80 protein-coding genes and 1 tRNA gene are annotated in these 99,039 nt (G+C 66.5%); 37 read left to right on the forward strand and 44 right to left on the reverse strand.

Translation table 11 applies throughout. The features are described 5' to 3' along the window. Window positions 1-104: 104 nt before the first annotated feature. Entirely contained in the window at window positions 105-449 is a 345-nt protein-coding gene (locus tag J3U95_RS22960) for a PEP-CTERM sorting domain-containing protein (RefSeq protein WP_208280958.1), read from the forward strand. Between the two features lie 126 nt (window positions 450-575). Here J3U95_RS22960 and J3U95_RS22965 read toward each other — a convergent pair whose 3' ends face one another. Continuing rightward, window positions 576-1,475, reverse strand: a complete 900-nt coding sequence (locus tag J3U95_RS22965) for a c-type cytochrome (protein WP_208280959.1) — start codon at window positions 1,473-1,475, stop codon at window positions 576-578. Window positions 1,476-1,650: 175 nt separating this feature from the next. On the opposite strand from J3U95_RS22965, the gene J3U95_RS22970 reads away from it, so the two are divergent. The 6 genes from J3U95_RS22970 to J3U95_RS22995 all read left to right on the forward strand — a co-directional run bounded on the left by J3U95_RS22970 (window position 1,651) and on the right by J3U95_RS22995 (window position 10,169). Further along, window positions 1,651-1,726: transfer RNA gene (locus tag J3U95_RS22970), tRNA-Arg, on the forward strand. A gap of 270 nt (window positions 1,727-1,996) precedes the next feature. Continuing rightward, the gene (locus J3U95_RS22975) at window positions 1,997-3,079 is read left to right on the forward strand and encodes an acyltransferase family protein (RefSeq protein ID WP_208280960.1); all 1,083 of its coding nucleotides are present in this window, start codon (window positions 1,997-1,999) and stop codon (window positions 3,077-3,079) included. Between the two features lie 666 nt (window positions 3,080-3,745). Further along, the gene (locus J3U95_RS22980) at window positions 3,746-5,149 is read left to right on the forward strand and encodes a TIGR03013 family XrtA/PEP-CTERM system glycosyltransferase (RefSeq protein ID WP_208280961.1); all 1,404 of its coding nucleotides are present in this window, start codon (window positions 3,746-3,748) and stop codon (window positions 5,147-5,149) included. A 90-nt stretch (window positions 5,150-5,239) separates the two neighbouring features. Beyond that, the gene (prsK, locus tag J3U95_RS22985; RefSeq protein ID WP_208280962.1) at window positions 5,240-7,348 is read left to right on the forward strand and encodes an XrtA/PEP-CTERM system histidine kinase PrsK; all 2,109 of its coding nucleotides are present in this window, start codon (window positions 5,240-5,242) and stop codon (window positions 7,346-7,348) included. Window positions 7,349-7,362: 14 nt separating this feature from the next. Next, the gene (gene prsR, locus J3U95_RS22990; protein WP_208280963.1) at window positions 7,363-8,727 is read left to right on the forward strand and encodes a PEP-CTERM-box response regulator transcription factor; all 1,365 of its coding nucleotides are present in this window, start codon (window positions 7,363-7,365) and stop codon (window positions 8,725-8,727) included. Continuing rightward, window positions 8,724-10,169 carry a right-handed parallel beta-helix repeat-containing protein gene (locus J3U95_RS22995; RefSeq protein ID WP_208280964.1) on the forward strand — a complete coding sequence of 482 codons (1,446 nt, stop codon included), beginning with the start codon at window positions 8,724-8,726 and terminating at the stop codon, window positions 10,167-10,169. The genes prsR and J3U95_RS22995 overlap by 4 nt, the downstream gene beginning before the upstream one ends. Before the next feature lie 4 nt (window positions 10,170-10,173). Here the strand turns inward: J3U95_RS22995 and J3U95_RS23000 are convergent, their stop codons facing one another. The 9 genes from J3U95_RS23000 to J3U95_RS23040 form a co-directional block, all read right to left on the reverse strand. Next, window positions 10,174-11,082: a hydrolase 1, exosortase A system-associated gene (locus J3U95_RS23000; protein ID WP_208280965.1), complete on the reverse strand. Its 909-nt coding sequence runs from the start codon at window positions 11,080-11,082 to the stop codon at window positions 10,174-10,176. After that, complete coding sequence (locus J3U95_RS23005) at window positions 11,072-11,923, reverse strand: hydrolase 2, exosortase A system-associated (RefSeq protein ID WP_208280966.1); 852 nt, start codon at window positions 11,921-11,923, stop codon at window positions 11,072-11,074. Before J3U95_RS23005 ends, J3U95_RS23000 begins: the two co-directional genes overlap by 11 nt. Then, the gene (locus J3U95_RS23010) at window positions 11,920-12,168 is read right to left on the reverse strand and encodes an acyl carrier protein (protein WP_184238549.1); all 249 of its coding nucleotides are present in this window, start codon (window positions 12,166-12,168) and stop codon (window positions 11,920-11,922) included. Before J3U95_RS23010 ends, J3U95_RS23005 begins: the two co-directional genes overlap by 4 nt. 40 nt (window positions 12,169-12,208) lie before the next feature. Continuing rightward, complete coding sequence (locus tag J3U95_RS23015) at window positions 12,209-13,669, reverse strand: oligosaccharide flippase family protein (RefSeq protein WP_208280967.1); 1,461 nt, start codon at window positions 13,667-13,669, stop codon at window positions 12,209-12,211. A 72-nt stretch (window positions 13,670-13,741) separates the two neighbouring features. Then, window positions 13,742-14,902: a glycosyltransferase family 4 protein gene (locus J3U95_RS23020; protein WP_208280968.1), complete on the reverse strand. Its 1,161-nt coding sequence runs from the start codon at window positions 14,900-14,902 to the stop codon at window positions 13,742-13,744. Between the two features lie 18 nt (window positions 14,903-14,920). Further along, window positions 14,921-17,110, reverse strand: a complete 2,190-nt coding sequence (locus tag J3U95_RS23025) for an RIFT barrel domain-containing protein (RefSeq protein WP_208280969.1) — start codon at window positions 17,108-17,110, stop codon at window positions 14,921-14,923. Between the two features lie 59 nt (window positions 17,111-17,169). Next, window positions 17,170-18,129, reverse strand: a complete 960-nt coding sequence (locus J3U95_RS23030; RefSeq protein WP_208280970.1) for a glycosyltransferase family protein — start codon at window positions 18,127-18,129, stop codon at window positions 17,170-17,172. A 2-nt stretch (window positions 18,130-18,131) separates the two neighbouring features. Continuing rightward, on the reverse strand, window positions 18,132-18,368 hold the full coding sequence (locus J3U95_RS23035; protein ID WP_208280971.1) for a hypothetical protein: 237 nt from the start codon (window positions 18,366-18,368) through the stop codon (window positions 18,132-18,134). 40 nt (window positions 18,369-18,408) lie between these two features. Then, window positions 18,409-20,739 (reverse strand): hypothetical protein, encoded by a 2,331-nt coding sequence (locus J3U95_RS23040; protein ID WP_208280972.1) that lies wholly within the window; start codon window positions 20,737-20,739, stop codon window positions 18,409-18,411. Window positions 20,740-21,284: 545 nt separating this feature from the next. Between J3U95_RS23040 and J3U95_RS23045 the strand changes: the two genes are divergently transcribed. Then, window positions 21,285-22,328, forward strand: coding sequence for a polysaccharide deacetylase family protein (locus J3U95_RS23045; protein WP_208280973.1), 1,044 nt, complete (start codon window positions 21,285-21,287; stop codon window positions 22,326-22,328). A gap of 23 nt (window positions 22,329-22,351) precedes the next feature. On the opposite strand, the gene J3U95_RS23050 is transcribed toward J3U95_RS23045, so the two are convergent. Beyond that, window positions 22,352-23,377: a GNAT family N-acetyltransferase gene (locus J3U95_RS23050; RefSeq protein WP_208280974.1), complete on the reverse strand. Its 1,026-nt coding sequence runs from the start codon at window positions 23,375-23,377 to the stop codon at window positions 22,352-22,354. After that, window positions 23,374-24,570, reverse strand: coding sequence for an aminotransferase class I/II-fold pyridoxal phosphate-dependent enzyme (locus J3U95_RS23055; RefSeq protein WP_208280975.1), 1,197 nt, complete (start codon window positions 24,568-24,570; stop codon window positions 23,374-23,376). The genes J3U95_RS23050 and J3U95_RS23055 overlap by 4 nt, the downstream gene beginning before the upstream one ends. A 214-nt stretch (window positions 24,571-24,784) precedes the next feature. On the opposite strand from J3U95_RS23055, the gene J3U95_RS23060 reads away from it, so the two are divergent. Continuing rightward, complete coding sequence (locus J3U95_RS23060) at window positions 24,785-26,368, forward strand: acyl-CoA ligase (AMP-forming), exosortase A system-associated (RefSeq protein WP_208280976.1); 1,584 nt, start codon at window positions 24,785-24,787, stop codon at window positions 26,366-26,368. Window positions 26,369-26,402: 34 nt separating this feature from the next. Then, window positions 26,403-27,650 (forward strand): pyridoxal-dependent decarboxylase, exosortase A system-associated, encoded by a 1,248-nt coding sequence (locus J3U95_RS23065; RefSeq protein ID WP_208280977.1) that lies wholly within the window; start codon window positions 26,403-26,405, stop codon window positions 27,648-27,650. 3 nt (window positions 27,651-27,653) lie between these two features. Here the strand turns inward: J3U95_RS23065 and J3U95_RS23070 are convergent, their stop codons facing one another. After that, complete coding sequence (locus J3U95_RS23070) at window positions 27,654-29,003, reverse strand: putative O-glycosylation ligase, exosortase A system-associated (protein WP_208280978.1); 1,350 nt, start codon at window positions 29,001-29,003, stop codon at window positions 27,654-27,656. A 374-nt stretch (window positions 29,004-29,377) separates the two neighbouring features. On the opposite strand from J3U95_RS23070, the gene J3U95_RS23075 reads away from it, so the two are divergent. From J3U95_RS23075 to J3U95_RS23090, 4 genes are all read left to right on the forward strand, one after another. Beyond that, on the forward strand, window positions 29,378-30,742 hold the full coding sequence (locus J3U95_RS23075; protein ID WP_208280979.1) for a UDP-glucose dehydrogenase family protein: 1,365 nt from the start codon (window positions 29,378-29,380) through the stop codon (window positions 30,740-30,742). Next, window positions 30,742-31,740, forward strand: a complete 999-nt coding sequence (locus J3U95_RS23080) for an NAD-dependent epimerase/dehydratase family protein (protein WP_208280980.1) — start codon at window positions 30,742-30,744, stop codon at window positions 31,738-31,740. The genes J3U95_RS23075 and J3U95_RS23080 overlap by 1 nt, the downstream gene beginning before the upstream one ends. 9 nt (window positions 31,741-31,749) lie before the next feature. Further along, a complete protein-coding gene (locus J3U95_RS23085) occupies window positions 31,750-32,643 on the forward strand; it encodes a hypothetical protein (RefSeq protein ID WP_208280981.1) in 894 nt (297 codons plus the stop codon). Window positions 32,644-32,810: 167 nt separating this feature from the next. Continuing rightward, complete coding sequence (locus J3U95_RS23090; protein WP_208280982.1) at window positions 32,811-33,914, forward strand: acyltransferase family protein; 1,104 nt, start codon at window positions 32,811-32,813, stop codon at window positions 33,912-33,914. On the opposite strand, the gene J3U95_RS23095 is transcribed toward J3U95_RS23090, so the two are convergent. From J3U95_RS23095 to J3U95_RS23145, 11 genes are all read right to left on the reverse strand, one after another. After that, entirely contained in the window at window positions 33,898-35,793 is a 1,896-nt protein-coding gene (locus tag J3U95_RS23095) for an XrtA/PEP-CTERM system amidotransferase (RefSeq protein WP_208280983.1), read from the reverse strand. The genes J3U95_RS23090 and J3U95_RS23095 overlap by 17 nt on opposite strands. 21 nt (window positions 35,794-35,814) lie before the next feature. Then, the gene (locus J3U95_RS23100; protein WP_208280984.1) at window positions 35,815-36,999 is read right to left on the reverse strand and encodes a TIGR03088 family PEP-CTERM/XrtA system glycosyltransferase; all 1,185 of its coding nucleotides are present in this window, start codon (window positions 36,997-36,999) and stop codon (window positions 35,815-35,817) included. An 11-nt stretch (window positions 37,000-37,010) separates the two neighbouring features. After that, window positions 37,011-38,588 carry an exosortase A gene (xrtA, locus tag J3U95_RS23105; protein WP_208280985.1) on the reverse strand — a complete coding sequence of 526 codons (1,578 nt, stop codon included), beginning with the start codon at window positions 38,586-38,588 and terminating at the stop codon, window positions 37,011-37,013. Beyond that, window positions 38,579-39,772, reverse strand: a complete 1,194-nt coding sequence (locus J3U95_RS23110; protein ID WP_208280986.1) for a TIGR03087 family PEP-CTERM/XrtA system glycosyltransferase — start codon at window positions 39,770-39,772, stop codon at window positions 38,579-38,581. Before J3U95_RS23110 ends, xrtA begins: the two co-directional genes overlap by 10 nt. 4 nt (window positions 39,773-39,776) lie before the next feature. Then, a complete protein-coding gene (locus J3U95_RS23115; protein ID WP_208280987.1) occupies window positions 39,777-40,874 on the reverse strand; it encodes a FemAB family XrtA/PEP-CTERM system-associated protein in 1,098 nt (365 codons plus the stop codon). Then, the gene (locus J3U95_RS23120; RefSeq protein WP_208280988.1) at window positions 40,871-41,755 is read right to left on the reverse strand and encodes an XrtA system polysaccharide deacetylase; all 885 of its coding nucleotides are present in this window, start codon (window positions 41,753-41,755) and stop codon (window positions 40,871-40,873) included. Before J3U95_RS23120 ends, J3U95_RS23115 begins: the two co-directional genes overlap by 4 nt. Window positions 41,756-41,791: 36 nt before the next feature. Then, the gene (locus J3U95_RS23125) at window positions 41,792-42,817 is read right to left on the reverse strand and encodes an XrtA/PEP-CTERM system-associated ATPase (RefSeq protein ID WP_208280989.1); all 1,026 of its coding nucleotides are present in this window, start codon (window positions 42,815-42,817) and stop codon (window positions 41,792-41,794) included. Between the two features lie 15 nt (window positions 42,818-42,832). Next, the gene (locus J3U95_RS23130) at window positions 42,833-44,434 is read right to left on the reverse strand and encodes a TIGR03016 family PEP-CTERM system-associated outer membrane protein (protein ID WP_229520047.1); all 1,602 of its coding nucleotides are present in this window, start codon (window positions 44,432-44,434) and stop codon (window positions 42,833-42,835) included. After that, window positions 44,427-45,365, reverse strand: coding sequence for an XrtA-associated tyrosine autokinase (locus tag J3U95_RS23135; RefSeq protein ID WP_208280990.1), 939 nt, complete (start codon window positions 45,363-45,365; stop codon window positions 44,427-44,429). The genes J3U95_RS23130 and J3U95_RS23135 overlap by 8 nt, the downstream gene beginning before the upstream one ends. 26 nt (window positions 45,366-45,391) lie before the next feature. Further along, window positions 45,392-46,921: an XrtA system polysaccharide chain length determinant gene (locus tag J3U95_RS23140; RefSeq protein ID WP_208280991.1), complete on the reverse strand. Its 1,530-nt coding sequence runs from the start codon at window positions 46,919-46,921 to the stop codon at window positions 45,392-45,394. Between the two features lie 72 nt (window positions 46,922-46,993). Then, on the reverse strand, window positions 46,994-47,164 hold the full coding sequence (locus J3U95_RS23145; protein ID WP_208280992.1) for a hypothetical protein: 171 nt from the start codon (window positions 47,162-47,164) through the stop codon (window positions 46,994-46,996). Window positions 47,165-47,330: 166 nt separating this feature from the next. Here J3U95_RS23145 and J3U95_RS23150 point away from each other — a divergent pair, with 166 nt between their 5' ends. From J3U95_RS23150 to pepA, 5 genes are all read left to right on the forward strand, one after another. Then, window positions 47,331-48,101, forward strand: a complete 771-nt coding sequence (locus J3U95_RS23150; RefSeq protein ID WP_208280993.1) for a S1 family peptidase — start codon at window positions 47,331-47,333, stop codon at window positions 48,099-48,101. 198 nt (window positions 48,102-48,299) lie between these two features. Further along, window positions 48,300-48,905: an XrtA/PEP-CTERM system exopolysaccharide export protein gene (locus tag J3U95_RS23155; RefSeq protein ID WP_229520048.1), complete on the forward strand. Its 606-nt coding sequence runs from the start codon at window positions 48,300-48,302 to the stop codon at window positions 48,903-48,905. Between the two features lie 316 nt (window positions 48,906-49,221). Then, window positions 49,222-49,950, forward strand: a complete 729-nt coding sequence (locus J3U95_RS23160) for a GNAT family N-acetyltransferase (protein WP_208280995.1) — start codon at window positions 49,222-49,224, stop codon at window positions 49,948-49,950. Between the two features lie 78 nt (window positions 49,951-50,028). Continuing rightward, window positions 50,029-50,694 (forward strand): class I SAM-dependent methyltransferase, encoded by a 666-nt coding sequence (locus J3U95_RS23165; RefSeq protein WP_208280996.1) that lies wholly within the window; start codon window positions 50,029-50,031, stop codon window positions 50,692-50,694. Window positions 50,695-50,874: 180 nt separating this feature from the next. Then, the gene (pepA, locus tag J3U95_RS23170; RefSeq protein ID WP_208280997.1) at window positions 50,875-51,642 is read left to right on the forward strand and encodes a flocculation-associated PEP-CTERM protein PepA; all 768 of its coding nucleotides are present in this window, start codon (window positions 50,875-50,877) and stop codon (window positions 51,640-51,642) included. Between the two features lie 86 nt (window positions 51,643-51,728). Here the strand turns inward: pepA and J3U95_RS23175 are convergent, their stop codons facing one another. The 5 genes from J3U95_RS23175 to icmF all read right to left on the reverse strand — a co-directional run bounded on the left by J3U95_RS23175 (window position 51,729) and on the right by icmF (window position 60,078). Next, on the reverse strand, window positions 51,729-52,604 hold the full coding sequence (locus tag J3U95_RS23175; protein WP_208280998.1) for a ThiF family adenylyltransferase: 876 nt from the start codon (window positions 52,602-52,604) through the stop codon (window positions 51,729-51,731). 38 nt (window positions 52,605-52,642) lie between these two features. After that, window positions 52,643-53,314, reverse strand: coding sequence for a GNAT family N-acetyltransferase (locus J3U95_RS23180; RefSeq protein WP_229520053.1), 672 nt, complete (start codon window positions 53,312-53,314; stop codon window positions 52,643-52,645). A gap of 155 nt (window positions 53,315-53,469) precedes the next feature. Then, a complete protein-coding gene (gene prsT / locus J3U95_RS23185; protein WP_208281000.1) occupies window positions 53,470-56,247 on the reverse strand; it encodes an XrtA/PEP-CTERM system TPR-repeat protein PrsT in 2,778 nt (925 codons plus the stop codon). A 169-nt stretch (window positions 56,248-56,416) separates the two neighbouring features. After that, window positions 56,417-56,746: a hypothetical protein gene (locus J3U95_RS23190; protein ID WP_208281001.1), complete on the reverse strand. Its 330-nt coding sequence runs from the start codon at window positions 56,744-56,746 to the stop codon at window positions 56,417-56,419. Between the two features lie 44 nt (window positions 56,747-56,790). Continuing rightward, entirely contained in the window at window positions 56,791-60,078 is a 3,288-nt protein-coding gene (icmF, locus tag J3U95_RS23195) for a fused isobutyryl-CoA mutase/GTPase IcmF (protein ID WP_208281002.1), read from the reverse strand. A 220-nt stretch (window positions 60,079-60,298) separates the two neighbouring features. Between icmF and J3U95_RS23200 the strand changes: the two genes are divergently transcribed. Continuing rightward, complete coding sequence (locus J3U95_RS23200) at window positions 60,299-61,528, forward strand: cyclic di-GMP phosphodiesterase (RefSeq protein ID WP_208281003.1); 1,230 nt, start codon at window positions 60,299-60,301, stop codon at window positions 61,526-61,528. Here J3U95_RS23200 and J3U95_RS23205 read toward each other — a convergent pair whose 3' ends face one another. Next, complete coding sequence (locus tag J3U95_RS23205) at window positions 61,529-62,269, reverse strand: SDR family NAD(P)-dependent oxidoreductase (RefSeq protein WP_208281004.1); 741 nt, start codon at window positions 62,267-62,269, stop codon at window positions 61,529-61,531. Between the two features lie 163 nt (window positions 62,270-62,432). On the opposite strand from J3U95_RS23205, the gene J3U95_RS23210 reads away from it, so the two are divergent. Then, window positions 62,433-63,026 carry a 2-hydroxychromene-2-carboxylate isomerase gene (locus tag J3U95_RS23210; RefSeq protein ID WP_208281005.1) on the forward strand — a complete coding sequence of 198 codons (594 nt, stop codon included), beginning with the start codon at window positions 62,433-62,435 and terminating at the stop codon, window positions 63,024-63,026. Then, the gene (locus J3U95_RS23215) at window positions 63,017-63,943 is read left to right on the forward strand and encodes a LysR substrate-binding domain-containing protein (RefSeq protein WP_208281006.1); all 927 of its coding nucleotides are present in this window, start codon (window positions 63,017-63,019) and stop codon (window positions 63,941-63,943) included. The genes J3U95_RS23210 and J3U95_RS23215 overlap by 10 nt, the downstream gene beginning before the upstream one ends. Before the next feature lie 223 nt (window positions 63,944-64,166). Here J3U95_RS23215 and J3U95_RS23220 read toward each other — a convergent pair whose 3' ends face one another. Further along, the gene (locus J3U95_RS23220) at window positions 64,167-65,201 is read right to left on the reverse strand and encodes a GGDEF domain-containing protein (protein WP_208281007.1); all 1,035 of its coding nucleotides are present in this window, start codon (window positions 65,199-65,201) and stop codon (window positions 64,167-64,169) included. A gap of 389 nt (window positions 65,202-65,590) precedes the next feature. Between J3U95_RS23220 and J3U95_RS23225 the strand changes: the two genes are divergently transcribed. From J3U95_RS23225 to J3U95_RS23275, 11 genes are all read left to right on the forward strand, one after another. Then, window positions 65,591-65,779, forward strand: a complete 189-nt coding sequence (locus tag J3U95_RS23225) for a Flp family type IVb pilin (protein WP_123068779.1) — start codon at window positions 65,591-65,593, stop codon at window positions 65,777-65,779. A gap of 115 nt (window positions 65,780-65,894) precedes the next feature. Then, a complete protein-coding gene (locus tag J3U95_RS23230; RefSeq protein ID WP_208281008.1) occupies window positions 65,895-66,443 on the forward strand; it encodes an A24 family peptidase in 549 nt (182 codons plus the stop codon). A 122-nt stretch (window positions 66,444-66,565) separates the two neighbouring features. Continuing rightward, window positions 66,566-68,005, forward strand: coding sequence for a DUF8689 domain-containing protein (locus tag J3U95_RS23235; protein ID WP_208281009.1), 1,440 nt, complete (start codon window positions 66,566-66,568; stop codon window positions 68,003-68,005). Further along, complete coding sequence (cpaB, locus tag J3U95_RS23240) at window positions 68,002-68,847, forward strand: Flp pilus assembly protein CpaB (RefSeq protein ID WP_208281010.1); 846 nt, start codon at window positions 68,002-68,004, stop codon at window positions 68,845-68,847. The genes J3U95_RS23235 and cpaB overlap by 4 nt, the downstream gene beginning before the upstream one ends. 18 nt (window positions 68,848-68,865) lie before the next feature. Then, the gene (locus tag J3U95_RS23245) at window positions 68,866-70,509 is read left to right on the forward strand and encodes a type II and III secretion system protein family protein (RefSeq protein WP_208281011.1); all 1,644 of its coding nucleotides are present in this window, start codon (window positions 68,866-68,868) and stop codon (window positions 70,507-70,509) included. A gap of 14 nt (window positions 70,510-70,523) precedes the next feature. Then, the gene (locus J3U95_RS23250) at window positions 70,524-70,793 is read left to right on the forward strand and encodes a hypothetical protein (RefSeq protein ID WP_208281012.1); all 270 of its coding nucleotides are present in this window, start codon (window positions 70,524-70,526) and stop codon (window positions 70,791-70,793) included. 40 nt (window positions 70,794-70,833) lie between these two features. Further along, a complete protein-coding gene (locus J3U95_RS23255) occupies window positions 70,834-72,009 on the forward strand; it encodes a CpaE/TadZ family protein (RefSeq protein ID WP_208281013.1) in 1,176 nt (391 codons plus the stop codon). Between the two features lie 42 nt (window positions 72,010-72,051). Then, window positions 72,052-73,404 carry a TadA family conjugal transfer-associated ATPase gene (locus J3U95_RS23260; protein ID WP_208281014.1) on the forward strand — a complete coding sequence of 451 codons (1,353 nt, stop codon included), beginning with the start codon at window positions 72,052-72,054 and terminating at the stop codon, window positions 73,402-73,404. Window positions 73,405-73,428: 24 nt separating this feature from the next. Further along, window positions 73,429-74,421: a type II secretion system F family protein gene (locus J3U95_RS23265; RefSeq protein WP_208281015.1), complete on the forward strand. Its 993-nt coding sequence runs from the start codon at window positions 73,429-73,431 to the stop codon at window positions 74,419-74,421. A gap of 7 nt (window positions 74,422-74,428) precedes the next feature. Beyond that, window positions 74,429-75,364 carry a type II secretion system F family protein gene (locus tag J3U95_RS23270; RefSeq protein WP_208281016.1) on the forward strand — a complete coding sequence of 312 codons (936 nt, stop codon included), beginning with the start codon at window positions 74,429-74,431 and terminating at the stop codon, window positions 75,362-75,364. 13 nt (window positions 75,365-75,377) lie between these two features. Further along, window positions 75,378-76,439, forward strand: coding sequence for a LytR C-terminal domain-containing protein (locus tag J3U95_RS23275; protein ID WP_208281017.1), 1,062 nt, complete (start codon window positions 75,378-75,380; stop codon window positions 76,437-76,439). On the opposite strand, the gene J3U95_RS23280 is transcribed toward J3U95_RS23275, so the two are convergent. The 3 genes from J3U95_RS23280 to J3U95_RS23290 form a co-directional block, all read right to left on the reverse strand. Continuing rightward, the gene (locus J3U95_RS23280) at window positions 76,430-77,521 is read right to left on the reverse strand and encodes an NADH:flavin oxidoreductase/NADH oxidase (protein WP_208281018.1); all 1,092 of its coding nucleotides are present in this window, start codon (window positions 77,519-77,521) and stop codon (window positions 76,430-76,432) included. The two genes, J3U95_RS23275 and J3U95_RS23280, sit on opposite strands and share 10 nt — an antisense overlap. A gap of 210 nt (window positions 77,522-77,731) precedes the next feature. Next, entirely contained in the window at window positions 77,732-78,562 is an 831-nt protein-coding gene (locus J3U95_RS23285; protein ID WP_208281019.1) for a glycoside hydrolase family 16 protein, read from the reverse strand. A gap of 20 nt (window positions 78,563-78,582) precedes the next feature. Beyond that, complete coding sequence (locus J3U95_RS23290) at window positions 78,583-79,440, reverse strand: polysaccharide deacetylase family protein (protein WP_208281020.1); 858 nt, start codon at window positions 79,438-79,440, stop codon at window positions 78,583-78,585. Window positions 79,441-79,944: 504 nt separating this feature from the next. Between J3U95_RS23290 and J3U95_RS23295 the strand changes: the two genes are divergently transcribed. The 3 genes from J3U95_RS23295 (at window position 79,945) to J3U95_RS23305 (ending at window position 84,823) form a co-directional block, all read left to right on the forward strand. Continuing rightward, on the forward strand, window positions 79,945-82,980 hold the full coding sequence (locus tag J3U95_RS23295) for a TonB-dependent receptor (RefSeq protein WP_208281021.1): 3,036 nt from the start codon (window positions 79,945-79,947) through the stop codon (window positions 82,978-82,980). Between the two features lie 126 nt (window positions 82,981-83,106). Next, window positions 83,107-83,826 (forward strand): SapC family protein, encoded by a 720-nt coding sequence (locus tag J3U95_RS23300; protein WP_208281022.1) that lies wholly within the window; start codon window positions 83,107-83,109, stop codon window positions 83,824-83,826. After that, the gene (locus J3U95_RS23305; protein WP_208281023.1) at window positions 83,810-84,823 is read left to right on the forward strand and encodes a cupin-like domain-containing protein; all 1,014 of its coding nucleotides are present in this window, start codon (window positions 83,810-83,812) and stop codon (window positions 84,821-84,823) included. Before J3U95_RS23300 ends, J3U95_RS23305 begins: the two co-directional genes overlap by 17 nt. 50 nt (window positions 84,824-84,873) lie before the next feature. On the opposite strand, the gene J3U95_RS23310 is transcribed toward J3U95_RS23305, so the two are convergent. The 9 genes from J3U95_RS23310 to J3U95_RS23350 all read right to left on the reverse strand — a co-directional run bounded on the left by J3U95_RS23310 (window position 84,874) and on the right by J3U95_RS23350 (window position 96,451). Beyond that, the gene (locus J3U95_RS23310) at window positions 84,874-86,178 is read right to left on the reverse strand and encodes a sugar MFS transporter (protein WP_208281024.1); all 1,305 of its coding nucleotides are present in this window, start codon (window positions 86,176-86,178) and stop codon (window positions 84,874-84,876) included. A gap of 13 nt (window positions 86,179-86,191) precedes the next feature. Beyond that, window positions 86,192-87,160: a glucokinase gene (locus J3U95_RS23315; protein WP_208281025.1), complete on the reverse strand. Its 969-nt coding sequence runs from the start codon at window positions 87,158-87,160 to the stop codon at window positions 86,192-86,194. Beyond that, the gene (locus J3U95_RS23320) at window positions 87,157-89,679 is read right to left on the reverse strand and encodes a glycoside hydrolase family 3 protein (protein ID WP_208281026.1); all 2,523 of its coding nucleotides are present in this window, start codon (window positions 89,677-89,679) and stop codon (window positions 87,157-87,159) included. The genes J3U95_RS23315 and J3U95_RS23320 overlap by 4 nt, the downstream gene beginning before the upstream one ends. A 50-nt stretch (window positions 89,680-89,729) precedes the next feature. Continuing rightward, window positions 89,730-91,094 (reverse strand): GH1 family beta-glucosidase, encoded by a 1,365-nt coding sequence (locus tag J3U95_RS23325; RefSeq protein WP_208281027.1) that lies wholly within the window; start codon window positions 91,092-91,094, stop codon window positions 89,730-89,732. 130 nt (window positions 91,095-91,224) lie between these two features. Continuing rightward, on the reverse strand, window positions 91,225-92,277 hold the full coding sequence (locus J3U95_RS23330; protein ID WP_208281028.1) for a LacI family DNA-binding transcriptional regulator: 1,053 nt from the start codon (window positions 92,275-92,277) through the stop codon (window positions 91,225-91,227). Window positions 92,278-92,357: 80 nt separating this feature from the next. Next, window positions 92,358-93,404, reverse strand: coding sequence for an ABC transporter ATP-binding protein (locus J3U95_RS23335; protein WP_208281029.1), 1,047 nt, complete (start codon window positions 93,402-93,404; stop codon window positions 92,358-92,360). A 5-nt stretch (window positions 93,405-93,409) separates the two neighbouring features. After that, on the reverse strand, window positions 93,410-94,270 hold the full coding sequence (locus J3U95_RS23340; RefSeq protein ID WP_208281035.1) for a carbohydrate ABC transporter permease: 861 nt from the start codon (window positions 94,268-94,270) through the stop codon (window positions 93,410-93,412). 32 nt (window positions 94,271-94,302) lie between these two features. Continuing rightward, window positions 94,303-95,196, reverse strand: coding sequence for a carbohydrate ABC transporter permease (locus J3U95_RS23345; protein ID WP_208281030.1), 894 nt, complete (start codon window positions 95,194-95,196; stop codon window positions 94,303-94,305). Window positions 95,197-95,200: 4 nt separating this feature from the next. Beyond that, window positions 95,201-96,451: an ABC transporter substrate-binding protein gene (locus J3U95_RS23350; protein ID WP_208281031.1), complete on the reverse strand. Its 1,251-nt coding sequence runs from the start codon at window positions 96,449-96,451 to the stop codon at window positions 95,201-95,203. A gap of 264 nt (window positions 96,452-96,715) precedes the next feature. Between J3U95_RS23350 and J3U95_RS23355 the strand changes: the two genes are divergently transcribed. Beyond that, window positions 96,716-97,915 (forward strand): cation:proton antiporter, encoded by a 1,200-nt coding sequence (locus tag J3U95_RS23355; protein ID WP_370662106.1) that lies wholly within the window; start codon window positions 96,716-96,718, stop codon window positions 97,913-97,915. 331 nt (window positions 97,916-98,246) lie between these two features. Here J3U95_RS23355 and J3U95_RS23360 read toward each other — a convergent pair. Beyond that, window positions 98,247-99,039: hypothetical protein (locus tag J3U95_RS23360; protein ID WP_208281033.1), on the reverse strand; the 793-nt coding region annotated here is incomplete at its 5' end.

Here is a 99,039-nt window from a genome sequence, read left to right on the forward strand (position 1 = left end):
GCCGCGTTGTAGTCTTTCCAGTTGGTCGTTCGGTACTTCAGCTTTACGGGAGCAATCATGCCGTCAGTTTACCCGTGCTGCGCCTCGGCCGCTGATGGGCCGATTTGTGCAACAAAGCCATCGGCCTGTTCGATATCCCACTCGAATTGATGAGTGTGGTTAACCTGTACGATGCCCGTGTTTCTTTCCTCGATTCAAATAATAAACTGCTGATCGAATCCGATAATCTCGCCGGCGATGTATATCAGAATAATCCCTGGGATGGTTTCTTCCCGGCCACGGATGACGCTTTCGGCACCGAGGGAGTCGGCGGACTTGGCGTGCAGGGCATTAACTTCGATTTCTACGTGAGCGAACAGGTCAATGCCGTTCCTGAGCCAGCCGGCATTCTGCTGAGCGGCTTGGGCTTGATGGCAATGTTGACCACGCGCCGACGCCGTCAACGTTGATCGCGACTACCTTATTGTTGAGTTGCGCTACGACAACGTTCAAGATGTTTTAAATAACGTTCGAAATGCTGTAAGCAAAAAAGCACCCGATGGGTGCTTTTTTGTTTGGTCCACAACGCGCGCTGATTATTTAACCGAAGCCACCATGTAATCGACGGCGGCCTTGACCTCGGCATCGGGAAGGGTAGAGCCGCCTTTGGGCGGCATGAAGCCGGTCTTGCCCTGGAAACCCTTGATCGCGTGCTCGTACATGACATTGGCGCCCTGGCCGAGACGTGCGGTCCAGGCCGCCTTGTCACCGAACTTCGGCGCACCGGCGATGCCGGCGCCATGGCAGGCGATGCAGGCCGAATCGTAGGCTTTCTTGCCGGCGTCGGCGCTGGCAATGGCTGGCGCGGCTGCCGGGGCAGCGGCGGTAGCAGCGGCCGGAGCGGGAGTAGCGGCCGGGGTTGGCGCGGCCGGTGCGGCGGCGGTCGCGGTGGCGTCGGCCGGCGCCTCGGCGGCAGCCGGGGCCGGCGCGGGTTCGGCCGGTTCCTTGAAGCTGGCGCCGCTCTTGTTGGTCATGAAGACGACGGCGCGCTCCACTTCCAGGTTGTCGAGGTCCGGATTGCCGCCCTTGGCCGGCATCGCGCGGATGCCTTCGATAGCGTGTTTCAGCAGGGTGTCATAGCCTTGCGCCAGGCGCGCGCCCCAGGCGCCGTTGTCGCCGGTCTTCGGCGCGCCGGCCATTCCGCTGTCGTGGCAGGCCGCGCAGGTGGCGGCATAGACGGCGCCCCCGGCCTGCAGCACGCGCGGCGCGTTGGCGTCGACCAGGGTGAATCCTTCTTCGGAAACAGGGCGGATGCGGTTGGAGATGGCTTCGGCGCTCTGGCTGTCGGTGCCGGCGCCGGTGGTGGCAGTACTGGTCACGAAGGTGACCAGCAAAATGATACCTAGAACAATTACCAGGAAAAATCCCGTGACGGCGACGACGAGCTGTTTTGGCGTGCGGATGAGGGATTGGTGTTCGTTGTGTGCGTCGCTCATGATTTCCTTAATTCAATTAAAAAAACCAGCCACTTGGGCACTGCGATCTAGTGGCTTTTTGCAAATGCCGTCAAGCATCTTATTATAGTGTAATCCTGCTTTGGTGTAGGGGTTTTTCCGCCTCTCCCCATGGACGTACTTGCGGAAAGACTGTATCCTTCGTCACGCCTCCAGCGCGGCTGTAGCTCAGTGGATAGAGTATTGGCCTCCGAAGCCAAGGGTCGCTGGTTCGATCCCAGCCAGCCGCGCCATTCCGGCATCATTGCCGCCGTTTTCCTTCCCCCTCTCCGACGATTCCACATGCACCCGCATGCTGGCTGCTTGCGTCCATCCCTTCCGTCCTCGTCGTGCACAATTCTGTGTAATGACGCAAGCGCACAATTGACATTGCTCAGTGTTGACTTTAAGGTAAGTAGGAGTTGGCAGGCCCTTCATTGCCGGCAGGCCCGATCCGGCACTACCGCGTGCCATGCGCGACGACCTCTGCACGCATGCGCCGCACTCTTGAAAGAGGACCTTCCATGACACTCGACCGTGGCCTTCGCGACCGTATCGCCCTTCTGCGCTTCGTCATGATCTTCGGCGTCATCATGCTGCATACGCCGCAGTACGTGCCGATGGCCGAGATCGGCGATGGCTGGTTCGATGCCACCAAGGCCTTTTTCCAGCTCGCCGTGTTCCGCGCCACCGTTCCGGTGCTGACTGTCATTTCCGGCTTCCTGCTGTTCGGCGCCGCCCTCGACCGTGCGCCGGCCCGCCTGTTCAGCAAGAAGGCGCGCACGATCCTGTTGCCATTCCTGTGCTTTAACCTGCCGCTGGTGCCGTTGGCACTGGGGGCGCAACTGTTTGCCGGTATCGAGATGTCCGCGCAACTGTGGCCCTTTGAACCGATGGCCTGGCTCAATGCGGCTTTCGGCCTGACTGCTTCGCCTATTAATTACCCATTGAATTTCTTGCGCGACCTGCTGGTGCTGATCGTGCTGGCGCCCGCGTTCGGCTGGCTGCTGCGCAATTACGCCTGGCCGGGCCTGGTCCTGGTGTCGGTGGTGTTCTTCAATAACTATGAGGGCGCGCTGGTGCTGCGCGACCTGATGGCGGTGCTGTTCTACGTCGGCGGCATGGCTGCCGTGCGCGGCTGGAACCTGCGCCTGCTCGACCGTCATGCGCTGCTGTGCTTCCTGTTGTTCCTGCTCGCCTGCGCCGCCATCGTGCATTTCCGTGTCGCGAACACGACGTATCTGCGCCTGGTTGCCCCCTTCCTGATCTGGCCCGCTACCGCCTGGCTGGCGTCGACCCGTCTCGGACCGTGGCTGGCCGGCATGAGCAAGTACAGCTTCTTCATGTTCCTGGCCCATGCACCGGTGCTGCTGGCGACCTGGCTCCTGTACAGTCGTTACGGCAGTGCCTTGCCTTACCCCCTGTACTGGGTGATGGCGCCGGTGCTGGTCACGGCCGTGCTGGTCGCCATCTACCGTATCGCCGAGACCATGATGCCGCGGCTTTTCCCCCTGCTCATCGGCGCAGGAGGCCGCCCACGCCAGGCGCCGGCCACCGACGCCATGCCAATGGTCGATGCACCTCAGGCCGCCACAGCCAAAGTCTAAGCCGCACACTTGCTCCATATCAACGTTGGCTTTAAAACAATAGCGCACGATATCCTTCGTTGCGCTGCATAATGTTGAGTCAATGCTAAAATTTCTCTCCCTTATTGCAGGACGGCACGGGAGCTGGCTGTCATATTCGTGTTGCATCGACCTGACGCGACGGTAAACCATCGTTGAGTCCGTATGTGTTTCCATGCTATATTTACTGTTAAAAATATAGCAAAAAACTGTCATTTTGATGATGCATAAATTGCATGTCACAACTGCAGTTCTTCGATTTTCTTGCAAATATAGCAAGTCATCGAGACTACACAGCGTTCGCTTACCATGGTGACGGCCTGGCTCGCAGGAGAGCAATGGAGGAGACGTGCCGCCAGGCCGGAGCAGCCTTTGAAGAAAGCAGTTCCACCCGCGCACGCTAGATCTAGCAATAAAGAAACAAATCTCAATCTTTGCTATATTGATAATGTTGCGTACAGAAATTTGTTAGCCAGGATGCCGTCGATCGCGGCGTTTGTCGTCAATACAACAGGGATCCTGGCGAGCGCGACACGTTGTAGCTATTGTATGAGACCATGCGCGCGCTGCTGTCGATGCAGCTCTTGCCTAGCGGTCGTTTTGCCAACTCAGCAAGCAGTGAAGCAATAATAAATTCTGGGGAATAACATGTTTCGGATCTCTAATCACTATGTGTCGAAGATCGTATTCGTCCTGCTGTTCGTAGAGATATTGATCCTGCTTGGCGCCGCCTACGCCGGTGCAGCCATGCGTTTTCTGGACGTTGGTGCGCCGGCGACGGCCCTGCAGCTCGATCACTTCCTGGCCTCGGCGATCGCCTTCGCGGTGGCGGTGAGCTTCAGCATGAGCGCCATGGGCATGTACCAGCTCGATTTCGACGAAGGCCTGCGTCATCCCTTCCTGATGAAGCTGATGCCCGCCTTCCTGATGGGCTTCCTGATCCTGACCCTGGTGTTCTATGTCGCCCCGGACCTGTATTTCGGCCGCGGCATCCTGCTGCTGGTGTTCGGCCTGGCGGCGGTCGGTATCTTCACGGCGCGGATCATTTTCTTCAAGACGTCCGAAATGCGCCTGATGCAGTCGCGCATCATGTTCCTCGGCAGCGGTCCGCTGGCCAAGGAGTGCAGCGAGCTGGCGCAGAAAAAGACCAGCTACCACCGCTACAATATCGCCGGCTTCATCCCGGTCGCCAGCGAAGAGGTCTGCGTGCCCACCGGCGACCTGCTCAAGGTGCGCGACGGCGATTCGCTGGTCAAGGTCGCCAAGCAATACGGCGTGCAGGAAATCGTGGTCTCGGTGCAGAACCGGCGCGGCAGCTTCCCCATCAAGGAATTGCTCGACTGCAAACTGCAAGGCCTCAAGGTCACCGACGCCGCCACCTTCTTCGAGCGTGAAACCTGCCAGATCCGGGTCGATTCCCTGCAGCCGAGCTGGCTGGTCTTCGGCGGCGGCTTCGACCAAAGCTATATCCGCACCTTCATGAAGCGCGGCTTCGACCTGGTGTGCAGCACCCTGATCATGGTCATGACCCTGCCGATCATGCTGGCCGCCGCGATCGCCGTGTGGCTGGAAGACCGCGGCCCCGTGTTCTATTCGCAGGAACGGGTCGGCAAGGACGGCAAGATCTTCCGCGTGCACAAGTTCCGCAGCATGCGCACCGATGCCGAAAAAGGCGGCAAGCCACAGTGGGCGGCCCAGAACGATCCGCGCGTCACCCGCGTCGGCAATTTCATGCGCAAGACCCGCATCGACGAACTGCCCCAGGTGTTCAATGTGCTCAAGGGCGAGATGTCCTTCGTCGGCCCGCGTCCCGAGCGTGCTTATTTCGTGGAGCAACTGATCGAGGTGGTGCCGTATTACAATGTGCGCCATAGCATCAAGCCAGGCATCACCGGCTGGGCGCAAGTGCGTTACGGCTATGGTTCCTCGGCCGAGGATGCGCTGCAAAAGCTGCAGTACGACCTGTACTACGTCAAGAACAACAGCCTGTTCCTCGACGTGCTGGTCCTGATCAATACCCTCAAGGTCGTGCTGTTCCGCAGCGGGCGCTGATGACCACGCCCCGGGTAGCGCCGGGGCCAGGCATCGGTGTGGCCTCCTTACCCGGATTTTTTCAATGCACGTTCTCATGGATGGCGCACGTTGACCAGCATTGCCGTCTATAGCTATAGCGTCGCCGCCGTCGGTTTCCTCCTGCTGATCGGTCTCCTGCTGACGATCTGGCGCGGCCGCAGCCACGTCGCGCCGGTCGCGATCGCCTGCGCACTCACCGCGCTCTGGTCCGGCGCCCTGGCGCTGGAAGCCGCGTCCGGTCTCGGGCTGTGGTCGGTCTGGACCGACAAGCTCGAGATCCTGCGCAGCGGCGCCTGGTGCGTCGTGCTCCTCCTTTTGCTGGGCAACTACCGCGAGCCAGGCAGTCGCTGGCCGTTCGGCCTGCGCACCTCGGTGTTCGCGGGCGGCATGGTCTACCTGGGCCTGCTGCTGGCGACGGCGCTGCTGCGCACCGACCTGATGCTCAATATCGACGGCCTGCTGCCGAACGTGACGCTGCGCGTATGCCAGGCGGTGCTGGGCATGCTGCTGGTCGAGCAGGTGTACCGCAACAAGACGGTGCAGGAGCGCTGGGCCATCAAGTTCGCCTGCCTCGGCATCGGCGCCATGTTCGCCTACGACTTCTATATGTACAGCCAGGCGATGCTGTTCCATGAGATGCACCAGGATACCTGGGCCGCGCGCGGCATCGTCAATGCGCTGGCCATGCCGCTGATCGGCACCGCGATCAAGCGCGGCACCTCGCGCGCCAATGCGCTGGCGCTGTCGCGGCGCGTGATGTTCCATTCGACCGCGCTGTTCGGCTCCGCGCTGTACCTGATGGCGATGGGCTTCGCCGGCTATTACCTGCGCTACTTCGGCGGCAGCTGGGGCGGCGTGATGCAGGTCGTGTTCCTGTGCGGCGCGCTGCTGGTGCTGGCCGGGACCCTGTTCTCGGGCACCTTCCGCGCCTGGCTCAAGGTCTTCATCAGCAAGCATTTCTACAGCTACGGCTACGACTACCGCGAGGAATGGATGCGCTTCACGCGCACCTTGTCCGAGCACAGCGCCAATATCGGCGAGCGCGCGATCGAGGCGGTCGGCGCCCTGGTCGAAAGCCCGGGCGGGGTGCTGTGGCAGCGCCGCGACGGGACCCCGGACAGCGGCGCCGCCGGCGCCTATCGCCCGGTGGCCGGCTGGCAGGCCGCCAGCAGCGCCGTCGAGCCGGCCGATTCGAAGTTCTGCCGCTTCCTGGAAACCACCCAGTGGGTGATCGACCTGCGCGAATACAAGGCCTTGCCCGAGAAGTACGGCGACCTCGAACTGCCGGCCTGGCTGAAGGAATTCCCGCGCGGGTGGCTGGTGGTGCCCCTGATCATGCACTCGAAACTATTCGGCTTCGTGGTGCTGCAGGACGCGCGCAGCACGGTGGCCCTGAATTGGGAAGTGTTCGACCTGCTCGAGATCGCGGGCAGCCAGGCCGCCAGCTACCTGGCGCAGCAGGACGCCGCCAACGAATTGATGGTGGCGCGCCAGTTCGACTCGTTCAACCGCATGTCGACCTTCGTGGTGCACGACCTCAAGAACCTGGTGTCCCAGCTGTCCCTGATGAACGCCAACGCCGAAAAGCACCGCGACAATCCGGAGTTCCAGCGCGACATGCTCGAGACGGTCGACCATTCGATCCAGAAGATGACGTCGATGCTGCAGAAGCTGAGCCGCAACGATGCCCCGGCGCGGCCGCGCGCCCTGTCGGTCGAGGCCGTGGTGCGCCAGGCGATCGCGCTCAAGAGCGCCCTCGAGCCGCATCCGGCGCTGCAGGTCGAGCAGCAGGGCCTGATGGTGCTGGCCGACCGCGAGCGGCTCGAGCGCGTGCTGGGCCACCTGATCCAGAACGCGATCGAGGCCACGCCCAAGAGCGGCCGCGTGAACGTCACCGTGCGTCGCCGGGGCGACCGGGTGGCGATCACGGTGGCCGATACCGGCGCCGGCATGACCGAGCAATTCATTCGCGAGCGCCTGTTCAAGCCGTTCGAATCGACCAAGCCGGCCGGCATGGGCATCGGCGTGTTCGAGAGCCGCGAATACATCACTGAGCTGGGCGGCGCGCTGGACTTGACCAGCACGCCCTCGGTCGGAACCACTTTTACCGTCACCCTGCCGTTGTACCATGAGGCCGGGGCCGGCATCGCCGCCGGCGCCATCGATCGCGCAGCGTGAACTGAGGAATAGCCGTGACCCAAAACAAACCGAAACTGTTGATCATCGAAGACGACCCTGGCCTGCAGAAGCAGCTGCGCTGGAGCTTCGATGCCTATGACGTGGTCGTCGCCGGCGACCGCGAAAGCGCGCTGGCGCAGATCCGCCGCCACGAGCCGGCGGTGGTCACCATGGACCTCGGGCTGCCGCCCGATCCGGACGGCTCGACCGAGGGCCTGGCCACGCTCGAGCAGATCCTGGCGCTGGCGCCGGACACCCGCGTGATCGTCCTGACCGGCAACCAGGAGCGCGCCAACGCGGTCAAGGCGATCGCCATGGGCGCCTACGATTTCCACCAGAAGCCGTGCGAGCCCGAGGTGCTGAACCTGGTGATCCAGCGCGCTTTCTTCCTGCACAACCTGCAGATGGAAAACCGCCGCATGCAGTCGAACCAGGCCGGCTCGCCGATGGCGGGCGTGATCAGCCGCGACGCCGGCATGCTCAAGGTGTGCCGCAATATCGAGAAGGTGGCCCCGACCTCGGCCTCGGTGATGATCCTGGGCGAATCGGGCACCGGCAAGGAAGTGCTGGCGCGCGCGCTGCATGCGCTGTCGCCGCGCGCCAAGGAACGCTTCGTGGCGATCAACTGCGCCGCGATTCCCGAGAACCTGCTCGAGAGCGAATTGTTCGGCTACGAGAAGGGCGCCTTTACCGGCGCCGCCAAGCAGACCAAGGGCAAGGTCGAACTGGCCAACGGCGGCACCTTCTTCCTCGATGAAGTTGGCGACCTGCCGATGGCGCTGCAGGCCAAGCTGCTGCGCTTTTTGCAGGAGCGCGTGATCGAGCGCATCGGGGGCCACGAGGAAATCCCGGTCGACGTGCGCATCGTGTGCGCGACTCACCAGAAACTCAAGGAATTGTGCAGCACCGGACGCTTCCGCGAAGACCTGTACTACCGCCTGTCGGAGATCGTGGTCACGATCCCGCCGCTGCGCGCGCGCCAGGGCGATGCGGCACTGCTGGCCCACCATTTCAAGAACAAGTTCTGCGCCCAGGAATCGCGCCCGACCCTGCATTTCGCGCCCGACGCGATCGCCGCCATCGAAGCCTACGAGTGGCCGGGCAATGTGCGCGAGATGGAAAACTGCGTCAAGCGCGCCGTCATCATGGCCGACGGCCCGACCATCGTGGCCGACGACCTGGGCCTGCCCGACAACGGCACGCAGGTCGAGGAACCGCTGAACCTGCGCCAGGTGCGCGACGAGGCCGAGCACGCGGCCATCGTGCGCGCGCTGGCGCGGGTGGACGGCAATATCGTCAAGGCGTCCGAGGTACTGGGCGTGAGCCGCCCGACCCTGTATGACCTGATGAGCCGGCACGGCATCAAGAGCAGCGCATGAGGCGTGGCGCGCGCCTGGCGCTGGCGGCAGCCATACTCGCTGGCTGCGGCGTGGCGGCGGGACTGTTCGCGGCCGAGCGCGCCGGCGTGATGCCGCGCACCCTGGCGCCCTACATCGAAAAGCGCAGCAGCGGCCACAATGCCGTCATCGTCGGCGCCGGCCAGTTCGCCAGCCGCAGCCTGCTGGCGCTGGACCGCGGCGCGCCGGGCGGGGTTACGCCCGACCTTGCGCCCGAGCTGGCGGCCCTGACGCTGGGCGCCCAGCCGGGGGCCGCCGGCACGCCGGGGCTTGACGCGGGCCTGGTGCGCGACGTCGCGGGCCTGCGCGCCGCCATGGCCGCGGCCACGCCGGGAACGACGATCACGCTGGCGCCGGGCAGCTACCGCATCGAACATCGCGCGCTGGAGGCCAGCCGGCCCGGCGGCGCGCAGGCGCCGATCGTGGTGCGTGCCGCCCGGCCGGGCACGGTGACCCTGAGTGCGACCGTGCCGGTCGCGATCCGCGTCAATGCCCCGCACTGGCGCTTCGAGAATCTCACCGTCGACGGCGCCTGCGCCGCCCACGACGATTGCGAGCACGCCTTCCAGGTGACCGGCGCGGCCAGCCATTTCGCGGCCGTCAACAACACCCTGCAGGGCTTCAACGCCCACTTCAAGATCAACGGCGCCGGCGGACGCTTTCCCGACCATGGCCTGATCGAGGCGAACACCCTGTCCAATCCGGCGCCGCGCGCCACGCGTAAGCCGGTGACCCCGATCGACCTGGTCGCGGCCAGCGACTGGACGGTGCGCGGCAACATCATTCGCGACTTCCTCAAGGCCGGTGGCGATCGGATCAGCTACGGCGCCTTCGCCAAGGGCGGCGGCAGCGGCAATCTGTTCGAGCGCAACCTGGTGTGGTGCGAGCAGGCGCTGGCCGGCCAGCCGGGCCAGCGCGTCGGCCTGTCGCTGGGCGGCGGCGGCACCGGCAAGCCGTATTGCCGCGACGGCCGCTGCATCACGGAACAGGAGCGTGGTGTCTTGCGCGCCAACCTGGTGGTCGGCTGTTCCGACGTCGGCATCTATCTCAACAGCGCGGCCGATACCCGGATCGAGGACAACACCCTGGTCGACACCGCCGGCATCGACGTGCGCTTCGCCACCAGCAGCGCACTGATCGACGGCAACCTGGTCGACGGTCCGATCCGCAGCCGCGACGGCGGCCTGCTGCACCTGGGGGACAACCGCGATGCGGCCTTGTGGCGTTCGTATGCGGGATTGCACCCGGTGCGTTCCCTGTTCGCGGCGCCGGCTAGCGCCGACTTCCGCTGGAAGGACTCGGCGCCGGCGCGCGCCGAGCGCGCCAAGCCACGCCAGGATGGCGTCGACTTGTGCGGCGCCCCGCGCAGCCAGGCGAAGGCCTACGGCGCCTTCGAGGATTTCGGCGCCTGCCTGCGCCGCTGAGGATTTACCAGGAGCGCAACCACTCCGCGGTCCAGCGCGCGACCTGGTCGCGCCAGGCGCGGCGCGAGAAGGTATGGTCGGCGTCGTCGATCTGGCGCCGCGTCACGCGCGGCGGGGCCAGCACGCCTTTCCAGGCGCGGTCGGCGTCGGCCAGGTCGCAGAATTCGCGCGCGGTCAGGTCGGCGCCGGAGATCACCAGCAGCACCTGCCCGCGAAAATCCTGCAGGCCGGCGCGCATCCGTTCCGGTAGCGAGGCCGTGGTGGCGGCTGCACCGGCGGGAGAGGGCGTGCCCCTGGCCTTGCGCAGCAGCGCCAGCAGCGAAGCCAGCGAGCGCCGCCAGTCGAGGCCACCGCGCAGCAGCTGTTTCCAGAAAACCGGATCGCGCAGGCGCGCCCGGTAGTAGTGGCGCAGGGTGGCGCGCGCCAGGCCGTCCTCGGTGCGCACCCAGGGATTGAGCAGCACCAGGCCGGCCACGCGCGGGTCGCGCGCCGCATACATGCCGATCGCCGAGGCGGCGTCGCACAAGCCCCACAACACCACTTCGCGCAAGTCCGGCACTGCCGCCATGAAGGCGTCGAGCGCGGCGCGCAGGTCGTCCTCGACCTCGTCGAAGGGGCGGATGGCGCCTTCGCTGTCGCCCATGCCGCGGTAGTCGAAGCGCAGCACCGGCACGTCGTCTTGCGCCAGGTCGCGCGCCAGCAGGGTGAACTGGCGGTGGCTGCCGGCCCGGTATTGCGGGCCGCCCACGACCACCAGCACGCCGCGGGTCGCGGGTGCTTTGCCGGCGGGCAGGCTCAGGATGCCGTACAGCCGCGCTCCGCCGCAGTCGAAGACGAGCGCGCGTTCTTCCAGTTGCGGGGCCGGCCCGCCAGCGGCTTCCATGTGCACCGTCTCCACGTCTTCAATGACCATGCAGTCGCGCCTCCAGGGCGGCCGTGCCGGCGTCGAGCCAGGCCGCGTTCTCGGTGATCTCGGTGGTGGTCCAGAACGGCGCGCCGTGGACCGGGTGCAGGCGCAGGTCGATCCCGGCCGCCTGCCAGGCGGCGGCGGCGCGCGCGGCGCCGGGCGCCGGGCCCGCGCCCGGCTGCGCCACCGCTTCGATCCAGTCGACCGGGCAGGCCGGCCGGAACGCATCCAGCGGATCGAGCGCGTCGAGCGCGGCCGCCAGGCGTGGATCGAGGTCGTAGCCCGCGATCTCGAGCGTTTCGCCGTTCTGCAGCGCCGTGCGCAGCGCCGAGGTATTGATGCCGGGGCCGGCGTCGCCGTCGGCCAGCAGTGCGCCGGCCAGGCGCAGGCGCAGGAATTGCGTCAGGTAGGTGGAACCCTTGAGCACCGGCTGCCACAGCAGCATGCCGGCCACCGGGTGCGCGGCCGTGCGCGCATGGTCCAGCGCCAGCAGGGCGCCCAGGCGCAGGCCCCACAGCCGCAGCGGCGCGTCGGTTTTCTCGCGGAGCCAGGCCGCGGCCAGCGCCAGGTCGGCTTGCCATACATCCCAGCGCGCGTCGCCGAAGTCGCCGCTGCTGTCGCCGCAGCCGGCCAGGTCGATCTGCAGCACGGCGTGGCCGGCCGCGGCGAAGGCGCGCGCCTGCAGCGCCGCCATGCGGCGCGCGCGGTTCAGCTCTTCGGCGAAGGGATGCACGTACAGCAGCGCCCCGCGCGCCGGGCCGGCCGGCGGGTGGTAGAGGCAGAAGCGCTGGCCGCCGTCCGCCTTCAGGAAGAAGGGTTCGGCCGGCGCGCCGGCGGCGGCCTTCATGCGCCGCGCTTGTCGTCCACGAAAGCGGCCAGGCTGCCCAGGGTGGAGAAGGTGCTGGCGCTGATGTCGTCGTCGTCGATCGCGATGTCGAAGTGTTCTTCCAGCGCGGCGATCAGGCTGATCACCGCCATCGAGTCGAGTTCCGGCAGCGCGCCCAGCAGGGGCGAGTCGGCGTTCAGCTGGCGGCCGGCGTCGCCCAGGCTGAGCACGTCGGTGAGGATGGTCTTGATGTCGTCGATGGTCATCGGATGTCCGTTCAGGTCTGCGCGGCGGGCCGGCGCATGGTTAAGAGTTGGGGCGCAGCAGCGCCAGCCGGTTCTTGAGCGGGCCCGCCAGGCGGCCCACCTCGCCCACCAGTTCGTGGCGCGTCAGGCGCAGCAGCAGGTACCAGACCGCGGCCAGCGGCAGCGCCATGATCAGGAGGCGCAGCAGCGGCGCCAGGGTCGCCGGCAGCAGCGCGGCCAGCGCCATGGCGGCGGCGCCGCTGCCCAGCGCCACCACGGCGCTCGGCAGCAGCGCGCGCAGCAGGTGCCCCATGCCCAGGCCGAAGCAGCGGCTCTGCTGGATCGCCACCAGCGGCGTGCTGGCGAAGGTCGCCGCGCACAAGGCCCAGGCGAATCCCACCAGCGAGCCATCGTACAGCATCACGGCGAAGCCGACACGCGCCAGCAGGGTGGCCAGGATCGGGATCGCGCTCAGGTAGGGGCGGCCGATCGCGGTCACCGCCATCGGGATGTAGTGGAAGGCCATCATCGCCGCCGCCGCCAGGGTCAGCGGCAGGATGGCCGGCACCGCCTCGAGCCAGGTCGGGCCGTACAGGGCCAGCACGATGTCGTGGCCGAGCACCGCGGTCAGGGCCAGCGCGGCCCAGCCGACGCCGGTCAGCAGCACCGTGGCGCGGGTCAGCACCGGCGCCAGCGATTCGCCGCGGTGGAAGGTCTGGGCCAGGTAGGAGATCGCGCCATAGCTGACGGTCGACCCGGCCACGTGGATGAAGATCTGGACCGTCGAATTGGCGCGGCTGAGCAGGCCCACCTGGGCCGCCGAACCGAGCTTGCCGAGCAGGACGTCGGGAATCGCGTTATTGATCGCGGTGGCGCTGTTCGACAGCAGCGAGCCGAGGCCGAAGCGGGCCACGCTGCGCCAGTGCTTGAACGACGGCAGCCAGGGCAGGTCGCGCGGACGCACCATGGCGAAGGCCAGCACGCAGGCCAGGATGTTGATCAGGTTGGCCCAGGCCAGGCTCAGGGCGCCGAAGCCCATCTTGGCCAGCACCAGGCAGGCGACGCAGAAGCTGATGGTGCCGGCGGCGTTCACCCAGGCCTGCTTCTCGGCCTGGAATTCGCGCGTCAGCAGGGCGTTGGTGACGGCGCCGAAGGGAATGAAGGCGAAGCCCAGCGCCAGCACCTGCATCACCGGCACGATCTCGGGTTCGTCGAACCAGGCCCCGAGGGCGCCGCTGGACAGGTAGAGGCCGAGCGCGATCAGCCACGAGGTGGTGAATACCATGCCGGTGGCCGAGCGAATCTTGTCCGGGGTGAGGTCGTCCTCGCGCTGCAGGTACTGGGTGACGCCGAAGTCGCGGAACACGCTGGCGAAGTTCACGAACACCAGCGTCATCGAATAGATGCCGATCTCGGTCGGGCTCAGGATGCGCGCCAGCAGGACGCTGACGATGAACTTCAGGACCGTCGACCCGGAATTCGAAAAGAAGGTGATGATCAGGGAGCGGCGCAGGTTCGCCATAGGGCAGCGGCAGTCGAGATAGGGGTCGGGACAGGAATCGGGATCAACACGGCGATCCGGGCGCCGGCCCGGTCAAAGGAATCGCATGATGTGCTGCGCGAAAGCTTTGCTGTAATGCACAACATTATATTCCCTCCCGACATGCGCACGCGCGTTCGCGCCGTGATTTTTTGTCAGTTCCGCATCGTCGACATAGCGCAGCACGGCGTCGCCGAAGGCGTCGAAATCGTGCAGCGGGATGACGGCGCCGGTCTTGCCGTCGAGGATGGTTTCGCTCGGTCCCATGGCGGCGCTGGCGACCACCGGCACCCCGCAGGACATCGCCTCGACCACCGCCAGGCCGAAGCTTTCGCGCTCGGCGCCGTGCACCATCAGGTCGACCGAGCGGTACCAGGGCAGCGTATCGTCCTGGCGCCCGGCGAACACGCACACGTCCGAAAGGCCGAGTTCCTCGACCAGCGCCTTCCAGCCGGCCACCAGCGGGCCGTCGCCGACGTAGACGAAACCGATGCGGCGTTCGGGCCGCTCCCGCACCACCCGGTGGATGACGCGGATCAGCTCCTCGACCCGCTTCTCGGGCCGGGCCTGGGACACGGCCAGGATCCAGAAGCGGTCCGGATCGAGGCCGGTGCGCATGCGCGCGGCGGCGCGGTCGCCGGGGCTGAAACGGCTGGTGTCGATGCAGTTGGTCATCAGGACCACGCGCTCGGGCGGCAGCATCGCATACTGCAGCAGAAACTGGCGCTGGCCCTTCGAGTTGGCCAGGTGCAGGTCGTGCACCTGGCGCCGCAGCAGGCGCCGCAGGATGAACTTCATGGCGCGCTTGGGCAGGCCGTCGCGCCGGCTCAGGTCGAAACTGTCGTTCTCGGTATTCAGGGTACGCACGCCCAGCTCGCGCAGCAGGTCGAGGCAGACGGTGGACGGCATGGCGCTCATGAACACCATCACCTTCACATTGTGGCGCTTGACGTAGTCGGCGATGGCGGCGCGCGCTTGCGGCGAATTGTCGTAGCAGTCGAGCTGCACCGCCGGCATGTGGCGCAGCCGGTAGCTCGGCTTGCCGCTCAGGCGGGGAAAGGCCATGACGGCCCGGGCCCGGCCGGCCAGGTGGGCGCTCACTTCGTCGCGCAGGTAGGCGATGTGGTTCCACACGTAGCCGGTGTCGTCCGGATAGCGCATGGTGAAGACGACCCCGGGCAGGGAGGCGTCGGCTGGCGGTGACTGCTCGAGCATCGTAAACTTAAAAAAATATTAACGCGGAATGATAGCCCATTGGGGCGCCTTGCCGTAGTCCGGCTTGACGGCGCGGCCTTCGAAGCGTTCCCAGGCCTCGGCGGCCTGCGGCACGTTCCAGTCCGGGGTCGCCGCGACCGCCAGCGCCGGCTGCATATTGGCCGGGTAGCCCAGCGGCGACTCGGCATAGCCGGTCATGCCGCCGCGCTTCCAGCCGCGCTTCGCGGCGGCGCCGATCCAGTCGGCCTGGGCCTGGCTGGCGCAGGGCTGGTCGATGTAGCGGCTGCCATTCGGGTTTGCCAGCGGCTTGCCGTCGTTGATGCGGATCGCCTCGCCGCCGAAGTTGGCCTGGTACAGCTCGGCGAAGCTGGAGAACACCGGCGCTTTTTCTTCGGGGCGGGTCTTGAGCGTGTAGGCGGCGGCGTCGGTCCAGCAATAGCCGGGCGCCGTCATCCGGCCCACCGGATAGGTCGCCTTCCAGCGCAGGATCGGCAGCGCCTTCGTGAAACCGAGTTCGGTCAGGTAGCCGAAGCTCCAGGTCAGGAAGTCGTCCTGCCACGGCGCCGAACCCTTGACCTGGAAGGTGTTCTGTCCCGAGCCGTCATAGACGCCCAGCCGGTTCGGTTTCCCGGCCACGTAGGTGGCGTGGTAGAAGGCCAGGTTGTTGTCGAGCTGCTTGCCGAAATAGGCCTTGAGCGGATGCGCGTCCGGGGTGATGTAGGCGGCATGGCCGAGGGTGCGCAGCGACCAGGCCTGGGCCCGCAGCTGCTGCCAGCGCACCAGGCCCTGGCCCAGTCCGGAATTTTCCGGCGCCGTCTCGAGCGGATTGGTGGCGGCCCAGAACTGCAGCTCTTCCAGGTAATAATAGTCGCCCGTCAGCAGGTAGGGCAGGTAGGCCAGCGACGGCTGGTGCGAGGTGTCGTGGGCGTAGGGCGTCTTGCACAGGCTGTTGTCGTTGCCGGCGCAGCGCGGCACCGGCAAGGGGCCGCGATTGGCCATGTTCATGTGGGTCGACAGGCGGCGGTTGGCGTCGTTGTCGGTGCGCACCGGATAGCCGGTCTTCTCGTCGCGCAGGTGGATCGACCAGGCGCCCGAGCCTTCGGCAGCCGCCAGCATGGCATCGCGGGCGCGCAGGTCTCCCGACAGCAGGTACATCACCGACCAGCCGGGCAGCGGGCCGATGTCGTCGCGTCCGCCCGAGGTCGGCATATAGGGGTTGACCGGGCCGATCGTCATCGGGCCGGTCTTTTCGCGGCCGTTCTTCGCCGGCTCGAGCTGTTTGGCCAGGGCCGCCAGCGCGCTCTCTTGCGGCACCACGCGCTGGTCGTAGTTCGGCACCGCCTTCGAGGCGATCAGGTAGGCGGCGTCCGGCCGCAGGTGGACCCGTGGCGCGCGTTCGGCGTCCCACCAGTCCACGTGGCGCCAGCGGGCATGGCGATAGTGCACGAGCGCCTGTTTACGCAGTACTTCGCGCCCGCCGACCTGGATCGCGACGTCGTATTCCAGGTTGCGCATGCCGGGCTTGAAGGTGCTGGTGTTCTCGAGCACCACCTCGACCCGCGCCTGCTTTTCCAGCTCGGGATACCAGCGCACGCCGAAGCGGGCGCTGAGCAGCGGGTGAACGGCGCCGGCCTTGTTCCTTAGCGGGGCCGCGGCCTGCCACTCGCTGGCGATGGGACCTGCCAGCCAGCTTGCTGCGCGGCCGCCGGCCAGCGCTTCCTTGAGCGAGGCGCGGTAGTCGACGCCGTCGATGGTCACGGTCACGCCGGCGTCCAGGCCACGCTCGAGCAGGCGCTGCGGCGTCGGCTTGGCTGCACCGGCGCCGGAGTCGGCCTTGACCAGTTGCAGCGCCGCCTCCTGGCGCGCCGCCAGCCGCGGCAGCACGCCGGACACGATCATGTGGCGCACCGAGCCGTCCGGATGGGTGGCCTTGACGTCGGCCTGCAGCGTCACGGTCTTGCCGTCGGCCAGGCGTCCGGCCACGCCGTCCCTGGCCTTGAGCTGGCCGGGGGCCACGACCTGGCCGAAGGTGAAGGGAATGTCGGCCTGGTCCTGGCCCAGGTTGCGCAGGCGCACCTCGGGCAGCGCGCCGTCCGCCGCCAGCGCCACGCGCAGCGGCAGCGCCGCCATGCCCAGCAGGGCCAGCGCGGCCAGCAGGCGCCGGGCGGATGAAAGAGAGGGGACGGAGGATGGGTGGTGTGGTCGCATGGTGGCTGGGGACGGGGGGCCGGCCCTGCGCGGCCGGCCGCAGGTTGGCCGGTCGCGCTTCAGCCGGCCGAGCTCGGCGCGCGCAGGTCGGCGGCGGGGGCCGGGGCGGCATCGATCATGCGGATCGCCTGGAGCGAGGACTTTTCATACTGGCTGTTGATGAAGCGTACCGGGCCGATGAAATGGAAGAACGCCGTCTCCGCCGTGGCGCAATCGGGCGTGCCGTATTTCGGGAACGGCAGCGAACGCGTGCCATGCGCATTGGCGACCAGGAAGTTCGAGGTCACCTGTTCGGTGCCCCAGCGCTTCCAGTCGTCGCCCAGCTTGGCGGTCATGCGGCGCGAGAAGTCGAGCATGCTGTCGCGCATGGTAGCCGAGCGCGGGAAGCCCGTGAAGCCGGAGCAGCCGCGCACGTAGCGCGCATCCGCCGCCAGGCCGACATTGACCATTTCGGATTCGGTGATGGTCTGGATGTGGGCGCCGGGCTTGAGGAAGGCAAGCGCATGCTCGCGCACCGCCGGCAGCAGGCGGATCGGGGTGTCGGGCATTTCGCCGAGCACGAAGCCGGTGCCGTTGCGGACGCCTTCCAGCACTTCGGGAATCGGCTGCAGGGTCAGGGTGTCGGCGTCGAGCTGGACCACGTAATGGTCGCGCACGAAGCCCGAGATCGCGTACAGCCGCTCCCAGGTGCCGCCGCGCGGGATGTCGGGGTGGACGAATTCGTCGGCCGGCCGCAGTTCGATGTGTGGCACGTGGCGGCGCAGCAGGGCCTGGTCGGCCTCGGTGATCGACGGGTCGCAGACCACCACGATGCGTTCCGGGTTGAGGAAATGGACGAAGGACTTGAGCGCCACCAGATAGGACATCACGTCGCGCGTGTGCACCTGCGACAGCAGCAGGAATGGCAGGCCGCCGCGTTCGACCGGGCTGGTCGCCAGGATTTTCTGGATCGCGCGCTTGTGCTGCCCGCGGAAATAATCCCGCCTGAGGCGCTGGATTACCCTGTGAATTAAAGACATCCCTACTGGCTCCTGTATCGGTCGGCGGCGGGGCGCTGGTGCTGGCCCGGGCCGGACAAATCGGCGAAGCGGGCCTTCATTCGCCCGTCCTCCTTGCTGTGATGCACAACATTATATGCTGCAACATCCGGCGCACGCGCACGGGACAGTGTATTTTTGTCATCGGGCATCACCGCGAGCTGGAATATCGATTGCCCAAAAGAAAAAAGGGCTTCCTGCCGAAGCAGGAAGCCCTCCATATTTGCCCTCGACCGGCCGGGGCCGGCGAGGATCAGCCGATCAGCGTGGAATGATGTTCCACTGCGGACCCTTGCTGTAGTCCGGCTTGTTGCCGCGGCTGTTGAACAGGGTCCAGGCCTGGGCGCCGTTGGCGACGTTCGAGGTGGCGGACACCGCCAGCGCCGGTTGCAGGTTGGCCGGGTAGCCCATCGGCGAATCGGCGTAGCCGCTCATGCGGTTGACCGTCCACTTGCTGCCGCTGGCGCTGGTGATCCAGTCGGCCTGGGCCTGGCTGTTGCACTGCATGTCCATGAAGTTCACGCCCTTCGGATGGGTGATCACCTTGGCGTCGTTCGGGATGGTCGCGCCGGTGAAGTTGGCTGCATACAGTTCCGAGAAGTTGCCATACACCTGCTTGCCGCTCTTGAAGAAGCCCGACAGGTGGTAGGCCGAAGCGTGGATCCAGCAGTAGCCGGGGGCGGTCATGCGGCCGACCGGATACTTCGCCTTCCATTCCAGGATCGGCTGGGCCTTGGCGAAGCCGAGTTCGGCCAGGTAGCCGAAGCTCCAGGTCAGGAAGTCGTCCTGCCACGGCGCCGAGGCGGTGATCTGGAAGGTGCCCTTGCCCGAACCGTCGTAGGCGCCCAGCTGGTTCGGATTACCCACCACGTAGGTCGTGTGGTAGAAGTCCAGGTTGTTCTCCACCTGCTGGTTGAAGTAGCCCTTCAGCGGGTGCGCGTCCGGCGTGATGTAGGCGACGTGGCCCAGGGTACGCAGCGACCATGCCTGGCCGCGCACCTGCTGCCAGCGGATCAGGCCCAGGCCCTGGCCCGAGTTGCCCGGATCGGTACCCAGCGGGTTGGCGGCGGCCCAGAACTGCAGCTCTTCCAGGTAATAATAGTCGCCGGTCAGCAGGTAGGGCAGGTAGACCATCGACGGCTGGTGGGCGGTGTCTTCCTGGTACGGGGTCGAGCACAGCTTGTTGTTGTTGTCGGCGCAGCGCGGCACCGGCAGCGGACCCTTGTTCGCCAGGTTCATGTGGGTCGAGATGTTCTTGTTGGTCGCATTGTCGACGCGCACCGGATAGCCGGTGTTCTCGTCGCGCATGTGGATCGACCAGCTGGCGGCGCCGTCGGCGGCAGCCATCATCGAGTTCAGGGCGCGCTGGTCCTTCGACAGCAGGTAGGCGACCGACCATGCCGGCAGCGGGCCGATGTCGGCGCGGCCACCGGTGGTGCCCATGGCGGCCATCACGGGACCGATCTTCATCGGGCCGGTATTGGCGGCGCTCACGCCCTTGCCGAGTTCGGCCAGCAGGCTTTCCGCCAGCACCACGCTCTGGTCGTAGTTCGAGACGGCCTTCGAGGCGATCAGGTAGGCGGTGTTGTGGCGCACGTGGGCCTGCGGGGCGCGCGCGGCGTCCCACCAGGCGCTCTGGTGCCAGCGCGAGTGGTGGTAGTGGGTCAGCGCGGCCTGGCTGTAGATGGTGCGGCCGGCCACGTTGACGTTGACGTCATAGCTCAGGTTGCGCGCGCCGGCCTTGAAGGTCTTGGTGTTCTCGACGATCACGTCGACGCGGGCCTGCTTTTCCAGGCCTGGATACCAGCGCACCGCGAAGCTGGCGGTCAGCAGCGGATGCACGGCGCCGGCGCCGTTCTTCAGCGGGACGCTCACGATCCATTCGTTGGCGACGGCGCCCGACAGCCAGTTGACCGGGTTCGGGGCCGACAGCGCGTCGGCCAGGGTGGCGTTGTACTGCACGCCGTCGGCGGTGATCACGACGTTCGCGTTCAGGCCGCTGGCGGCCAGGCCTTGCAGGGTGACGGTGCTCTGCTCGGACGCGGTCGACTTGACCAGCTGGATCTTCTCGATCTGGCCGACGGCCAGGGTTGGCAGGACGCCGGACACGATCACGTGGCGCACCGAACCGTCGGCGTGGGTGGCCTTGACGTCGGCCTGCAGGCGGATCAGGGTGCCGTTCGACAGGCGCGCGGCCAGGCCGTCGGTCTTCGCCATCTGGCCGGCGGAGACCACCTGGCCGAAGGTGAACGGCACATTGGTCTGGGCCAGGCCGGTGTTCTGGATCTCGACGTCGGTCACGGTCGGGCCGGCGACGATATTGTTCGGCGAGTTGGTCACCGGGGTCAGCACGGTGGGGGCGGTCGGCTTCGGCGTGAAACCGGTGGTGGTCTTGGCCAGCGAGGTGTTCGAATCCGTGAATGCCACCGTATCGGCCGGGCTGTCGGCGCCACCGCCGCCGCAGGCGCTCAGCAGGGCGGCGCTCAGTACGGGGGCGATCATGGACGCGACGCGGGTTGGACGCTGGCTTGCCTGGAAGTTGCTCTGGCTGCCACGTACCGCGCGGCTCGGGGTCATCTGATCGGAAGTCATGGAAGTAGGATAGTAGGTCGACAAGAAAATATTCTGTGTGGAAATCAATTTCTGTGTGGAACTGAACTTTACCCTGACCAACTTTTTCCGTGGTTCAATTTCTCGTGTTTTTGCTGATTTTCTGCGCAAAAACAACGGAAATGACGGACTTGAAACTATTCGCGGCAACAAAGTCAAGTATGTTTTGATACGAAGACGTAGAGAAACCACAAGTTTGTTGGTATCTTTGTATGTGTTTTAATAAAAATACCGGGTCAAACCCATGAAAAACGGGTGGTAAGAGGCTGGATTATCGAATTTACCGATTTCGAGGGAGTGAATTACTGGATTGAGTTCTGTATCAAGAGGTGTGTTTCCACGTGCACACGCTTGGAAGAGTTGTCATCCGATAATTGTTTAATATGCTAGGATGACAACACCGATGGACCAGGAACATCGCCGCCCTGCGCTGCGGCGTTGCCGTCCACCGACTCTTTACCAAGGACACAGTGCCGGCCGTTGTGCCGCGCCGCGTTGGCGCGCTCGGGCTTCCCGGAAATGATGCAATGCTAAGCACAACCAACCACGTAGCGGCCCGCCTGGCGGCCGGGAGGCCGCCGGTTCTGATCGTGATCGTCGATACCGAGGAAGAATTCGCCTGGGACCGGCCGTTCGACCGCGCCAACGTCGGCACCACCTCGGTCGCGGCCCAGCCGCTGATGCACGAGCGGGTGTTCGATCGCTTCGGCATCGTGCCGGCCTATATGGTGGACTGGCCGGTGGCCACCGCGCCGCAGGCCGCGGCCACCCTGCGCAGCCTGCTGCAGGAAGGGCGCTGCGAGATCGGCACCCAGCTCCATCCCTGGGTCTCGCCGCCCTACGAGGAACAGGTCACGCGTTTCAATTCGTATGCCGGCAACCTGCCGCGCGAGCTGGAGCTGGCCAAGCTGCGCATGCTCACCAATGCCATCGGCGAGGCCTTCGGGCACGCCCCGACCGCCTTCAAGTCCGGGCGCTACGGCCTGGGGCCGCACAGCGCCGAGGCGGTGGCCGCGCTGGGCTACGAGATCGACGCCAGCGTGGTGCCGTACACCCGTTTCGACGACGATGGCGCGCCCGACTTCCGCGCCTTCGACGAACATCCCTACTGGTTCGAGGCCGGCGGCCGGCGCCTGCTCGAGCTGCCGGTGACAACCGGCTATGCCGGCTGGCTGCGCACCATCGGTCCGCGCCTGTTCGACCTGGCCGAGCAGCCGCTGGCGCGCGCGCTGCGCGCGAAAGGCATGCTGGCGCGCACCCGCGCCCTGGAACGCATCCGCCTCAGTCCCGAGGTGGCCAGCGGGGCCGAGATGCGGCGCCTGACGCGCGCCCTGCGCGCCAACGGCTGCGAGGTGTTCTCGCTGACCTATCACAGCCCCTCGCTGGTGCCGGGCCACACGCCCTATGTGCGCGACGCGGCCGGGCGCGAGCGCCTGGTGTCCACCATCCACGATTACTGCGCCTGGTTCCGCGACGAGATCGGCGGCCAGTTCCTGGCCATGTCGGCGCTGCCGGCGGCGCTGGCGCCGGCCGCCGTGCCGGCGCCGCGGGCGCTCGAGCGCGCCAGCTGACGATCGGCCGCCGTCTGGCGGCTTCAGGCCGCGCGGCCGGCGGCGCGCGCGTGCAGCCGGCCCAGCCAGGGCCAGCGATAGGCGTTCAGGTGGTACATGGTGCGCACCTCGCCGGTCCAGCGCAGATGCCACTCCATCACCCGTCCATAGAATTCGATGCGCTCGAAGCGCCGTGACTCAATGATGTCGCGCGTGGCTTCCTCGCGCATCAGGAGCGCCGGCGACAGGCCGTTGCCGATGCCTTCGTCATAGGCCGTCTTGAGCACGACGATGCAGCCGCCGCCCTCGACGCACAAGTCCATCGCCGCCAGCCGCTCGCCGATGAAGTAGCGGTAGACGCAGGCCGCGCCAATTGCGGCGAAGGCTTCCAGCATGGCGCGGTAGAAGCGGCCCTGCTCGTTGCCGGCGCTGACGGCGGTGCCGTCCTTCGCCTTCCAGCCCGCGCTTTCCAGGCGGCCGTAGTCCTCGACCGCGGCCGCCATCTCGTGCACCGCGCGGCTGGCCTGGAGCCGGGTCGGCACGCCGTCGTCCTGCAGGCGCTTGCGCTGCTTGCGCAGATTGCCGCGCAGGTTCTTGCCGCGCGTGTTCCAGTACTCGTCGAAGCTGGCCGGCAGGGTGACGCGGGCAGTCTCGATGTAGTCCATGGTGCGCAGGCCGGCGCCGGCGGCGGGGCGCTCCATCAGCATCGGGTCGCACTGGGTCAGGCCCAGCATCAGGGCCGGCCCGGGAAGAGCCCGCAGCAGCCCGGGCAACAGGTCCGGGCGCGGGCGCGCATCGCGCTGCAGCCACAGGCCGACCGGGGCCTGGGCCGGCTGGAAGGTGTCCCAGGCGCCGGGGCGCGACGGCGCCAGGAGCGCCATGATGTCGGTTTCTCCATCCCGTTCGTGCCAGGCCAGCACTTCCCGTCCCGTGCCGAACACGGCCAGCAAGGGGAGCACGAATTCCGGCGCCAGCAGCGGCGAGCCGGCGCTTTGCCCGTGCAGGCGACGCCAGCGTTCCAGGTGTTCGGGAAGGGCCGCCTCGGCGGCCGGGACCACGCGCCAGCTCATGGCGCCTCCCCGGTGGTTTCTTCCAGCGCGCGGCGCACGGTGGCGGCCAGCCAGGCGCGTTCGGGCGCGCGCAATTCCTGGTGCACGGGCAGGCCGAACAGGCGCCGGCCGAGCGCCACGCTGTTGGCGCATACGCTGGCGTCCACGCCGGGCCACAGGCTGGCGCCGAAGCGCACCATCGGCACGCCGGCGGCGCGCAGGCGTTCGAACAGCGCGTCCGGATGGTCGGCCAGCAGCGGGAACACCCAGGGGCAGGCGCCGTCGGGCAGCGCTGCGAACAGCGGTTGCCAGCCGGGCGCGCCTGCCAGCGCGCGCTCGAGCTCCAGGTAGTGGCGGCGTCTTGCGTCGACCAGGCGCGCGCGGCCGGCACGCCGCAGGACGGCGCGCGAGAACCATGACGAGCGCCGGTCGACCCAATGCGGATCGAAGGCGAAGCTGCTGTCCGACGAGGACGGGGCCAGCGCCGGGGCCGTGCTTGCGTCCGGGCCGGCGCCCCGCGCCTTGACGCGGTTCCACAGCGCGGTCTTCAGCCGCAGCGGCAGCGCCATGGCGGCGCGCAGCGCGGGCAGGCGGCCGTGGCCGAAGCTGTTCTCGAGCGCGGCCAGCGCCGCCTTGGCCTCGAAGCCGGCGCCGGCGCCGGCCAGGGCATCCGGCAGCGGATGGCGGTGCGAGACCAGGCAGCCGCCCTCGAAGATGGGGAAGAATTTCATGCTGCTGCCGATCGCATAGTCGCCGCTGGCGCCGACCGCGATGCCGTCCCGCTCGCCGAAGTAGCAGTGGGCGCAATCCTCGACCAGGCCGGCGCCGCGGGCGTCGCACAGCGCGCGCAGGGCGCGCAAGTCTTGCGGGAAGCCGAAGAAATGGGTGGCCATGACGGCCTTCACGCCGGGACCCATCTTGCTCGCCACGTCCTCCAGGTCGACCGTGGTGTCCGGATGGACCCGGTAGAACACGACCTCGGCCCCGCACCAGTGCACCGGCGGGATCATCGAGGGGCTGTGGTAGGCAGGGACCAGCACCCGGTCGCCGGGCTTGATGCCGAGGGCGCGCAGCGCCATGCCGATCGCGATCCGGCCGCTCGTGACGGCCTGCACCGCGGGCGCGTCGTCCAGCGCCGGCAGGGTGGCGCCGCGGCCGGCAAAGGTGCCGAGCGAGAGGACGGGAACGGAGGGAATGCTGCGGGTGTCGGTCATGCTGGCGCTGCTGGTGTGTTTATTCTCGGCATGATTTAAATATAACATGCGGCCTCGCCGTTTCCGCGCACCGGCGGCGCTGCGCGCGCGCGTGGAGCGATGTCGAAAAAGCATGCAATCCCCTTGTTGCGCGGCCCGAACTGGTAAGATTGCAGATGTGTGAAGGACGCGCCGCGCCACGTCGCGCCAATGCAGCCACCAGACCCACTATGCGATGAACCACCTGATCCACGACAGCATCTTCGACAGCGCGGCGCGCACCCCCGACGCCGAGGCCCTGGCCTATGGCGCGGCGCGCTGCACCTACCGCGAACTGGCCGACCAGGTAAGAGCGGCGGCGGCCCTGTTCCTGGCCCAGGGACTGCAGCCGGGCGAGCGGGTCGCCGTGTACATGGAAAAGCGCATCGAGAACGTGGTGGCCATGTTCGGCGCGGCCGCCGCCGGCTGCGTGTTCGTGCCGGTCAATCCGCTGTTGAAACCCGAGCAGGTGGCCTACATCCTGGCCGACTGCAATGTGCGCCTGCTGGTGACGACGCCCGAACGCCAGGCCCAGCTGGCCGCCAGCCTGGCCGGCTGCCCCGACCTGCGCGCACTGCTGCTGACCGACGGCGCCCAGCCGGCGCCGTCCCCTTCGGGCCTGGCGCTGCTGCGCTGGTCGCAGCTCGAGACTGCGGCATCGTCCGCCCCGCATCGCCGCATCGACACCGATATGGCGGCCATCCTGTACACCTCGGGCAGCACCGGCGCCCCCAAGGGCGTGGTGCTGTCGCACCGGAATATGGTGGCCGGCGCCGCCAGCGTGGCCGGCTACCTGGGCCTGCGGGCCGACGACCGCCTGCTGGCGGTGCTGCCGCTGAGCTTCGACTATGGCCTGAGCCAGCTGACCACCGCCTTCCTGCGCGGGGCCTGCGTGGTGCTCATGAATTACCTGTTCCCGAAGGACATCGTGGCCGCCGTGCGCGCCGAGCGCATCACCGGCCTGGCCGCGGTGCCGCCGCTGTGGATCGCCCTGTCGCGCCTGGAGTGGCCGGCCGATTGCACGCTGCGCTTCATCACCAATTCCGGCGGCGCCATGCCGGTGGTGACGGTCGAGGCGCTGCGGGCGGCGCTGCCGCGCGCCGAGATCTTCCTGATGTACGGCCTCACCGAAGCCTTCCGCTCGACGTATCTGCCGCCGGCCGAACTGGCGCGCCGCCCCGATTCGATCGGGCGCGCGATCCCGAACGCCGAGGTGCTGGTGGTGCGCCCCGACGGCAGCCTGTGCGAGGCCGACGAGCCGGGCGAGCTGGTGCACCGCGGCGCCCTGGTGGCGCTGGGCTACTGGAACGACGCGGCGCGCACCGCCCAGCGCTTCCGCCGGGCGCCCGGCCAGGATCCGGCCCTGCCGCTGCCCGAGCTGGCCGTATGGTCGGGCGACACCGTGCGGCGCGACGCCGACGGCTACCTGTACTTCATCGGCCGCAGCGACGAGATGATCAAGGTGTCCGGCTACCGCATCAGCCCGACCGAGGTCGAGAGCGTGCTGCATGCCAGCGGCCTGGTGAGCGAAGTGGCGGTGTTCGGCATCGCGGACGAGACGCTGGGCCAGGCGATCGTGGCGGTGGCGGTGGCACTCCCCGACAACTGCGTCGATGCGGTCGACCGCGCCGCCCTGCTGGCCGAGTGCCGGCGCCGGCTGCCGGCCTACATGATCCCGGCCCACATCGTCGTGCGCGACGAGGCGCTGCCGCGCAACCCGAACGGCAAGATCGACCGTAACCTGCTGCGCACGACCTTCCAGCCCGGCCAGGGTCAGTGACCGGCCGGACTTCATCGCTTCCCAGGCATATTCCATGACCGGCACCAAGCCCCAGCACGCCCCCCAGATTCATTTCCCCGTGGTCGACGACGTCCTGCACGTCGGCGGCATCCCGCTCACCCGGCTGGCCGAGCGCGTCGGCCGCACGCCGTTCTTCGCCGTCGACCGCGCCGTCTGCAGCGCGAAGGTAGCGGGCCTGCGCGCGATCCTGCCGCCGCAGGTGGCGCTGCATTATTCGATCAAGGCCAATCCGATGCCGGCCCTGGTGCAGCACATGGCGGGCCTGGTCGACGGCCTCGACGTCGCCTCCAGCGGCGAACTCAAGACCGCGCTCGATACCGGCAAGGACCCGGCCCACATCAGCTTCGCCGGCCCGGCGAAGACGGATGCGGAACTGCGCCAGGCGATCGCCGCCGGGGTGTGCCTGAACGTCGAGTCCGAGCACGAACTGGCGCGCGCCGCGCGCATCGGCGAGGCGCTCGGCATCACGCCGCGCGTGGCGCTGCGCATCAACCCGGCCTTCGAGCTGAAATCGTCGGGCATGAAGATGGGCGGCGGCGCCAAGCCCTTCGGCATCGACGAGGAACAGGCCCCTGCCGTGCTGCGGCAGGTGGCGGCCCTGGGCCTGGATTTCGTGGGCTTCCACATCTTCAGCGGCTCGCAGAGCCTGCGCCTGGACGCCATCGTCGAGGCCCAGTCGCGCAGCATCGAGCTGGCCATGCGGCTGGCCGAAGGCAGCCCGCTGGCGCTGCGCCAGCTGAACATCGGCGGCGGCCTCGGTATCCCGTATTTTCCGGGCGAGGCGCGCATCGATCCGGCGCCGATGGGCGAGCACCTGGCCGCCTGGCTGCCGCGCCTGGCCGCGGCGCTGCCGCAGGCGCGGCTGGCGCTGGAACTGGGACGCTATCTGGTGGGAGAAGCCGGCGTGTACGTGGCGCGCGTGATCGACCGCAAGGTCTCGCGCGGCGAGGTATTCCTGGTGCTGGACGGCGGCATGCACCACCACCTGGCCGCCTCGGGCAACCTGGGCCAGGTGATCCGCAAGAATTATCCGGTGGCGGTCGGCAACCGCATGAACGCCGCGGGCGACGCGCCGGACAGCGGCCCGGCCTCGGCCACCGGTCCGCTGTGCACCCCGCTCGACATCCTGGCCGACCGCATGCCGCTGGCCCACGCACAAGTCGGCGACCTGGTGGTGGTGTTCCAGTCCGGCGCCTACGGCGCCAGCGCCAGCCCGGCGCAGTTCCTGGGCCATCCGCCGGCGCTCGAAGTGCTGGTGTAAGGCCTAGCGGGTCCGCTTCAGGCCGCCGACCGCACTCCCTGGCTGCATGGCCGCGGGCGGGGAGGCCGGCCGCGTGAAGCGGTCCAGGAAGGGCAGCCGCATCGGCACGATGTCGTCCTTCTGCGGCGCGCGGATCAGGACCTTGTCGAGCGTGACCAGGATCGCGATCACGTAATAGATCAGGTCATAGTAGGCGAGCGTGAGGAAGGCGCCGGCGGTCAGGTAGCCGATCATGCTGACGTGGCACATCCGCGCCAGCATCAGCGCCCAGCCCAGGTCTTCCTTGTCGCGGCAGAAGCGGATCACGCGCGCGCCGCCGCGCCAGGCCACCACGAACATGGTCAGGAAGATCGCCAGGCCGATATAACCCTGTTCGCCCAGGATCTGGAAATAGATGCTGTGGGCGTCGTAGTAGCGGTCCGGTTCCGGCGCGTACAGCATGAACATCTGCGGCGAGAACACGTTCGGCCCGCCGCCCAGCAGGAATTCGTCGGCCACGTTGATGGCGAACATCCAGGAATTGATGCGGCCCATCGCCGAGGCGTCCTCGTGGTAGGTCTGGATCGTGTGCATCCGTCCGGTCCATTCGGGCGGCATCGCCAGCAGCACGATCGGGATCGCCAGCACGAAGACCAGCCCGGTCTTGAGCTTGTGGGTCGACTTGAGCCACAAGAAGAAACCCATCGCGAAGCAGCCGAGCAGGGCGCCGCGCGAGTACGAGCCGATCGCCCCCAGCGCGGTCAGGGCCGCCATCGCCAGCACCGCGCGCTTGAGCCATTTGGTGTGCACCTGGGTCACCAGGTAGACCAGCAGCGGCGTGATCGTCACCAGCGCCAGGGCCAGCGTGTTGTTGTCGCTGATGAAACTCGCCTTCGGCCCCAGCATGCCTTCGCCGCCGCCGGTCGCGATAACGAACAGGCCGCTCTTGACGCCCCAGAAGCCGATCGAGATGGCGACCACGAAGGCCAGCGCCTGCACGTCCTTGCGGGTGCGCACCGTCATGATGGTGACCAGCACCATCAGCATGATCTTGCTGAAGCGGTCCCAGTCCTCCCAGGCGGCGGAGGGCATCTGGGCGAAGATGGTCGCGGTCGTGGTCCACAGGAAGAACACCAGCAGCATGCCGACCGTCGGCGACATCGGCACTTTCTTCTGTTCGCGCGAAAACACGAGGGCGGCCAGGGTGATCACGCACAGGTACATGGCGAACGGGAAGTTCGCCGCGAATCCGTATGCCAGACGGTGCGGGTTCATCAGGCTCACCAGCGCATAGGCCAGGGCGCCGACGACGGGACGCTTGAAGATGAAGGGAATGATCGCGACGAAGGCGAGCAGCAGGATCAGGTCACGCACGTGTCGGCAGCCTTTCGGACGGGCCGGACGCGCCGGGCAGGGAGGGCAGGAGAGTCAAGATGGCTCGCTTCATGGTGGGGACGCTCTCCCGATGTTACGCCAGCGGAACGTCGGGTAAACATTTGTTAAAAATCAATGTCGTGATTATGCGAAAAATTTTTCCAGAGGGCAGCACGATTGACGCAAAACGGATAGATTTTTGACAACCATGATACTATCATTTCAGTTCCAATAAGCATTGTTCAGCACCGTTACCCGTGGCATTTGTCCCTCAGGGTAACGCTTTTTAAGTGGAAAAATAGCCAGGTTCACCGCGCTGTTCTGCCCGGTCCTTTCGGTTCTTTTCGTTCAGTCACTCCTTCTCCAAGATAACTATGAAGATCACTATCATTGGCACCGGTTATGTCGGTCTGGTTTCGGGCGCATGTTTCGCGGACGTCGGCAACACGGTGCTGTGCCTCGACGTCAACGACGAAAAAATTGCCAAGCTCAAGAACGGCATCATCCCGATCCACGAGCCCGGCCTGGACACCATGGTCGAGCGCAATGCCGCCGCCGGCCGCCTGCTGTTCTCGACCAGCTACGACGAAGCCATGGCCCACGCCGAATGCGTGTTCCTGGCGGTCGGCACCCCGCCCGACGAAGACGGCAGCGCCGACCTGACCCACATCCTGGCCGCCGCCCGCTCGATCGGCCAGCGCATCGAGACCCCGGTGGTGGTGGTCGACAAGTCGACCGTCCCGGTCGGCACCGCCGACAAGGTGCGCGCCGCGATCCAGGGCGAACTCGACAAGCGCGGCAGCAAGGTCGCGTTCTCGGTGGTCAGCAATCCCGAATTCCTCAAGGAAGGCGCGGCGATCGAGGACTTCATGCGTCCCGACCGCATCGTGGTTGGCAGCGACGACGCCAACGCCACGCGCCTGATGCGCCAGCTGTACGCGCCATTCAGCCGCAACCATGAAAAACTGGTCGAGATGGACGTGCGCAGCGCCGAGCTGACCAAGTACGCCGCCAACGCCATGCTGGCCACCCGCATCAGCTTCATGAACGAGCTGGCCAACCTGGCCGAGGTGCTCGGCGCCGACATCGAGTCGGTGCGCCACGGCATGGGCCTGGATCCGCGCATCGGCTCGCAATTCCTGTACGCCGGCATGGGCTACGGCGGCTCCTGCTTCCCGAAAGACGTGAAAGCCCTGGTCAAGACCGGCGCCGACCACGAGCAGACCCTGCACATCCTGGAAGCGACCGAGCGCGTCAACGACAACCAGAAGAACGTGCTGTTCAAGAAGCTGTCGCGCTTCTACGGCGGCGCGGAAAACCTGAACGGCAAGACGATCGCCCTGTGGGGGCTGTCGTTCAAGCCGAACACCGACGATATGCGCGAGGCGCCGAGCCTGATCCTGCTGAAGGAATTGTTCGCCGCCGGCTGCCGCGTGCGCGCCTACGATCCGGTGGCCAGCACCGAAGCCGTGCGCGTGCTGGAGCGCGACCATGGCGCCGCGCGCGTGGCCGAGATGCTGACCATCACCAGCTCGGCCACCGCCGCCGTCGACGATGCCGACGTGCTGGTGCTGGTGACCGAATGGAAGGAATTCCGCGCCCCGGACTTCCGCCACCTGGCCCAGACCCTGCGCGGCAAGGCCATCTTCGACGGCCGCAACATCTACGATCCGGCCGAAGTGGCCGAAGCGGGCCTGGCCTACGAAGGCATCGGACGCGTCAGCCGGAAGGCGGCCTGATGGGCGGCGACGCCAAGCGGATCCTGGTCACGGGCGCGGCCGGCTTCGTCGGCAGCTTCGTGGCCGCGCGGCTGGCGGCCATGGGCCACCAGGTGGTCGGCTGCGACAACTTCAACGACTACTACGATCCGCGCCTGAAGCACGACCGCGTGGCGGCGCTGCTGGCGCCGGCCGGCGTCGCCTGCCACACGGTGGAACTCGCCGACCCGGCCCAGGTGAACGCGCTGTTCGCGCGCGAGCGCCCGCAGCTGGTGGTGCACCTGGCGGCCCAGGCCGGGGTGCGCTATTCGCTCGAGAATCCGGCCGCCTACGTGCAGTCGAACCTGGTCGGTTTCGGCAACATCCTCGAAGCCTGCCGCCACGGCAAGGTCGAGCACCTGCTGTACGCCAGCAGCAGCAGCGTATACGGCGCCAACGCCAAGGTCCCGTTCAGCGAGGATGACCAGGTCGACGCCCCGGTGTCGCTGTACGCCGCCACCAAGAAGTCCAACGAGCTGATGGCGCACTCGTACAGCCACCTGTTCGGGCTGCCGGCGACCGGCCTGCGCTTCTTCACGGTGTACGGCCCTTGGGGCCGGCCCGACATGGCGTATTTCAGCTTCGCCGAGAAGATGGCGCGCGGCGCCACCATTCCCGTGTTCGCCGAAGGCCTGCTCACGCGCGACTTCACCTATGTCGACGACATCGTCGAAGGCGTGGTGCGGCTGCTGTTCAAGCCGACCCCGGGAACCGCTACCCCCACCGGCGCGCCGCACACGGTGTTCAATATCGGTAACCACAACCCGGTGCGGGTGCTGGACTTCATCGCGACCCTGGAAAACGTGATGGGCGTCGAGGCGAGGAAGGAATTCCTGCCGATGCAGCCGGGCGACGTGCCGGCCACCCATGCCTCGATCGACAAGCTGCGCGACTGGGTCGGCTTCGCGCCGACCACGCCGCTGGCGACCGGCCTGGCCCATTTCTGGGCCTGGTACCGCGACTGGGCCGGCCGCCCCTAGCACGCCGCCATGGACGGGACCGCACAGATCCTGCTGTTCCTGACCACCGATCCGGTCGGCGCCCGCAAGCGCCTGCTGCGCTTTCGCGCCGCCTTCCTGGCCCAGGGGCCGCACTGCCGCTTCGCCGCGGTCTCGTTCATGCCCGCCGCCGCCTCCAGCGTGCGGCGCCTGGTGCTGGACGGGATCGAGGTCGAGCACCACATCTATGGCCCGGACGCGATCGACACCCTGGACTATCCGGTCAAGGGCGCGGCGCGGCCGTTCCGCCTCATCCCCGGCAACTGCGACCTGGTGCCGCTGCTGTTCCGGCGCCGCCAGCCGCAGTACGGGCAGTACTGGGTGGTCGAGGACGACGTCGAGTATTCGGGCGAGCTGCGCACCCTGTTCGCGGGCCTGGCCGACCGCCCGGGCGACCTGCTGGCGGCGCACCTGGCGCGCGGCTACGCCGGCTGGACCTATTCATCGATGCTGCGGGCGCCGGGCACCGACATTCCGCCGGAGCGCAGCTGGCTGGTCTTCCTCACCTTCTTCCGCGTCGGCGCCCAGGCGCTCGACCTGATCGACCGTTATTACCGCGCCGGCTGGAACGGGCATAGCGAGAATGCCTGGGCCACCATCCTCAAGCACGGCGGCATGACGGTGGTCGATATCGGCGGCAACGGCGAATTCGTGGCCGAGGAAGACCGCGGCCGCCGCTACCATGGCCTGGCCAACGACGGCTTCGACAAGCGCGGCAGCTTCGGCACGACCACCATCCGGCTGCGCGCGGGGCGCCAGAAGGACATGCTGTGGCACCCGATCAAGCCGCCGCGGGCCTGGCTGCGCCAGACCCGCAAGCGCTGGTTCTCGATCGCGAAATGGCATCTGGAAAAGGCGGCGCGGGTGGTGCGGCGCAATCCCTGAAAGCAGGGTGCAATCAGAACCATTCATTATTTTCAAGAAAATAGAATTAATAAACCAATATCAGGGCTTGCGAGAATAAATATTTCTCCAAAGTATTAAATCAGGCGAACGCGACCATTTAACAATCCTTGTTATATTTACGCCTTGCTCGGAAAGTGAGGCCATGAATGAAACTCCAGGAGAATGTCGCGCGCCGTATTTCCATGCTGCGTTTCATCTTGATCGGGATGGTCGTTTTCCTGCACATCTCCGATCCGCCATCGGTCGCCACCCTCGATTTCTCGAATGGCTTCGACGTGCTGCGCGTCTTTACCCAGGACCAGCTGGGCCGCATCTGCGTGCCGGCGCTGACCTTGATCTCCGGTTATCTGCTATTCCATATGAATCTCGACCTGGCGCCTTTCAAGCTGTATCTGAAAAAAGCCAGGACGCTATTGATTCCCTTCTTCGTCTTTAATATCTGCTATTTCCTCGTGGTCGCCGGGGTGGAATACGGCACCGGTTATGTGCCGTTCCAGCCGATCGGCAGCCTGAGCGATATGCAGATCATGAATATGCTGTTTGCATATAATGCGGCGCCCATGAATAATCCGCTGCATTTCCTGCGCGAGCTGTTCGTGCTGGTATTGCTGTCGCCGATTTTCGGATTGTTCCTGCGCCGCGCGCCGCAGGCCGGCTTGCTGCTGGTGGCCGCGCTATTCCTGTTCAACCTGGACCGCGACCTGGTCATGCGCGGCACCATGGCCGTGATGTTCTATATCGGCGGGATGGCCGCGATCTGCCGCTGGGACGTCTTGCGTTACGACCGCTACGCGCCGGCGTGCGCGCTGGCGCTGGCTGCCGTGTGCGTCCTGCTGATCGCTTTCCGGGTCGAGGACCGCACCTTCATCTACCTGAGCGCGCCGCTGCTGGTATGGCCGATGGCGTCGCTGCTGCAGGACACCCGCTTCGGCAACTGGGCCGAAGAGCACAGCCAGTACAGCTTCTTCATCTTCCTCAGCCATATGCCGCTGATCGAGATCCTGCGCCGGGTCTATGTCCACGTCGATGGATGGGTGCCCAAGGCGGTCTTTGTGTACGGTGTGCCGGTGCTGTTGATCGGCTTCCTGGTCCAGCTGTACAAGGTGCTCGATCGCCTGATGCCCGGGACATTCTCGATGATCATCGGCGGCCGCGCCGGCCGGCGCGCGAGCAATGCATCGGCCGACGCGTGCGCGGCGGGCGCCGTGGCGCCCCTACCCGGACCCGTCCTGTTCAGGCGTCGGCGCTGACCCGCAGGAAGGTCTCGAACATCAGCACCGACCACAGCGGGGTGCTGTAGTCCTTGCTGCCGGCGATGTGCTGTTCGACCATCTCGCGCAGGAAGCGCTCGTTGAACATGCCGGTGTCGAGCAGCAGCGGCGACAGCGCCGCCGCGCGCAGCTTCTCGCGCAGCGGGCCGCGCAGCCAGGCCGCCAGCGGAATCGAGAAACCCTTCTTGGCGCGGTACAGCACGTCGTGCGAGAGGAAGGGCTCGAGCGACTTCTTGAAGATGTACTTGCCTTCGCCGCCGCCCAGCTTGATGTCGGGCGGCAGGGTCGAGGCCCATTCGACGAAGGTATGGTCCAGGAGCGGCACCCGCACCTCGAGCGAGTGCGCCATGCTGGCGCGGTCGACCTTGGTCAGGATGTCGCCCGGCAGCCAGGTCTTGAAATCGAGGTACTGGATCAGCGACAGCGGATCGTCGGTCGGCGAATTGGCCGCGTGCTCGTGGAACACCTGGATCGCCTCGTAGCCCTGCAGCTCGCGCTTGAAGCCGTCCGAGAACAACTGGGCGCGGATCCGGTCGGGCATGCGCGACACGCCGTGGAAGTAGCCCTCGACCGTGTCGCGCGCCAGCGCCTCGAAGGTGGTCTTGGCGCGGAACATGCGCGGCGCCCAGTCGGCCTTCGGATACAGCCGGCCCAGCGTGCCGAACACGGGTTTACGCAGGCCGGCGGGCACCTTGTCGCGCACGCGCTGCTCGGCCATCGCGAAGCGGTAGCGGCGGTAGCCGGCGAAGCTCTCGTCGCCGCCGTCGCCCGACAGCGATACCGTGACGTGCTTGCGCGCCAGCTGGCACACGCGGTAGGTCGGGATCGCCGAGCTGTCGGCGAACGGTTCGTCGTACAGCCGTCCCAGGGTGTCGATCAGGCCGTAGTCGTCCTTGTCCACGACCTGGGCGTGGTGAGTGGTGCGGTAGCGCGCGGCGACTTCATTGGCGTATTTCGATTCGTCGTATTCGGGGTCGTCGAAACCGATCGAGCAGGTGACCACCGAATCCGGGTTCTGCTGCGCCATCATCGCCACCACCGCGCTCGAGTCGACGCCGCCCGACAGGAAGGCGCCCAGCGGCACGTCGGCCACCATCTGGCTCTGCACGCATTCCTGCAGGCGCGCCGTCAGTTCCTGCTCGATTTCCTGCATCGGACGCTGCGGGGCGCGCTGGAACGGAATGTCCCAGTACTGTTCCGGCTTGACCGCCGTGTCGCCTACGCGCAGGGTGATGCGGTGGCCGGGCGCCAGCTTGAAGGCGCCGTGGAAGATGGTGTGCGGTTCCGGCACGTAGCCGAAGGCGAAGTAATCCTCGACCGCGCGCGGGTTCAGTTTGCGCGACAGCTCGGGGTGGGTCATGATCGATTTCAGCTCGGAGCCGAACACGAACAGGCCGTTCGGCAGCAGCGCATAGAACATCGGCTTGACGCCCAGGTGGTCGCGCGCCAGGAACAGCGTCTGTTTCTTCCGGTCCCAGATGGCGAAGGCGAACATGCCGCGCAGGCGCTGCAGGCAGTCCTGGCCCCACGCCTGGTAGGCGTGCAGCAGCACCTCGGTATCCGACTTCGTGCGGAAGGCGAAGCCGAGCGCGACCAGCTCGTCGCGCAGTTCGCGGTAGTTGTAGATCTCGCCGTTGAACACCATTACCACGTCGCCCGCGGCGTTGCGGATCGGCTGCTGGCCGCTGGCCAGGTCGATCACCGACAGCCGGCGGTGGCCCATGCCGAGCGCCGTTTCCAGATACAGCTCGCCTTCGTCCGGGCCGCGGTGGTGCTGGCTCTCGTTCATGCGGCCCAGCGCCGCGCGGTCGATCTCGCGAGTTCCCTGGGTATCAAAAATGCCGACGATTCCGCACATGCTCGTTCACTTCCTGCGTTGTTAGGTATTCAAGGGTTGATGCAGCCGGGCCGGCGCCTTGCGCGCGAGCAGGCCGTCGTACAGCGCCATATAGGCGCGCAGCATGGCGTCCATGCTGTATTTTTCTTCGATGCGCGCGCGCGCGGCGGCGCCATGGCGTGCCATCAGTGCCCGGTCCTGCACGTAGCGCGCCAGCGCCTCGGCCAACGCATCCACGTCGACCGGCACCAGGAGGCCATGCACGCCATCGGCGACCACTTCCGGGATGCCGCCCACGTTCGAGCACACCGACGGCAGGCCGCAGGCCATCGCCTCCAGCAGCGACACCGGCGTGCCCTCGGCCAGCGAGGGCAGGGCGAACACGTCGAAGCCGTGCAGCAGCTCGGCCACGTCGGCGCGCGCGCCGGGCAGCCAGACGGCATCCTGCAGGCCGGCCTGGGCGACCTGTTCGCGGATCGCGCCCAGCAGCGGGCCGTCGCCGACGATGGAGAGGCGCAGGCGCGCACGCAGGGCGGGCAGGCGTTCTCGCAGCAGGGCGAAGGCGGCCACCAGGCTGCGGTGGTTCTTGACGTCCTGCACCCGCGCCACGGCGCCGATCACGATGTCGTCCGGCCCCCAGGGCGCGGCGGTGGTCGCGTCCAGGAGCGGCGCGAAGCGCTCGGTGTCGACCCCGTTCTTGATCGGGTGGTTCTTCGCGGCCGGAATGCGGACCACGTCGGCCAGCCAGCGCTGTAAATCATCGGACACCGGGATATAGCGGTCGATGAAGGGCGCCAGGCGGCGGCGCAGGAAGTTGTGCTTCTTGTTCAGGCCCTGCGGGTCGGATGCGTCGCGGCCATGCTCGGCATGGATCCGCACCGGCACCCCGGCCAGGGCCGCGGTGAAGCAGAACTCCATCGCCGCCAGGTTATAGGTGTGCAGGATGGCCGGACGCAGGCGCCGCATCAGCTTCCAGAAGTCGACGTGCACCTGCGCGCCGTTCCCGGGCGGTTTGTTCAGGGCGAACAGCTCGACGCCGGGCTGGGTAATGCGCTGGGCGAAATCCGAATAACGCGTCAGGCACACCACCGCATGCCGGTATTTTTCCGGCGGCAGGCGGTTGATGCAGTCGACCAGCAGCGTCTCCAGCCCGCCCACGTCGAGCGAGTAGACCAGGTGCACGACCAGGGGCCGCTGGGCGTTCAGGACCGACAGCTCGCTATGCATGGTCGTGACCGTCAATGGGTGCGCGCATGGTCCAGCGCGCGTTCGACGGCCTGGCCCTGGCCCGCCAGGAAGGCGCGCAGGGCGGCGCGCGCGGCTTCCGGATTGTCGCGCACCGGCGCCGACAGCAGCACCACGGCGCCGTCGTCGCCGCGGAAGCGCAGCTTGGCCTGGGCCTGCAGCAGCTTGCCGACATAGTTGTTGGCCGTCAGGTGGCCGTCGATCGACATCCACTGCCACACCAGGATCTGGCCGGTCGGGCCGTTCAGGCGCGTCTCGCGCAGGGTCAGCGGCTGGCCGTCCAGGGTTTCGCTGCGCAGCGCGCCGCCGACGGCATGCCAGGCGTCGTCCGAGGTGGCCAGGGTGTTGACGGAGCTGATCAGGGCCTTGCCGTTGCGCTGGTTGCGGTAATACATGATGTCGAGCGCGACCGGCGGCATGCTTTCGCTGTTGCGGAAGGTGGCGCGGTAAGTCGCGTCCGGATTGACCCAGCGCGGCGTCCAGTCGGAGAACGGCGCCACCTGCGGCCAGCCCACCGCCACCGTCGACAGCTGGACCGGTTGCGGATTGAGGTTGGCGGCGTCGTTGTAGCGCGCGAAGCCAGGCCACAGCGCGGTGAGCGCCACCACGGCGGCGCACATGGCCGCCATGCGGCCGACCGAGGCCGGCGCCGGGTTGCCCGGCACGGCGACTGCGGCCGGTGCGGATGCATTGGCGACCGCAGGCTCATCGTCATCGCGCCAGAAGCTGCCGACCCAGAACATCAGCAGCATCACCAGGCCGAAGAACACCCAGCCATAGATCAGGTGGTCGACGCCGGTGGCCAGTTCCATCCCCGACAGGTGGCCGATCATCACGATCATGTAGGCGCGCAAGCCGTTGGCGACGATCGGCACCACGATCGACACCGCCACGAACAGCAGGCGCTTGGACAGCGAGCGGTAGGTCAGGTAGGCGTACAGGCAGCCCAGGGTGAACGAGGAAATCAGGTAGCGCACGCCGCTGCACGCTTCGACCACCGACCAGGAACCGGTCGGCAGCTCGAAGCGGGTGCCGTTGCGCAGCACCGGGATGCCAGTGGCCTGCACCGCCCACACCGTGAAATCGGCGGTGAGGTTGATCAGGGGGCCGACGAAGACTTCGCCGAATGGCACGGCCAACAGCAGGAACAGAAGGGGAAAGGCCAGTGCCCCCGCCAGGCGCGGGCCCAGCATGGCCAGCGCGATCACCGGGAACATCGACACGAAGGCGTACTGCATCACCACCTGCACCTCGCCCATGCGCGCCAGCAGCCAGCCGGCGCCCAGCATGGCCAGCAGCAGCAGGGCCGGGGCCCAGGGCCGCGCCGGCACCGCGTTGAACACCGCGCGCCGGCGCCAGATCAGCCACAGGCTGATCGGCAGGATGGCGTAGCCGTGGGCGAAGGTCTCGGAACTGTTCCAGATCGCCACCAGCGACCCGGCGGTGCCGAGGTAGAGGAAGAAGGGCGCCAGCAGCGCGAGCGCGATCAGCATCGCGCTCGAGGGCGCCAGCGGCGTGGTGGCGGCATGCGGCGTGGCGCCGGCCAGGTCCTTGGGTGGGTTCACGAGCATTCCAGTCGCTCCTCGATGCAGGCCAGGTTGCTGGGCCAGCTGTAATGATGTTCGACCCGCGCCCGTGCGGCGCGGCCCATCTCCCGGTTGTCGCGGGCCAGGAGTCCCTTCAGCGTGTCGATCCAGGCCGGGGCGCCGTCGGCCACCGCCAGCTCGCGGTCGGCCACGGCGTCGATGCCTTCCAGCGCCTGCGGCGACACCACGGTCGGCACGGCCATCGCCATCGCCTCGAGCACCTTGTTCTGGATGCCGCGCGCGATGCGCAGCGGCGCCACCGCCAGCGTGGCGTGGCGGATGTAGGGGCGCACGTCGGGCACGGTGCCGGTCACGGTCACGCCCGCGCGCTGGGCCAGGGCCTGGACCTGCGGGTTCGGGCGCGAGCCGACGATGTAGAAGCGCAGCGCCGGGTCTTGCGCGGACAGGGCCGGGAACACCTCGTCGCAGAACCACTGCACGGCGTCGACGTTGGGCCAGTAATCCATGGCGCCGGTGAACACCAGCGCCCGCTCATTCGGCGCATACGGGCTCGCGAGCTCGTGGTCGGGCGAGAAGTAGTCGGTGTCGACACCGTTGCTGAAGTGGCCGATGCGCGCCACGCTCTCGGGCGCCAGCTGGCGGAACAGGTCGGCCTCGGGCTTGGAGACGAACAGCGAGGCGTCGTACTGGCTGGCCACCTGGCGCTCGTAGCGCAGCAGCTGGCGCGCCTCGTGGCGGTACAGCCAGCTCATGGGCCAGGACTTCTTGTCGGCGTACTGGCGCCACTTGTCCGAGTCGACGTCGCAGAAGTCGATCACGCGGCGCGCGTCGCGATGGTGGTCGACGTATTGCGCCATCGGGGACGAGAACACCATCACGCGCTTGATGCCGTGCGCGGCAACGGTCTGCTCGACCCAGCGCGTCATGCCCGCATCCTGGTAGTAGTCCAGCGACAGCGAGCGGTTCTTGACCAGCGCGCCCAGGCTGCGCACGCGCGCCAGCAGGGGATTCAGGGCCGCGAAATGGCTGCTGGCGCACATCGCCTCGACCTTGGGCACGTGCTGCCAGTCGTCGGCGTCGTCGACGAACGTGGCCAGGTGCACCCGGTAGTCGCGCGCCAGGTGCTTGAGCAGGTTGTACGAGCGGATCTTGTCGCCCTTGTTGGGCGGGTAGGGGATGCGATGGATCAGCAGCAGCAGGTCTTGCACGGCATTACCCCAGGTTGCGCACGATGTAGGGACCGAGGAAGTTCGCCACCGGCAGCGGCAGCTTCTTCCACATCTTGATGAACAACTGGTATTTCGGGTTCAGCGGATTGTTGTCCGGCAGCTGGGTCGACGCGTACAGCTTGTATTCATACGGCAGCGGCTCGGCCACGAAGCCCCAGTTCTTCTTGAAGTCGTAGGCGCCGGTACCGAGCTTGCTGCGGCCGAAGTCGAAGATGCGGCAACCGCGCGCGGCGGCCGCCTGCATCAGGTTCCAGTACATGAAGTCGTTGCCGGCCACGCTGCGCGCCAGGTCGGTGCCGCCGCCGTAGTAGGGCACCACCTCGTCGCGCCAGTAGAACGACAGCACCGAGCCGACCAGGCGATCGTCTTCGGTCAGGATGGTGCGCACCTCGCACTCGTCGCCGAAGGTCTGCTGCAGCAGGGCGAAGTATTTTTTCGGGAACACCGGGGTGCCCAGGCGCAGCACGCTGGTGGCATAGGCCTCGAACATGCGGTCGACGTTGTCCTCGACCACGCCTTTCAGATTGAGCTTGATTCCCTTGCGCACCATCGCGCGCTGCTTGCGCGGGATGGCGTTCATATTGGTCTCGTCGTCGCCCGTGATCTCCTTGCGGAAGGTGACGTACAGTTCCTTAGTATGCCAGGAGGCGTCGCCCGGATGCGCGCGGTGCATGCCGCGGTATTCCAGGTGGCCCACGCCCAGCTTCTTCGCCAGCTGGTCGGCCGCGTCGTCGAGCAGCAGGCGCGCGCCGTCGTCGACCGCGGCCACGCCGCCGTACACGCAGAACGGCATCGCGCCCAGCGAGTGGCCGAACAGGCGGCTCTTGATCTCGGCCAGCGGCAGCACGCCCTGGATCTCGCCGTCCTGCTCCACGAAGTAGAACCAGGTCTTGATGCCGAACGATTGCTCGATGACTTTCTGCCAGCCCGACAGGTGGAAGAAGGTGGCGTTGGGGCAGGCGCGCACGAAAGCGTCCCAGCGGGCGCAATCCTGCGGCTGCATCAGGCGCAGGGTCTGGGCGCCGGCGGCGGTGGCTGGCATGGCGCGCTTGGCCTGCGCCGCTTCGATGATCGAGTTCATGGCTTGTCCAGGAAGATGCGGTCCATGCGGTCCCACTTGAAGTCGCGCGCCAGCTGTTCCAGGCGGCGCTCCATGCGGTCGATGTTGATGTAGTGGCGGAAGCGCGCCTTGGCGCCCAGGCCTTCCGGACGCGGCTGGCCGGGATCGACTTCCCACGGGTGGAAGTAGAACAGGGCCGGTTCGCCGTCCTCGCGGTTGACCTTTTCCATCATCCAGCGCGACAGCGCGTAGGGCAGCAGGCGGAAGTAGCCGCCGCCGCCGGCCGGCAGGTTGCGCCCCGCCATCTTGACCGTGGTGATCGGCACTTCGAGCAGCCCGTCCGGGCCGTTCGGGTAGAAGGCGAAGCGCGGCGCGTCCGGCATGCCGTAGTGGTCGTGGGCGATCGGGTAGATGCTCGAGCTGTACCTGTAGCCGGCCTCGTGCAGCGCGTCCAGCGCCCACAGGTTGGCGTGGCCGATCGAGAAGCTCGGCGCGCGGTAGCCCACCACGGCCTGGCCACCGATGTCTTCCAGCAGCGCCTTGCTCGACCGGATGTCGTTGTCGAATTCTGCACGGCTCTGGTCCGAGGCGCGCAGGTGGCCATAGCCGTGGCTGGCCAGTTCGTGGCCGGCGGCGACGATCCGGCGCACCATGGCGGGATAGCGCTCGGCGATCCAGCCCAGGGTGAAGAAGGTCGCGCGCACGCCATGGCGCTCGTACAGCGCCAGGATGCGTTCCATATTGGCCTCGACCCGGCATTCGCGGGTCGGCCAGCTGGCGCGGTCGATGTAGGGGGCGAAGGCCGAGACCTGGAAGTAATCCTCGACGTCGCAGGTCATCGCATTGCGGATCTTCTCGCCCGGCGCGGGACGCGGGCGAGCGGCGGGAGCGGTCATTTTCATGCCAAGTCCATTCCTGAAAAGGGGCTGTTTTCCTGATTATTCCTGGTCCAGCTGGCGCGCCGAGCCGGGCGGGGTGGCGGCGATCTTCTTGAGGATCGACAGCACCGACACGATCGATTTTTCGAGGCGCATCATGCGTTCGTCGAGCTGCTCGACGCTGGTGCCGCGCCGTTCGCCATGCTGCAGTTCGTGCTGGCCCGAGGTGGCGTGCATGGACGCCGGCTCCGGCTCGCCCAGTCCTTCCGGCGCCTGGAATTCGTCCGAGATGTCGCGCACCACTTCCTCGATGTGGGCGCCGGTGAAGCCGTGCAGCTCTTCCAGGTAGCCCATCAGCAGCACGCGGTCCATCAGCGTATTGGTCTTGCGCGGGATGCCGCCGCTGTAGGCATAGATCACGGCGTGGGCGGCGTCGTCGAACGACGGGTCGCCCTTCCAGCCGACCGTGGCCAGGCGGTGCTCGACGTAGGCGCGCGTCTCTTGCGCATCCATCGGGCCCAGGTGGTAGCTGGCGATCACGCGCTGGCGCAGCTGCTGCATGGTGGGGCTGTGCAGGGTGGCGCGAAACTCCGGCTGGCCGAGCAGGAAGGTCTGCAGCAGCGAGCGGTCGTCGGTCTGGAAATTGGACAGCATGCGCAATTCCTCGACCGTGCGCGCGTTCAGGTTCTGGGCCTCGTCGATCACCAGCAGGGCGCGCTTGCCCTGGCGGTCGACCGCGCGCAGGAACTGTTCCAGGCGGTTCAGCAGCTCGGCCTTGCTGGCGCCCTCGTAGGGCAGGCCGAAGGCGGAGACCACCATGCGCAGCGTATCCTCGGGATCGAGGCTGGTGTTGACGATGTGCGCCGCCACGATCTGGTCGAGCGGGATGCGGCCCAGCAGGTTGCGCACCAGCGTGGTCTTGCCGGCGCCGACCTCGCCCGTGATGACGATGAAGCCCTCGCCCTGCGACAGGCCGTAGTCGAGGTAGGCCATGGCGCGCTTGTGGCCTTTCGAGCCGAAGAAGAAGTGCGGGTCCGGGCGGAGCTGGAAGGGCTTGGCCGACAGGCCGTAATAGGATTCGTACATCGTGGTTCCGTTGGCTTAGAACGTCATGGACAGGCTGCCCGACAACGAACGTTCGTTGTAGGCGCGGCCGCTCGAGCCGAAGCCGTAGTCGCCGCTGCGGCGCCGCAGTTCGACCGATCCCAGCAGTCGCTCGCCGTAGCGGCGCGAGAGACCGACCCGCACGGTGCGCTGGTAGTCCTTGAAATCGGTGGTCAGCGAGCGGCTGCGATCGAGGTCGAAGGCGGCCACCAGGTTCGAGCGCGGGTTGATGCGGTAAGTGTAGGTCGCTTCCATGCCGTGCTGGTTGACGCGGTCGTTCACGCTGCCCGACTGGCTGCCCAGCAGCGGGCTGTCGCTCTGCTGGTCGGACAGGCCGTTGCGGCGGCTGGCGTGGGCCGACAGCACGGCGGTGCTGCGTCCCTTGCGGTAGGCGACCGAGGCGCGCAGCAGCTTCTGGCGCATGAAGCGGTTGCTCAGGTAGTTGATGCTGTCGGCCAGCGCCGGCGGCAGGCCGGTGGCCTGGATGTAGGCCGCCACCACCCGCGCGCGTTCGACCGGATCGGGATAGCTGGTGGCGAACATGCGGTCCAGCAGGCCGGCGGTATCGACCGTCGACGGCAGCAGGAACTGCTGGCGCGAGGTGGTGATCGTGTCGGCGTAAGTGATGTTCCAGGTCGTGTGGCGGCTGCGGTGCTCGGCCAGCAGGCTGCCGGTATTGCCGTAGTAATGGCGGCCGGCCGAAGCCTGCAGCTTGGTGCGCAGCGACGGCGTCCAGATGAAGCCGGCGGACCAGCTGGCGCCTTCGTCGCCGCCGCCCAGGCCTTCGAACTCGTAGCGGTCGTAGCCGGCATTGGCGGTCAGCGCCAGGCGGTGGCTGAGGATGTACTGCAGGCTGGCGTTCACGTTCTCGGTCGAGGAGTCGCCGTAGCGCGCGCCGGTCAGGTCCTGCTTGTAGTAGCTCAGGCCCCAGCCCACGGTGCGGAAGGCCGTGCCGCTGTTGAGCATGGCGCTGAAACTCTCGCCCTCGGTCCTGACGAAACCGACCGGGTCGTCGCTCTCGACCGAGTCGCGCGTGTAGCGCAGCACGCCGTTGGCGGTGCTGCCGAAGCTGTGCGCCAGGTAGGGGCTGATGCTCCAGGTCTGGACATTGGTCCGGTTATTGTTGCGGAACATGTCGCTGCCGTCGGTGCGGGGACCGAAGGCCGAGATGCTGTGCTGGCCGCGCGAGGCGTAGGCGTCGACGTACAGCAGGTCTTGCGCCAGCTCGCCGCGCAGATTGCCCATGTACGAGCGCTGGGTGTCGGACACGCTTTCGCCGCGCAGGTTCGAGCCGGGAATGGTGCGGCCCTGGCTGCTGTTGTGCAGGTAGGCGAACTGGTGGAACTGGGCCGAGGCGTCGACCGTCAGGCGCCGGCTGCGGCTGTTGACCGCGATGCCGGGCGAGACCTGGGTCACCAGGTCGCTGTGGGCCTGCTCGTCGGGGGCCAGGTCGATATTGTCGGTCCAGGTTTCGCTGACCATGAGCGTCGGCGTGACGCGCCAGTCGGCGTGCGCCGGCGCCGCCGCCAGCAGCAGCGCGGCCGCCGCCAGCGGGGCCAGGCGGAAGGGCATCCGGCCTGCCGCTGGGCGTTTAGCCATAGTGATAATCATACGTTTCTTCGATGCCAGGGATGTCCCGGGTCTTGTTGTAGACGAGGTTGACGTTGCTCATGCCTTCCAGCTGGGACAACGCTTCCTTGACCGCATGCTGGGTCGTGGTCTGGGCTTCCACCACGACCACGATCTGGCCCATATGGCTGGCCAGCACGCGCGCTTCGCTGGTCAGCATCAGCGGCGGCGAATCGAAGATGATGATGCGGTCGGGGTAGCGGTGCGCCAGTTCGTGCAGCATGGCGGTCATCGTCGAGCTGGCGAGCAGTTCGGTGGCTTGCGCCGTGCTGGTGCCGGCCGGCAGGATGGCCAGGGTGTCGACATTGGTGCGCAGCATGACGTCCGACAGGTCGAGCTTGTCGTCCAGCAGGATGTCCATCAGGCCGCGCTGGGTCGGCAGGCCGAGCGTGCGCAGCACCGAGGGGCGCGCCACGTCGGCATCGACCAGCAGCACCGTGTGGTCGAGTTCCATCGCGATGCTCATCGCCAGGTTGATCGAGCAATAGGTCTTGCCTTCGCCCGGCAGCGAGCTGGTCACCATGATCAGGTTGGCCGGATTGTCCTTCGGGCCGCGTTCGGCGAAGGCGCGCTTGAGCAGCGGGCGCTTGATGATGCGGAATTCTTCCAGCAGGTTGGTGCGTCCGCCGGCGGCGGTGACCATGCCCAGTTCGCGCATGCGGCCCAGGTCGAGTTCGACGCGGCGGGTGCGGGCCGGGGCCGGCGCCTCGCCGGAGGCCGGGATCGCGGCGGCAGGGGCGGCGGCGCCGGCCAGGTCGGGCGTCGGCGCGACCGGCACGTCCACCAGCACGGCGGCGGGGGCGTCGACCAGCGGCGGCTCGGCCGGCACGACGGGATTGACGGGGACGGCGCTCTGGCGCTGCTGGTCGATGCGGCTGGCCGCTTTTTCGATAATGCTCACATTCACTCCTTGTAGGCCATCCGGCCTTACATCGTGGGGCGGATCAGGATGGCGGCGACGCCGGCGGCATAGATGCCGAACAGCACCAGCACGGATGCGGCCAGGGCGACCAGGCGGCGCTTGCGCAGCACGGTCTGCTCGGCGGTCCAGTTCATGCTCACCGAGCCGAGGATCGGCAGGCCGGTGGCCTCGCGCAGCGCGGCCTGGCTGAGGAAGGTCGGACGCATCTGGCTCAGCAGGACGGCGCCGGCCAGGCCGGCCGCGAGGGCTGCCACGAAGACCAGCGAGAACAGCTGCAGGCGGTTGGGGCCGCTTGGGAGAGCCGGCGCGGTCGGCGGATCGACCACGCGGAAGGTCAGCATGTCGGTGGCCGACGACACTTCGCCGGACAGCTTGGCCGATTCGCGCCGCTCGACCAGGCGCTGGTAATTCTCGCGGTTGACTTCATAGTCGCGGTTGAGCTGGGACAGCTGGGCCTCGATTTCCGGCACCTGCTGGCTCTGGCCGCGCAGGCGACCCACGCGGGCGCTGTATTCGGCCACGCGCGCCTGCAGCGACGCCACGCGCGCCTCGGCTTCGGACAGCTGCACGGTCAGCTGCTGCAGCATCGGGCTGAAGTTGGCGCCCGGGTCGGCGCTCGGCTTGACGTTCTTGGCGGCCTCGGCGCGGCGCTCCAGCAGCTGCTCGAGCAGGCGGCGGTTGGCGACGATGTCGGGATGCTGTTCGGTGTACTGGGTGCGCAGCGCGTCCAGGGTCTTGTTGACGGTGGCGATGCGCTCGTTCAGCTCGGGGTCGTTCAGGACCGGGGCCGGGCCGCCGGCGCCGCTGTTGTCGCCCGAGATCTTGCGGCGGATCGCATTGCGCGCCTGCTCGGCCTCGGCCAGTTCCAGTTGCGCCTGGTTCAGGGCCTCGCTGGCGCCGACCATGCGCGCGCCATAGTCGGCGCCTTCGCGCGGCAGCATGCCGATGTTCTTGATCTTGAATTCCTTGAGCGAATTCTCGGCGGCCGCCAGGCGCTCTTCGTAGCTGCGGATCTGCTCGTCGATGAACTGCACCGCCTTCTCGGAATCCTGGCGCTTGTTGGCGAAGCTGCCCTCGACGAAGATGGTCAGGAAGGCCTGCACCACTTCCTTGCTCTGCTGGGCGCTGGGGCCGGTGTAGCTGATCGTGTAGATGTCGTCGCGGCCGGTGCCCTCGACCTTGATCTTCTCGATCATCTTGTCGACCAGGCGGTCCATTTCCTTGCTGTCGGCAGCCTTGACGTCGAGGTCGACCTCGCGCACCACGCGCTCCACATTGGGACGGCTGAGCAGGGTGCGGCGCATGAAGGTCACTTGCTGGCTCAGGTTCGGCAGGGTCGTCATGCCTTGAAGCAGCGGCTTGAGAATGGTCTGGGTGTCGACGTAGACGCGCGCCGAAGCCTGGTACTGGTTGGGCAGCATGAATACCACGGCCCAGCCGGCCAGCGCGACCACCCAGGTGATGGCGACGGCATGCCAGCGGTACTTGCCGACCGCTTTTAATAAGTGAAGAATCTGGGAGGTGATTTCAGCCATCGTGTCGATCTCGTCGGTCAGGGCCTGGTTTGCAGGCTCAACAAATAAACAATGTGCATGATCGCTTGTACCCTAGGCAATTGCAATTGAGGGTTTACGATTCCAGCGATTCCGGTAGCCGATGCCATCGGTTTGCAACACATATTCTTTAAGGCAATGAAAACGTTTCTCTAAAGACGTTGCAACCTTGGCTACTAATTGCATTATCGCAAACATTTGGCGCGCACGCTTGTTGTATTTCACGAAATGGCCAGCCGCCCTTGCGGCATGTTCCTGGACCATCCTGTGTCGCGTGCGCCTTTAAATAGTTGCTGAAATTCAAAGAACCTTATTGTAATGTTTAAAATTGGAAAGGGGCCGTACGATTGCCTCAGCCTTGTTACACCTACCTGAAGATTGTGATGTCTTGATGACGCGACGCTTGTTTGGAAAGACCGCGGCGGCGGCCCTGCTGTGCCTGGCGGCGCAGGGCCTGCCGGCGCTGGCGGCGACCCTGCCGCAGACCGTGGCGGCGGTGAAGCCGTCGATCGTGGGCATCGGCACCCAGTTGCAGACGCGCAGTCCGGCGATCGTGTTCAGCGGCACCGGTTTCGTGGTCGGCGATGGCCTGAGCGTCATTACCAATGCCCACGTGGTGCCCGACAAGCTCGACGCCGCGCGCATGGAGCAGCTGGGCGTGGTCTTGCCGGACGGCGCCGGGGTGCGCTTCCGCGCCGCCACGCTGGTGGGCCTGGACCGCCAGCACGACCTGGCCCACCTGCGCCTGGAAGGCGCGCCGCTGCCTGCCCTGCGCCTGGCCAGCGAGGGCGCGCCGGCCGAAGGCGAGGCGCTGGCCTTCACCGGCTTCCCGCTCGGGATGGTGCTGGGCCTGCATCCGGCCACCCACCGCGCGCTGCTGGCGGCGATCACGCCGGTGATCCAGCCCTCGCTCAATGCGCGCCGCCTCGACGCGCGCGCGGTGGCCCAGTTGCAGCGTTCCCCGTTCAGCATCTACCAGCTCGACGGCACCGCCTATCCCGGCAACAGCGGCTCGCCGCTGTACGATCCCGCCACCGGCGCGGTGGTCGGCGTGATCAATATGGTGTTCGTGAAGGGCTTGAAGGAGTCGGCGATCTCGGCGCCCAGCGGCATTACCTATGCGATTCCGGTGCGCCACGTGCAGGAATTGCTGGCGCGCTAGCGGGCGACGGGCGGTCGCCCCGGCGCCGGAATGCCAACGTGAAGTATTTCAATTGTGCACGGCTTGCCGCCGCGTCGGTCTGCGCTACAATAGCGCGGGCCATGATGGCGAAATAACAATTTTTGATTCACGTCGAACACTGTCCCACCAGGGATGGCCAGCGGCGCGAAGGGGATGAACGCGATGATGACGAATACCATGAAGAATCTGTTGGCAGCCGGCGCCGCCGCTTGCATGCTCCTGCTGGGCGGCTGCGCCACTCCGGTGCCGCCGAGCACCGCCGCGCTGGCGCCGATCAATCCCGATTACCTGATCGGGCCGGGCGACAGCGTCAACATCATCGTCTGGCGCAATCCGGAAGTGTCGATGGCGGTGCCGGTGCGTCCGGACGGCAAGATCACGACCCCGCTGGTCGAAGACCTGCCGGCCGCCGGCAAGACCTCGACCCAGCTGGCGCGCGACATCGAGCAAGCGCTGGCCCAGTTCATCCAGCAGCCGGTGGTTACCGTGGTGGTGACCGAATTCGTCGGCAACTTCAACGAGCAGATCCGCGTCATCGGCCAGGCCGCGCAACCGCAGGCGCTGCCGTATCGCCGCGACATGTCGCTGATGGACGTGCTGATCGCAGTCGGCGGCGTCACCGAATTTGCTGCCGGTAACAAGGCCAGCATCGTGCGCACCGTCGAGGGCAAGCAGGAAAAACTGCAGGTGCGACTCGACGACCTGATCAAGGAAGGCGACATCTCGGCCAACGTCATGATGCGTCCGGGCGACATCCTGGTGATTCCGGAAAGCTTCTTCTAAGCCTTCCACCCGAGACCGGCCGCCTGGCCGGTCTCGTCCCTGGCCTCCTGGCCACCTCGCTTGTCCGGTGCGCGCAACAGCCGCGCCCGCCATGGCGTCTCCATCCCGGGCATGCCCTTCCTTTCTCGACACATTGTGATCCACGCGCGCCGCGGAGCCTGCTTAAGCTGCTATCGTCAGAGGTGCAGACACAAAGGAAATGTCAAAAGTTTAAATACTTTTCGTTAATACAATTGATAAATTGTAATTTTCGATGCTATGATGATCAGGATTGCTGCCGGTGCACGAGGCGCCGGTCCTGCCTGGAGATAGACCCATGATCGAGACAATAGCGCCGGCCTCCTGCGCCGGTCCGGGCGACGACGATGCGGCTGCCTCTAGCATGCCAAGCATCATCGATGTCGCCATCAATGAGCGCGTGTTCGGCATTCGCGCGGCCGACATCGATTCCCAGCGTAATTCCGCCAGTATGCTCATCAGTAAGATGTATTCCTGGCGCGGCTACAGCGGCAACCACCAGGTGCACAGCGATCCCAATCGGATCACGCTGACGGCATCCGACCATGGCCAGGTGTTCGGCACGCTGAGCCTGGGCCTGGATTCCGAGATCGGCTTGCTGGCCGACCAGGTGTTCAAGGACTGCATCGACGTGCGGCGCGGCAACGGCCGGGTATGCGAGATCACCAAGCTGGCGGTCGACCCGGCGGTCAAGTCCAAGGCGGTGCTGGCCTCGCTGTTCCACGTGGCCCTGATCTATGCGCGCGACCTGAACGCTTGCCGCGACATCTTCATCGAAGTCAATCCGCGCCATCGCCGCTTCTACGAAGCCATGCTCGGCTTCCAGACCGTGTGCGAATCGCGCCCCAATCCGCGGGTGCAGGCGCCGGCGGTCCTGTTGCGCGTCGATACCGCCTTCGGCACCGAACAGGTGGCCAAATGGGGCGGCATGCAGGACAAGGCGGTGGGCGAGCGCTCGCTGTTCCCGTGGTTCTTCTCGCCACGCGAAGAGGCGGGCATCGTCAACCGCCTGCGCCAGCTCGGCTGAGCCGCCCGATTCGCGCTTGCCTGCTGTTCATTAACAACCTATATTTTCCGCTTCACTCCAATCCAATGAGGACGCTCCATGACGACCGGTAAGACCAGGGATGAAATCGCCGAAGCCTATTCATCCGAACCGTGGTGGTACGACCTGCGCGGCTTTTTCATTCTCACCTTCGCCTACAACAGCACGATCGGCACCCAGATGCGCTTCTTCGGGCCCAACTTCGGACCCGACCACCTCGAGGTGGCATGCGGCACCGGCACCCTGCTCGAGATGGTCCTGAACTGGCGCCGCCGTCGCAAGCTGCCGCCGGTCAAGGTGACCGGCATCGACTACGCGCCGTCGATGCTGGCCGGCGCCAAGCGCCGTTTCGCCGGCAATCCGCTGGTCGAGGTGCAGCATGCCGACGCGGCCCAGCTGCCGTTCGCCGACAACCGCTTCGACACCGCCAATATCGCCAACTCGATCCACTGCTTCCCGACCGTCGACGGCGCCCTGCGCGACATCCTGCGCGTGCTCAAGCCGGGCGGAACGCTGGCCGCCAACGTGCTGCTGTACCCGTCCGGCTTCGCGCCGCTGCGCTGGGCGGCGCAGAAGATCAACGACTGGGGCATCCGCAAGGGCATCCTGTACAGCCCCTTCCATATCGAAGAGCTGCGCGCCAAAGTGCTGGCGGCCGGCTGGGAGATCGCCAGCGAGTTTAAATCCGGAAATACCTGGAATGTGGTGCTGCGGAAACCTCTGTAGGACGGGGCTGACAGGGGCGTGAGAATTTCTTAAATGCAGGTGTCGAGATCTTTTACAGTGTTGTAATTTCTTCTACGAAATAGTGTTTTAAGTATTTGATTTAAAAGGAATCACAAGTGCTGGCACGATGGTTGCTTATAAGAGGGTGCTAGTACGAACCCTACAACCAGGAGATCCAAGATGAACGCAGTTTCGAAGACCATGATCGCAGCCTCGTTTGCTGCAGCCTCGATGTTCAGCACCGCAGCCAGCGCAGCGCCGTTCAACGAGTTCACCGTTGATCCGATCAATGGCAACTACGCAAACTTTGTCGCTGACAAAATCACCGGCAACTATACCGAGCAGGCAACCTTCAACGCGGACGGTACCTTCAACGTGTCGCTGCTCTGGACCGCGGGCCAGTTCGTCGGCAACGGCGGCAACACCGCATATGAGGCCCGTCGCACCGGCCTGGGCGCTACCTACGGCCTGTATGCGACCTACACCGCGAGCGGCACTTACTCGATGGCGAACGGCGTCACCACCTTCAACTTCGCCTCCGGTTCGGGCAACCTGAACCTGTACCTGGACGATTACGCCACCGAGAGCAGCACCCTGCTGGCTACCGGCAACCCGCTGTCGGGCTATGGCGAACTGAATCCAAGCCTGCCGACCTGCGGCGACGACGGCATCAACTGCGGCAGCTTCGGTGCCTCGAGCACCTTCGAACTGACCGCCGCCGGCAGCTCGTTCTTCGTCGCACCGAATCCGTTCTACATGATGAGCTTCCAGTCGGGCCAGCTGAACAATTTCGACCCGACCGGCGAACAGACCATCAACGGCTCGCTGGACGTGGTGTTCTCGACCCTGCCGGACGGCGAAGTGCCTGAGCCTGCATCGGTCGCCCTGCTGGGCCTGGGCATGCTGGGCCTGTACGGCGCCCGTCGCCGCAACAAGAAAGCCGCCTAAGCACACCGGGCCCGCTCTGCGGGCCTGTCCAGGCAAAAAAAGCCACTGCCGGAGCGATCCGGCAGTGGCTTTTTGACGTAAGGGAGTCAGCGTCCGGCCGCCATGCGCGCGAACTGGCGCCGCCCGATCGCCAGCATCAGGCGCTGGATCGGATGGCGGTTGCCGCCGGGACGCCAGGTGCGCGTGAGCTTGTTGCGGTAGGCATCGAACTGCATGCCCCAAGGGGCTGCCAGCACGTTGCCGCGGCCGAGCAGGATCTTGAGCGCCTCGGTCGCGCATACCCCGGCGCAGAGCTGGCACGCCATGATGGTCGATGGGCCGCGCTGCTCGGCCAGGTTGACCGCCCCAGGCACCACCAGATAGGGCCGGTGCAGGCCGGCAGGGGCCAGGCCGACCACGAAGCGGATGGCCTTTTCCTGGTCCGGCAGGTCGCCCCAGCCGAAATACTCTTCGAAGGTCATCTTGCCCGGCATGAAGTTGAGCAGGGCCGTCCCCATGCCCAGCGGCGCCCCGGTGGTGGCCGGGATGCCGAGCCGGGCGCAGGCGGCGAAAGTCTGCTGGCGGGCGTCGAAGGCAAAGAAGTCGAGCGCGTCGACGTACAGGTCGACCCCGGCCAGGAAAGCGTCGAGATTGTCCTTGTGGACGCCGTCCGGGAAGATCTCGATCTCGATCTCGGGATTGATGTCGCGCGCCATGCGCGCCAGCACCTCGGCCTTGGATTGGCCGACCGTCGACATCATGGCGCCGACCTGGCGATTGAAGTTGGCGATGTCGAAGCTGTCGAAATCGGCGATGTGGAAGCGGCTCACGCCCAGTCGCGCAAGAGTCAGCAGGTGCACGCCGCCGACCCCGCCGCCGCCGGCAATGGCGACGCGCTTGCCGCGCAATTGCTGCTGTTCGGCCGGCGTCACCCAGCCGATATTGCGCGAGAAGGCCTGTTCGTAGTTGAACGGTTTATTCATTGATGGTTCAGAAAGAAGTGGGGAACAAGAGCCCGGCCTCATGCCGGATGCGATTCGTCCATGCGCAGCAGGCGATTGATGATGCCACGCTCTTCGCGTGGGGAAAAGAAATACGGATAGAACGAGCGCTCCTCGGTCTCGCCCTCGGCCGCATAGCTGCCGCCGAAGCGTGCGATCTGGTCGGTCACGAAGGCCAGGTTCACGCGCAACAGGTAGGCGGGTGCATCGACCCGTGGATTGGTCTTGAGTTCGCCTTCCTTGCGAAAGCCCAGCATGCGCTCGTAGAAGCGCCGATGGCGCGGATTGACTTCGATCACGATGTCGGTGCAGCCATGCATGTCGCGCGCGTAGATCACGGCCAGGTGGAATACATTGGCCAGCGCCGTCTTGGAGCGCACCGAGGGATCGAAGGCGAATTTGGTGAACTCGCATAATTTCGCGCCGCGACCGCGGTGGGCGTCGAGTTCGTCCTTGAAGATTTCGTCGGCCATCAGGCCGACCTCGGAATCGATGCCGATGCTGAGCGTGCCGACCACGTCGCCCTTGTCGGTGGCGGTCAGGGTGATGCGGTTGGGGTCGCTGCTTGGCTGGTGATTTCCGGAGTAGCCGCGCCAGGCATACATCCTGTTGATCAGCATACTGGCCGTGTTACGACCGTCCGAAGTATCGGTAAGCCGGATTCCGTACGAATCGTCGTCCACGATAAACATCCTCATTTAGGAGAACGTTATCTTATCGCGACATTAATAAATCCAGCGTTCGATAGGATGAGGCTGAAGGTCTGCGGCGCGCCTTTACTGACGGGTTCGAAGGCGCGCCGTGAGGATGCCGCGAAGCCCGGATGGGCTCCGCGGCGAGCGCCCGCTTACAGCGATTTGAGCAGCGCGCGCGCCTCGTCGGCGTGGGCGAATTGCGTGCCTGGCGCCAGCAGCTTGTCGAGCTCGCGGCGCGCGCCGGCCTTGTCGCCGCTCTTGTGCAGGGCCTGGGCCAGGTGGTAGCGGATCTCCATCGAGTTCGGCGCCTGGCTGCTGGCCTTCTGCAGCAGCGGCAGGCCGCGCGCGGTGTCGCCCTGTTCCACCAGCACCCAGCCCAGGGTATCCATCACGCCCGGACTGTCGCTGGCCAGCTTGTAGGCCTTCTCGGCGGTCGCCAGCGCGCGCGGATCCTTCACCTGCTGGTAGGCCCAGGCCAGGTTGTTCAGCACCAGCGGATGCTCGGGAGCGCGCTTCTGCGCGTTCTCGAGCTTGGCGATGGCGCCCTTGTAATCCTTGGCCGACAGGTTGAGCTCGGCCACCAGCAGCGAGACCCGCACGTCGTCCGGCTGGGCGGCGAGCCAGGCCTGGCCGCGCGCCAGCGCTTCCTTGCTCTTGCCGCCGGCCTGCATGGCCTGCATCACCTTGACCGTCAGTTCCGACGAGCGCGCCAGGGCCAGGCCTTTTTCATAGGACTGCTGGGCCTGGGCAAATTTTTGCTGCGACATCAGCACGTCGCCTTCGATGACGTGGCCGACCGGCGCCTTGGGCGCCGCCTTCTGCAGCTCGCGCGCCACCGCCAGCGCCTCGTCCGGACGCTTGGCGCGCAGCGCCAGGTCGACCTGCATCAGGCGCGCCGGCACGAAGTCGGGCTGGAGGTCGACCGCGCGCTTGAGGTGGCCGGCGGCCGCCGATTCGTTCTTCAGCGCCAATTGCACCTGGGCCAGGCGCAGCTGGGCGCCGGGCGCCTTCGGCAGCACGTTGACCAGCTTGCTGTAGGTGTCGAGCGCGCCGTTTAAGTCCTTGTTCGCGGCCTGCGACTGGCCGAGCAGTTCCAGCACGCCGGCATCGGTCGGATGCGTGGTCTGCAGCTTGCGCGCCAGTGCCAGCGCCTTGGGCGCCTGCTCGGTGGCCAGGTAGTGCGCGCCGAGCTTGAGCGAAGGCGCGGTGGCGTTCGGCTGGGCCGCGCTGGCCTTCTCGTACCAGCTCGTCGCCTCGGCCGTGTTCTTTTGCAGCATGGCCAGCTCGGCCAGCGCCGTCATCGCCTCGACATTGTCCTTGTTCTTGTCCAGGAAGGCGGTGAAGCGGGCCTTGGCGGCGTCCGGCTTCTTGTCCTGCACGTCCAGGCGCGCCAGGTTGGTCACCGCCGGCAGGAAGCTCGGCTGCAGCGACAGCGCCTTCTCGAAGGCGGTGCGCGCTTCCGCGTTCTTGTTCTGGACCATGTAGACAGCGCCCTTGAGCTGCTGCACTTGCGCGCTGTCAGGCTGCTGCTTTTCGAGCGCATTGACGGCGGCCAGCGCCTTGTCGTAACGCTTCATATTGATCTCGGTCTGCACCAGGGCCATGGTGGCCTGCAGCGATTTAGGATCGAGGGTGGCGGCCATTTCCAGGTCGCTCAGCGCGCGCGCCTGGTCGCCCTGGGCCAGGCGCGACAGGCCCAGCGAGGTGCGCACGGCGGCCGCCTCCGGCGCCAGCGTGGCGGCCTGCTGCAGGTAGTTGCTGGCCTTGTCGAAGTCGCGCACCTGCATATACGATTCGCCGGCCAGGGCCAGCAATTGGGCATCCTGCGGCGCTTCCTTCAGGGCCGGCGCCAGGGTGGCGGCGGCATCGGCCGGCTGGGAATTCCTGAGCTGGGCCTGGGCCAGCAGCTTGCGCGCATAGACGTTGTTCGGATTGGCTTCGAGGTATTTGCGCAGATGCTGCTCGGCCTGCTGGGTGCCGCCCAGCTGCAGCTCGGAGGCGCCGGCCAGCAGGATGCTTGGATAATGGTTGGGCGCGACCTTGAGGATCTTCGCCAGCGCATCCTTCGCCGCCGAGTGCTTGCCTTGCGAGAATTCATACAGGGCGCGGGTGTACACCACCAGCAGGCTGCCCGGCGAATTCTTTTCCGCTGCCTCGACTTCCTTCTTGGCCGCGTCGAACTTGCCGCGCGCGATCTCGATATAGGCTTTCTCGATGTGGGCGCCGCGATGGTCCGGCTTGAGCGCCAGCGCCTTGTCGTAGGCGCTCAAGGCTTCGTCCTGCTTGTTCATCGAACGCAGCATCGCGCCCTGCATGATGAAGACTTCGGGATTCTTCGGATCCTTGGCCACCGCCTGGTCGACGTAGAGGAGGGCGGCATCGCGCTCGCCGCGTACGGCGGACAGGCGCGCCAGGCCCATCAGGGCGTCGCCGGAATTGGCGTTTGCGGCCAGGGCCGCCTCGTAGGCCTGCTTGGCCTCGTCGGGCTTGCCGCTGCCCAGCAAGGCGTCGCCGCGCAGCGACAGCAGCGGGGCCGACTTTCCGGCCTTCTCCGGCGTGATCAGCTCCAGCAATTCCTTGAACTTGCCCTGCTGCGCCAGGGTCCGGCCCAGCAGCGGCAGCACCCGATCCTCGGCGATGCCGAGGGAGCGCGCGCGGCCCAGTTCCTTCTCGGCCGACACGTTGTCGCCGGTGGACAGCTGCAGGGTGCCCAGCGCCAGGCGCGCCTCGCCGTCTTCCGGGCTGTTCGCCACGGCGTTCTTGAGCTGGATCAGGGCAGCCTTGATGTCGCCTTTTTGCTGGTACTCGGACGCCTCCGCCAGCAGGGTTTCGGTCGACTGGGTCCGGTTGCAGCCGGCCAGGCCGACGGTCAGGAGGGCGCCGGTCAGGATGGCGGCGGTGAGTTTGAGCTTGGTGGGATGGCGCGGCATGTGGAATTCCTCAGGCAGTGGAGACGGTCGTTTCGCCGGGTAAGCGAAATTCTCAACAACAAATCATACCTGAAGGAACCGCGCACCCAGTGTACAAACGGACACAGCTGTTGCAAAACTTATCCGATGCGTGTTGCATGAATGTTGAAAAAATTGCTACGTGGGAAAATTATCCCTCGCCGCCGGCGTCGAGGCCGGGATCGCGGCGCAGCCGGCCCAGCAGGGCTTCCACGTTCTCGCCCACCGGCAGGCCATGGCGGCGTAACAGCTGCACGTGCAGCACCAGGTTTTCCAGCACCAGCTTGGCTGACACTGCGAGCAAGGTCAGCGTGCGGTCTTCCTCGCTGAAGTTGTCCATCGCCGCCGCCATCTCGCACAGGTGGTCGGCGACGATGGCGCGCATCTCGTCCTCCGGGAAGGGCAAGTCGGCGAAGTCGATCGGGTCTTCCCGTTCGACTTCGCGCATCAGGGCGGCGAGCTGGTCGGGCTGAATCGTCATGGATCGCTCCGTAGGGGACACGGAACCATTCTACGGCCTGCGCATTACATATTGCGGCGATACTGCCCGCCGACCTCGAACAGCGCGGTCGTGATCTGACCGAGCGAGCACACGCGCACCGCGTCCATCAGGCGCGCGAACACGTTCTCGTTGTCGATCGCGGCCTGGCGCAGGGCGGCCAGCGCGGCCGGCGCCGCATCGGCGTTGCGGCCGTGGAAGTCTTCAAGGCGCTGCAGCTGCGATTGCTTTTCGTCGTCGGTGGAGCGGGCCAGTTCGATCGTGGCAGGCGCGCCCGCGCCCTTCGGGTTGCGGAAGGTGTTGACGCCGATGATGGGCAGGCTGCCGTCGTGCTTGCGGTGCTCGTACAGCATCGACTCTTCCTGGATCTTGCCGCGCTGGTAGCCGGTCTCCATCGCGCCCAGCACGCCGCCGCGCTCGGCGATGCGCTCGAACTCCTGCAGCACCTGCTCTTCGACCAGGTCGGTCAGCTCGTCCATGATGAACGATCCCTGGTTTGGGTTCTCGTTCTTCGCCAGGCCCCATTCGCGGTTGATGATCAGCTGGATCGCCAGTGCCCTGCGCACCGATTCGTCGGTCGGCGTGGTGATCGCCTCGTCGTAGGCGTTCGTGTGCAGCGAATTGCAGTTGTCGTAGATCGCGATCAGCGCCTGCAGGGTGGTGCGGATGTCGTTGAAGTCGATCTCTTGCGCATGCAGCGAGCGGCCCGAGGTCTGGATGTGGTACTTGAGCTTCTGGCTGCGATCGTTGGCGCCGTACTTGTCGCGCATGGCCACCGCCCAGATGCGGCGCGCCACGCGGCCCAGCACCGTGTATTCCGGGTCCATGCCGTTCGAGAAGAAGAACGACAGGTTCGGCGCGAAGTCGTCGATGTGCATGCCGCGCGCCAGATAGGCTTCGACGAAGGTGAAGCCGTTGGACAGGGTGAACGCCAGCTGCGAGATCGGGTTGGCTCCCGCTTCGGCGATGTGGTAGCCCGAGATCGACACCGAGTAGAAGTTGCGCACGCCGTGCGTCACGAAATACTCCTGGATGTCTCCCATCACCTTGAGCGAGAACTCGGTCGAGAAGATGCAGGTGTTCTGGCCCTGGTCTTCCTTCAGGATGTCGGCCTGCACGGTGCCGCGCACGGCGGTGAGCACCCAGGCGCGGATTTTCTCGGCTTCGTCGGCGCTCGGCTGGCGTCCGTTCTGCTCGACGAACCTGTCCATCTGCTGGTCGATGGCGGTATTCATGAACATCGCCAGGATGGTCGGGGCCGGGCCATTGATGGTCATCGAGACCGAGGTCGACGGGCTGCACAGGTCGAAGCCGTCGTACAGCACCTTCATATCGTCCAGGGTCGCGATCGACACGCCCGAGTTGCCGACCTTGCCGTAGATGTCGGGACGCAGCGCCGGGTCGGCGCCGTACAGGGTCACCGAATCGAAGGCGGTCGACAGGCGTTTCGCATCCATGCCGGTCGAGACCAGCTTGAAGCGGCGGTTGGTGCGGAAGGCGTCGCCCTCGCCGGCGAACATGCGGGTCGGATCCTCGCCCTCGCGCTTGAAGGGGAACACCCCGGCGGTGTAGGGGAAGGAACCCGGCACGTTTTCCAGCATCAGGAAGCGCAGGATCTCGCCATGGTCCTCGAAGCGCGGCAAGGCTACCTTGCGCACCGGATTGCCGGACAAGGTCGTCGAGATCAGGCGGGTGCGGATCTCCTTGTCGCGAATTTTGACCACGTGCTCTTCGCCCGCGTAGGTCGCCTGCAGCTGCGGCCAGGAGGCCACCAGCGCCTTCGCTTCGCCGTCCATGGCGTTGTCGCGCTGGGCGATCACGTCGTCGAAATCGGTGTTCTTGCCGGCGGCGGCCAGCATGCGCTGCGCTTCCTGCAGCTGCTGGCGTTCGCGCGCCAGCGTCACCTGCCTGCCGACGCGGCGATGGTAGCCGCGCACGGTGTCGGCGATCTCGGCCAGGTAGCGGCTGCGCGCGGGCGGCACGATCACGTTCTTGCCGCTCGAGTAGCGCTGCGCCGGCGCCTGCAGCTTGCCGGTTTCGACCTTCAGGCCCAGTTCCGCCAGTTTCGGCAGCAGGCCGTGGTAGAGGGCGGTCACGCCGTCGTCGTTGAAGCGCGAGGCCTGGGTGCCGTAGACCGGCATCTGGTCCGGACTCATCGACCACAGTTCGCGGTTGCGCTGGTATTGCTTGGCCACGTCGCGCAGCGCGTCGAGCGCGCCCTTGCGGTCGAACTTGTTGATCGCGATGAGGTCGGCGAAATCGAGCATGTCGATCTTCTCGAGCTGCGAGGCGGCGCCGAATTCCGGGGTCATCACGTACATCGAGGTGTCGACGTGCGGCACGATGGCGGCGTCGCCCTGGCCGATGCCCGAGGTCTCGACGATCACGAGGTCGAAGCCGGCGACCTTGCAGGCGGCGATCACGTCGGGCAGGGCCTGCGAGATCTCGGAGCCCGCTTCGCGCGTGGCCAGCGAGCGCATGAACACGCGCTGCTGCCCGTTCCAGGGATTGATCGCGTTCATGCGGATGCGGTCGCCCAGCAGGGCGCCGCCCGACTTGCGGCGCGACGGGTCGATCGAGATCACGGCGATGTTCAGGCGGTCGCCCTGGTCGAGGCGGATGCGGCGGATCAGTTCATCGGTCAGCGACGATTTGCCGGCGCCGCCGGTGCCGGTGATGCCCAGGGTCGGCACGCGCAGCGTGTCGGCCGTGTCCAGGATTTCCTTGCGCAGGGCCGGGTCGACGCGATCGTTTTCCAGCGCCGTGATCAGCTGCGCCAGCGGGCGGTGGCGCGCCGCGATCTCGCCTTCGCGCAGCGCCGCGAGCGAGGTCGGGGCGTAGGGAGACAGGTCGACGTCGCAGGCTTCGAGCATCGAACGGATCATGCCGACCAGGCCCATGCGCTGGCCGTCTTCCGGGCTGAAGATGCGCGTCACGCCATACGCGTGCAGGTCCTCGATCTCGCTCGGTACGATCACCCCGCCGCCGCCGCCGAACACCTTGATGTGCTCGCCCCCGCGCTGGCGCAGCAGGTCGATCATGTACTTGAAGTATTCGACGTGACCGCCCTGGTAGCTCGAGATGGCGATGCCCTGCGCGTCCTCGGCCAGCGCCGCGGTGACCACCTCGTCGACCGAGCGGTTGTGGCCGAGGTGGATCACCTCGGCGCCGTTCGACTGCAGGATGCGGCGCATGATGTTGATCGAGGCGTCATGGCCGTCGAACAGCGAGGCGGCGGTGACGAAACGGACCTTGTTGGCCAGGCGCGGCTGTTCCGGCAGGTCGAGCTTCGCGGCGGGAGTGATGTCGTTCATGAGGGGAGGGTCCTTGGGATCGGTGAGGACGGGATGCTGGTAAGTTATATGACGTTAACGTTAACGTCAAGCTCGCGGCGAAGTAATACGGCCGGCTCCGATCCATTTCACATTGCGTATCCCTAAGGCAACATTAAGTTCCAATGCGCAATCAGCTTGCTATACTCGGTGCATAAGGGCGCCCGGCGCCGGAATTCATGCACGAGAAGAGACACGACAGATGCTGAAAAAAGTGGATTCTTCACAGCTCAGGGTGGGCATGTTCATCCATGACCTGGATTGCGGCTGGATGGAGCATCCATTCGTGCGCAACCAGTTCCTGATCACCAACGAGGCCGAGATCCGCAAGATCGTCGAGGCGCGCATCCGCGGCGTCGTGATCGATTGCCGCCGCGGCCTGGACGTCGACGCGCCGACCGTCGACGAAAGCGCGGCCGCCACCGAGGCCGAGGTGACGGCGCTGGCGCAGGCAGCCACGGCCTCCGGACGCATGCGGGTGCCGCTGGCCGAGGAATTGCAGCGCGCCGTGCACGTGCGGCGCCAGGCCGAGGGACTGGTGCGCGTCGTGATGCAGGACGCGCGCCTGGGCAAGGCCGTCGAGCTGGACCAGGTGAGCCCGGTGGTGCAGAGCGTCACCGAATCGATCCTGCGCAACTCGGGCGCCTTGACCAGCCTCCTGCAGCTCAAGAACAAGGACGACTACACGTTTCTCCACTCGGTCAGCGTATGCGCGCTGCTGGTCGCCTTCTGCCGCTCGCGCGGCATGGACGAGGAAACCATCTACCAGGCCGGCCTGGGCGGCCTGCTGCACGACACCGGCAAGGCCATGGTGCCGGACGCCATCCTCAACAAGCAGGGCCGCCTGACCGACGAGGAATTCGACATCGTCAAGCGCCATCCGCGTGACGGCCACGACATCCTGGTGAAGACGCCCGGCATCGGCCCGGTGCCGCTCGACATCACGCTGCACCATCACGAGCGGCGCGACGGCAGCGGCTATCCGGACCGCCAGGCCGGGGACGGCATCAGCGAGCTGGCGCAGATGGCGGCCATCGTCGACGTGTACGACGCGATCACGTCCGACCGCTGCTACCACAAGGGTATTGCGCCGGCCGAGGCGCTGCGCAAGATCTACGAGTGGAGCAAGCACCACTTCAATCCGGCGCTGACCCAGGAATTCATGCGCTGCGTCGGCATCTACCCGGTCGGCACCCTGGTGCTGCTGGAGTCGGGCCGGCTGGGCGTGGTGGTCGAGCCGCACGAATCGAGCCTGCTCACGCCGAAGGTGAACGTGTTCTTCCATGCGAAGCGGCAGGTGTATATCCGCCCCGAGACGGTCGACCTGTCGCGCGCGGTGGGCTTCGGCGGCGGCGACCGCATCGTGCGCCATGAGTCGGCCGCCAAGTGGCAGGTCGAGCCGTTGCGCTTCATGCGGCTGGCCGAAGCCTGATTACAACCCGCCGGCGCAGCGCAGGGTGGCGCCGGTGACGTAGCTGGCGGCCGGCGACAGCAGCCACAGCACCGGTTCCGCGATCTCTTCCGGCGTGGCCAGGCGTCCCATCGGGATCTTCGGCGCGACGCGCGCCGGGCGTTCCGGTTCGCCGGCCTGGGCATGGATGCCGGTCAGGGTCGACCCGGGCGCCACCGCGCACACGCGGATGCGTTCCGGCGCCAGCTCGCGCGCCAGTCCCAGCGTGAACGTCTCGACCGCGGCCTTGCTGGCCGCATAGTGCACGTATTCGTGCGGGCTGCCGGTGAGGGCGGCGATCGAGGACAGGTTGACGATCACGCCTCCCGCGCCGCGCTCGCGGAAGGCCCGCACCGCGACCCGGCTGCAATGCATGACGCCGTGCACATTGGTGCGGAATACCGCCGCGATGGCGTCCGGGTCGCTGTCCATGAAGCTGGCCAGGCGGCCCGTGATGCCGGCATTGTTGACCAGGGCGGTCACGGGACCGAGTTCGCGTTCGACGCGCGCGAACATCCGCTCCACCTCGCCGGCGTCGCCGACGTCGGCCCGGACCGCGATGGCGACGCCGCCGGCGGCGCGGATGTCGGCCAGCAGCGCCTCGGCGGCCGGCGTGTCGCGGCGGTAGTTGAGCGCGACCCGGTAGCCGTCGCGCGCCGCACGCCGGGCGATGGCGGCGCCGATGCCGCGCCCGGCGCCGGTGACGATCAGGACGTTTTCCATTGTTTGCCTCCTGCCCGCCAGTGTGGCGCGCGTCGGGATTGCGCGCAAGCGCGGACGGCGCATGCGATCCATGCGCGCCACGCATGGATGGCATGACAAATCGGCGCCAACTCCTGCTATCGTTCTTCCTATACTGTGCGGACGTGATTCCACTGGAGGCGCCATGCCATCCCCGATCGAATTCTGGTTCGACTTCGGCAGCAACTACAGCTACCTGAGCGCGATGCGCATCGAGCAGGCCGCGCGCGCGGCCCGCGTGCCGCTGCTGTGGCGGCCGTTCCTGCTCGGCCCCGTGTTCCGCGAACTGGGCTGGGAGAGTTCTCCCTTCCTGGTCCAGCGCGAGAAAGGCGAGTATGTGTGGCGCGACATGGCGCGCCGCGCGGCGAAGTACGGCTTGCCGTTCCGGCGCCCGGGCGTGTTCCCGCGCCGCGCCCTGCTGCCGATGCGGGTGGCGCTGCTCGCCGCGCGCGAAGCCTGGATGGGCGAGTACTGCCGCCGCATCATGCGCATGGCCTGGGCCGACGACCGCGAGATCGACGACCCGGCGCCGGTGCTCGAGGCGCTCGCCGGCCTGGCGCCCGATCCGCGCGCGCTGGTGGCCCAGGCCGGCCTTGATGCCGCCAAGGCCGCGCTGCGCGAGCAGACCAACGATGCGCGCCGGCGCGGCATCTTCGGCGCGCCGAGCTTCATCGTGGACGGCGAACTGTTCTGGGGCGACGACCGGCTGGACGATGCGCTGGAGGCGGCATGCGCCTGAACGCTTTGCCGCCGCTCGACGCCCTGAAGGGCTTCGTGGCCACCGCGCGGCGCGGCAGCATCACCGCCGCGGCCGACGAACTGTGCCTGACCCAGTCGGCCGTCAGCCGCCAGATCCAGAGCCTGGAGCAGCGCCTCGGCGCGCCGCTGTTCGTGCGTGCCAAGCGCGGCATCGCGCTCACCGCGGCCGGGGAAGGGCTGTATGCGATCGCCGCGCCGATGCTGTCCCAGCTGGCCGACTTCGCCGGCGCGCTGCGCGCCGCGCCGCAATCGAACCCGGTCACGATCGCGGCCGGCATCGGGGTGGCGGCGCTGTGGATCCTGCCGCGCCTGGGCGCCTTCCAGGCCCGGCATCCCGGCGTCGACGTGCGGCTGGCGGCCGGCAATGCGCTGTCGGACCTCGAACGCGAAGGCATCGACCTGGCGATCCGCTACTGCGACGCGGCGCAGGCGCCGCCGGGCGCGCTGCATCTGTTCGACGAGATCGTGGTGCCGGTCGCCAGCCCGTCGCTGGCGGCGCGCGCCTTCGCCGATCCGGCGGCCCTGCTGGAACACACGCTGCTCGAACTGGACGACGCGCCGCGCACCTGGCTGCACTGGCATGCCTGGCTGCGCGCGCGCGGCATCCGGCGCAAGCCCTCGCGTTTTTTGCACTTCAACCAGTACGACCAGGTGGTGCAGGCGGCGCTCGAAGGCCACGGGGTGGCGCTCGGACGCCTGGCGCTGGTCGAGCCGATGCTCGGCGCCGGCCGCCTGGCGGCGCAGCTCGGGGAGGCGCGGCGCGTGCCGGGCCGCGGCTACTGGTTGCTGGACGGCCTTGACGCCGGGCGTGCCGACGTGGCGCTGTTTCGCGCCTGGCTGCTGCACGAGCTGGCGCAGAGCCGGGCGCGGATTGAGGACTACGGCGTGCCGCCATGAACCGGCCCATGCGCGCAGCGCATGGCTGGCCTGAGAAATGCCGTTTGCCGCCGTCCGGCGCGCTCGCGATACTGGGGCTTCGATCCAGCGCGAGGGGCCGCCATGCCGTCATCGATCCGTTTCAGTCCGCCGTCCCCGCTGGCGCTCGGCTGGGCGCTGGCGCGCATGCTGCGTCCCGAGACTGCCTTCGCCTTGGTCTCGGCGTTCGCGCTGTGCTAGCGCTTCAGAAGAATTCGGCGGTGTCGTTGACGGCCACGGTCTGCAGCATTCCGCTCGCGACCAGCTCTTCGTAGTGGCACACGCGGTTGCGGCCGTGGGCCTTGGCGTAGTACAGGGCCTGGTCGGCGTGGCCCAGCGTGACCACTGGCGAATCGGCGGCGCTGACGCTGGTGAAGCCGATGCTGACCGTGACCTGGCCCACCTGCGGGAAGTCGTGGCTCTCGACGTCGGCGCGGAAGCGCTCGATGATGCGGCGCGCGTTCTCCAGGTTGGTCGAGCGCAGCAGCACCACGAATTCTTCGCCGCCGAAGCGGAACACCCGGTCCTGGGCGCGGAACGACGACTGCAGCAGGTTGGCGATCAGGATCAGCACCTCGTCGCCGTACAGGTGGCCGAAGCGGTCGTTGACGCCCTTGAAGTGGTCGACGTCGACCACCGCCAGCCACTGCTTTTCTTCGCCGTTGTGGTGGCGCCGCTCGGCCTGGCCGGGGACCGTGGCATCGGTCTCGGAGGCGTGCAGCATGCGCGCCAGCTGGTCGTCGAAGGTCTTGCGGTTGAGCAGGCCCGTGAGCGAGTCGCGCTCGCTGTAGTCGAGCAGGTTCTGGAAGTTGCGGTACACGCTGACGATCCCGTTGACCATGTACAGCGCCTCGGGCGTGAACGGCTCGGCGTGCACGATCTCGAGGCAGGTGTCGGCCTTGTCGCCGAACCAGATCGGCAGCCACAGGCGGCGCAGCCCGTCGGCGCCGATGCTTTCGGCGCGCGGTTCGTGGCGGCGCAGGCAGGCGCCGAGTTCGGGATAAAGGGCGATCGTTTCGCCGGGACCGCTGTCCTGCGGCTCTTCGGGGCAGGCCACGCCGCCGGCATGGATGCAGGCGCGCGAGCGCACGAAGTACTGCTCGCCGACGCTGGAGATGGTGAGCACCCGGGTGCGGGCCGCGCCGGACAATTCCTGGACCGCCGAAATCACGGAGATGTCCAGCATGGTGTGATCGCGGTGGCCGGTCATGTCCACCATGTGTCGCAGCAGGGAATCCATGTCGTCGTTATCAGACCAAGCAATAAGAGGTACCGGAAGAGACCGCCCCGCGCAGGGCGTGGCGCCAGGGCGGACCGCGCCGGGGGGCCAGCGCGCCATGATCGGCGGTGCCGCATTTTTCAGCGGTCAAGCAAAACAGCATAATACTTTTTTGTATTACCGGCAACTATTCTTAACAATTTTTATTCATGGTTTCCTGCGGCGTGACACATCGCCCCGGGGGTTTGTTTCTTATCAGAAGCGTGAGTTTCCATGTGGAAAATTTGTGGATGGTCAACTTGCCGTACGGCACTAATCGGTACAGTGAACTCACTGGCAAACGTAACACAGCAGTAGCGACGGGGCCCAGTCGCAGCCAGTATTTCCTCAACCATCATAAGGAGTTTGTCATGAGCACGATTACCTCCGCCATCAAAGCATTTTTCGCTGACGAAAACGGTGTGACTGCCATCGAGTATGGCCTGATCGCCGCCCTCATCGGCGTGGTGATGGCCGGTGTCGCCGGCGAAGTCGGCGAAGAGATCGAGAAGGCCTTCGAGTACATCCGCGACCAGTTCAACACTCCAACTGCTCCGTAATCTGCTGCCCCCCGGGACGCGGTTCGGCCCTGGGGGGCTTTTTTTTTTCGGTTGCTCCCGCAGGGCTGTCGGACCTGGCCCCGGCGGGGCTTTTTTCATCTCGAGGAACCCGATCATGGCCGTCGCACTTTACCTCGATACGCTGCTGCTGCTGCTGGTCACCACGGCGGCGGTCAAGGACCTGGAGAGCCGCCGCATCCCGAACCGGTTGCTGGCCGCCGGCATGTTCGGCGCCCTGGTCCTGCACTTGCTGTCGCCGCAACCGGTGGACGGGCTGCTCGCCTGGCTGGGCGGGGCGGCGACCGGACTCGCGGTCTTTCTTCCCTTTTACCTGGTCCGCGGCATGGCAGCCGGGGACGTCAAGATGATGGCGGCCGTGGGCGCCTTCGCCGGTCCCGGCGACGCGCTGCGCATCGCCATCCTGGCCTGGTGCGCGGGCGGCGTGATGGCGCTCGCCGTGATCGTTTTCAAGGGCCGCCTGCGCATGGTGTTGTCGAACGTGTGGGGGATCGTGCGGCCCGTGCTGCTGCGGTTGCCGCGCGGGCCGATGCCTGGCAGCGCCGGCGGCCCGCCCAGCGCCGGATCGATTCCCTACGGGGTGGCGATCGCCGCCGGCGCCATTGCCTGGCTGGTCAGCCGTTATGCCGAGCATCCGCTTCTCTGAAACCACCGTCCGGTCCTTGCAGTGCCATTGTTGGCTCTTTGTCAGGTATCAAGTGGCTGTCGAGACTGCTCGCTAGAATCAAATCAAGGTCTTACGAAACATTTTCATGGGCAGGAGGGTTCATGATTGGAATGTTGTCGGCCACCGCCGCCGCCGGGCGCGATGCAGATGCGTCTGCGTTCGGATCCGGGGCCAGCGCGTCGCCCACCGATGGCGACGTGACCGCCGTGCTGCCGCGCCAGCCGCGCACCGTGCGCGACACCGGGCTCGATCCGCGCCTGGTGACGGGGCTGGTGCTCAAGGTCCTGCATGCGGGCGGCAAGACGCCGCTGTCCAGGCTCACCGGACGCCTGCGGCTGTCGGTCAGCGTGGTGCGCGAAGTGCTGCAGGGCCTGGTCGCCGGCCAGCAGGCCGAAGTCGCCTATTCGGGCGAGACCGATCTCGACGTGCACTACCAACTCACCGCCGCCGGCGCGCGCGCCGCCGGCGAGCACCTGGCCGAGTCGCGCTACGCCGGCCCGGCGCCGGTGACGCTGGCGGCCTGGCGTAGGGTGGTGGCGCAGCAGTCGCAGCGCCAGCCGGACGCGCCGCGCGTGGCGCGCGCGGAACTCGAAGCGGTGCTCGACGGCGACGGCCTGGAACCGGCGACGCGCGAACTGATCGGCGCGGCCCTGCATTCCGGCCGTCCGCTGCTGCTGTACGGCCCATCCGGGAGCGGCAAGACCACGCTGGCGCGCAAGTTCGCGCGCTTGCGCCAGGATCCGATCGCGGTGCCGTACGCGGTGCTGGTCAACCACGAGATCGTCCAGCTGCACGACCCGGCCCTGCATCCGGCGCCGCTGCAGATGCGCGGCCCCGAGGAACGCCGCAGCTGCGACGCGCGCTGGGCTCTGAGCCAGCGGCCGCTGGTGCACGTCGGCGCCGAGCTCACACGCGACATGCTGGAACTGCGGGTGGACGCCGCCAGCGGCGTGCTGCGCGCGCCGCCCCATATCCTGGCCAATAACGGCCTGCTGGTGCTGGACGACCTGGGTCGCCAGCGGATCCCGGCCGGCGAGCTGCTGCACCGCTGGCTGGACGCGCTGGAGGCCGGCCAGGACCACGTGACGGTGCCGCACGGCCCGAGCCACGCGCTGCCGTTCGACGTCGGCCTGGTGCTGGCCACCAGCCTGGCGCCCGAATCGGTGCTGGACGACGCCTGCCTGCGCCGCATCGGCTACCGCATCGCCGTGGGGCCGCTGTCCGAATCGAGTTACCGCGCGCTGCTGCGGCGCCAGGCGCGGCTGCGCCGCATCGAGGTCGACGAAGCGGCATTCGATTTTCTTGTCGACGAACTGCATCGCCGCACCCGGCGCCCATTGCTGGCCGCCTGGCCGCACGAGCTGCTGGGGCGGATCGTCGATTTCGCCGGCTTCGCCGGCCGCGCGCCGCGTTGCGACGTGGATGGCCTGGTCCAGGCCTGGAGCAGCCTGTTCGGAGCCAGCGCCCTGCCGCCCGCGCTGCCTTGTGCGTCTAACCCAGCGGCGGTGAAGCGGGATGACAAGGAAGGGGATGCGCGATGAAGAACAAGCGTGCCGTGATCATGATGGCACTGGCGGTGGTGCTGGGCCTGCTGGCGGTGGCGCTGGCGGGAAGCTGGCTGCTCAATGCCCCGGGCGCGACTGCCGGCCGGATCGTCGTCGCCCGGGCCGACGTCGACATCGGCCAGCGCCTGACGCCGGAGATGTTCAAGCTGGTCGACTGGCCGGCGGACAGCGTGCCGAAGGGCGCCTTCACCGATCCCGCGCCCTTGAGCGGGCGGGTATTGCGCAGCAGCCTGCTCGCGGGCGAACCGATCAGCGAAGCCAAGCTGGCCCCGGCCGGCACCCTGGGAGGCCTGTCGGCCCTGATCACCGAGGGCAAGCGCGCGATCACGGTGCGCGTCAACGACGTGATCGGGGTGGCCGGCTTCACCCTGCCGGGCAACTACGTCGACATCATCGTCAGCACCGAGACCATGCCCGACCCGAACGCGACCCGGGTGCGCGAGCAGAGCATCTCGAAGATCGTGCTGGAGCGGATCCTGGTGCTGGCGGTGGCGCAGGAAGTCAACCGCGACGAGACCAAGCCCAAGGTGGTCAATGCCGTCACGCTCGAGGTCACGCCAAGCGAGGCGGAAAAGCTGGACCTGGCGCGCAGCGTGGGCACCCTGTCGCTGGCGCTGCGCAACCAGGTCGATCCGGCCGCCGCCGCCACCCTCGGCGCGACCAAGGAAAACCTGCTGCCCATGGTCGCCGCCGCGCCGCCGCCCGTGGTGCGGGCCCCGCCGCGGGCGCGCGTGCAGCAGGTGCGCGCCCCGGCCCCGCCCAAGCGCGACTGCATCAGCGTCATCAACGGCCTGCACGCATCGCAGGAATGCTTCTGACCACCGACTGGACCGATCATGAAACGACGTTCACCGATCGCATTGAGCGCCACCCTTGCCGCCGTCCTTGCAGCGCCGGCCGGCCCGGCCCTGGCCAGCGCAGTCCCCGTAGCCCCCGCCGCCACCGCCGCCGCGCAAAAGGCGGCCGAACCGAAGCCGGCGCCGAAGAAACCGGCGCCCGCCCGCACCGCGAGCGAGCCGCCCGAGCGTATCACCGAAGGCTGCCGCGGCGAGGCGGCGCGGCCGGCCGCGATGGCGCTCCAGATGGGCAAGTCGACCATGCTGCGCCTGCCCGAGAAGGTAGCCCGGCGCAGCGTCGGCAACCCTGCCGTGGTGCAGGCCATGCTGGTCGCTCCGGACACCCTGTACATCGCCGGCGTCGACGTCGGCAGCACCAATATGATCGTGCAGGGCCGCAGCGGCTTGTGCAGCGTGATCGACATCACCATCGCGATGGACCCGAGCGGGCTGGAGGCCACGCTCAAGGCTGCGATGCCGGACGAGCAGGACATCCGCGTGATGGCGGCCAACGACAGCCTGATCCTGACCGGCACCGTCAGCGACGCCACCGCCGTGCAGCGCGCGGTGGAGCTGGCCGGCGCCTACGTGCGGCGCCCGCTGCGCCAGTTGCCGGCGGCCGACAAGGATAACGAGACCGACGGCGTGATCGTGGTGGGAAGGAACGGCACCAGCGGCGGCGGCGGGACTGGCGGCGCCGGCGCCCGGGTGGTCAACCTGCTGGCGGTGAGCGCGCCGCAGCAGGTGCAGCTCGAGGTCAAGGTGGCCGAGGTCTCGCGCACCCTGCTCGAGCGGCTCGAGACCGGCACCCGCTTCAGTTTCGGTTCCGGCAGCTGGACCACCACCCTGGCCACCGATTTCCTGAGCGGCCTGGCGCGCGGCAGCCTGTCGGGACTCAAGACCAACGGCAACCGCTTCGCCATCGAGGCCGACAAGCTCGATGGCCTGGTGCGCATCCTGGCCGAGCCGAACGTGCTGGCCATCAGCGGCCAGGAAGGTTCCTTCCTGGCCGGCGGCAAGTTCTACATCCCGGTGTCGCAGGACGACGACCGCGTCACGCTGGAAGAGAAGGAATTCGGGATCGGCGTGCGTTTCACCCCGACCGTGCTGGCGGGCGGGCGCATCAACCTGAAGGTGGCGCCCGAGGTGTCCGAACTGTCGCGCGAAGGGATCGGCATCACCGCCAACGGCATCACCGGCACCGCCATCATGCCGCTGGTGACCACGCGCCGCGCCAGCACCACGGTGCAGCTGCACGACGGCCAGAGCTTCGCGATCGGCGGCCTGGTGCGCAACAACCTGATCGCCAACATGAAGGGCCTGCCGGGCCTGGGCGATATTCCGGTGCTGGGCGCGCTGTTTCGCAGCACCGACTACCAGCAGGACCGCACCGAGCTGGTGTTCGTGATCACGGCGCGCCTGGTCAAGCCGCTGCCGGGCGGCAGCCACGTGCTGCCCACCGACGGCCATGTCGTACCGTCGCGCGCCGGCCTGATGCTGGGCGGGCGGCTCGAAGGGGAGCCGCCCGCCGCCGCGGCGCCGGCCGGTGCTTCGGCCACGTCACCGGCCGGGCCACCGGCTGCGGGGCAGACCGCAGGCGCCGATACCGGACGCTTCGAACTGACGCCGGCGGCTTCGAACTGACATAGGGGAATGCGATGCGAACCATATTCACACGATGGGCGGCGCTGGCGCTGCTCGCCTGCGGCGCGCCGGGGTGCGTCTCGACCACGCCAAACTGGGATGCGCGCCTCGGCGCGGCCACCCGCAGCAACCTGGCGGCCCAGGTGATCGACCCGAGCGGCGCTTCCGGCAGCAATCCCGCCCTGGGCCTCGATGGCCGCGCCGCGCGCGCTGCCATCGAGAACTACCAGCGTTCGTTCGCCCGGCCGGAAACCGGCCAGCCGGCGGCGATGGTGGACCAGTGATGGACGCGCGCGCAGCAGAAGTCCTTCATCCGGGGCTGCCATGAGAGCGCTCCTGATCAGCCGTGACAGCCATTTGTACGCGGAACTGGCCTCGCAGGGCGCGGCGCGGGTGCCGCCCCTGCACCTGGCCGCCACCCGCGCCAGCCTGCGCGAGGCGCTCGACCGCCCCGAACCCGACGCCTCGCAGCTGGTGATCATCGACGCCAGCGGGCTGGAACCTTCCGAATCGGGCCTCCTCGAGCGCCTGGGCCGCCAGTATCCGGATTCGCAGCTGATGCTGCTCACCAACCAGCACCAGCCCGACCTGTTGATCACGGCGATGCGCGCCGGCGTGCGCGAGCTGCTGCAACTGCCGCTGGTGCACCGCGCCTTCCACGAGGCGATGGACCGGATCGCCGCCGCCGCCGGCGTGTCGAGCCTGCGCGAAGGCAAGGTGCTGGCCTTCATCGCCTGCAAGGGCGGCAGCGGCGCCACCTTCATCTCGGCCAACTTCGGCTATGCGCTGGCCACGCTGGCGGGCAAGAAGGTCTTGCTGATCGACCTGCACGGCCAGTTCGGCGACGCCGCCCTGTACGTGTCGGACCAGAAGCCGGCCATGACGATGTCGGACGTGTGCGCCCAGATCGCGCGCGTGGACGGGCCATTCCTCGAATCGTGCCTGGTGCACGTCACGCCGGGTTTCGGCGTGCTGGCCGCGGCCGACGATCCCGGCCACGCGAAAGAGGCCAAGCCGGAACACATCGACACCATCCTGCGCGTGGCGCGCCAGAACTACGACTACGTGCTGCTCGACGTCGGGCGCCAGATCGACGCGGTGTCGCTGCGCGCGCTGGACGTCACCGACACCATCTATCCGGTGCTGCAGCTGGCGCTGCCCGACATCCGCGACGCGCGGCGCCTGCTCGACATCTTCCGCTCGCTGGGCTATGTGCTGGACAACATCCGCCTGATCGTCAACCGCTACGAGAAGGGCGGCAAGCTGCGCCTGCAAGACCTGCATGCGGCGCTGGGCTGCGAGGTGGTGCACACCTTCCCCAACGACTACGTCGCGGTGACCGATTCGGTGAACCAGGGCGTGCCGGTGCTGCAGCTGTCGCGCTCGAGCTTTGCCGCGCGCAGCCTGGCCGAGATGGTCGAGCTGGTGACCGCGCACCGGGTCCAGGAAAGCCGCGGCCTGCTGGATCGCCTGTTCGGGCGCCAGGACGCGGATTACTGATTCATTACCGATCCATTACTGCTCCAGCCAAGAAAGACGCCCATGTCCCTTCGCGAACGACTTGCCCTGTCCGGCCAGGAGCGCATCACCGGCGGCGGCGCCGAGCTGCAGGATGCGCCGAACCAGGCCTACCAGGAACTCAAGAAGCTGATGCACCAGATGATCCTCGACCGGATCGACCTGGAGCGGCTCAAGCGCCTGACCGCCGAGCAGTTCAAGCACGAGCTGGCGCTGCTGGTCCAGCGCATCATCGAGGACGAGCGCATCGTCCTCAACCAGCACGAACGGCACCACCTGGTGCTCGACATCCAGCACGAGATGCTGGGCTTCGGCCCGCTCGAACCGCTGCTGTCCGACCCTTCGATCTCGGACATTCTGGTCAATACCGCCAACAAGGTCTACGTCGAGCGCCACGGCCGGCTGGAGCTGACCGAGATCACCTTCCACGACAACGCCCACCTGATGAAGATCATCGAGAAGATCGTCTCGCGGGTGGGCCGCCGGGTGGACGAGTCGAGCCCGATGGTCGACGCCAGGCTGCCGGACGGCTCGCGGGTGAACGCGATCATTCCGCCGCTGGCGGTGGACGGGCCGATCCTGTCGATCCGCCGCTTCGGCGGCAGCCCGCTGACGGTGCAGAACCTGCTCGACTATAAAAGCGTGACCACGCCCATGATCCGGGTGCTGGAAGGGCTGGGCACGGCCAAGGTCAACATCCTGATCTCGGGCGGCACCGGCAGCGGCAAGACCACCTTGCTCAACCTGATCTCGGGCTTCATCCCGCCCACCGAACGGGTGGTGACGATCGAGGACGCGGCCGAGCTGCAGCTGCGCCAGCCGCACGTGGTGCGCCTCGAGACGCGACCGCCGAACATCGAGGGCAAGGGCGAGGTGCCGCAGCGCGCACTGGTACGCAACGCGCTGCGCATGCGGCCCGACCGCATCATCCTGGGCGAGGTGCGCGGCCCGGAAGCGCTTGACATGCTGCAGGCGATGAACACCGGCCACGAAGGGTCGCTGGCCACCATCCACTCGAACACGCCGCGCGACGCGCTGTCGCGGCTGGAGAACATGGTCAGCATGGCGGCGGTGAACCTGACGCCGCGCGCGATCCGCCAGCAGATCGTGTCGGCGGTGACGGTGGTGGTCCAGGTCTCGCGCCTGACCGACGGCACGCGCAAGCTGGTCAGCCTGCAGGAAATCACCGGCATGGAGGGCGAGATCATCTCGATGCAGGAGATCTTCCGCTTCGAGCAGAGCGGGGTCGACGTCGACGGCAAGGTGCTGGGCCACTTCAGCGCCACCGGCGTGCGCCCGCGCTTCGCCGACCGCCTCAAGCTGTTCGGGGTGCCGGTGTCGGACGATTCCTTCGATCCCGACCGCAGGTTTGACTGAACCGATCGATTGGGGGGCGCGCATATGGACGGCTTGTTCTATGGCTTCGTGGTGCTGCTGTTCGCGGCCGTGATCCTGGCGGTCGAGGGCTTCTATCTGTGGTGGATGAGCACCCATGGCGCGGCGGCGCGCCGCATCGCACGCCGCCTGCAGATCATGTCCGGCGGCGTGAACGCCCGCAGCGGCGAACGGATCTCGATCCTCAAGCAGCGCCGCTACAGCCGCTTCCCGGCGCTGGACAGCCTGCTGCATCGCTTCAGGCTGGCGCAGCGCATCGATGCGCTGCTGGTGCAGGCCGGCGCCACCTGGTCGGTGGGCCAGTTCCTTGCCGGCTCGCTGGCTTGCCTGGTGGCGGCCCTGGTGCTCACCTCCGATGCCGTCAGCTCCTTCACCGTGCCGCTGCCGGCGCGCCTGCTGGCCTGCGTCGGCGGCCTGTTCCTGCCCTGGTGGCTGCTGCACCGCATGCGCATGCGGCGCCTGGTGCGCATCGAACACCAGCTGCCCGAGGCGGCCGACTTCATCGCGCGCGCGCTGCGCGCCGGCCACTCGTTCACCAACGTGCTGCAAATCGTCGGCAACGAGCTGCCCGAGCCGCTGGCCGGCGAGTTCCGCATCACGCGCGAGGAAATCAACTATGGCGTGCCGATGAACGAGGCCCTGCACGGCCTGGCCGAGCGCATCCCGCTGACCGACGTGCGCTACCTGATCATCGCGGTGCTGATCCAGCGCGAATCGGGCGGCAACCTGGCTGAAATCCTCGGCAACATCAGCCAGATCATCCGCGCCCGCCTGAAGCTGGTGGCGCACGTGCGCGTGCTGTCGGCCGAGGGACGCATGTCGGCCTGGATCCTGGGCGTGCTGCCGTTCGGCGTGATGGGCGTGATGCTGGTCAGCAGCCCGGACTACGTGCGCATGCTGTGGACCGATCCGTCCGGGGTGCGCCTGCTGTGGTACGGCCTGGGCATGATCGTGTTCGGCGTGCTGTGGCTGCGCAAGACCATCCGCATCCGCGTGTGAGGCCCCCATGACTTCTTCCCAACTGGTTTTCCTGCTGATCGTCTTCGCCGTCGTCTGCCTGCTGGCCTGGGTCGCGCTGGTGCTGTTCGCGCCGCTGGCGCTGCGCGAGCGCCTGCGCCGCTTCCTCGGTCCGCGCGCCGGACCAGAAGCGGGCGTACGCTGGATCGAGCGCGTCGCCAGCGTCGCCCGTCCCCTCACCAGGCTGTCGATCCCCGAGGAAGGCTGGGAAAAATCGACCTTGCGCACCCGCTTCATGAACGCCGGCTGGCGCCACCCGTCGGCGCCGACCCTGTACTTCGCGTCCAAGACCGCGCTGGCGCTGCTGGTGCCGGCCCTGTGCGCGCCATTCCTGGTGCTGTATGGCTCTTCCCTGAGCGGCGGCAAGGTGCTGGGCGTCCTGCTGCTGGGCGCCGCCTTCGGCTACTACGCGCCGAACGCGGTGCTCGAGCGCCTGGTGCAGCGGCGCTGGCGCGAGATCTTCGAGACCATCCCCGACGCGCTCGACCTCCTGACCGTCTGCGTAGAGGCCGGCCTGAGCCTGGAGCGGGCGCTGGTCAAGGTGGCGGCCGAGATCCACATCAAGAGCGTGGTGCTGTCGCAGGAGCTGCAACTGGTGCTGATGGAGATGCGCGCGGGCTTCAGCAAGGAAAAGGCGTTGCGCAACTTCGCGCTGCGCTCGGGCGTGGACGACGTCGACACCCTGGTCGCGATGCTGATCCAGTCCGAACGCTTCGGCACCAGCGTCGGCGACTCGCTGCGCGTGCATGCCGAGAACCTGCGCCACAAGCGGCGCGTGATGGCCGAGGAAACCGCCGCCAAGATCGGCCTCAAGCTGCTGTTCCCGCTGATCTTCTGTATTTTCCCGACGCTGCTCATGGTCCTGCTCGGACCGGCCGCGATCCAGATCTCGCGCACCCTGGGTTCCATGCCCTTCGCGCGCTGAAAGGAGCGAATCCATGCGACGCACCCTCAAGATGACCCGCCTGGCGCTGCTGTGCGCCGGCCTGATGGCCTGCTCGCCGTTCGGCTGGCGCGCCGCCCTCGACAGCGGCGCGCAGGCCGAGGACATCTATCGCACCGGCCGCGCGCAACACCTGGCAGAGCAGCCGGACGGCGCGCGCGCCGCCTACGAGGCCGTGCTGCGGCTGGAACCCGGTCATCCCGGCGCGCGCAACGGCCTGGCGACCCTGCACGCCGAAGGAGGCGAACTGGAACGGGCGACGTCCATCTGGCGCGAACTGACCGCGTCGATCGGCCTGGATGCGGGACCGGGCAAGGCTTACCTGTTCGCCAACCTGGGGCAGGCTTACCTGCTGGGCGGCGCGCACGAGGAGGCGCGGGGCGCGCTCGAACGCGCCTGCCTGCTCGACCCGCTCAATCCGCGCGCCTGGCAGCTGTTGGGCGACGCCCTGGCTGCATTGGGACAGGCCGAGCGCGCCGCGCAGATGCACCGGCAGGCGGCGGCGCTGCGCCAGCACGACCTGCGCGCCGACTTCGCCGCCGCTGGCGGCAAGACCGAGGTGGCGCCGCTCGGCCAGGCCCTGGCCGCACCGAAGCCGCAGGCCCACCCCGACTGGTCCCAGTCCTATATCCACGTCGGCGTGGACGGCATGATGGAGTTGCGGCGGGTGGACGCGGCGCGCGTGGCGCACGAGGTTCCGGCTTCGGCTGCGGTGGCGCGCCTGGAGATCCGCAACGGCAATGGCGTGACCGGCATGGCGCGCGCGCTGTCGAACCGCATCGACGAACCGGGCATCCGGGTGATGCGCCTGTCGAACGAGCCGGGCTTCGCGGTGTCGCACACCCGCATCGAATACGAAGCAACCCATGCCGACGCCGCGCGCAGCCTGGCGCAGCGCCTGGGCAGCGCCCAGCTGCGCGAAGTCGACCCGGGCGCGCCCGTCAACCTGCGGCTGGTGCTGGGCCGCGACCTGGCGCGCCACGGCACGGCGCTGCGCCTGGCGCCGCCCGTGCCCGCCGCGTCGACCGCGGACGGGCAGCGGTTGGCTTACCGGTAGCGTTCCAGCCACCAGCCGTATTGCGGCGGCAGGATGGCGAACGGGTTATCCACACCCAGCTCCTTGGCCGCGCGGAAGGCGTAGTGCGGATCGGCCAGGTGCTCGCGGCCGATCATCACCAGGTCGATCTGCTCCCCGGCCACCGCCTGGTTGGCCACCTGCGGGTCGCCGATATACCAGGACGACGCCACCGGCAGGCCGGCCTCGTCCCTCACGCGTTTGGCGACCGGCGCCAGGAAGCCCGGACCCCAGGGAATCTTGACGTCGGGGACGGTGAAGTTGACGCTCACGTTCAACATGTCCAGGCCGGCCTCGCGCATGCGGCGGGTCAGCTCGATCGATTCCGCCAGCGTCTCTTCGTCGCGGCCATCGTATTCGATCACGCCCATGCGCGCCGTCAGCGGCAGGTGTTGCGGCCATACCTCGCGCACCGCGGCCAGGGTCTCGAGCAGGAAGCGTCCGCGGCCGTCGAGGTCGCGGCCATATTGGTCATCGCGGCGGTTCGAATGCGGCGACAGGAAGGATTGCGCCAGGTAGCCGTGGGCGAAATGCAGCTCCAGCCATTCGAAGCCGGCGGCCAGGGCGCGCCGCGCGGCGTCGACGAAGCCCTGGCGCACGCGCGCGATGTCGTCCAGGGTCATCTCTTGCGGCACTTTCGACAGGTCCCCGCCGAAGGCGAGGGCGGACGGGGCGATGGTCTGCCAGCCGTCCGGCGCGTCGTTCGGGATGTGCGCGTTGCCGTCCCACGGACGGTTCGCGCTTGCCTTGCGGCCGGCGTGGCCGATCTGGATGCCGGCCACCGCTCCGGCGGCCTTGATCCCGGCGGCGATGGCGGCCATGCCGGCCACCTGTTCGTCGTTCCACAGGCCGGCGCACCCAGGGGTGATGCGGCCTTCCGGCGTGACGGCCGTGGCTTCGACGATCACCAGGCCGGCGCCGCCGCGCGCGATCGAGGCGTAGTGGGAGAGGTGCCAGTCATTGGTGACGCCGTCGACGGCGCTGTATTGGCACATCGGCGGCACCGCGATGCGGTTGCGCAGGGTGACGGATTTGAGGGTGAAGGGCGTAAATAATGCGGTCATTGGTGCTTTCCAGGTGATGCTTCGACACGCAACGACGCGCCGCACGGCAAATGGCCGCCCGGGTCTGTGTTCGCTGTGGGAAGAAGATCGGGGATTGTCGAGTCGGTCCTGGCATGCACCCTGTGTCAGGGTTGCGTGCCTGGCCGTATTCTCGCACCGATGCGGATTGTCTGCAGGAGGCGGCCAAAAAGTTGGCCGCCCGGTACGCCGTCAGGGCGCGGCCTTGCGATAGACGCGCACGTAGTCGACCAGCATCTTGCGCGGGAACGGCGTGGTCGCATCCGGATAGCCCGGCCAGTAGCCGCCCACGGCCAGGTTCAGGAGCACGAAGAAGGGGTGCTCGAACACCCATTCTCCCTTGACCGTCGCGGGTGTCGCGGTGTGGTAGTGGATGCCGTCGCGGTACCAGCGAATTTCTTTCGGCTCCCATTCGACGGCGAACACGTGGAAGTCGTCACCATACTCCGCGCCCTCGAGGGCGCTGGCCTTGCTGAACGCGTGCTCGCCCGAGTAGCCCGGCCCGTGCAGGGTGCCGTAGGCATTGGCCGGCTCCTTGCCGATGATTTCCATGATGTCGATCTCGCCGCTCTTCGGCCAGCCGACCTGCTTGATGTTCGCCCCCAGCATCCAGAACGCGGGCCAGATGCCCTGGCCTTTCGGCACCTTGATGCGCGCCTCGTAGCGGCCGTACTGCGTCTCCTTCAGGCCGGCCGTCTTGAGCCGCGCCGAGGTGTAGTCCTTGCCTTCATGGCTTTCCTTGCGCGCCTCGATCACCAGGTGGCCGTCTTCCACGCGCACGTTCTCGGGACGGTCGGTATAGAACTGCATCTCGTTGTTGCCCCAGCCATGGCCGCCGGTCTCGGGGAGCCATTTGCTGCGGTCGAGCGCCGCGCCGTCGAATTCATCGCTCCACTCCAGCGTCCAGCCGGGCAGGCCGCTGTTGGCGACTGCGGTGGCGGCTGCGTTGGTGGCGGATTGTGTGGCGCAGCCAGCGCTGGCGGCAAGCGCGAGCAGCGCGGCGAGTCGGGTGAAAGTCTTCATGCGTCTCCTTGATTCGGCCGTCATCGCGCCGCGGGCGTCGCTGCCCGCTGCTGCCTGACGTGCTTCATGATGTTGAGGAAGGTGTCGGTCCAGTACTCCTGGCGATGCGCGGCGAGGAAGCGGACCAGCTCCTCGTGCGCCTCCCTTGATACGCTCAGATGGTCGCCGCCGATGCCGTGGAAGGTGAAGGCGATCATGGTGCCGCGTTCCCCGGCCTGCTTCACCAGCGCGATCAGTTCGGCGCCGCTCGCGCCCACCGGCGCGACCGAGGCCACCCGGTAGGGATCGACCGCCGCCATCGAGGGCGGCACGCCGGGGCCGGCGCCGGCCTTGATCGCCACGAAGCTCGCGTGCAGCGCCGGCAGGTAATCGCCGCCGAGGGCCTTCACGTCGAAGCAGGGAGCGGTGTAGGTGCGCTCGCGGCGGCCGTCGATCGCAGTGAGCATCGTGTTGGCGAGCAGGACCTGGTCCTGCATCTGCTCGCGCGTGGTGGTGTCGAGGTTGCGGTGCGGCGCGACCCAGGCACGGTCCGGTCCCGCGCCCGAACACTGGTGGAACAGGCTGTGGTTGCCCAGCTCATGGCCGCCCCTGGCCGCGGCGCGCCAGTCCTCCATGCGCCTGGCCACCGGTTCGCTGGACAGCTGCAGGAAGAACGTGCCCTTGATGCCGTGGCGGTCGAGCGCCGGGATGGCGTTGTCGAGCTGGGAATCGAGGGCGTCGTCATAGGCCAGGCTGACCGCCGCCCGCGCGCCGCCGGGCCAGGCGAAGGCGGCGTCCTGTGCATGCACAGGACTGGCAACGACGAAGGTAACGCCGGCCGCGAGCAGGACGGTCCGGATCATGGCGCGGCCCGCAAGGCGGGGAAGAAAGTGGTGCATCCATGCTCCATTTTGGAAACGTTACCATTACGTCAACCGACTATAGCACCGCCGAAAAATAGATGTCAACGAGCGAAACGACAGGATGCGCCTTCATTTGGTAACCGGCGCTCGCTCTTGTGCTGCACCAAAGTGTTGCAAAACTACGTCAACCGTCCATGGATATTCGGTTGACAATTTTTTTTCCTAACCCTAATATTCAGTCAAATTCATGGAAACGTTTCCATGATGCGAACAAGTCAGCTTCGTTCCCCCAATGGTCGACAAGGCCAAGGAGCCGAGGACACATGAAACAGCGCGACGCGCACCGGGCAATCCACGCAACGAGGCCACCGGCTACCCTCCGGCGGCCTCGTTGCGCCGCTTGGCGCGCGCCGCAGGTTTTCCTGGTCGGGAGGTGACCAGGCAAGGATGTAAAAACACGACGCATGCCGCAATGCGTCCGATTTGGCGGAGACACCGTAGCTAGGCGACGGTCATATTTATAAAAAAACAGGAGAAGACATGTACTATCCGAAGGCGAAACAGACTCTGATCAGCCTGGCAGTTGCCAGCGCATGTTCGGCATTCATCCCGGCATTCGCGCAAGAACAGGCGACCGCGCCGGCCGAGACCGCGACCAGCGCCTCTAACCAGGCAACCGACGCCGCCAGCAACCCCACCGGCTCGATCACCGGCCCGGCGCAGCCGGGCACCCAGACCGTGGTCGTGACGGGCCTGCGCGCCAGTCTCGAATCGTCGATGAACCTCAAGCGCAATGCGCAGGGCTTCGTCGACGGCATCGTCGCCGAAGACATCGGCAAATTCCCCGACACGAACCTGGCCGAATCGCTGCAGCGTATCTCGGGCGTGTCGATCGACCGCGAGATCGGCGAAGGCTCGAAGATCACCGTGCGCGGCGTGGGCCCCGACTTCAACCTGGTTCTGCTCAACGGCCGCCAGATGCCGGTCTCGAACCTGGGCGACCGCAACGGCCGCGCCTTCGACTTCGCCAACATCGCCTCGGAAGCGATCTCGCAGCTGCAGGTCTACAAATCGAGCCGCGCCGAGACCCCGACCGGCGGCGTCGGCGCGACCATCAACGTGATCACCGCGCGTCCGCTGTCGCGTCCCGGCATGCAGGCCAGCATCGGCATCAAGGGCGTGCACGACACCTCGGCCACCAACCTGCCGGACGGCCTCCAGAGCGGCGACAAGGTCACCCCTGAAGTCTCGGGCATCTACTCCAATACCTCGGCCGACGGCCGCTTCGGCATCGGCATCTCGGCCAGCTACCAGGAACGCAACCTGGGCTACAACCGCGCCTCGGTGCCGAACGGCTGGAAAGGCCCGTTCCGCGGCAGCGATACCCAATGGGGCACGATCCCGCAACCGGATGCGTCGGGCGCGACTCCGGGCATCGTCAACCGTCCGGGTCCGAACGACCTGTACCAGGTGCCGCAGAACCTGAACTACAACCTCTCCGGCGTGCAGCGCGAGCGCACCAACGGCCAGGTGGTGTTCCAGTTCGCCCCGAACAAGGACCTGACCACCACCCTCGACTACACCTACTCGGAAAACCGGATCCACACCCGCCGCAACGACATGTCGGCGTGGTTCAACTTCGGCCCGTCGTCGAGCAGCTGGACCGACGGTCCGTTCGCCGCGCCGCTGACCTACACCGAGATCATCCCGCTCGGCGCCAACGACATCGCCATGGGCGCCTCCGACTTCGCCACCAAGAGCGAGAACAAGTCGCTCGGCTTCAACGCCGCATGGCGCGTGAACTCGGCCCTGCGCCTCGAACTCGACGCCCACAGCTCGTCGGCCGAATCGACCCCGGACAGCCCATGGGGTTCGAGCAATGTGATCGGCACCGCCAGCTTCAGCCGCGGCAACACCACCGCCGACTTCACGCAGGACTTCCCGGTCCTGACCATCGAAGGCGCCGACTTTTTGCGTTCGCCGCAGCAGGTCACCGGCTCGGTGTTCGAGAACGGCTATATGAAGACCGAAGTCGACCAGGTGCAGACCCACGGCAGCTGGAAGGTGCTGGAAGCATCCGAATTCAAGTTCGGCGTCGGCGCCACCAAGGTGAAATACCGCTCGGCCTTCTCGGTGCAGCAGCGCGACACCTGGGGCGGCGCGACCCAGGCCTCGGACTACCCGGCCAGCCTGTTCACGCCGGATAGCCTCTCAAAGTATTTCGACCGGATCGACGGCAGCGGCAACCCGAACCTGTTCAACCGCTTCCACACCTTCAACTTCGGCCAGATCCGCGACATCGTGGCGCAAGCCTCGGGCCTGCCGCACCTGTACCTGCCGAAGACCACCTACGACACCGACCGTCGTACCGAGGAAAAGTCGAAGAGCCTGTACCTGCAGTTCAACACCGAGTGGGATACCACCTACCCGATCAATACCGCGTTCGGCGTGCGCTACGAGAAGACCGACGTCAGGTCGAGCGCCCTGGTGCAGGTGCCGACCGCGATCAGTTGGGTTTCGCAGAACGAGCTGCCGGTGGTGTTCGGCGATTCGGGCTTCACCACGCTGGACGGCAGCTATAACCACGTGCTGCCGAGCTTCGACGCCGACATCGCGTTCCGCCCCGACTTCAAGGGCCGCTTCAGCTACGGCGAGACCATCGGCCGTCCGCGCTATGACCAGATCGCCGGCGGCCAGGTGCTCGACACCCTGGCGCGCGTCGAAGGCGGCACCGGTTCGCAGGGCAACCCGGCGCTGGAGCCGGTCAAGTCGAAGAACATCGACCTGGCGCTCGAGTGGTACTACGGCCGCCAGAGCTTCGTCTCGATCAACCACTTCCGCAAGCACCTGGATAACTACGCCGGCCAGTCGCAGATCATCGCCCAGCCGTTCGGCGTGCGTACCCCGGTGGGCGGCGCCTACTGGAACGCGGCGCTGGCCAACGGCTGCGTGGTCGCGGACACCACCTGCATCCGCAACTACATCTTCCGCAACTTCAACGGCCAGGAAGGCGTGGTGCGCGGACCGGACAACGCGACCGGCGACGCCACCGGCACCATCACCGCGATCGGCACCGATCCGATCGCGGACTTCCGCATCACCTCGTACTCGAACCAGAAGAAGGCGCGCATCCGCGGCCTGGAATTCAACGTCCAGCACATGTTCGGCAACAGCGGCTTCGGCATCCAGGCCAACTACACCTACGTCAATTCGGGCCTGAAGTACGACAACAACAGCTTCGGCGAGCAGTTCGCGCTGGTTGGCCTGGGCGACTCGGCCAACCTGGTGGGTATCTTCGAGAACGACAAGTGGAATGTGCGCGCGGCCTACAACTGGCGTGACGAGTTCCTGTCGTCGACCTTCGATGGCCAGGGCCCGAACCCGAACTACGTCGAAAAATACGGCCAGCTGGACCTGAGCATCGGCTACAACGTGAACGACAACCTGTCGCTGTCGTTCGAAGGCATCAACCTGACCGACGAGATCCAGCGCATCCACGGCCGCACCAAGAACCAGGTGCTGTTCGTGACGCAGTCGGGCCCGCGCTACATGGTGGCCGCACGCTACAAGTTCTGATCGGGGCTTTGCCCGTGCCGTCGTTCGGGAGTAGACTTCCCGGATGACGGTATTGACGGCGGGTCGGCAACAGCCGGCCCGCCGTTGTCGTTTCACTGACACCCACTACAAGATAACGAGACATCCATGCCCAACATCGCCCTGCTGAACAATATCGAGCACAAGGACCTGCGCATCATCCACGGCCACCGCGCTGGCCTGGGCAGCGAAGTTGCCTGGGTGCCGACCTTCGCCGACGAATTCCGCTCGCTGCAGGCGCACTATCCGATCATCTTCCGGCAGCTGGACGACGGCGCCAACTACGAGGCGATCGCGCTGCTCGGCTTCCAGCAAGACGAGAACCTGTTCCTCGAGGACGGCCGCTGGGATGCGCCGCTGGTGCCGTGGCTGCACGAGCGCCTGCCGTTCTACATCGGCCGCAACGGCGATGAACTGATGATCCAGGTCGACCTGGATCACCCGCGCGTCAGCACGACCGAGGGCGAACCGGTGTTCAAGCCGCATGGCGGCAATACCGACTTGCTCGAGAAGATGAGCCAGACGCTGTCGAACATCCACAACGGCGTGCAGGCCAACGCGGGCTTCCTCGAAGCCCTCAAGCGCTATGAGCTGCTCGATGCCTTCGTGCTCGACATCGAATTCGACAACGGCGAGAAAGCCCGCGTGGGCGGCTTCTTCACCATTCATGAAGAACGCCTGGGCGCGCTCGACGGCGCAGCCATCGCCGAACTGCATGCGGCCGGCTACCTGGCGCCGATGTACTTCGCGCTGGCCTCGCTGTCGCACTTCCGCGACCTGATCGACCGCAAGAACCGCAGGAACGCGCGTGATGGCGCCAGCCGCTAAGCCGATCCGCGAGGTCAGCGGGCTGCGTCCCGCCGACCTCGGCCCCGACATCCTCGCATCCACCGAGCCGCTGCTCTTGCGCGGCCTGGTGGCCGATTGGCCGGTGGTGCAGGCCGCGCGCACCTCGCCGCGGGCCGCCATCGCCTATCTGCGCCGCTGGTACGTCGACGCCACCGTCAACGCCATGCTCGGCGCGCCCGAGATCGACGGCCGCTTCTTCTACAACGAGGCGCTGGACGGTTTCAATTTCCAGCCCATGCGGGTGCGGCTCGACGCCGTGCTGGGCGAGCTGGAAAAGCACCTGGCCACGCCACAGCCGCCGGCCATCTACGTCGGTTCCACCACGATCGACGGCGCGCTGCCGGGCTTCAGGGACGAGAACGATGTCGACCTGGGCGCGCGCGACCCGCTGGCCAGCATCTGGATCGGCAACCGCACGCGCATCTCGGCCCACTACGATCTGCCGGACAACCTGGCCTGCATCGGCGCCGGCCACCGCCGCTTCACCCTGTTCCCGCCCGGGCAGCAGCACAATCTCTACGTCGGCCCGATCGACCTGACCCCGGCCGGCCAGCCCATCAGCCTGGTGGATTTCCGGAATCCCGATTTCGCGCGCTTTCCGCGCTTTGCCGAGGCGCTGGAACACGCCCAGGTGGCCGAGATGGAGCCGGGGGACGCGATCTTCGTGCCCAGCATGTGGTGGCACCACGTCGAGGCGCTGGATGGCTTCAACGTGCTGGTGAACTACTGGTGGCGCCAGTCGCCGGACTGGATGGACACGCCCAACAACGCCCTGATGCACGCCCTGATGACGGTGCGCGACCTGCCGCCCGCCCAGCGCGCGGCCTGGGCCGAACTGTTCCGCCACTACGTGTTCGAGGCCAATGCCGACACCGCAGCCCACATCCCGCCGGCCGCGCGCGGCCTGCTGGCGCCGTTCGACGACAATGCCTCGCGCATGGTGCGCGCGCAACTGCTCAAGCGGCTGAACCGATAATAAAAAAGCCCGCAGCATGCTGCGGGCCTTTTTTATTGCGCCGACTTCGATTACTCGGCCGCGATCTTCTGCTTGTGCAGGTTGGCGTACTTCACGCCGTAGTACATGATGAACAGGTAGCAGGCCGCCGGCACCAGGAAGGAGATCTGCAGGCCGATGGTGTCGGCCAGGATGCCCTGCACGAACGGCACCACGGCGCCGCCGACGATGGCCATGCACAGGATGCCCGAGCCCTGGCCGGTGAACTTGCCCAGGCCGTGCAGCGCCATGCTGAAGATGGTCGGGAACATGATCGAGTTGCACAGGCCCACCGCCACGATCGCCCACATCGCCAGGCTGCCCTCGGTGAAGGTCGCGGTCAGGACCAGCGCGATCGAGCCGAGCGCGGTAACCGCCAGCGATTTGCCCGGGCTCACATAACGCATCACGGCGAAGCCGATGAAGCGGCCGACCAGGGCGCCGCCCCAGTACATGCTGACGTAGCGCGCCGCATCGGCGTGCGACAGGCCGGCGATATGCGGCTCGCCGATGAAGTTGATCAGGAAGCTGCCGATGCTCACCTCGGCGCCGACGTACAGGAAGATGCCCAGCGCTCCCAGCACCAGGTGGCGATACGACATCGCGCCGCCCTTGGCGTCGACCGCCGCGGTCGATTCTTCGAAAGCGATCTTCGGCAGGCGCGCCATCGCGAACAGCACCGCCAGCAGCGCCAGTGCGGCGGCCAGGCCCAGGTAAGGGCCTTGCACGGCAGAGGCTTCGGCGGCCTTGTGCGCGGCCTGTTCGGCCGCCGGCAGCAGGGCCAGCTGGTCGGCCGAGAGGACCACGGTCGACAGGATCAGGATGCCGCCCAGCGCCGGCGCCACCGTGGTGCCGAGCGAGTTGAAGGCTTGCGTCAGGGTCAGGCGGCTGGCCGCGGTGCGCGCCGGTCCCAGTGCGGTGACGTAGGGGTTGGCCGCCACCTGCAGGATGGTGATGCCGCTGGCCAGCACGAACAGCGCGAACAGGAACATGCCGTAGCCGCCGTTCGAGGCCGGATAGAACAGGGCGCAGCCGGCGGCCGCGATCATCAGGCCGGTGACGGCGCCGTTCTGGTAGCCCAGGCGGCGAATCAGCGCGCCGGCAGGCAGCGAGACGATGAAATAGGCGCCGAAGAAGCAGAACTGCACCAGCATCGCCTGCATATAGGTGAGGGTGTAGATCGACTTCAGGTGCGGGATCAATACGTCGTTCAGCGACGTGATCAGGCCCCACATGAAGAACAGGATGGTGACGATGACCAGCGCGCCGGTGTGCTGGTTGTGTTCCCCGTCCACGGCAGCACTGGCCACGGTGGGGTTCTGGATTGGGTTCTGCATGGAGTCTCCGTTGTTATTGCAGAGTAGCGATATGACCAGACAGCATAGCCGAAACCCCGCGCAATGCGGGATATTGTTCGGTAATCAAGTAGGTCGGGATGCGCGACAGATAGTCGCCGAGACGTCCCTTGTCCTCGAAGCGCGCGCGGAAAGCCGATTGTTCGAAGATGGCGCCCAGGCGCGGCACGATGCCGCCGCCGATATACATGCCGCCGGTCGCGCCGAGGGTCAGCGCGACGTTGCCGGCCACGCTGCCCAGGATGGCGCAGAACACTCGAACCGAGCCTTCGCAGTCGCTTGACGAGCCATCCAGCGCGGCGGCGGTGATGTCGGCCGCCTTGAGGCGCTTGCCGGTGCGCGCCCAGTGGATCAGCTCCATGCCCATCCCGGACAACAGGCGTTCGGCCGAGACGTGGCCATACTCTCCCCAAAGCGCTTCCAGGATCGCGACTTCGTCGCGGGTGACGGGGGCGAAGCTGACATGACCGCCTTCGCCGGACAGCGCGATCCAGCGGTCTCCCGCCGGCACCACGCCCGAGACGCCAAGGCCGGTGCCGGGGCCGATCAGGCCGATCGTCCGGTTCGGCAGTTCGATGCCGCCGCCGATCTGCCGGCGGCCGTCCTGGGCCAGGTGCGGCAGCGACATCGCCAGCGCGGCGAAGTCGTTCACCATCAACAGCGTCGTCAGGCCGAGCTCCAGCCGCAGGGCTTCGATCGAGAACTGCCAATGGTGGTTGGTCATCCTGATCTCGTCGCCTTCGACCGGGTTGGCGATCGCGATCGCCGCATGGCGGACCGTATCGACCGCCAGCCCGCGCCCCCTGGCATTGGCGAGGTAGGAACGCATCGCATCGCCCAGCGTCGGATGGTCGCTGGCCGGCAGCACCTCGATGTCGTCGAATCCCGTGGAGGGATCCGACTGCAGGGCAAAGCGCGCGTTGGTGCCGCCGACGTCGGCCAGCAGCCGTAGTTCCTGCGTCATTTCAGTTCACCGCACTGCACGGCGCCTGCTTCCTTGGCCGCGCCGCCGGCGATCTCGATATTGGCGAAGGCCGCCGAGAATGCGGCGTCGCTGGTGACGGCGAACGGCGTATCGACCTTGGCCAGGTCGAGGCCCTTGGCCTGGAAGCAGGCCAGCGGAATCGCGACGGTGTTCTTGGCGCCGACGGCCAGGCGCTTGAACAGGGCGGTCGCATCCAGGTCGACGCTGGTGGAACCCTGGCGCATCGACAGCGTCACCTTGCCGGCCGGGGCCTCGGCGACGATGGTGTCGAAGCGCAGCGCGCCATCCTTGACCGCCGCCGCCGGCAGTACGATGGCGCGTGCGCCGCGCGCTTCCAGCGTGGCCGGACCGGTCCAGGCTCCCAGCTTGGCGTCCTGCTGGGTATTGACCTGGGCAGTGGTGACGGTGATGTTCGGCAGCTTGAAGCTGGCGTTCAGGTCGGCGCCGAGCACGGTGGTCTGCTGGCCGGAGCGGATCGCCAGCGGATAGCTCAGGCGGTCGGCCTGGCTGAACACCGGGAAGGTGTTGCCGGCGCTGCAGCCGCCTTGCGGATAGCTTTCATCCAGCTTGCCCAGCTTGGAGCGCGTGCCAGCCTTCAAGCCGTAGCCGTAGGCGAACAGCGGCGCATAATCCTTGTCGCCGACGTTCAGCTTGATCTGGCAGGCCGATTTCGGCCACGAGAACGGCAGCACGCCGCGGAAGTCATGGCGCTGCTGGCCTTCGATCAGCAGGTCGGACACGCCCTTGCCCTCCGAGCCCGGCAGCCAGGCCGAGATGAAGGTGTCCGAGAGGTTGAGCAGGTCGTTGGCGAACACCGGACGGCCGGTGACCATCACCGTGACCACCGGCTTGCCCTTGCCGCCGACGGCTTTCAGCACGGCGAGATCTTCCGGATAGCGGCTGGTGTGGCGCAAGGTGCCGGACGGGTGGATGTCGCCGTCGCCCTCGGCATACGGACGCTCGCCGATGACGGCGACCACGACGTCGAACTTCGAGACGTCGACTCCTTTCGCGTCCACGCTGAAGGTGACGTTGTCCTTGCCGGCCGCGTCAACGATGCCGGTCAGGATGGTGTCGGCATTTTTAAAATCGGCATTGGTGGTGGCGGTGCCCTGCCAGGTGATCGACCAGCCGCCGCTCTGGTTCGACAGCTCGTCGGCGCTCTTGCCCACCACGAGGATCTTCTGGCCGCGCTTCAGGGGCAGGGCCGGGCCTTCGTTCTTGAGCAGCACCAGCGATTCGCGCACCGCCTGGCGCGCCAGCGCACGCGCCTGCATCGCGTCGTCCTTGCCGGCATAGGCGTTCTGCACCGGGCTCTTGTCGAACAGGCCGGCGCGCAGCTTGACGCGGATGATACGCGACACGGCGTCGTCGATGCGCGACATCGGGATCTCGCCCGCTTCGACCTGCTTGATGGTGTTGGCGATGAAGGCCTTCCAGTCGTCCGGCACCATGATCATGTCGTTGCCGGCGTTGATCGCCTGGGCGCAGCTGTCGTTGCGGCAGCCTTTCACCTCGCCGATGCCGTTCCAGTCGGTGACGACGAAGCCATCGAAGCCCATCTTGACCTTGAGGATGTCGGTCAGCGCGTACTTGCTGCCGTGGAGCTTGCCGTATTCCTTGCCGCTGGCGGTATCAGTCCAGCTGTTAAACGAGGACATCACGGTCTGGGCGCCCGCCTCCAGGGCCGGGAAGTAGCCGGCGCCGTGGATGTTGATCAGGTCGCGTTCCGGGGTCTCGGTCACGCCGCGGTCCTTGCCGTTCCTGGTGCCGCCGTCGCCGATGAAGTGCTTGGCGGTGGCGATGGTGTTGGCATCGTCCTTGAACACACCCTGCATGCCCTTCACGTATTCGCCGGCGTAGCTGCGCACGACTTCCGGATGCTCGGCATAGCTTTCGTAGGTGCGGCCCCAGCGGTCGTCGCGCACCACGGCCAGGGTCGGTCCGAACACCCAGGCGATGCCGGTCGCGCGCACCGCCTTGGCGGTGGCGGCGCCGATCTCGCGCATCAGTTGCGGATTGCGCGCCGCGCCCAGGCCGATATTGTGCGGGAACAGGGTGGCGCCCGGCACGTTGTTGTGACCGTGCACCGCATCCGTGCCCCACACCACCGGCACCTTGATCGCCATATCGGTCTTCATCGAGGCCTCGTGGTAGGCCTGGGCCAGCGCCAGCCATTCCTTCGCGTCGGCCGCCTTGTTATTGTTTGGCCAGCTGCCGCCGCCGTTCAGGACCGAGCCAAGGTAGTACTTGGTCACGTCTTCCGGCTTGGTGGTCTTGATCTCGGGCTGGGTCATCTGGCCGACCTTCTGGGCCAGGGTCATCTTGCCGACGATTTCCTGGACCCGCTTCTCGATCGCGTCGTCCTTCTTGATGGCGCTGGTCACGCGCGGCCAGTCGGCCAGCCTGGTGTCGACCGGGGCGGCAGCGCCGCAGATGGCCGGCAGGGCCAGGGCGATGGAGAGGGCCAGCGTGGAAGGACGAAGCTTGAAGGTCATGGGTTGTCTCGCTTTATTGTTCGTTGAAGTAAAAGCTTATTCGTGAAAGCTCATTCCTGGCGCAGGAAGGAACCATACCATTTGCCGCTGTTCTTCAGGCGGCGCTGCTGGGTGGCGTAGTCGATGTGCACCAGGCCGAAGCGGCGCAGATAGCCTTCGGCCCATTCGAAGTTGTCGAGCAGGCTCCAGGCGAAGTAGCCCTTGATCGGCGCGCCCGCGTCGATCGCATCCTTCATGGCGGCCAGGTGGCGCATCAGGTAGTGGCGGCGCTGGACGTCGTCGATCTCGCCATCCGGGCCGACGGCGTCCTCGAAGGCCGAACCGTTTTCGGTCACGTACATCGGGCCCGGGTGGTAGTCGTTCTCGATGCGGGTGAGGAGTTCGGTAAAGCCTTCCGGCGACACTGGCCAGCCCATCGCGGTGATCTCGCCGCTGGTGGTCGGCAGCACTTTCGCGTCGAGGGGAGCGTGGCCGGCCTCGTGCTTGATCACTTCGGGGAAGTAGTAATTCACGCCCATGAAGTCGGTCTTGACGGCAATCGCTTCCATGTCGCCCGGCGCCACGTCGGGCGCCGCGGCGCCGAACCGTTCGCGCGTGGCTTCCGGGTAACCGCGGCCGAACAGCGGGTCGAGGAACCAGCGGTAGCGCAGGCCGTCGTGGCGTTCCATCGCGGCTTTGTCCTCCGCGCTGTCGCTGGCGGCGCGCAGCGGGTGCAGGCTGACCGCCATGCCTACTTTTGCATCCGGCACGTTGGCACGGATCAGCGGCACCGCCTTGCCGTGCGAGACCAGCACGTTGTGGGCGACCTGCAGGGCCGCCTTGAGGTCGGTCTTGCCCGGCGCATGCCAGCCTTCGAAGTTGCCGATGATCGCGGTGCACCATGGTTCGTTGTGGGTGATCCAGTGCTTGACGCGGTCGCCCAGCGTGCGCGTCATGGCGTCGGTGTACTCGAGGAAGGCGTCGATGGTGGCGCGGTTTTCCCAGCCGCCTGCGTCCTGCAGCGCCTGCGGCAGGTCCCAGTGGTACAGCGTGGCCCATGGCTGCAGGCGGCGTTCGAGCATGCCATCTACCAGGCGCGAATAGAAGTCCAGGCCCTTCTGGTTCGGCTGGCCCCTGACGCCGGTGTAGATGCGCGGCCAGGCGAACGAGAAGCGGTAGGCGTTCAGGCCCATGCCGCGCGCGATGTCGAAGTCTTCCGGCCAGCGGTGGTAGTGGTCGCAGGCATTCATCCCATCGGAGCCGTCGCGGATCGTGCCGGGGGTGGCGGCGAAGCGGTCCCAGATCGATTCCACGCGGCCGTCTTCGCGGCCGGCTCCTTCGATCTGGTAGGACGAGGTGGCGCAACCCCACAGGAAATCGCGGGCGAAATCGCTGCGCTGCGGCGCGGAAGGCTCGGGTCGGTTGGCAGTGGTCATGGTCTCGCTTCAGGTAATGGGTATGTTCTGATTAAATTTTTGGGAAAGCTTACCAATACATTGGAAAGCTTTCCAGTCTGGTGCCAAAAAAATGGCCGCGTGCGGCCCGCCGGAGCGTCGCATGCCTGCCTCATTTCTTTTTACTTGCCGTCTTGCTGGCGCGCTTCGGCTTGTCGCCACCGATCCTGGCCAGCGAGGCGCGCATGGTGACGCCGACCGGGAACGAGCGCGCCACCGGGCGTTTCAGGTCGTAGCAGCGGTTGAGCAGGGCATTGATGCCGTTCTGCGTCATCTCGCGCCACGGCATGTGCACCGACGTCAGGCGCGGCGCCGAGAACTCCGCGCTCGGCGTGTCGTCGTAGCCGATCACCGACAGGTCGCGCGGCACGCTGATGCCGGCTTCCTGGAAGTAGGACAGGGCGCCGACCGCCATCTCGTCGTTGGCGCAGAACAGGGCGGTGCACGGCGTCTTCGATTCGACCAGGGCCTTGGCGGCATGCCAGCCGCCCTGCGGCGAGAAGTCGCTCTCGACCAGCCACACTTTATCGGTATCGATGCCGTCGGCCTTCAGCTCGTGCATGAAGCCGTCGACGCGCGCCACGTTGTCGAGCAGCGCGCTCGGCCCGGCGATGACGGCGATGTCGCGGTGACCGTGGTCGAGCAGGGTGCGCGCCGCCAGGCGGCCGCCCTGCGCGTGGTCGACCGTGAAGCACTGCTCCGGGATGTCCTTGAAATCGTGGTTCAGGGCGACGATCAGGCGCCGCTTGCCGCCCAGGGCGGCAATGTCTTCGTCGAGCAGGGCGCTGGTCATCATGATCAGGCCGTCGCAGCCGCGCTCGATCAGGAACTCGATGCCCTCGATGGCCTGGTTGCGCGCATCGCCCAGGCCGACGCCAAAGGCGACCACCATGTGCAGGCCGGCCGCGCGCAGCTCGGTGTCGATGATCTGCAGGATCGGCGTGTAGAAGGTGCCGGACAAGACAGGGATGTAGACGCCGACCATCCGGCTGGTGCCAGACAGCAGTGCGCGCGCCGCGTGCGAGGGCCGGAAGCCCAGCTCGTCGATCGCCTTGCGCACGCGTTCGAGCGTGGCCGGCGATACCGAGCCCTTGCCGCTGACCACGCGCGAAGCGGTGCCGAGACCTACTCCAGCCAGCCGCGCTACGTCCTTGATTGTCGCCACCTGCGATCCCTATTTCATGAATACGTTAATCAAAACAACCGCCAAGCATACTGCATCCGCGTGCGGATGGCACCCATCCTTCATAACCTTTGACCGTTTTTAGGATCGAACAACGAAACACGGCCGGTGTCGATCGCGAAGCGCACCGCCTGGCCGGATGCCAGCGAACGTCCATCGTGCTCGATGCACGACAGCGCCTGTCCGCCGCAGTCGAGCCACACCACCTGGTGATTGCCCATCGGCTCGACCAGGGTGACCGTCGCGGTCAAGGGGCCGTTGTCGTCGATGTGGATGTGTTCCGGGCGCGCGGCCAGCGTCACCGCGCCGGCCGACGCACCGCCCGCGAATGGCAGCGTTATTGCACCGGCGCTGAAGCGTCCCTGCGCATCGACGCTGCCGTCGATGAAATTCATCGAGGGCGAACCGAGGAAGCCGGCCACGAAGCGGTTGGCGGGCGTGTCGTACACCTCGGCCGGCGTGCCGATCTGCTGGATGCGGCCGCCCTGCATCACCACGATGCGGGTCGCGAGCGTCATCGCCTCGGCCTGGTCGTGGGTCACGTAGATCATGGTCGAGCCGAGCGTCTGGTGCAGCATTTTGAGTTCGCGCCGCAGTTCGGCGCGCAGCTTGGCGTCGAGGTTCGACAGCGGTTCGTCGAACAGGTAGACGCCGGCTTCGCGCACCAGCGCGCGGCCGATCGCCACGCGCTGGCGCTGGCCGCCCGAGAGCTGAGATGGCTTGCGCTCTAACAGGGCATCGAGCTGCAGCATCTCGGCCGTCTTGCGCACGCGGCGCTGCACTTCCGCCTTCGGCGTGCCGGCGATTTTGAGGCCGAACGACATATTCTTTTCGACCGTCATGGTCGGGTATAGCGCGTACGACTGGAACACCATGCCGATGCCGCGCTCGCTTGGGTCGGCGTAGCTCATGTCGCGGCCGCCGATCTCGATCGCGCCGCCGGACAAGTCGATCAGGCCGGCAATGCTGTGCAACAGGGTCGACTTGCCGCAGCCCGAAGGGCCGAGCAGCACGAGGAACTCGCCCGGCTCGATCTGCAAATCGAGGTCGCGGATGATCTCGTTGCTGCCGCGGGTGATGCACAGTTTGCGCAGGTGGACGTTCGACATAGGGGTCAGCCTTTCACGGCGCCGGCGGCGATGCCGCGCACGAACCAGCGTCCGGAGATGAAGTAGATCGCCAGCGGCACCGCGGCGGTCAGGATGGTCGCGGCCATATTGACGTTGTACAGGCGGGTGCCGGTGGTGGTGTTGATCACGTTGTTCAGCTGGACCGTCATCGGCAGGTTCTCGCGGCCGGCGAACACCAGGCCCAGGATGTAGTCGTTCCAGACGCCGGTGACTTGCATGATCGCGGCCACGACGATGATCGGCAGCGACATCGGCAGCATCACCTGGATAAAAATGCGCCAGAAGCCGCCGCCGTCGATGCGCGCGGCCTGGAACAGCTCGTGCGGCACCGAGGCATAGTAGTTGCGGAACAGGAGCGTCATGAGCGGCATGCCGAAGATGACGTGGACGACCACGATCGCCGGCAGCGAACCGAACACGCCGGCATGCGCCATCATCCACACCAGCGGATAAATCATGACCTGCACCGGAATGAAGGCGCCGGCCAGCAGCACGCCGAACAGCACATTCGCGCCGCGCGGACGCCAGAACGACAGCGCGTAGCCGTTGACGGCCCCGAGCAGTATCGGGATCACGGTGCTGGGCACGGCGATCGCCACCGAGTTCCAGAAACCGTGGCTGACCGCGCCCCAGGCCGCGCGCCATGGCTCGAGCGTGGCGGCAGCGGGCAGGGCGAACACGTTCCCCATCCTGATCTCTTCCATCGGCTTGGACGAGGTGATGATCATGACGTACAGCGGCAGCAGGAAGAACAGGGCGGCGCTGAACAGGAAGGCATAGACGCCGAGGCGCGCCGGGGTGAACATGCGCTTGCGGCGCGCGGTCTGGGTGGCTTGGCCGGGCATGGGTGGCGCTATCGCCTGCAACGAATGGTGGCTCATGCATGGCCTCCATTCAGGCGCGCGCGGCGGCTGCGGGTATAGGCGTAAGGCGCGAGCAGGGCCAGCACCGGGATCAGGAGCGTGACCGCGCCGGCCGAGGCCAGGCCGATGTTCGAGCGCAGGAACAGGTGGTCCATGATGAACTTGGCCGGCACTTCGCTGGCGATGCCGGGGCCGCCCTGGGTCATCGCGACCACGGCGTCGAACAGTTTCACGACCGCGGTGGACAGCAGCAGGAATACGGTAGCAACCGACGGGCCCAGCATCGGCAGGACGATTTGCAGATAGACGCGCCAGGCCGGGATGCCGTCCAGGCGCGCGGCTTTATAAATCTCGGGATCGATGCCGCGCAGGCCGGCCAGCATCAGCGCCATCACCAGGCCCGAGGCCTGCCACACGGTGGCGATGACGACGGTGTAGATCACCAGGTCCTGGTGCACGATCCAGTCGAACGAGAAGCCTGGAAATCCCATCTGGCGCACGGCGCCTTCGATGCCGCTGCCCGGCGCCAGCAGCCATTGCCATACGAGGCCGGTGGCGATGAAGGACATCGCATACGGGTACAGGAACACGGTGCGCAGCAGGCCTTCGCCCTTGACGTTCTGGTCGATGAAGACGGCGAGCAGGAAGCCGATGATCATGCAGGCGAGGATGAAGGCGACGCCGTAGACGGCCAGGTTGTGCAGCGACAGCAGCCAGCGCTCGTTGTCGAACAGGCGCACGTACTGCGCCGCGCCGATGAAGTTATCGGACGGGAAGGTGCGCGAGGCCGTGAACGAGGTGCGCAAGGTCCACAGCGCGCCGCCGATGTAGGCGCCCAGCACGACCAGCGCCATCGGCACGAGGGCGATATGAGGGGCGAGGCGGACGTGGTAGCGTTGGGCGAGCATGGCGTCAGTATTTGAGAGCGTTGGCGATGCTGCGCTGGACCCGGTCGACATTCATGTCCATATTCCAGTAGGCGGTCAGGATGTCCTGCATGGCGCCGTTCTGGTCCGGAGTCAGATAGACCTCGGTGACGCCCAGCTGGCGGCTGCGGTCCTTGACGATCTCGATGCCCTTTTGCGCGCACAGGTCGAGCTGCGACGCATCGGCATCAAGACGCACCGGGATCGAGCCTTTCAGCTTGCTGAACGAGACTTGCAGCTCGGGCTGCGACACGACGTTGGCCAGCAGCTGCTGGGCCTTGATCGCGTCGGCCTTGTTCGTGCGCGGGAAAACGAACACGTCGCCCTGCATCAGGTAGGGCGTGTCGGGCTTGAGGCCGGGGATGCAGCCGTAGTGCTGGCCGGGCAGCTGGCCGGCATTGGTGAACTCGCCCTTGGCCCAGTCGCCCATCACCTGGAAGCCGGCCTTCCCGCTGATGAGCATCGCGGTGGCGTCGTTCCAGTTGCGGCCGGGCGAACCGGGATCGACATAGGACTTCATGCGCTTGAAGGTGAGCAGCACGTTGCGAAACTGCGGCGACAGGATCGTGGCCTGGTCGCGGTCGCGGATCACTTTCAGATACAGTTCGCGGCCGCCGATATTGGCCAGCAGGCTTGAAAACAGCACGGTCTCCTGCCACGACTGGCCACCGTGGGCCAGCGGCACCAGGCCGGCGGCCTTGAGCTTGTCGAGGGCGGCGAAGAGTTCGTCGATGCTGGTCGGCTCCTTGTCGATGCCGGCTTTCTGGAAGGCGGCCTTCGAGTACCAGATCCAGGTCTGCATGTGGATGTTGAGCGGCACCGCGTAGTAGTGGCCGTCGTGCTTGATGACGTCGATCAGCGGTTCGGGCAGGATGCGGTCCCAGTCCTGGGCCTTGGCGACCAGGTCGACGTTGTTGAGCATGTCCTGCTCGATGACGTCGGTGAACTGCTTGGAAGTGTTGAACTGGGCGGCCGTCGGTGGATTGCCGCCGATGATGCGGTTGATGGTGACGGCGCGCGACTGGTCGCCGCCGGCGATGGCGCTGTCGATCCACACACCGCCGGCGGCGCGGTAGGCCTGGGCGACCTGCTTGACGGCGCTCGATTCGCCGCCCGAGGTCCACCAGTGGATGACTTCCGCCTTGGGCGCGGCAGCGTTGGCCAGTGCGATGCCTGGCGCGAAAGCAGCGGCGCACAGCCATGCGCAGGCTGCAGCCAGGTTGCGGGGTGTGACCATCTTGTCTCCATTGGCGCCGTTATTGTTTTGGTAAGTTTGGAAACGTTACCATCGGCTTGGCCCGACTATAGCACCGGGTTAATTCTCGGTCAAACTAATCTTGCATTATGTTATTTTGACACGAATCTTCAGGGAAACTTCACGTTATAGATTGCTGTGTGCTGATATTTACGGGGATACTCGCGGGAGAACGTGGGGCTCGTCCTGGAGCGGGCGCCTTCACCATAATAATTATTAGCTTGAGACAGTCCGATGCACAGCGCAATGAGTACCACCGAAATCTTCCTGATCGCGATGTTGCTGATCTTTGCCGTGCCTTATCTCATCTGGCGGCTCGGCAATACGGATTACTTGGCGCCGCTCGTGGTCGTGCAGATCATCACCGGCGTGTTGCTGGGGCCTGGCGTGCTGGGCAAGGCGTATCCAGAGTACTACAGCTTCGTTTTCAATCCGCAGGTCATCCAGACGCTGAACGGGATTGCCTGGTGGGCGGTCATGATCTTCGTGATGCTGGCGGGGATCGAGCTCGATCTCAAGAAGGCGTGGGAGCATCGGCGCGAGAGTTCCATCACTGCCGGGCTGGCGCTTGGGGTGCCGTTGGTGTTCGGAAGCGTCGTTGCGGCGGGCATGCTCGGCTATTCCAGGTGGATCGGGGCTGGGGCGCAAAGCTGGCAGTTCGTGCTGGGTGTGGGCATGGCGTGTGCGGTGACGGCGTTGCCCATTCTGATCCTGCTGATGGAGAAGCTGGATATCTTGCGGCAGCCGCTGGGGCAGCGCATCTTGCGGTATGCCAGCCTGGACGATATCGCGATCTGGGGTGTGCTGGCGCTGATCCTGGTCGATTGGGAGCGGGTGGGGCGGCAGTTGGGATTCTTCCTGATGTTTATCGTCGCGACCAAGCTATTCCGGCGCTTGATGGTGAGTATTCCGGAGCGGGATCGGTGGTTCGTGATGCTGGTGTGGCTGATCGTGTGCGGGTTTGCGGCTGACTGGGCCGGGTTGCACTATATGGTGGGGGCGTTCTTGGCCGGCGCCGTCATGGATGCGGAGTGGTTCGACCAGGAGAAACTCGATTTCCTGCGCCATAACGTATTGCTAATATTGATGCCTGTCTTCTTCTTGAGCACCGGCTTGCGCACCAATTGGGCAGTGGGAGGGGCGGCGGTGTTCGTCGTGGCGGCCGTGCTGCTGGCGGCGTCGGTGTCGGGCAAGCTGGTGGGCGTGCGGATCGCCGGTCGCATTCTCGGGTGGAGCAAGGAAGAAGCCTCGATCATCGGCTGGCTGCTGCAGACCAAGGCGCTGATCATGATCATCTTTGCCAATATCCTGCTCGACAAGGGTGTGATTACTAGCGAGACCTTCACGGCATTGCTGTTGATGGCGATCGGCAGCACCATGATGACGATTCCGGTGGTGTATCCCAAGCTGCGGCAGGGGACAGAGCTGTTGCTCAAGGCAAGATAAGCGATAGCCGCCCATAAAACAAGAGCCCAGTCACGAGGACTGCGTTTGAATAACTGGTGCCGACTGCTTACATCGAACCAGCGTTCTAGCCTATATACTAGTAACGCTAAATGCACTGCGAAAAGTAATAATCATAATGCTCAATTTTGAGCGAAAGCGGTATTATACGAGGCCCGAAAATGTAATGGCTTACTTATTCCGATACGAGCTGATACTGGACCTGTGCATTGATGACTTCATGCGCATGATAAAAATCGCTAGTTCCTTCGGAGAATTTGATTATGTACTGGGCGTCCAATAATTCGTCATCGCGCTAGTAAGATTCATTAAATTAGAGTGCAGTCGTGCTCGGTTCTGCTGCTCTGAGTCGTTGAATTAATATATCGTATTCAGCAAATAAAGCATCACTAAAGCGCCTCGCGACAGCTAGCAATGCAGGACACGACCCGGACTGCAACTGCACGAAATCGTTCTGAATTTTTATATTGGGAAGTAATGCGAGGAAATTTACTAGATTTTGGTCGCGCTTTGCGCCTAAATATCCCTCCTCATGAATCAAAATGTTTCGAAGTCGAAATATATTGCCCATTTCATCCCAGAGGATTTTGGGTGGTCCATTGAAATTTCCGACTTTACTAAGGTAATTTTTATGCTGCTCCAATACCGCTCCACTTTTGATGTCTTTTATCGTGAGAGGACAACGTTCTAAAACGCGGACTAGCTCGCAAATTTTACCTAGAGTCGCCTCTACTTGGCTACATATCTGGGTGCAAAATGCTGATCGAATACGAGTGCCTATTACATCTTCCCAGTGAACCGGAAAATTCCAAGCCCAAAATTCTTCCACGTCATCCGGATTCAGCGCATTAGCTTCAGCCTTAAGCCGCTCGACTTCAGTACTGGTCGATGATTCGATGAATTCTTCCATCGTTTTGATAAAAAAACCAGCTTGACGAAACTCTTCATTCACCATCATAGGAGTCATAAATCCCTTACTGTAAAGGGCTTTGTTGCATAAATCAATTGAGCGCGTAGTACCCCAAACCCCAGACGGATTTACGGCATGGTCACCGCTACGGTCGTGGGCGTGCCCAAGCGCGTGAAGCGATTGAGGATGGCGGCAC

Origin of the sequence: Massilia oculi, assembly GCF_017582745.1 — a bacterium.
GTDB classification, from domain to species: Bacteria; Pseudomonadota; Gammaproteobacteria; order Burkholderiales; family Burkholderiaceae_D; genus Telluria; species Telluria oculi_A.

Coding starts and splice junctions, on each gene's coding strand:
- J3U95_RS23125 (WP_208280989.1), bottom strand. CDS start 42,817: ATGTACGAATCCTATTACGGCCTGTCGGCCAAGCCCTTCCAGCTCCGC.
- J3U95_RS23280 (WP_208281018.1), bottom strand. CDS start 77,521: ATGACCGCATTATTTACGCCCTTCACCCTCAAATCCGTCACCCTGCGC.
- J3U95_RS23095 (WP_208280983.1), bottom strand. CDS start 35,793: ATGTGCGGAATCGTCGGCATTTTTGATACCCAGGGAACTCGCGAGATC.
- J3U95_RS23010 (WP_184238549.1), bottom strand. CDS start 12,168: ATGACCATCGACGACATCAAGACCATCCTCACCGACGTGCTCAGCCTG.
- J3U95_RS23045 (WP_208280973.1), top strand. CDS start 21,285: ATGCTAAGCACAACCAACCACGTAGCGGCCCGCCTGGCGGCCGGGAGG.
- J3U95_RS23020 (WP_208280968.1), bottom strand. CDS start 14,902: ATGCTCGAGCAGTCACCGCCAGCCGACGCCTCCCTGCCCGGGGTCGTC.
- J3U95_RS23200 (WP_208281003.1), top strand. CDS start 60,299: ATGCTGAAAAAAGTGGATTCTTCACAGCTCAGGGTGGGCATGTTCATC.
- J3U95_RS22980 (WP_208280961.1), top strand. CDS start 3,746: ATGTTTCGGATCTCTAATCACTATGTGTCGAAGATCGTATTCGTCCTG.
- J3U95_RS23050 (WP_208280974.1), bottom strand. CDS start 23,377: ATGAGCTGGCGCGTGGTCCCGGCCGCCGAGGCGGCCCTTCCCGAACAC.
- J3U95_RS22975 (WP_208280960.1), top strand. CDS start 1,997: ATGACACTCGACCGTGGCCTTCGCGACCGTATCGCCCTTCTGCGCTTC.
- J3U95_RS23060 (WP_208280976.1), top strand. CDS start 24,785: ATGAACCACCTGATCCACGACAGCATCTTCGACAGCGCGGCGCGCACC.
- J3U95_RS23155 (WP_229520048.1), top strand. CDS start 48,300: ATGAAGAATCTGTTGGCAGCCGGCGCCGCCGCTTGCATGCTCCTGCTG.
- J3U95_RS23245 (WP_208281011.1), top strand. CDS start 68,866: ATGAAACGACGTTCACCGATCGCATTGAGCGCCACCCTTGCCGCCGTC.
- J3U95_RS22995 (WP_208280964.1), top strand. CDS start 8,724: ATGAGGCGTGGCGCGCGCCTGGCGCTGGCGGCAGCCATACTCGCTGGC.
- J3U95_RS23350 (WP_208281031.1), bottom strand. CDS start 96,451: ATGGTCACACCCCGCAACCTGGCTGCAGCCTGCGCATGGCTGTGCGCC.
- J3U95_RS23265 (WP_208281015.1), top strand. CDS start 73,429: ATGGACGGCTTGTTCTATGGCTTCGTGGTGCTGCTGTTCGCGGCCGTG.
- J3U95_RS23040 (WP_208280972.1), bottom strand. CDS start 20,739: ATGACTTCCGATCAGATGACCCCGAGCCGCGCGGTACGTGGCAGCCAG.
- J3U95_RS23325 (WP_208281027.1), bottom strand. CDS start 91,094: ATGACCACTGCCAACCGACCCGAGCCTTCCGCGCCGCAGCGCAGCGAT.
- J3U95_RS23235 (WP_208281009.1), top strand. CDS start 66,566: ATGATTGGAATGTTGTCGGCCACCGCCGCCGCCGGGCGCGATGCAGAT.
- xrtA (WP_208280985.1), bottom strand. CDS start 38,588: ATGCTCGTGAACCCACCCAAGGACCTGGCCGGCGCCACGCCGCATGCC.
- J3U95_RS23130 (WP_229520047.1), bottom strand. CDS start 44,434: ATGGCTAAACGCCCAGCGGCAGGCCGGATGCCCTTCCGCCTGGCCCCG.
- icmF (WP_208281002.1), bottom strand. CDS start 60,078: ATGAACGACATCACTCCCGCCGCGAAGCTCGACCTGCCGGAACAGCCG.
- J3U95_RS23005 (WP_208280966.1), bottom strand. CDS start 11,923: ATGAAGGCCGCCGCCGGCGCGCCGGCCGAACCCTTCTTCCTGAAGGCG.
- J3U95_RS23055 (WP_208280975.1), bottom strand. CDS start 24,570: ATGACCGACACCCGCAGCATTCCCTCCGTTCCCGTCCTCTCGCTCGGC.
- J3U95_RS23210 (WP_208281005.1), top strand. CDS start 62,433: ATGCCATCCCCGATCGAATTCTGGTTCGACTTCGGCAGCAACTACAGC.
- J3U95_RS23140 (WP_208280991.1), bottom strand. CDS start 46,921: ATGGCTGAAATCACCTCCCAGATTCTTCACTTATTAAAAGCGGTCGGC.
- J3U95_RS23300 (WP_208281022.1), top strand. CDS start 83,107: ATGCCCAACATCGCCCTGCTGAACAATATCGAGCACAAGGACCTGCGC.
- J3U95_RS23310 (WP_208281024.1), bottom strand. CDS start 86,178: ATGCAGAACCCAATCCAGAACCCCACCGTGGCCAGTGCTGCCGTGGAC.
- J3U95_RS23290 (WP_208281020.1), bottom strand. CDS start 79,440: ATGCACCACTTTCTTCCCCGCCTTGCGGGCCGCGCCATGATCCGGACC.
- J3U95_RS23015 (WP_208280967.1), bottom strand. CDS start 13,669: ATGGCGAACCTGCGCCGCTCCCTGATCATCACCTTCTTTTCGAATTCC.
- pepA (WP_208280997.1), top strand. CDS start 50,875: ATGAACGCAGTTTCGAAGACCATGATCGCAGCCTCGTTTGCTGCAGCC.
- J3U95_RS23000 (WP_208280965.1), bottom strand. CDS start 11,082: ATGGTCATTGAAGACGTGGAGACGGTGCACATGGAAGCCGCTGGCGGG.
- J3U95_RS23225 (WP_123068779.1), top strand. CDS start 65,591: ATGAGCACGATTACCTCCGCCATCAAAGCATTTTTCGCTGACGAAAAC.
- prsT (WP_208281000.1), bottom strand. CDS start 56,247: ATGCCGCGCCATCCCACCAAGCTCAAACTCACCGCCGCCATCCTGACC.
- J3U95_RS23220 (WP_208281007.1), bottom strand. CDS start 65,201: ATGGATTCCCTGCTGCGACACATGGTGGACATGACCGGCCACCGCGAT.
- J3U95_RS23030 (WP_208280970.1), bottom strand. CDS start 18,129: ATGTCTTTAATTCACAGGGTAATCCAGCGCCTCAGGCGGGATTATTTC.
- J3U95_RS23025 (WP_208280969.1), bottom strand. CDS start 17,110: ATGCGACCACACCACCCATCCTCCGTCCCCTCTCTTTCATCCGCCCGG.
- J3U95_RS23175 (WP_208280998.1), bottom strand. CDS start 52,604: ATGAATAAACCGTTCAACTACGAACAGGCCTTCTCGCGCAATATCGGC.
- J3U95_RS23115 (WP_208280987.1), bottom strand. CDS start 40,874: ATGAACTCGATCATCGAAGCGGCGCAGGCCAAGCGCGCCATGCCAGCC.
- J3U95_RS23035 (WP_208280971.1), bottom strand. CDS start 18,368: ATGGAGGGCTTCCTGCTTCGGCAGGAAGCCCTTTTTTCTTTTGGGCAA.
- J3U95_RS23335 (WP_208281029.1), bottom strand. CDS start 93,404: ATGTCGAACGTCCACCTGCGCAAACTGTGCATCACCCGCGGCAGCAAC.
- J3U95_RS23315 (WP_208281025.1), bottom strand. CDS start 87,160: ATGACGCAGGAACTACGGCTGCTGGCCGACGTCGGCGGCACCAACGCG.
- J3U95_RS23160 (WP_208280995.1), top strand. CDS start 49,222: ATGATCGAGACAATAGCGCCGGCCTCCTGCGCCGGTCCGGGCGACGAC.
- cpaB (WP_208281010.1), top strand. CDS start 68,002: ATGAAGAACAAGCGTGCCGTGATCATGATGGCACTGGCGGTGGTGCTG.
- J3U95_RS23150 (WP_208280993.1), top strand. CDS start 47,331: ATGACGCGACGCTTGTTTGGAAAGACCGCGGCGGCGGCCCTGCTGTGC.
- J3U95_RS23345 (WP_208281030.1), bottom strand. CDS start 95,196: ATGCTCGCCCAACGCTACCACGTCCGCCTCGCCCCTCATATCGCCCTC.
- J3U95_RS23305 (WP_208281023.1), top strand. CDS start 83,810: ATGGCGCCAGCCGCTAAGCCGATCCGCGAGGTCAGCGGGCTGCGTCCC.
- J3U95_RS23075 (WP_208280979.1), top strand. CDS start 29,378: ATGAAGATCACTATCATTGGCACCGGTTATGTCGGTCTGGTTTCGGGC.
- J3U95_RS22965 (WP_208280959.1), bottom strand. CDS start 1,475: ATGAGCGACGCACACAACGAACACCAATCCCTCATCCGCACGCCAAAA.
- J3U95_RS23250 (WP_208281012.1), top strand. CDS start 70,524: ATGCGAACCATATTCACACGATGGGCGGCGCTGGCGCTGCTCGCCTGC.
- J3U95_RS23320 (WP_208281026.1), bottom strand. CDS start 89,679: ATGACCTTCAAGCTTCGTCCTTCCACGCTGGCCCTCTCCATCGCCCTG.
- J3U95_RS23275 (WP_208281017.1), top strand. CDS start 75,378: ATGCGACGCACCCTCAAGATGACCCGCCTGGCGCTGCTGTGCGCCGGC.
- J3U95_RS23295 (WP_208281021.1), top strand. CDS start 79,945: ATGTACTATCCGAAGGCGAAACAGACTCTGATCAGCCTGGCAGTTGCC.
- J3U95_RS23090 (WP_208280982.1), top strand. CDS start 32,811: ATGAAACTCCAGGAGAATGTCGCGCGCCGTATTTCCATGCTGCGTTTC.
- J3U95_RS23120 (WP_208280988.1), bottom strand. CDS start 41,755: ATGAAAATGACCGCTCCCGCCGCTCGCCCGCGTCCCGCGCCGGGCGAG.
- J3U95_RS23190 (WP_208281001.1), bottom strand. CDS start 56,746: ATGACGATTCAGCCCGACCAGCTCGCCGCCCTGATGCGCGAAGTCGAA.
- J3U95_RS23270 (WP_208281016.1), top strand. CDS start 74,429: ATGACTTCTTCCCAACTGGTTTTCCTGCTGATCGTCTTCGCCGTCGTC.
- J3U95_RS23285 (WP_208281019.1), bottom strand. CDS start 78,562: ATGAAGACTTTCACCCGACTCGCCGCGCTGCTCGCGCTTGCCGCCAGC.
- J3U95_RS23355 (WP_370662106.1), top strand. CDS start 96,716: ATGAGTACCACCGAAATCTTCCTGATCGCGATGTTGCTGATCTTTGCC.
- J3U95_RS23165 (WP_208280996.1), top strand. CDS start 50,029: ATGACGACCGGTAAGACCAGGGATGAAATCGCCGAAGCCTATTCATCC.
- J3U95_RS23260 (WP_208281014.1), top strand. CDS start 72,052: ATGTCCCTTCGCGAACGACTTGCCCTGTCCGGCCAGGAGCGCATCACC.
- J3U95_RS23340 (WP_208281035.1), bottom strand. CDS start 94,270: ATGCCCGGCCAAGCCACCCAGACCGCGCGCCGCAAGCGCATGTTCACC.
- J3U95_RS23180 (WP_229520053.1), bottom strand. CDS start 53,314: ATGTTTATCGTGGACGACGATTCGTACGGAATCCGGCTTACCGATACT.
- J3U95_RS23080 (WP_208280980.1), top strand. CDS start 30,742: ATGGGCGGCGACGCCAAGCGGATCCTGGTCACGGGCGCGGCCGGCTTC.
- J3U95_RS23085 (WP_208280981.1), top strand. CDS start 31,750: ATGGACGGGACCGCACAGATCCTGCTGTTCCTGACCACCGATCCGGTC.
- J3U95_RS23065 (WP_208280977.1), top strand. CDS start 26,403: ATGACCGGCACCAAGCCCCAGCACGCCCCCCAGATTCATTTCCCCGTG.
- J3U95_RS23215 (WP_208281006.1), top strand. CDS start 63,017: ATGCGCCTGAACGCTTTGCCGCCGCTCGACGCCCTGAAGGGCTTCGTG.
- J3U95_RS23100 (WP_208280984.1), bottom strand. CDS start 36,999: ATGCATAGCGAGCTGTCGGTCCTGAACGCCCAGCGGCCCCTGGTCGTG.
- J3U95_RS23230 (WP_208281008.1), top strand. CDS start 65,895: ATGGCCGTCGCACTTTACCTCGATACGCTGCTGCTGCTGCTGGTCACC.
- J3U95_RS23205 (WP_208281004.1), bottom strand. CDS start 62,269: ATGGAAAACGTCCTGATCGTCACCGGCGCCGGGCGCGGCATCGGCGCC.
- J3U95_RS23255 (WP_208281013.1), top strand. CDS start 70,834: ATGAGAGCGCTCCTGATCAGCCGTGACAGCCATTTGTACGCGGAACTG.